Genomic DNA, 115,038 nt, shown 5'->3' with positions numbered 1-115,038 from the left:
GATGTCATAGGTTTCCTTGCCGGTCGTTTCATCCGAGAAGAACACCGTGACATGACCGAATACGTTCGAAACCACCAAGGAATGACGTTCATCCTCGTAATCGAATTCCACGAAACCAAGTACCGGATAGGATTGCAGAACCGTCTTGACAACGGAATCATGGATGTCCAGTTCGTCATCATTCGCTCGACGGAAGGTTGCGGGCAATCTCCACTTGCGATCAATCGGAAAATGCTCGATGCCTTTGAACGCTCTACGACGCTCCGCATCGGGATCCTTGACACGAATCCAGAACAAATGGCGATCCTGATCATTGAGATTGGTTTGCGCATTGACCTCAACCCGGATGTCACCATAGTCGAGATAGCCCAGCGCCTCCTCTCCGAAGACCGATGGCACAAAGGCGAATGGCCGTTCGACGAGCGTTCCCGCGTTGTGCACTTGTGCACCCTCATCCGGAGTGTAAATCAACACGTCGTTTTCGGATGACCAGGTTCCGGGAACGCCATCGATGGTTGTACTCTGGCCGTCATTGATCCAATTGATGGACACCGGGGCGAGATATCCATGCGGCGAGGTTAGTTCCTCGATACGCTGTGCATGCCAGATATGCCATTGCTGGGCATATGGGTCCGTCCTATGCACGTTTTGAGAGGCAACGCGATTTGTCATATCTGTTTTCCTTTCCTCGCTGTTCGCCGGTTGTTCAGTACTTGAACACCGGCACCGCAGCGCCTTTGTAGTTCTTGGTGATGGCTTTCGCCACAGCCTTGGTATGGTAGGCATCCACGATTTTCTTGTAGGCGGCGTTGTTCTTCTGGTCATCGCGAGCCACGATGATGTTGATGTATGGCTTGAAACTCTTGTTATTGGCATCAACCGGTGCCTGATAGACGGCGTCCTCAGTGCTCATGCCGGCATCGATGATGAAGTTGGTGTTGGTAATGCCGCCTGCGTAATCCGGAAGCAGATTGATGATGGCCGCGGCATCATTCAGTTCGATGTCGATGCCACTAGGATTCTCCGCAATGTCATCAACAGTCGGATTCGCCTTGGTGTTATCCTTCAGTTTGATCAAGCCGGCGGAATCCAGAACCTTCAGCGCGCGGCCGGTGTTCGTCGCATTGTTGGGAATGGCGATCTTATCTCCGGCCTTGAAATCCTTCACACTTTTGTATTTCTTGGAGTACAGATTCAGCGGTGAGACGTAGGTCTCACCAATCGCCGTAAGTTTGTACCCTTTCTGTTCTTTCTCCTGATTCAGGAACGCATAATGTTGGAATGCCGTCAGGTCGAGCTCACCATTCGCCTGGGCTTGATTGGCATAGATACCATCTTGAAAAGCCTTGGTCTGGATTGTGATGCCGGATTTCTCGTTATCAAGCTCTTTCTGCACCGCTTCCCAGATAACGTCATCGGAATTGCCCACCACGCCGACCGTCACGACGGTACCGCCGTTGTTCTGTATGTTGCGATATACCGAATATCCAACGATTCCCGAAATTACGACCGCCAACACGAACAGTATGACGATTAGGTTCTTTTTGGCTTTTGTTCTCTTCGAAGTCGTCATATTTCCCTTCCTTCTTTATTGTTGTTGTAGAATCAGTGCTCGGTCAATGCGACCAACTGTCTGCCGATGAATTCAATCACGCCGATGAGTATGACCAAGACGATGATGGTCGCATATGTGGCATCAAGCATGTACCGCTGATAGCCATAACGGATGGCGAAATCACCCAAGCCGCCACCTCCGACAATGCCGACGATTGCAGTAAGGCCAATCAGGCTTACGATTGCGATAACACTCATGCGGATAATGGATGGGACGGATTCCCTCAGATAGATGCGATATACGATCTTTGACGTGCTCATGCCCATGGATTCCGCAGCCTCGATGAGGCCCGGGTCAACTCCCGCAAGTGCGGATTGAATCTGTCTGGTGAAAAACGGCGTAATGCCGACAACTAGCGGGAAGATCGCCCCCTTCGTTCCGATTGCCGTACCGGCCAACGCTCTTGTGAATGGCACCAAAGCCGCCGCGAGGATGATGAACGGAATGGACCGGAACAGATTGATCAGCTTGTCCAAGACATTGAAGATTACGGATTGTTGGACGAGGCCACCTCGCTGAGTCAGTGTCAGAATGACGGCAAAGATGGTGGCCAGTATAAAGGAAATCACTCCGGTGACCACGACCATGATAAGCGTTTGGATAAAGCTGTCGATGAACTCGGTCAATCGATGGGCCACATTGGGGAACCATTGAACAAGGATATTCATTGTGTAAGTACCTCGATTCCGATATTGCGACTCTTCAGATAGCCGATTGCGGTCTCAATACGGTCGGCGGGACCATCCAAAATCGCTACCAGACCACCCAACGGCGCATCATCGATGATGTCGATGTCGCCGAAAATGATATTGACGTCGATATCAAAGGAGCGTGAGATATGCGAGACGAGCGCTTCGGACACTTCCTTCGATATATATTTCATGCGCAACAACACCTGGCCCGAGTGGAGATTCACCAGATCCGAGCCGTCTTCGAGCAAGTCGTTGATTTTTCCGAGATTTGAGGTCGTCGCTACGAAGGCCTGCGTCAAAGGGGCCTTCGGATTGGCGAAGATATCGAACACCCTGCCTTCCTCCACAATGGTGCCACGGTCAATCACCGCGACGCGGTTGCATATCTGCTTAATCACCGACATCTGGTGCGTGATGATGACGATCGTCAGCCCCAAGGTGTCATGCAAATGCTTGAGTAGTTTCAGAATGGACTTTGTAGTGTTGGGGTCGAGCGCACTGGTAGCCTCATCGCTGAGTAAAACGCTGGGATTGTTGGCCAGTGCCCGAGCAATGGCAACGCGTTGTTTCTGGCCACCGGATAGTTCGTTCGGATAGTTGTCGGCCTTTTCGGACAGGTCCACCAATTTGAGCAGTTCCTTGACGCGGGATTTCCGCCTGTTCTTATCAAGACCTGAATCAAGCAATGCCAGTTCAACATTGCCTGCCACCGTCCTGGACGGCATGAGATTGAATGACTGGAAAATCATACCGATGGAGCGGCGCACCGTTCTGAGGTCATGTTTGGGCAGAACAGCGATTTCACGCCCATCAACAATCACGGAGCCGCCATCATATTGCTCCAGGCCATTGATGCACCGTACCAGTGTGGATTTTCCCGCACCACTCAGGCCTATGATGCCGTAGATATCACATTTGGCAATATCGAGATTCACATCGTGCAGTGCCACTTTCTCGCCGTCTTCGGTGCGGTAGGTTTTCTTGAGGTCCCGTATCGCCACCAGATTGCGCTGATGTGATGCTGCTGTCTTGTCGGTCATATCCGTTCCTTACGGGTTTTGCGATAATTCAAAATCGTGTTCAGTAGGCGAGGCGAAGTACCGCCATGACATCATCACGGTCGAGCGGTGCATAGTTACCGATGGTCTTGCTGCCGTGGATGGTCAATTGGTCGGCCACATGTTCGATGGAGCTTTCCGCGATCCCTAGTTCATGCAGACTCGTGGCAAGTCCAAAAGATTTGAAATGCTCTTCAAGCTGATCGGCAAAGTAGTTCGCGAGCTGCTCCTCATCATTGTCATAAGGATCGGCATCGAATACCCGAACGGCGAGTTGCGCATATCGCTTCGGCTGGCGCTTGGCCACGTAGCGTATGATCGACGGCAAAATGGCCGAGATTCCCTCACCATGAATGACATCGAATTCACCTCCCAGCTCATGCTCGACCCGATGGGTGGTCCAGTCGTTCTCCGAACCAGTGGCCAAGAAACAGTGATTGAACATGGTGGCGGACAGCCAGTGTAGTTCGGTACGATTCTTCAGACTCTGGGGATCCTTCACGAATCGCCTGCCGGCCACCAGTGCTGCTTTCAAACCTCCTTCGAGCAATCTGTCCGCGGAGTCCAGATGATCCTTCGTCGTGAAGTATGGTTCCAGGAAACCGACTGCGAGGTCCGCCACGGCAGCCGCCTGGTACCGATAAGGAGCAGTACGGGAATATTCCGGATTGACTATGGCGAATTTTGGAATCACGATGCGGTTCTCCAATGCGCGCTTGTCGTGCCCCTGCTGAAGCACCGCACAATCCGACACTTCGGAACCACTTCCCGGAATCGTGGAAATCACGCCGACCGGAACACTGCTTTGCGGTTCAGCGACTCCGGTGAACAAATCCCAAACATCTCCGTCATATTTAAGACCGACGCCTACCGCCTTGGCCGTATCGAATGAGCTTGCACCACCTACCGCCAGAACGAAATCAACGTTTGCCGTCCGAGCCTGGTCAATCAGATCTCTGACGAGATCGATGCGCGGATTCGGCACGACATCGCCGTTCTCGATCACATGCGCCCCTATGTTGCGTGCAGCCTGATCGATGACATCATGAATGCCGAGATCAAACACATAATCACCGCTATATACCAGCAAAATGGAGGTCACCGCATGTTCCCGCAACAATGTCTCTAATTGATTTTGAGAGCCAACGCCAAAGACTAATTTGCTTTGCGTGAAGTAGGTAAAAGACATAGTATATTTCCTTTTATTATTTGAAAGAAGATTAATTGATCTTTACACTAAATCACAGTAAAGCACACAAAATGGCTCTCCACACTGTGTGTGATATATGCATAATCTATAGCTTTCCAGCCACGCAAAGAATAATATTACCTTAATAAAGAATCATAAATATCATTAATAACACTATGCAAAACCAATGTTTTGCTGATATTCACTCCTTTGAGTATCAGCAAAATACATCAACTTTTTAAAAATATCAGCAATACAGCCACATCGATGTTGACTGTTCAAAAGGTGCGAGTGGAGACAACCGATCCTGATCAAGCGGCTTCATGATCCATCTCAGCGAGATGTCGCCTCAAACCAATTCGGAAACATAGGTAGATGAGTTATGGATCGGCGGGTTTACGGCTCCAGTGGTGTTGTCGTTAATCGGCAGTCCGTGGGCGAGCCGAGTGTTGAGTCTAATCATGTGTGCACCCCTCGGATTTATTAGGCCGTGTGACTTTCATGCGGCGCCAATCGTCATTGAACACCGCCTGAAGCCGCAAAACACGGCCTCCCATCCAAAAGCTTTGCTTGTGGTCTTTTGCTCGCCCGCCGCAGCACAGCTGGCGGTCCGGTTCTACAGCACGGCGGCGATGCGACGTACCGCCTCGCGCAGCTGGTCCTCGGACTTGAGCAGGCTGAACCGCACATAGTCGACGCCGACCTTGCCGAAGCAGGTGCCTGGCAAAGCGGCGACGGCCGCACGTTCCAGCAACAGGTCGGCGAACCGCTCGCCGGTCAGGCCCTCCGGAGCATGCACCCAGGCGTAGATGCCACCTTCCGAATCGAACACATCCAAACCGGCGTCACGCAAACCGCCAGCGACGATCCGCCGGCGAACCGCATAGCGCGAAGCCAACTCGTCGACGCAGCCCTGGTCGGATTCCAACGCGGCCGTGCCGGCATCCTGAATGCTGGCCGTCACCATGGAGCCCATCTGATAGTGGTATTGCTTCACATGGCTGACGATGTCGTCGTTGCCGGCGACGAATCCGGCTCGCCACCCTGCCATCGCATACATCTTCGACAGGGAGCACACCTCCACCGCCACTTCCAACGCGCCCGGGACCGACAGCAGGCTGATCTGCTGGCCGTTCACGCCAAGACCCGCATAGGCGAAATCCTGAATGATGGCGAAATGATGCTCGTGCGCCAATTCGACGGCACGTTCGAAAAATTCACGCGGGGCCTGCGCACCGGTCGGATTGTTCGGATAGTTCAGAATCAGCACTTTGATGCGATCCCAGGTCTCTTCCGCCACCGCATCCAAATCGGGCAGGAAACCGCGTTCGGCAAGCGACGGCAGCAGAATCTCCTCGGCCCGGCCCATCACCGTCATGCAGTGGTACGACGGGTAGTACGGATCCGCATAGGCGACGGCATCGCCCGGAGCGACCAGCACGGCGAACAGCGCGGCCAGACCGTCGACGGCGCCCTCCACTGCGAACAGTTGCGTCTTCCAATCCAGATCGACATCGTACACATTGCGATACCAGCGTTCGGCCGCCCGCAGGAAGCTCGGCTTGCCGTCGAACGGCGAATAGCGGGCGTTGGCCGGATCGTCCACGGCCCGTTTGGCCACGTCACGGATGAAATCCGCCGGAAACGCGTCCGGGTTGCCTTTCGCCAGGTCAATCACGTCGGCACCGCCCGCCACGGCCGCGGCGACCTTACGATCCATGTCGGCGAAGACATTCGGGGGAATCGACTGCGCCACTGTGGTGAACGAAACGGGGGAAACATATGTGGTCATGTCACAAACCTGCCTTCTACCAGTCTTATGCGCTCATGCGTATGGCGCGCGGGTAAGCCGCCCGAATCGGGTCAAGTTTGCCACGTACGCCGCCCATTGTTGTTACACGTTGTCGCACGTGATTCACCACGTGCGGTCACCGATCAGTGCGTCACCTTGCGCGCGATGAAGTCGCCGATCCATTGGATGATCTGCACGATGACGATCAGGATGATCACGATCGCCACGAGCACGCCGGTTTCGTACCGGTTATAGCCGTACTGGATGGCCATGTCGCCGATGCCGCCCGCGCCGATGGTGCCGACCATGGCGGAGTAGCCGATCAGCGAGATGATGGTGAGCACCACGCCGCGGATGAACGACGGCAACGCCTGCGGGAACACCGCTTCGCAGATGATCTGCCTGGTGGTGGCACCGGTGGAGATGGCCGCCTCCAAAAGGCCCGGATCGACTTCGGAAAACGCGCTTTCCGCGATTCGGGCGAAGAACGGCACCGCGGCGATCGACAGGGAGATCGCGCCGCCGGTCGGCGTATACGGATCACCGAGCAGCAGCTGCGCGACCGGGATGAGCACGACCATGAGGATCAGGAACGGCAACGATCGGATGGCATTGACGATGAAGCCGACGATGACGTTGACCACATGGTTCGGTCTGAACAGGCGATTCTCAGTCAAATACAGCAACAGCGCGATCAAAGTGCCGAGCACCACGCCGATGACGGCGGAAACGGCGACCATGTAGGCCGTGTCAAGCAACGCCTGGCCAAGGTTCTCCCGAAGGATTTCAAGGGTTTCATTCATGTCACGCCTCCTCGTTTCCGGCGGTTTCAGTGCCTTGCCCGGCTTCGGCCGCCACGGACAACATTCCGCGGTCGAGCTCACGATAGCCGAACACGTGCGTCTTCAACCGATGCAACGCCTGCACCAGCGGCTCACCCGCTCCCGTAACGAGCACGATGAGAATGCCGATGGCCTGCGAACCGAAATATTCCACGTTGGCATGCAGCACGTTGATGCTCACACCGTAATCCTGCGCCACCTGGCTGATGATCGGCTCGAGTGCCGTACTCCCCTTGTATCTGAGCTCAACGATGGTGCCCGCAGGAAGCGACGGGACAAGCTGTGGAGGCACCGCAATGCCGAGATACCGTTCCACCAACGCCTTGGTGGTGGCATGCTTCGGCGTGCTGAACACGTCGAAGGTGGCACCCTGTTCCACCACCACACCGTTTTCCATCACGGCCACACGGTCGAAGATTCGCTTGGCCACGTCAAGCTGGTGCGTGATGAACACGATGGTGATGCCCAGCTCGCTGTTGATGCGTTGCAGCAGCGCCAAAATGCCTTCCGTGGTTTCGAGATCCAACGCGCTGGTGGCCTCGTCGCACAGCAGGATCTCCGGCTTGTTGGCGAGCGCGCGTGCGATGGACACGCGCTGCTTCTGCCCACCCGACAGGCTGGATGGATAGCTGTCGATCTTGTTTTCGAGCCCGACGAGTGCAAGCAGTTCGCGGATGCGTTCCCGCCATTGCGCTTTCGGACAGCCGCCCGCCTTCAGCGCGAATTCGATGTTCTTGCCGACGGTGACGTTGGTGATCAGGTTGAATCCCTGGAAGATGAAGCCGATCTTTTTACGCAACGCACGCAGGTCGGCGCCTTTGAGTCCGGTGATGTCCATGCCGTCGATCACGACCCGGCCGCCGGTGGGGCGTTCCAGCAGGTTGATGGTGCGCACCAGCGTGGATTTGCCCGCACCGGAGAATCCGACGATGCCGAAGATCTCGCCTTTGTCGACGTTCAGGCTTACATTCCTGACCGCTTCGACGGTCCGCCCGCCTTCATGAAAGGTGACGGACACGTCCTTCAGTTCAATAACGCTCATGACTGATGCCTCCTGACGTTTTCGAGGAAGGGACAACGATTTCACCAGGTGGTCGGCTTGCCGAAGTCCTTGAATTCGCTCTTGGCGATGGCATCCTTGAATTCCTGGCTGCCGAGCAGCTTCTTGACGGCCTTGCCGAAGTCGGAATCGACGTCCTTGGTGTTGACCACGAACACGTTGATCACGCCTTCATCCTGCTTTTCGGTGGCGAGCGCCTCGGCGGGCTTGAGCCCTGCGGCCCATGCGAAGTTGCCCGGGACGAGCGCCACATCCACCGTATCGACGGAGCGGGCCAGCTGGGCTGCGTCAAGCGTCTTGATCTTGAGGTTCTTCGGGTTGTCCTTGATGTCGTTGACGGAGGCCTTGGTCGAATCGACATCGCCCTTGAGCGTCACAAGACCCTGCTGTTCGAGCACGCCGAGGGAACGGGCCAGGTTGGAACCGTCGGCCGCGATGGACACGGTGGAACCGTCTTCGATATCGTCGATGGACTTGTATTTCTTGGAGTAGATGCCAAGGCCCAGCGTCGGCACCTGGCCCAGCGAGGTCAGGTCGAGGTTGTTGTCTTTCTTGAACTTGTTCAGATAATTGATGTGCTGCATCAGATTGGCCTGGATGGAACCGGAGGCGAGCGCCTTGTCCGGCTGCACGTAGTCGTTGAACAGTTTGGTCTTGAGCTCGAATCCGTCATCCTTGAGCAACGGGGCGATGACCTTTTCGACCATGTCGCCGTACGGCCCCGGGCACACGCCGACGGTAATCGTCGTGGTCTTGCCGTCGGTGGCGTTGAGGCTTTCGGAGGAACTGGAGCCGGTTCCGCAGGCAGCCACGGAGACGAGCGTGAAGACGGCTGCCAGCGCGGCGATGGCACGCTTGAGCACGCCGGACTTGGTGATGTTGGTGGTGATGGTCATGTCGGTTTCCTCTCTTGTATGCACGTTTGGTCGCGTATGATTCCGTCTGTCGGTTCAGGCTTCGGCCTGCGCCGCCGCTACGATTTCCGGATTGTGGATGGCGAAGGCCCGTTCCGCCAGATGCACTTCGCGGGTCAGGAACTCATGTAACTTGCAGCGATACCCGTGTTCCGCGCCGATTCTGGCGATGTAGCCGTTGATGTAGTCGACTTCCGTCGGCCGGCCTTTGGTGAGGTCCTGATACATGGACGGATAGTGCAATGGATGCGCCACGCCGGCGGTATGCAGGATGGTCGCGACCTCCGTCTCACGGGTGCCGAGCAGTTGATATCCGGCCGCCTCGGCGGCGCCATAGGCTTCGTCGACCAACTGTTCGGTGAGCCAGCGGGAGTCGGGATGCGCCTCGAACTCGCCGAATCGGATCTGATACATGGTGCATAGCGTGTTCAGCACGGAGTTGAACACGATCTTCGCCATGCACATGCCGATGAAGTTGTCGACGATGGTCGGGTTGAGAGTGGCGGCCCTGAAGTCTTCAAACAGCGCCTGTTCGGCGGCTTTCACCCCTTCGGTGGCCTCGTCGGCGTAGGAGCACAGATTCATGGCCTTGGCGTGGGCGCCGCCGGTGAAGTTGAAATCGCCCGGCCCATACACATAGGCGCCGATCAGCGCGGTGCCGCCGTAGATGCGGTCCTTGGGGAAGTATTCGTTGAGTTTTTCGAAATGACCGTAGCCGTTCATGGCGGAGAACACCACCTGCCTGTCGTTGAACAGGTGGGCGCAACGCTTAAGCACGCCGTCGAGCTGCATCTGCTTCAGGAACACGATCCATACGTCCGGATCGCCCGTGTACTCCTCCGGATAGTAGACGTCGATCGGCACCAGGTGGCGGTCTTCGCCGTCCTGCGACACGTACGCACCGCCCTGCTCGCGGATCCTCTCGACGTTCGGCTTCCACGTATCGATGAAATCGACGTCCTTGTGGGCGAACTCCTGTAGCAGAACACCATACTGAATGCCCATTCCGCCGGCACCGATCACTGCGTACCTCATGTCCCGATCTCCTCTCTCGTGAACGTTTCCCGCATCGCTTTTCTGCGGACAATCACAAGGTATCGGAAAAGATCGGACCGAATGACGGCGTGGCTATATGCGCTTCTTATGGAAGGCACGAATCGTCATAGCCATTGGTTATGGGCCGTTATCATGCATTCTCGGGCACCATGAAAAGGACCCGGCCGTTTGCACGGTCGGGTCCTGGCGAGCCCATGGGCAGCCGTCAGTCGACGACACCCTTCTCCACGACGATGTCATCCGGGTCGACGTCGGTGCCGTACACCGGTTTCAGCGTCTCCTCGTAGTCCTTGTGGAAGAAGTTCTCGTCGCCGAGCTTGTCGATCTCCTCGTTGATCCAGTCGAGCAGCTCCTTGTTGCCCTTCTGCACGGCCGGAGCGATGGTGTCTTCGTCACCGATCTTGGTGATGCCGACCTTGAAGCCCTTGTTGGACTTGGCCCAGGCGAGCACCTCGGTGTTGTCGGTGGAGAAAGCGTCGCCACGGCCGTCGAGCAGCGCATTGTAGGCGTCGGCATACTGGTCGTACTTCTGCAGCTTGACGTCGGGCTCGTTCTTCTCGAAGTAGGTTTCGGCGGTGGTGCCCTTGGCCACAATCAGGGTCTTGCCCTTGAGCTGGCTTACGTCGGTGATTTCGGCGCCTTCCGGCGAGACCACGCCGAGCGAGACCTTCATGTATGGCTTGGCGAAGTCGACCTTTTCCTTGCGTTCGTCGGTCACGGTGAAGTTGGCGAGGGTGATGTCGACCTTGTTGGAGGTGAGCACATCCACGCGGGCGGCCGGGTCGACGGAGGTGTAGGCCACCTTCACGCCGAGGTCCTTGGCAAGACGCTCGGCGAAGTACACGTCGTAGCCGGCGTAGTTGCCATCCTTGTCGACATAGCCGAACGGGGCCTTGTCGGAGAACACGGCCACTTTGAGCTCGCCCGACTTCTTGATTTCGTCCAGGGTGCGGGCGGTGGTCTTGCTTGAGCCGGAACCGCTCGCGGTGGAGCCTTCGTCGCTCGGCGTCGCGGCGGACGGACCGCATGCGGCCACCGAGGCCGCCATGATCAGCGCGGCCGATGCGGCCACGATGCTCTTTACGGTTTTGCTGATGATTGATGCGGTCATGGTTTCTCCTCTCTTCAAGATGACTGCCATCACAATCTATTGCCCGATGGCATCGCCTGACGCGCGATGTCTGTCGAATTCGAACGTACGCAGGAACTGCCGCGCACGTTCGGTCCGTGGATGGGTGAAGAACCTCTCGGCATCATCGGACTGTTCCACAATGCCGCCGTCCTCGAGCAGAATCACCTGATCGGCGATGGCCCGCGCGAATTGCATCTCATGCGTAACGATGAGCATGGTCTGACCCTGATCGGCAAGTTCGAGCATCACATCGAGCACTTCACGCACCATTTCCGGGTCAAGCGCCGCGGTGACCTCATCGAACAGCAGTACTTCCGGATGCAGGATCAGCGCACGGCAGATCGCCACACGCTGGCGTTGGCCACCGGAAAGCTCATGCGGCCAGGAATCCTTGCGATCGACCAGTCCGACACGCTCCAGCAGCGCGACGGCCTCCTTCTCGACTTCGGTCTTGTCGCGCTTTTGCACAAGGGTCGGTGCAAGCGTGATGTTGCCAAGCACGGTTTTGTTCGGGAAGAGGTCATAGCTTTGGAAGACCATGCCGACCCGTGTGCGCAATGCACTGCTGCGCTTGCTGCGACCCGCGGATTCGGTGCCCGGCCTACCGGTTTCGATGACCTCGCCGTTCAGCGAGATGGTGCCGCCCTGGATCGGTTCAAGTCCTGCGATGGTGCGCAGCAACGTCGACTTTCCCGAGCCGGAGGGCCCGACGATTACGAACACCTTGCCGTGCGGCACCTCGAAGGAGATATCGTTGAGCACCGGCTTATCGGCGTTGGCGTACTGCTTGACCAGATGTGCAACCCGAAGGCTTGGCTGCTGCATGTCAGTCATGCGACCACCTCTTTTCCAGTCGGCGGGCCACGATGGACAGCGGCCAGCACACAATGAAGTACATGAAGAAGATCACCCCGTAGATCCACAGGGTTCCGGTCGGGTATTGGAAACGATTCGCATCGATGATCTGCTGACCCACCTTGATCACCTCGACCACACCCAGCAGCACGGCCAGCGAAGTGGTTTTGACGATTCGGGTGGCAAGGTTCACTGAAGCCGGCAAAAGCCTGCGCAGCGCCTGCGGCAGGATCACCCGGGTGAAGGTCTGCCAAGGGCCCAGTCCCAGCACATAGGCGGACTCGTACTGCGCGTTGGAAATCGATTCGAGCGCACCGCGTACGAGGTCACCCAGCTCGGCGCCGCCCCATAGCACGAACACGAACACGCAGGCGCCGGTCGCGTCCAGATTCCAGTTCCAGGCGCGGGCGAAACCATAGAACGCGATGAACAGCAACGCAAGCTGCGGCATGATGCGGATGAAATCAAGATAGACACGGGTCAGCAGCCGGATGACGGGATTCCTCATCGTCATCAGCCAGCCGACGATCAGTCCGACCGGCACGGAAAGCGCGACGGAGACGCCGGCGATCCACACCGTAACCCACAATCCCTGCAACAATCGGGGAAAGACTCCCGGTTGGAGCAGAATTTCAGCGCCGTTCATAGTCGAACCTCCGCTCCAGCCACGTGCCGAACAGCGAAATCGGCAACAGAATGATCAGGTATGCGACCACCAGCATGAACAGCGACTCGTAGGTGCTGTAGTACATGCCGATCAGATCCTTGGCCATATACATCACGTCGGCGAGTGCGATGGCGGAAACCACGGACGATTCCTTGATCAGAAAGATCACATTGGCCACAATGCCCGGAATGGATGTGCTGACGGCCTGCGGAATCACCACACGGCTCAGGGTCTGCCATGTGTTGAATCCCAGCACATAGGCGGATTCGCGTTGTACGTTCGGAATGGTCTCGAGTCCGCCGCGCATCGCCTCTGCCATATAGGAACCGCCAAGGAAGCCAAGTCCCACGATGGCGCATTGCTCGGCCGACCAGACCACGCCGAGCTTCGGCAGACCGAAATACAGGAAATACAGCTGCACCAGCAGTGGGGTGTTGCGGCTGAGCTCGATATAGACGCGTACGATCTGCCGTAACACGGGAATACGTGCGATTTCAACGCCCGCGCAGACCAGACCGACGGCAATGGCGAGGATGATGCCGAATGCCGAGATGAATAACGTCATTTCGGAACCTCTGACGAAGAACGGCGCATAATGCGTGATGAACGTCCAGTCGAGCATATGTCACCTCCTCGTCTCTCATCGTCATTCGCGTTTTCGTTTCCGATGCACCTTACCATGCAACCCGTTCGGCGCAGGCGCGGCCAATCGTAGCGCGGAACGGATCGGCAACAGGCCCATGGCGTTATCGGATTTTCATATAGGGATTTATCAGGAACCCGCGAATCGGCCTCTCTGCAATCCATTCACACTATCGCACAGTACTGGTTTCCGCTGTAAGCCGATGTCCAAATGTGAAGATTGGGTACACCTCGCGAGAGAGTATGCACATGCTCATTCGACATGCAACCATGGATGACCTTGACGCGATTGCGGCGGTTGAGGCCGCGTGCTTCCCGCCGGCGGAGGCGGCGAGCAGCGAAAGCCTCGCCGCCCGTGTGGCCACGTATCCCGACCATTTCTGGCTGTTGGTCAACACCGAAAGCGACGATGACGTCTGCTTCCCCGCTTCCGTTCAGGACGGTACGCTCGTCGGCTTCGTCAACGGCATGACCACCGACGAGCCGGATCTCAGCGATGCCATGTATGACGATGCCTCCATGCATGACGAGAACGGTGCATGGCAGATGATCTTCGGCGTGGACACGGCTCCCCTATACCAGCACCGTGGTTGCGCCAGCTACCTGTTGCGTCGCGTGATATTGGACTCGGTGCTTGCCGGTCGTAGCGGTATCGTGCTCACCTGCAAGGAGCGTCTGATCGGTTTCTATGCCCGTTTGGGGTTTACGGACGAAGGCGTTTGCGAATCCACCCACGGCAATGCGGTCTGGCATCAGATGCGCTTGACGCTCACGCATGCCGCGGCCGAACAGGCCTGACGTTCCGCCGCACACCCTACGACACGCCGATGATTTGCTTTTCGCTGATTATCCACGTAAGTTAGCACTCGCTTCGGGCGGTTGGCGCAGAGGTAGCGCACTTCCCTGACACGGAAGGGGTCACAAGTTCGAATCTTGTATCGCCCACGCGAAGCGGATGACGAAGCCGGGAGACCGGCGGAGACATCCACGGGTGATTGGCGCAGCGGCTAGCGCACTTCCTTCACACGGAAGGGGTCATAGGTTCGATTCCTATATCACCCACTGAATTTCTGCTTCTCACGGCAGGAATTCTTTGCGGACATAGCTTAGTTGGTAAAGCGCAACCTTGCCAAGGTTGAGACCGCGGGTTCGAGTCCCGTTGTCCGCTCCAGTAAATCTCATTCGGTAAAACCTCAGCATCGTTCGATGTTGAGGTTTTTCTTTTCACCGCATCAGACTGCCGTCGGGTCGTCTCCATCATGCGCCGACGATAATCGGGACAACCCGACGATGCTTCTTACTCCCCCATGCCACTCCATGCATAGCCGAGATGCATGAATTCCGGCACCTTGTACCATTTGACCGGATAGCCCGCACCATGCGCGCAAAACACCGAATCCGGCGTGTTTTCCAGATCGGCTTCCGGATCGTATGCCGCGTCCTCAATCACCTCATCGGCATTATGGCAGGGACGGTATCCGGCGAAGACGCAGCTTAAATGTCCGCGGCCATGCGTGTAGGCGTTCACATCCATCGCGTAGTCCTGCATTTCGGCCACCGGAGCGGTGCCATCCAATACCATGTACTCACCATCGGGAATCGGAGTCTCGAATGTGCCGCCCATCCGCTGCACGTCGGCCATGGCATGACCGACCATGTCCTGCGGTACTTCCAGACGGAAGCCATACCACGGTTCCAACAGACGGCAATCGCCCTGCCTCTTCGTTTCCATCAGGCCCTGCCTGATCGCACGATATGTGGCCTGACGGAAATCGCCGCCCTCCGTATGTTTCAGATGCGCACGGCCGACCAACAATGTAATCCTCATATCGGTGATAGGCGAGCCGGTAAGCACACCCAGATGTTCACGCTCCTGACAATGCTGCAAAATCAGTCTCTGCCAGTTACGGTCAAGCACGTCCTCGCTGCATATGGTCGCGTACCGCATGCCGCTTCCGGCCGGCAACGGCTCAAGCAGCACATGGGTCTCCGCATAGTGACGTAACGGTTCGAAATGGCCCACGCCTTCAATCGGTTTGGCAATCGTCTCCTTGTAGAGAATGCTGCCCGGACCGAACGAAACGTCCAATCCGAAACGGTCGTGCATCATCTGCTGGATAATCTCCAGCTGCACGGCACCCATCAACTGCAAGTGCACTTCTTCGAGACGCGTCTGCCACACTACATGCAGCAGCGGATCCTCATCCTCCAACTCGCGCAACGCCACAAGGCATTTGTGGATGTCACACTCCCCTGGCAGCAGCGTGTAGGTGAGCACCGGCTGCAGTATCGGACTCTCACCGTTGCGTTCAAAGCCCAGGCCTGCGCCGGGGAATGTCCGTGTTAAGCCCGTCACCGCACATACGGTGCCTGCGGGAACCGAATCGACCGTGGTGAATTTCGCGCCGGAGTAGACGCGCACCTGATCGGCCTTTTCATGCCATAGTGCGACGGAATCGACGGGCGCATCATCGTCAGCCACACTCCTTTGAACGGTCGATCCGTCACCATCGGAGCCGGTAATGGCTCCGTTTTCGACTCCGCCGCGCGTTATGCCGCTCAGCAATGTCTTGGCTTTGAGATCGCCGCCCGTCACCTTCATCCAGGTCAGGCGATTGCCTTGCGCATCATGTGACACCTTATATATACGCACTCCGAATTCGTTGCCGTAGCGAGGCTCTTCAACGTATCGTTCGAAGCCTGACATGAATGCTTCGACGCCTTCCATTTTCAGAGCCGAACCGAAGAAGCAAGGGAAGATCTCGCGATGCACGATCATGGTGCGGATGGTTCCATCCGGAACGGTTCCGGCTTCGAGGTAGGCGTTCATGGCGGATTCGTCCTGCATGGCGATTGCTTCCATGGCATCCGCAAACACGGGATTGTCTGCGCCCCGCTCCCCTGCACCGGTGAAACCCGTAAAGTCGATGCAACCATCGGAAAAACGTTGCTTGAGTTGGTTCAGCAATGTCGCCTTATCGGCACCGGACGCATCCATCTTATTGATGAAGACGAAAGTGGGCACTTGGTAACGTGCCAGCAATCGCCACAGCGTCTCGGTATGGCCCTGAATGCCGTCGGTGCCGGAGATCACCAGAATCGCGTAGTCGAGTACACGCAGGGTGCGTTCCGTTTCAGCGGAGAAATCGACGTGGCCTGGAGTGTCAAGCAGGGTCAGCGTAAGACCGTCCGCTTTGATGATGGCCGGTTCGGTGAAGATGGTGATGCCGCGCTGGCGCTCCATCGCATTCGTGTCGAGAAACGCATCGCCATGATCCACACGGCCAAGCCTGCGCACCTGACCGGTGGCATAGAGCAACGCCTCCGACAATGTGGTCTTGCCCGCATCCACATGTGCCAGAATGCCGGTGACGATTCGTTTCATAATCCCTCCCACAGGCCGACTAATCTATCAACAACATACACACCGCCCCCCGTCTCAGCAATCGCAATCGCCGCCGCGAAGGGCACGTGCATTGCCGCCATTCTTGGCCATGCGCCGACGATCTCGGATGGCTCGGCGTCCAAATTATTCCAGCTTGTGAGTGAATCACCTCGCTCACAAGCCACTCAGAGTCCCGAAATATCCAGCCACTGGAACAATCACCCCTGCATATGGCTTCTCAATGTCCCGATTTCTCCAGTGACTGGCGCAATCATCCCGCTGCAGGGTTTGTGAATGGATACATCATCCACCCACTGGATTATTTATCCCCGCAACCAATCAAACAGGATGTTAGCATCATTACGGGAACCCCGCATCGTCGCATCGACCGAACACACGCGAAAGGGTTTGCACCATGCAAACTCATAGCCACGGTGTTCACAAGGCTTTGAGAACAATACCCATTGCGGCGAGAATCACCCCGACGTATTGGGTGGCTCGTACATGTTTGCGAGGTACTCCCAACAGGCCGAATCGGTCGACCACAAGGCCTCCGCCAACCTGCCCGAGCAATATGAGCATGACCGTCATACCGGTGCCGATTTCCGAGGAAAGATATGCATTGCACATCACCAGAGTCGCCCCCAGCAATCCGCCGACCCACATCCACCATGGGTTGCCTTTTTCCAGCGCATCGCCGAGGCTGTAGGTATGGTCGACCAGACCCACCACAATCGTCAGGGCGGCCAGCCCGACGACAAAGGAGGCCAACGAAGCCTTGGCGGGAGATCCCAACGAGACGCCAAGCCTGCCGAGCAAGGCCGTTTGAACAGCCGAACACATGCCGAAGGATACCCCTGCCAAACTCCATAGCACCACCGCAAGCACATCGTGCGAAGCTCCCAGATCGACATGTCGTCTCACTCCTGCATCATCCGCCGCATCTCGATGACCCAGCTGTAGACCGGCCCCCATGACGGCAAGCAGGAAACCCGCCATTGCAAGAACCGTGCCGCATACACGCAACGGTGAAATCGCCCGCTGTTGTGCGCCGAACCAGCCAAAAGCGTCGATCAGCAATCCCATGACGATCTGCCCCGTAACCGGCATGATCACGGTCCTCAAACTACCTAATTTCGGCAATAGCAGCACGTTGCCGGTCAGGAACGTCACGCCGAACACACCGGCGAGCCACATCCACCATGGGCCGCCCGCCGCCGTAGCAGACAACAACGGATAAGGCCCCGTCGCCAACACAATGGTCAGCATCGACAGCAGCCCTACACTGAACGACACCATTGAGGCACGCAAGGGCGAACCGACAGAACGACCCAGACGCGCGTTCACCGCTGTTTGCACCGGTGTAATGGAACCCGAAAAAACACCCAACAGCAACTGCAGCATGCCTTGACTCCTTCTTCCTCCAGCACGTCACTATAGTAGGATGCAATTTCCAAACTACCGACGGTGGGACGCATCTTGGTATCGGCAGATTGGGGAAAGTATGGAAAAGTCCCCGCTCCGTATGAGGCGAGGACTTGATCGTGACCCCGGGGAGACTCGAACTCCCGACCTTGAGATTAGAAGTCACATGCTCTATCCAGCTGAGCTACAGGGCCAAACCAGATTCAGTATAGTCATTCCATGCATTCTTGCCAACTCGAATGCGTGAACCATTTTTCCGAACTCCCGACCTTGAGATTAGAAGTCACATCCAAGGTGGGCAACATCACGGCTCGATAATCCAGCTCAATCCCACAAGCACAACGAGGAACAGCACGTTCACCGCGGAGTAGACGGCCAGATAGCGGCCCTTCTTGTTCGGATACTTGCGTACCACGTTCTTGTAGCCAATCAGCGACGCCATGGATGCGATCAGCGTGCCCATGCCACCCAGATTGGTGCCGATGATCAGCTCGCGCCACTGGTCGCAGAAGCCGGAGAGCAGCAGTGTGGTCGGCACGTTGGAGATGAACTGGCTGGAGACCACGGACACCTCCAGCGGATGCGCTCCCACCAGCGAGGCCGCCAGTTCGTAGAATTCCGGCACGCGTTTCATGTTGCCGATGAAAATGAAGAACATGCAGAACGTGAGCGGCAGCCCCCAGTCAACGTTGCGGAATACGCGGCGATCGCACAGCAGGAAGGCCACCACCACAATCACGCACATGACCCACAGCGGAATGAAATCGCTTACCGCAAGCAGACACACGATGAACAACGCGCAATAGACCAGCGTGCGCCAGCCGCCGTAACCGGCGCCATAGCCGGTCACACGGATCTCATCCGGTTGCGGCTGGTCGGCGCGCGGGGCGAGCACGTTCTGTTCGATGCCCGCACCGTCGATCGAGGAGAATTCGGAAACCGGCTTCTTGCCGAACACCACGCAGGTGATGATCACCAGCAATACCGCGGCGGTCGCCGAATACGGGGCCATGATGCCGATCATTTCCGATGACGGCATGCCGGTAAGTGCCTTCAGATACAGATTGTGCGCATTGCCGATCGGGGTGAGCATGCTGCCGACGTTCGCGCCGACCGTCATCAGCGTACCGACGAGTACCGCATGCTCCTCCATATGCGCCATGGTGAGCACAGCTAGGGCGAACGGGATGAACGTGACCAACGCCACGTCGTTGGTAATCAGCATGCCGGAGAAATAGGTAAGTGCGATCAGCGTGATCACCAGTCCGCGTGCGGTGCTGACATGCTGCAGCAGACGCGAGCCGATAATGCGGAACACACCGATACGCTGGAATCCGCAGACCACCAGCATCAGGCAGATCAACTGCGAGATGGTGCTGGCATGGATGTAACCGGCATACTCCTTATCCGGCGGCACGATGAAGCACGAAATAACCGCAAGTATGGAAGCCACCACGAGAATGGTCTCGTTCTTCAGGACCTTGACCACCAACTGTCGCATCCATTCCTCCAGGAATCCCCACTTGCAACGTCATCTGCAACGGTGAGCTATGTTCATCAAATGCCGTACCCACTTTACCCGAAACTCCGCCTACCATAAGGTCTCGGCGTGCTGAAATTCCGACCATTCCAACGTTTTTCAGCCACTCCGCCCTACTGCTTTGTGCCATTGCAAACCGGCAAACCATGCAAAAAAAATTTTCATAGGTCCGCTATTGATAGAGTCTTCAACAAAGATTTCGGCAAGTATTCGGATGCCGTTCGGCATCGGTTCGTTTTCGTCACCTCCCGTTCACCGAAAGACACGCCGCTATGCACGGAAGACGCCCGCCATGGGCATCTTCCGTGCATCCTTGCGGATGCATGACTTGGATTCGGAAGGTCTTCGTCAGGCAACGTTGTTGCCATATACCTTCGCCTGCAGGTCCTTGCGCAGGGCTTCCATGTTCGTGACCTGACCGAGCAGCTCGATCTTCTCGCCGCCGTCCGGCAGCTGCGCCATACGCCGCTTGGCCGCACCGATCTTACGCATGAGGCCTATGTCAAGCAGTCGTGCCAACAGTTCGGAGGCGTAGCGCCGTTCGGCATCCGTCGGTTTGCGCAATTGCACGGCGCCCTCCTGCTCCTGTGGTGCACGACCGGCGTTCATGTCGGCTTCGCTCGGCGGCAACGGCAACGGCATGACCGCCAGTTCGTTGATCACCGATTCGAGCATCGGCCCGCCGGCCTTGGTCAGATTATGCATCCACAAACCCTGCGGCGTATCCTCGCTCGGCAGGCCGCCGGCAGCGGCCACGGCCTGGAACAACGAACGAAATACCGGCGTGATGAAGTTCGACAGCGTGAGTCCTGCGAACATGCTCGGTTCCACGGCACGCGGCACCTGAATCAACGTGGCCATGAACTGCTGCTCGCAGATGAACACGGCATCATCGATGTGATAGTAGGTCTGTTCGGCGGCGTCGCGATGTTCCAATGCCTTACGTACGGAGCGATTTTCATACGGATTCGAACCTTGTTCCACGCGTTGTTCCACGGCATTGCCGCTGCCGTACCGCCGCTTCGGCGCATAAGCGTCATCGTCGCGCACGTTAAGCTTGCGACGGGCGTCCCGCACCTCGCGTTGCATGATGTCCAGATCGATGCCGATGCGGCGAACCGCCTTACGGGTATACAGATCCAACAGCGAACGATCCCGGATCTGCGCGATCAACGGCGCGACCGCCTTGACAGCACCCATCTGCCCGGTCGTGTATGTGGTGTCGAACCGGCCGATCGCCGCTTCGATCACAAAGTCGTACAGCGGTTTCGCATGCTCGATCAGCGAGCGCACCGCCTCGTTGCCACGCTTGATGCGCAGGTCGCACGGGTCGAGATTGTCGTCGGCGACGGCCACGAAGGTCTGTGACAGGAACGCCGAGTCCAGGCCGAATGCGTGGATGGCGGCCTTCTGCCCTGCCGCATCGCCGTCGAAGGTGAATACGATGCGAGAGCTCAGCGCCTGGCCCTCGACCTTCAACGGACCGATCAGCTGTACGGCGCCCAGCGAATCGTCGGCGATCAGACGACGCACGATTTTGGCGTGTTCCGCGCCGAACGCCGTGCCGCATGTGGCGATGGCGGTGTCGATGCCGGCCAGATGCATGGCCATCACATCGGTATAGCCTTCGACGATCACCACCTGGCGCTTCTTCACGATTGCGGACTTCGCCATATCGATGCCGTACAGCACCTGGTTCTTTCGGTACAGCTGCGTGTCGGGAGTGTTGATGTACTTCGCGTTGATCGCGTCGTCCTCATACAGTTTGCGCGCACCGAAGCCGAGCGTACGGCCGGTCGAGTCGCGGATCGGCCAGGTCACGCGCCCGCGGAAGTAGTCGTAGACACCGCGCTGTCCCTGGCGCGCAAGACCCGCGTCGAGCATCTCCTTCTGGGTGAAGCCCCTGCCCGCCAGATGGCGTACGAGATTGTCCCAGCCCTGCGGCGCATATCCGCAGCCGAATCGTTGGCAGTCGGCCTGGCTGAAGTTGCGGCCGTCAAGCAGCTTGCGGGCGGCGAGCGCCTCCTTGGTCATCAGTTGCGATACGAAGAACTCCTGTGCGGCCTCGTTCGCCTCAAGCAGGCGGGCACGCTTCGAACCGGCATGCTCGGGCTTGGCGTTCGCCTGGTCGTAGTGCAGTTCGATGTGGTACCTATCGGCCAGCAGTTCCACCGCATCACGAAAGTCGATGTTCTCCTGCTGCTCCACATACCCGAACACGTCACCGCCAAGGCCACAGCCGAAGCAGTGCCATACGCCAAGTGCGGGACGCACGGAAAAGCTCGGGGTCTTCTCGTCGTGGAAGGGGCATAGGCCCACGTAGGTGCCGGTCCCGGAGGGTTTGAGCGTGACGGTCGCAGACACGATGTCATACAAATCGGCTGCGGCGCGCACCTTTTCGACGTCTTCCTTCAGAATCATTCCCGGCATGCGTTCCAGATTACCAGCGTGCCCCTAGGTTATGACCACACGGCATATGCAGCGCACGACACGCTCCGGGCCGTTCTGCCAAGCCTACGGCGCGTTGCATGCGCCGCCCCACCGGGAATCGGGAAGGAACCATGCTCGTCCAGGGCTCGTCCGCACGTCAGCACAGCAAGGAGTGAAGGGCCAGGGCGGAGGTGTCCGTCAGACTCGCCACCTGATCGATGGCCACACGCAATCGCGCGTCGTCGCCGTCCGCCTGCCGCCAGTCGTCAAGGAACACGCTTTCGAGCGCGCCGGACGGCTTGGGATTGTCGTCCATGAACACGCCGACCAGATCGTTGACGATTCGTCGTTCCGCGTCATGCAGTGGTTCACGTTCACCCGGAGCCATCACGAAATGCACGGCGATGCCTTTCAACGCCACGATCTCGTAACTGGTCTCCTCGGGAATGATCACGTTGCCGTTATAGCGGGTCAGCGGGTCGCCGCCATAGGTGTCGCGGGTCGCAGCCTCCACGGAACCCGCGAAACGGCCGATCAGATCGCTGGTCATGTTCTTCAGCGCTGCCAGCGATCGACGGGATCCGTCAAAGTATCCGGGAAAAGTGTCGCGATGATGCATGCGATGGAACGCCGCCACCAGTTTGTCGGGGTCCCACTGCCGTCCGTACCAGCTTCGTGAGTCCTCGATGACGGCATCGATCACACCGCTCTCGTGCAATACGACCGGATCGAAGGAACCGGTCGCGATGGCGTCCTCCACATCGTGCACGCTGTAGGCGATGTCGTCGGACAGATCCATGACCTGGCACTCCACCGGTCGCGCATTGCCCGACGTGCCCTGCTTGAGCCACCGGAAGACATCCTCGTCATCCGGATAGACGCAGAATTTCGCACTGCGCTCCCCTTTCGGATGGTCGGCGGCCTCGGCCAACGTCCACGGATATTTGACGGTGGCGTCGAGTGCCGCACGTGTCAGGTTCACGCCGGCGGAACGGCCGTCGGGAAACATGATTTTCGGCTCGAGCCGCGTCAGCAATCGCAGGGTCTGCGCATTGCCTTCGAATCCGCCGATATCCCGTGCGATTTCAGCGAGCGCACGCTCCCCGTTATGCCCGAACGGCGGATGACCGAGGTCGTGCGCAAGGCAGGCGCAGTCGACCACATCCGGATCGCAGCCAAGGGAGGCGCCGATCTGACGTCCGATCTGCGCGACCTCCAGCGTGTGCGTAAGCCGTGTGCGTACGAAATCATCGGTGCCGGCCACCAGTATCTGGCTTTTCGCGCCAAGCCTGCGCAGGGCGGAGGAATGGATCAGGCGGGCGCGATCACGCTGGAAGGCGGTGCGTGTGCTGGATTTCGGCGGTTCCGGAGCCCACCGCTCCTCGTCGGAAGACACATAGCCGACCGTCATGGGTTGCCTCCGCTCAGAACGCCCTCGGGCGGCCTTCACAACGACCGCTCTCGCCGGCGGGCCCCTGGCTGACGCCCATCGCTCCGACGAATCGGGTACTTACAGCATACTTGCCGGATCCAGTTTGGCGAGGTCCTCGGCGGACAGCACATCGGACGCGTGCTCGTACAGTCGAGGAATGCGGTTGCGCAGGCAGGTGAAGATCTCGTAGCTGATGGTGTCGGCGGCGCGGCCCCAATCGTCGGCGGTCGGCTCGGCGTAGTCCTCGCCGCGGCCGGGACCGAACAGCTCCACGGTGTCTCCCTCATGCACGCCGAGTTCGGCGGCCGAACCATGCAGGTCAAGAATGAACTGGTCCATGCACACGCGGCCGGACACCCGATACAGGCGCGGCCCCTCGGCGGTCATCACACGCACCGGGCCGCCGTCCTTGATCACATGCTTGGCGCCTTCCATATCGAAGCCGGAAGCGGACCGGTGGATGCCATCCGCATACCCGATCGGCACGATTGCGGTGGAGGTGTCGCTCGGAGTCAGATAGGTGCGGCCGTAGGAGACGCCATGCCCCGCCTCGACATCCTTGACGGTGCCGAGCTGCGCCTGCAAGGTCATGGCGGGCTTGAGCCCATATGTGGCCGGCGCACCCATGGCCGGATCGGCCTCATAGCCATACAGACCGATGCCCGGGCGGGTCAGTTCGAAATGGATCTCCGGACGGCTCAGCGTGGCGGCGGTGTTGGCCAGATGACGAATCTCCGGCGCGATCCCGGCGGACTCCATACGGCGGGTGAAATCCTTGAAGCATTCGATCTGTCGGTCGGTGGAGGCCACGAATTCCGGTACATCCGGCGCATCGGCGACGGCCAGATGGCTCCACTGGCCGACGACATGCAGCACGCCTTCCCTGGCAAGCGGTACCAGCTTGGCAAGTGCCGCATCGAATCCGGCGGGAGTGAAGCCGTTACGGCCGAAACCGGAATCGACCTTCACATGTACACGGGCGGTTTTGCCGAGACGTCGTGCGGCCTCGGCGACGCCGTCAATGCCGGACAGCGAGCCGACGGAGACGTCGATGTCGTTGGCGATCAGTTCGTCGAACGGCACCGCGGTACCGTTGTAGACCCACGTCAGAATATGGCAGCGCTCCGGACCGATGCCGGCCTTGCGAAGCAACAGCGCCTCGTGCGACTGCGCGGTGCCAAGCCAGGTTGCGCCACCCGCCAAAGCGGCCAGTGCGGAGGGGATCAGGCCATGGCCATAGGCGTCGGCCTTGACCACGCCCATGACGGCGGTGCCGGAGGCCGGACCGCCCACCATGCCCACCAGACGGCGCATATTGTCACGCAGTGCGGCCAGGTCGACGATCGCCTGTGCCGGATATCGCCGACGGGCCGCGTCATAGTTCGCCCTGCCCCGTTCGGATGAGAATTGCCATTCACGTGTAGCGCTCAAAGTCATGGCTCCTATTGTTACGCCGCTATGTGACGTGTCATGTTGCACACGCATGGATTATGAGACGTTTCGCGCGGTTTCCACGATTTTGTCCGCGGCCAGTCTTTACACTCTCCATACATAAGGTCTTTCGATGCTGTCAGAGGGACCTATCTGATTTCTGGCGTTGAGGCGTGCCAGAGTCCCGGAAATCCGTCCGGTCCAGCCCATGAAGAATCCATTTAAAGGGAAAAGAAGACCATGGATCTATTTCGCAAAAAATCCGTGGATCAACTCGTCTCCGAGTCGACCCCGCTGAAGCGAACAATGAAAACCTTCGACCTTACCATGCTGGGCATCGGCGCCATCATCGGCACCGGCATCTTCGTGCTCACCGGCAAGGGCGCCCTCACCGCAGGCCCGGCACTGTGCATCTCCTTTCTGCTGGCGGCCATCTGCTGCGGTTTCGCCGGCCTGTGCTATGCGGAATTCGCCGCTATGGCACCGGTCTCCGGTTCCGCCTATTCGTACGCGTATCTCGCGTTCGGCGAGCTGATCGCCTTCGTGATCGGCTGGGATCTGATTCTGGAATATGCGTTGCAGGCGGCCACCGTCTCCGCCGGTTGGTCCGGGTATTTCAACAAACTGCTGGAAGGCTTCGGCCTGCATCTGCCGGTCGAGCTGACCGCCGCCTACGGCACCACGCCGGGTGTGACCACCTACTTCAATCTGCCGGGCTTCGTCATCGTGCTCGTCATCACATGGCTGCTGTCGATCGGCATCAATCAGACGAAGAAGGCCAACGATATCATGGTGATGATCAAACTGGCCATCATCATACTGTTCATCGTGTGCACCGTCTGGTATGTGAACCCCGCCAACTGGAAGCCGTTCTCCCCGTACGGCATCTACACGTTCCAGCCCGGATCCACGCAACCGTACGGCATTGTGCCGGCCGCATCGATCGTGTTCTTCAGCTTCATCGGCTTCGACGCGGTGTCATCCTCCGCCGAGGAGACCATCAATCCGAACAAGACGCTGCCGCGTGGCATTCTCATCTCGCTGGCGCTGTCGACCGTGCTGTACATCATCATGACGCTGATCATGACCGGCGTGGTGCCATACAAGGAGTTCGCGAATTTCATCGACGCCCCGGTCGCAGGCGTGATCCTCGAAACCGGTCTCAACTGGCTGGCGTTCATCGTGAATCTGGGCGCGCTGCTCGGCATGACCACCGTGATGCTGGTACAGCTGTACGGCCAGTCCCGTATCTGCTATGCCATGAGCCGCGACGGCCTGTTCCCGAAGTTCTTCGGCGAAGTGCATCCGAAGTACCGCACTCCGTTCAAGGGCACGTGGTTCTTCGGCATCCTCACGGCCATCGCCGGTGGTTTCATCAACATCAACGTGCTGTTCGAGCTGGTGAACATCGGCACGTTGTCCGCATTCATCATCGTGTCCGCCGGCATTCTATGGATGCGCAGAACCCAGCCCGATGCGCATCGCGGATTCAGGGCCCCGGGCGTGCCGTTCACGCCGATTCTGGCCATCGTGTTCTGCTTCGTGCTGATCCTTGGCCTCAACTGGGAGACCTGGGTGCGCTTCGCCGTATGGTTCGGGCTCGGCCTGATCGTGTACTTCTCATACAGCCGCAAGCGTTCCAAACTGAACGAACCCGCACTGTTCTAGAACATATGCGAAGGGTGCCCCCATATGATGCGGGGCACCCTTTTGCTATGAGTCACCATTCGTGGCGCTGGTAGGCGATTCGTGTGGTGTCGGTGGGGCGATCCAGCAGTTGGATCAGTCCGCAGCGTGCGAACCCATTGGATTCGAGCACATGCTGCATGGCCTTGTTGTTCGGGTGCGTATCCGCACGCACGTTGCCGTAGTGCTCGATGGCCCAGTTGATGCAGTCCCTGGCTGCGCCACGCGCCAAGCCGGATGAGGCGATGCGGTGAATGGTCACGTACGGGTCGTCGTCCAGCCAAGCGCCATCGATGTTCGCATAGGTCGGGTCGGCACCTGGGCACAGGGCGAATTGGGCGAGCACACGTTCCTCGCCGTCAACGGTGTCGACCAGCAGCATGGTGCGCCGTTGCTCGATATCCTCCCGCACCATCTCCTCACGCGGGAACGTGCTGCCCCATTGGGTCGGATTGCCGTTCCTGGCCATTAGCTCACGGGCATGCCCATAGATTTTCAGTATCGCCGGAAGATCGGCCATCGTGGCGCGACGGAACCGCCGTGCAGGAGTGACTTCGCTCACCGCTCACCTCAATTCGCTTTCTTGTATTCCGAGCGTCCAAGGTATCACGTTCGCTGCACAGCGGACTCACCGAAACCGGCGGTTCGGCTTACCGGTGGAACACGGCCGGCCTACACCAGCTTGCGCTCGAACGGATCGGAGCTGATGCCCTTGGCGAGAATATCCCTGCACCATTCCTTTGCCGTGAACAGGCTGTGGTCGCGATAATTGCCGCAACTTTCGATGGTCGTGGCGGGCACATCGTCCCAAGTGGCCTCAAAGGCGATGAATTCCAATGCCTCCTTCAGCGCTTTGGCCACGTCTTCGGTGGAGTGCTCGCCCCAGGTCAGCAGATGGAAGCCGGTACGGCATCCGAATGGCGAGCAGTCGATATAGCCCGGAATGCGTTCGCGCAGCAGCACCGCGATGGTGTGTTCGATGGTGTGCAGCCCGCCGGTGGGGATGGCGTTCTCGTTCGGTTGTACCAAGCGCAGGTCATAGTTGGACACCACGTCGCCGTGCGGTCCCCTTTCGGTGTCGATGTAGCGTACGTACGGCGCCTTCACCTTGGTATGATCCAGCTGGAAGCTTTCCACGACGGGCTTTTCATCAGCCATTGTCCTTGTCCTTTCCTGCGGAACAGCGGTATCCGCCCCTATTGTTGTCGTTCTCTACTGTTGTCGTTTCGCGGGGCGCAGTCAACCGAATCGTCATGCGTTTTGCCGATAGCGCGTTGCAATCCGGCGGAGGATCCCACTTATTCGGCATCAATCGAACGGATCAGATTCATGAATCGTTCGCCGTACAGCTTGAGCTTGTTGTCGCCCACGCCATTGACCGCCAGAAACTGCGCATTGGTGACCGGTCGGATCCGCGCCATGTCGCGAAGCGTCTTGTCGGAGAACACGATGTACGGCGGCTTGCCGATTTCCCGTGCGATGTCGAGCCGCAATCCGCGCAGTCGCTGGAACAACGCTTCGGCATCATCGTCCGGGATGTAGGATCCCGCCGCCGCGGAACCCGCCGCATCACCCGCCCCATATGGCGCTCCACTCGCCGCTCCCCCACGTTTCGCAGGGCTTTTGCGCTCGATCTTCTTGATTTCGTAATGGAAGTCCGGGGCGACCGTTTCCACCGCCCGCGTACCGAATTTCACAATCGGCAGACGTCCCTCCGAGATGAACAGGAATCCATCGGTCGCCATCTGACTGAGCACATCGCGCACACGTGCCTCCGGAACGCTTTCGAGCATGCCGAACGTAGGCATGCCTTCCGGGTTGAGATAGCTCAGATCCTGCGCTTTCGACCCACGCAGAATCCTGACGATCTTGCCCGTACCGACGTTCTGGTTCACGTCATGCACACATCGGCTGATGGCTCGCGCCACTTCGGTGACATCCACGGTTTCGAAGGTGTGTTCGCAGTTGGTGCAGCCGCCTTCGCACTTGCCGTCCGTCGTGCCGCTGGCCGTGTCCTTCTCGCCGAAATAGCGGGTCATATAGGTGTGCAGGCAATCGGTGGTGCGACAGTAGCCGACCATCGCGTCGAGCAGACGACGTTTTGACCTGCGCACGATCTCCTGCTCCTCGGGCGTCAATCGTTCGTTGTCGTAATCGGAATCAAGCAGCCGGCGGCGTGTGACGATGTCGGATTCGTTCCACAGTAGCGTGCAGCGGCTCGGCTCGCCGTCGCGCCCGGCACGGCCCGCCTCCTGATAGTAGGCTTCGATGGATTCGGGCATGTTGTGGTGGATCACATAGCGCACGTTCGATTTGTCAATGCCCATACCGAATGCGTTGGTGGCCACGACCACAGGCACACGGTCGGTCACGAAGTCTCGCTGCGCTTTCTCACGTACGTCAGGGGACATGCCGCCATGGTAGGCGACCGCAACGGGACCCATCCGCCCGGGATCCGCACCGTTCGCGGACCGCAATTCGGCCACGGCATGATTGAGCGAGGCCGCCAGCGTCTCCGTCTCCTTGCGCGTCGCACAGTAGACGATACCGGATTCATCGGCATGGTCCGCCACGTATTTCGCCACCCAGGCGGCCTTATACCTGGTTTCCAGCTTGATGACGTCGAAGTACAGATTCGGCCGGTCGAAACCAGTGACGGTTACGTCCGGGTCATGCAGTCCCAGCATGGAGACGATGTCACGACGCACGCGTTCCGTTGCGGTCGCGGTGAACGCGGCCACGGTCGGGCGTACCGGCAGGCCTGCGATGAATTCGCCGATGCCAAGATAGGACGAACGGAAATCCTGCCCCCATTGGGACACGCAATGTGCCTCGTCGACGGCGACCAACGAGATTGGCGTACGGTTTGCGAAGTTGCGGAAACGTTCGGTTTCCAGGCGTTCCGGGGCGACATACAGCAATCTGATGAGTCCTGCCGAGGCCTGTGCGAACACGGCCGACTGCTCATCCGGCGTTTGCGTGGTGTTGATGAACGCGGCTGGGATGCCGACGTCGTTCAGGGCGTCGACCTGGTCGCGCATCAGTGAGATCAGCGGTGAGATGACGATGGTGACGCCCGGCAGGATCGTGGCCGGAATCTGGTAGCAAATGGACTTTCCCGCGCCGGTCGGCATGACGCCAAGTACATCGCGCCCGGCGAGGATGGAGCCGACGATGCCGGATTGCCCGGGGCGGAACGCTTCATAGCCGAAATATTGTTTCAGTGCGTCCAACGCCCGGGAATCCGTTACTTCAGTCATGCCCTTCAGTCTAGCAATCAGATCCGGCGGAAGGCCTGCTCGAGGTCGGCGATGAGATCATCCGCGTCTTCCAGGCCGACGGACAGGCGGACCAGGTTGGCGGGCACTTCAAGGGTGGTACCGGCCACGGAGGCATGGGTCATGGCCCCCGGATGCTCGATCAGGGATTCCACGCCACCCAAGGATTCGGCCAGCGTGAATACCTCGGTGGCGCCCGCGAACCTCTTGGCCGCCTCGAATCCGGCCGCAATCTGCACGGAGATCATGCCGCCGAAGCCGCCGTGCATCTGACGTGCGGCGATCTCATGCCCCGGATGGGACTCAAGGCCCGGATACCATACGCGCTCCACCTCCGGTCGGGTTTCAAGCCATTGCGCCACCTTGAGCGCATTGCGGCTGTGCTGCCTGACACGCAGGTCAAGGGTCTTCAGACCGCGGATGTCGAGCCAGGAGTCGAACGGGGACGGTACCGCACCGGCCGCGTTCTGCAGGAAGGCCACCTCGTCGCGGATGCCCTTGTCGTTGAGGACCACGGCACCGCCGACCACGTCGGAATGCCCGCCGATGTACTTGGTGGTGGAGTAGACGACCACGTCGGCGCCATCGGCCAGCGGGTGCTGCAGCACCGGGGATGCGAACGTATTGTCCACGACCACCTTGGTGCCATGCGCATGCGCCACGGCGGAGGTTGCGGCGATGTCGGTGATGTTCAGCAGCGGGTTGGATGGGGTTTCGACCCAGATGTATCGGTATTGCTTCTTGCCCAGCGCGGCGGAAACGGCATCGGTGTCGGTGATGTCGACCACGTCGAGGCCGACGCCCCACGGCACGAACACCTTGGACAGCAGTCGGTAGGTGCCGCCGTATACGTCGTTGCCGAGCAGGATGTTGTCTCCCGGCTTGACGGTGGAACGCAGCAGCACGTCGATGGCGGCCAGGCCCGAGGAGAAGCTCAGCGCATACTCGGCACCTTCCACGGCGGCGAGCTGCTCATCGAAGGAGTTGCGGGTCGGGTTGATGGAACGGCTGTAATCGTAGCCATTACGCAATCCGCCAACACCGTCCTGTTTGAACGTGGAGGTCATGTAGATCGGCGTGACCACGGCACCGGTGGTCGGATCGGGCTCCTGGCCGGCGTGGATGGCGCGGGTGGCGAGTGCGGTGGCGTTCAGCGCTTCGGTGTTGGTCGAGATGGTCATGATGGGAACTCCTTGGAAATAGCGAATGGTCTGGGTTGAACGGATGATGGTCATGATGCGGGGTCTACGGTTTACAGATACTGTTCGGCCAGGCTTGGCTTGGTGGTGCGTTCCACGATGTCGGCGAAGCCGTTGGCACGCATCCAGTCGTCGTTGAAGATCTTCTCCATGTAACCGCGGCCGGAATCCGGCAGCAGCACCACGACGAGTTGGCTTTCGTCCAGATCGTGCTCGCGGGCGTACTTGATGGCCGATGCTACGGCCATGCCGGACGAACCGCCGACCAACAGGCCTTCCTCGTTCGCAAGACGGCGGGTCATTTCGAACGCCTCCGCGTCGTTCACCTGTACGATCTCGTCGGGCAGCTCACGATTGAAGGCCTTCGGATAGAAATCCTCGCCGACGCCTTCGATCTTGTACTGATGCACGTCATCGGGATTCGAATAGATGGAGCCCTCGGGATCGGCTCCGATGACCTGCACGGCCCCGTCGGAAACATCCTTCAGATAGCGGCCGGTGCCGGAGATGGTGCCGCCGGTGCCGATGCCCGCCACGAAGTGCGTGATTCTGTGGTCGGTGGCCTGCCAGATTTCCGGTCCGGTGGTGCGGTAGTGGCTTTCCGGGCCGTTCGGATTGTCGTATTGGTTCGGGCGGTAGCCGCCGGGAATCGCCTTGGCGAGACGCTCGGCCACCCGATAGTAGGAACGCGGGTCGTCCGGACCGGCATCGGTGGGGGTTATGACCACTTCGGCCCCGTAGGCGCGCAGTACTGCGCGTTTGGCTTCGGAGACCTTGTCGGGCAGGGTGAAGATGGTACGGTAGCCGCGCTGCTGGGCCACCAAGGCCAGTCCCACTCCGGTGTTGCCGGAGGTCGGTTCCACGATTACGCCACCTGGCTTCAGTTCGCCGCTTCGCTCGGCCGCGTCGATGATGCGTTCGGCGATGCGATCCTTGGACGAACCTCCCGGATTGAAGTATTCGACCTTGACCGCAATGGTGGCCTTGATGCCGTCGGTCACGTGGTTGAGCCTGACGAGCGGGGTGTTGCCGATCAGTTCGGATAGGGAGTTGTGGATGGTCATGGCGTTTCCTTTGCGCAGTGTGATTTCGGGGCTTTCGATCGTTGTTTTTCGTTGTGTTCGAGAAGCTCGCGATGTCACGTGCAGTGTTGAAACGGGACCCGTTGCGATGTCGTTTTTTTCGTTCGTCAGCACCGTGCATGGTCATGGGATTCGTTTGCGTTGCACGTATTTTCCAACCGCGGCATTCATGCCGGTGGAAGAACGAAAGTCCGACGATTCACAACCGTCTGTGCAAATCCAGACGTTGAGGAATGTCCTATCTCAAGTTATGCGTCGATGAACCACGCGCCCCTCGGGCGGTTGGTCAGCGACAGCAACAACATGAGAAATTGAACATGGCTCAAACAATACCACACCCTTGGACTTCGGCGTGTCACCCCTTACGAAACATGGCCGCACCGGCTACAGCGAGGCGGCCCGAATCAGTTCGCGGGTGTAGTCGCACCGCGGGGCGTCCAGCACCTCCGCTGTCGTCCCGGTCTCCTCCACCCTGCCGTCATGCAGCACCATGATGCGGTCGGCGATATGCCGTACCACGCCAAGATCATGCGAAACCATGATCAGCGCCATATCCGGCTCGGCCTGCCGAATCCGCTGGAAGGAATCGAGAATCCGGATTCTTGCGGCCACGTCGATGGCACTCATCGGCTCGTCGGCGAGCAGAATCCGCGGACGATCCGCGATGGCGCGCGCGATCGCCGCACGTTGCGCCTGCCCACCGGAAAGGTCCATGGGGAAATGGCTGCGGAAGCCTTGCGGATCAAGCTCGACCATCCGCAGCACCTCCGCAACGCGATCGCTCACCCGCTCGTGCGACCAGTCGGGATGGTGCAGACGCAATGGTTCGGCGATGGAACGTTCGATACGCCAGCGTGGGTCAAGGGAACCGAACGGATCCTGGAACACCAGACCGGACTGCCGGCGTAATCGTTGCGCATCGTCCGCGATGCCGACGCCCTGATAGGCGATGTCACCACCGTCCGCGGATTCCAGTCCGAGCAGCACACGGGTGAGCGTGGTCTTGCCGGAGCCGGAACCGCCGATCACCGCCAGGCACTCCCCCGCATGGACGTCGACATCGACGCTGAACAACACCTGCCTACGACGTTTTTTCGGGCCGAAATACTTGTCGATGCCCCGCCCGCGCAACACGATGTCAGACATGATCGGTCTCCTTCGCTGCGAGCGACAGTTTCCGGGCCGCCTCGACCAGTCGCCTGGCCTGCCCGGTCTGCGGTGAGGACAGCACATCCGCCGTCGCCCCCGATTCGACGATCCCGCCATGTTCGAGCACATAGCAGCGTGTGGTCGCGCGATGCAGCACCGCGAAATCATGCGTGATGAACAGCATGGAGGCCCCGGCACCATCCACCAGCGAGGTCAGCAGATCGACAATTCGACGCTGGGTGATGGAATCCAACGCCGTGGTCGGCTCATCCGCGATGATCAGATGAGGCGAGGTGACCAGCGCGGTCGCGATGCCGACCCTCTGCTGCTGGCCGCCGGACAGTTCATGCGGGTACTTGGGCAGCACATCCTCGTCAAGTCCCACCTTGGCAAGCATGGCCCCGACACGTTCCGTACGTTCCGCCGACGTCAGATCGTAATGCAGATACAGGGGAAGTCCGACCTGCTGTGCCACGGTCATCACCGGATTCAACGCAGCGGCCGGATTCTGAAACACCATGCCCACATACCGGCCACGCAGATCGGCGATATCGATGTCGGAGGCGTCGACGACCTGCCTGCCTCCCATTTCGATGGAGCCACCCACCCGCGCAGTGGCTGGCAGCAGCCCCATCATGGCCTTGGCAATCATGGATTTGCCGGAGCCGGACGAGCCGATCAGTCCGACACGTTCGCCGTCGGCTATATCCATATCGACATCGCCGACGATTGTTCTGCCGCCGATGGAGATGTTGAGATCGCGGATGGTTGCGCTCATGCGGCCTCCCTCAATGCCGGATTGGTCAGCGGATCGATGGCGTCGCGTAGGGTGTCGCCGAACAGATTCAGCGCTATGACCACGAGTGTCACGACAAGCCCCGGCCATACCACGGCCAGCGGATAGATGCTGATGAACCGTACGGACGTGGTGAGTGAATGCCCCCAGCTGGGCACGCCGGAGCCGACACCGACGCCCAGATAGGTCAGGCCGGCCTCCGCGAGCAGCGAGGTTCCGGCGCTCATCGACAGCTGCACCGACAGCACCGGCAGCGTGTTCGGCATGATATGCGTGAAGAACACGCGGATCGGGCTGGCCCCCGACCATATGGCCGATTCCACATATGCCGAACGTGCGGCCAATAAGGCGGAGGGTCTTAAAATCCGCGCCAGATTCAGTCCATACGCGAATCCGCAGGCGGCGACGATCACCGCGGCGGACGCACCGAACGGGACGGATAGGATCAGTGCGACGAGTACCGTCGGAATCGAAATCAGCGCATCCACGACGACCACGGAGGCGGATGAGAACGCACTGTTGCACGACACCATGGCGGCGACGAGCAGCAAGCCGAAAGCGGCCGCGACCACCACCGTGAGCACGGCGATCACGAGATTCGTACGGGAGCCGGCCATCAGCCAGCTCAGCACGTCCGCACCCACGCCGTCGGTGCCCAACAGGTGTGAGGAGGACGGCGAGCCCCATGTGTCGAAACCGTCGGTGGCCAGCAGCGAATATGGTGTCCACACCAATGAAACCGCCGACACCAGCAGCCATAGGCCCATCACGACGAGCGCATAGCGTCCGCTCGCACGCCTCCACATGGATCGCGCCACGATTCGTAGAGTACGTATGCGACCGTTCATGCCAACACCTCCCCCGAGCCGACGGTTGCGTTCTTCAGACGCGGGTCGAGTGCACGATGCAGCAGATCGACCAGCAATCCCAGGAACAGGAAGAACGCCGCAAGCAGGAACAATTCGCTCTGCACCGCGACCAGATCACGATTGCCCACGTCGGTGACCAGCATCGAACCAAGGCCGGGCAATGCGAACAGGTTCTCCACCACCATCACCCCGGTGACCATCTGCGCGAAGGTCAGTCCGATCACCGACACCAGCTGCGGAGTCGCCAGGCGCAAGGCCACGCGCAGCACAGCCTGCCTGCGCGTCATGCCGCATGCCATGGCCATATCGACCGCCTGCGAAGAGGCCACATCCCCCACCGCGGCGCGCGTATAGCGCATGATCGACGCGCCGGCCGTAATGCCCGTGGCCAATGCAGGCAGCATCAATGCGGCCAACGCGCTCAGCGGAGCGGACCAGCCTGCGTCCGGAAAACCCTGCGAGGGCAGCAATCCTAACAGCCCGCTGCCCTTCGAGAACAGCAGAATCAGCAACAGGCCACCCCATAGTGCCGGAACCGCACCGGCCACGATCGCAATCACATGGAACACCCCACGCAGTCGCGCATTGCGGGTCAACACCGCCGCGCAACCGAGCGGCAATCCGATCGCCAGCGCTATCAGCAAGCTGAATACGATCAGCGGGAATGTAACGGAGGCGTGTGAGGACACCTGCGCGGCCACCGCTTTGCCACTGACCACGGAAGTGCCGAGATCGCCATGCAACAGCCCGACGATCCAATCGCCATACTGTGCCGCATACGACTTGTCCAGTCCCATCTGCGAGCGCAACGAGGCGAGCTGTTCCGCCGTCGCGTTGGTTCCGGCAACCACGGCTGCCACATCGCCCGGCAGAATCCGCAGCAGCGCGAACACCAGCAGCGACAGTCCCACCAGCGCCCCCGCAAACAGCAGAAGCCGTCTACAGACGAATCTCATACCCGTCCCTCACTTCCGGAATACCTCGTATGGCAGCGCACAGGCCGCGACGCGACAGCGCGACATATCACGCTACTGCGCCTTGGAAATCGCCCACAACGGCAGCACCGTCTGGCTGAGCTTCTCCGGGAATCCGGAAATATTCCTGTTGTATGCCACGGTCACGCGGTATCCAAACAGCCAGTCCGCCGGCGAATCCTCGCTGACGATCTTCGCCGCCTGCTTGAGGTAGTCGTTGCTGGAGGCATCGTCGGTCGCGGCCAGCGCCTTGGCATACAGCGACTGCACCTCCTTGTTGTCGTAATGGTAGTAGTAGCCCGGCGTGGTCCACTTGTAGAAATCGTGGCTTTCGGCATGATCCACCAGCGACAATTCGTAGTCGCCGTTGGCGTGCACGTCCTGCAGCCATGTGGAGAATTCCACGTAGTCAATGGTCAGGTCGACGCCGATTTCGGCAAGCTGGCTGCGTAGCTGGTCGCCGAGTTCGGTGCCGTACGTGTTGGCGTAGGTGAGGGTGAGCTTCAGCGGCTTGTCGGTGGAATAGCCGGCTTCGGCCATAAGGGACTTCGCCTTGTCGAGATCGTACGGATACAGGTCGGTCAGGTCTTCATAGCCGGGATCGACGGATGGGATCGGCCCGCCGAGCGCATAGTCGACGTTCCCCCTGGAGGCGATGATCTCCTTGTGGTTGATGGCGTAGCGGATGGCCTGCCGTATGCGCTTGTCGGAAAGCTTGGCGTTGGCGCAGTTGAAGGCAAGCACGTATTTGTCGCTGCCGTCGGCCGCGGAGACCTTGTAGGTTTTGGAATCCAGCGATTTCGCAAGCGTGGCGTTGACCGGGGAAAGCACGTCCACGTCACCGCTTTTCAGGGCGTTGACGGCCGCGTTGTCATCGGTCAGGAAACGTAGAATCACGTTCTGCGTAACGGCCTTGTGCGAAGTGCCCCAGTATTTCGGATTGGCCTTGAGCACCATCCTGCTGCTGGAGTCGAAGGATTCGACCGTATACGGTCCGGAGCCGATGGCTTCGGTTTTCGCATCGTACTTGGCCTGCTTGTCGAATACGAGACCCGGGCGGCCGGTCAGGTACCACAGCAGGTTGGAGTCGGGGCTCGAAAGCGTGAGCTTCACGGTGTTGGCGTCGACGACTTCGGCCTTCTCGAGGCTCGCCACCTGATTGGCGTTGTAGTACTGCCGTTCCTTGAGCTGGTTGATGGACCATGCCACGTCTTCGGCGTCGAGTCTGTCGCCGTTGGAGAAGTTCATGTTCCTGTTGAGATGGAAGGTGTAGGTCTTGCCGTCTTTGGAGATGTCCCAGCTTGTGGCGAGACCCGGCTGCACCTTGTTGTCGGAATCGCGTGACAGCAGCGCCTCGTAGACGTTGCCGATGAGCACCTGCTCGATGGCGGAACCGGATTGGTGGCGGATGTCAAGGCTGACGGGGGCGAGTTTGAGCCCGATGGTCACGGTATCGGCGGTATTCGCCGTGCCGGCGGATCCGTCGGTGTCGCCGCTGTTGCGCGCTACCGTGACGCCGATGATGACGGCGACCACGGCGACGGCCGCGATGATGATATGGATCCATTTGTTGGATCCGTTGCGTTTCGGCGATTTGACGCGAGCATTAAGCGTTGCGTCGGTGCTCGCCGCGCTGGTCTTCGACTCGGTTGCGCCGGTTTCGTCGTGCGCACCTGAAGATTGCGACATGTTTGCTCCTACGTGATGGTGATCTGCGGTTGGCCGCCCATACGGGTCGGTTACCAACGTCCGATTCTACCGTTCGGCATGCCCGCTGCCGCATCCCGCTTCGATATATACTTGACCTCGTTGTCGGCTTGCTATATGGAAGGACCTGTGAGGCCATGACCACTGCGCATATTCTTCTTGGGGTCACCGGCAGCATCGCCGCCTTCAAGGCTTGCCATCTCGCCTCCGACTGGAGCAAGCAGGGGCATGAGGTGCGTGTGGTGATGACCGCGGCCGCGCAGGAATTCGTCGCTCCCCTGACGTTCACGTCATTGACGCATACGCCGACACGCACGGCGATGTTCACCGCTCAGCGTATCGACGGCGACGTTTCCGCAATGGCCATGCATCCCACGCAGATCAATCATGTGGATGACGCGAAATGGGCCGACATTCTGGTAGTCGCGCCGGCGAGCGCCGATTCGATCGCGAAAATCGCATGCGGCATCGCCGACGACCAGCTGACGAGCACGATCCTCGCCTATGACGAAGGCCCGAAGGTGCTGTGCCCCGCCATGAACGTGCATATGTATGCCAACGCCGTGACGCAACGCAACCTCCAGACATGCAGGGAACTTGGCTGGACGATCGTGGAGCCGGAATCCGGCATGCTCGCCTGCCGCGATATCGGCAAGGGGCGCATGGAGGAGCCGGCCGGCATCGAGACTGCCGTGGCGGAACTGCTGCGTGGCGATCTTCCGGACAGTCGATTGCCGTTGCGGGGGCGCAACGTGCTGGTCACCGCCGGGCCTACGCAGGAGCCGCTCGACCCGGTACGCTATCTGACGAATCATTCGACGGGCAAGATGGGGTATGCCATCGCCGAACAGGCACGGAACATGGGCGCGAAGGTGACGTTGGTGTCCGGACCCGTTTCGCTCCAGGCACCGCATGGCGTCGACGTCGTCAACGTACGGAGCGCCCAGGAGATGTTCCAGGCCGTGCAAGGTGCGTTCGAGGCTTCCGACATCACCATCATGGCGGCCGCCGTCGGCGATTTCCGCCCGGCCGAGCAGGCCGCCGAGAAAATCAAGAAGAACGGACGCGAGCGCATCACGCTTGAGCTTGTTTCGAATCCCGACATTCTCGCCTGGGCGGGAGCCAACAGGCGGGAGGGGCAGACGCTGTGCGGTTTCGCCATGGAAACGCAGGATCTTGAAAAGAACGCGGCGAAAAAGCTCACCTCCAAACATTGCGACATGCTGATCGCGAACGATCTGCGCACGCCAGGGGCCGGTTTCGCGACCGATACGAATGTGGTGACCGTGCTTAGGCCAGGAGCGAACGCGGAGCAGCCGCATGTCGAGCATTGGAGGAAGATGAGCAAGCGGGAGCTGGCCGAGCGTGTGCTCACGGAACTCGCCGGGCTGCATGCCGGCATCGCGGGTGAATAGGGTTTCCAGGGATCGTAAAGGAGATTGGCATGCTTTTGATTGCGGTGGACATCGGCAACACCAACGTCGTGCTCGGATTCATCGACGATGGCAGGATCGCGGGCACGTACCGCATCACCACGAAGGCGAACCACACCTCCGACGAGTATGGGCTGATGATCACGCAGTTCCTCAAGCTGAGCGGTTTCGCACCGGGAGACGTGGATGACGTGATCATCTCCTCCGTGGTGCCGAAGGTCATGCATTCATTCCGCGCGAGCATCGTGAAGTTCCTTGACATCGATCCGATGATCGTGGGTCCGGGAGTCAAGACCGGCATCAACATTCGCATAGACAATCCGAAAAGCATGGGCTCCGACTGCATCGCCGACTGCGCGGGCGCGTATTACGAGTACGGCGGACCGATCCTGGTGGCGGATTTCGGCACGGCCACCACGTTCAACTACGTGACCGCCGACGCCTCGGTGATCTGCGGACTCATCACCACAGGCATCCGCACCGGTGCGGCGGCGTTGTGGGACGCGACCGCACAGCTGCCCGAGGTGGAGATCACGCGCCCTAAGTCGATTCTCGCCACCAGCACGAAACCCGCCATGCAGGCGGGCCTGTACTACAACTTCCTGGGCGGTATAGAACGCACCATCGTGCAGTTCCACCGTGAGATCGACGAGGACTTCCGCGTAGTGGCGACGGGCGGGTTGAGCCGTGTGTTCGCCGACGACACCGACATGATCGACATCTACGATCCGGAACTCATCTTCAAAGGCATGCTGCACATCTACGAACGCAACGTGCGATAGGCATACGGCCTCCCTGCGGCAGGGTACGGCCCCGCCGCCCTGCATGCGCGCCCGTACGCTTTATCTACTGGATGGTGAAACCTTGGTTGGCGCCATACTCCTTCAGATCTCTCTGCCAGAGCGCAATGCCGCCCTTGAGCTTGAGACGGTCGGAGGAATCGGTGTTCTTCAAGGCGTCGCCGATGTCGGAGGCGTCGGTCTCGCCCCCGGCGGCGATGATGTTCAGTCTGTCCTGCTCGCGGCGCAACAAGGTGGCCCACTTGTAGGCCTTGCCCACGGTGGAACGGAAGTCGCTTCGCGCATACACCTCGAATGGCAGATACTGATAGCCCGTCGACACGTTCTCCGCAGCCTGTGAAAGCACCCGATTGTATTCCTGCCCACCAAAATACGGCACTTCGATGCCCCGATCATCGGTCACCGTGGTCTTGCCGAGGAATTCCGCATCGGACAGAGTGTCATTGTCGGCGGGGAATGCGCCGCCGTCCACACGCGCCTTGATGCCATCGGCCTCATGGCATGCGTATTCAATGAACCGGTATGAGGCTTCGGGCTTGCGTGAGCGCTGCAGCACGGCAAGCGCCGACCCGCCATTTTCCGACGTGGTGGCCTTGCCGTCCGGCGTCGGCATCTGGGCCACACGCCATAGGCCCGCGGCGCCGGGCAGGTCCGACATCAGCAGCGACGGCATCCACGCACCGGAGAACAGGGACGCGATGGTGCCGTTGCCCACGGCTTCCTTCCATCCGTCGGACCATGTGCTCAGACTGGTGTTGACCAACCCTTCGTCAATCATCTTCTGCCAGAATTCGGTGAACTTTCTGGTACCCGAATCATCGGTCAGATTGATGCTCACGTTCTTGCCGTCGTTGGAGGCGGAGAACGGACGGCCACCGGCCAGCCAGATCATCGCATCGTAGAAGCTGGCGTCGCCGGAATCCGCCGTGATGTATACGCCTATCGCCTTGAGTTTCTTAGCCGCCTCATAGTAGTCATCCCACGTGCGAATCCCGGAGGCGTCCACCCCGGCCTGCTCGAATACATCCTCGTTATAGAAGAACGCCATCGGGCCGGAATCCATCGGCAGGCCGTAGATGCGATCGTTGAGCTGCACCGACGACCACGTGCCAGGCGTGAAGAAATCCTGGTAGCTGTCGGCCCTGTCGGTGATATCGACCAACTGACCGCTTACCGCATACTGCCGCAACGCATAATATTCGAGCTGCACCACATCAGGGGTGCCATAGCCGTCCTGAATGGCATTGTTGAGCTTGTCGTAGCCGCTGGTGTTCTTCCAGATCACATGAATGTCGGGATTCTCCTTTTCGAAACCGGCAATCACCGACTTCATGCTGGGTTCCCACGACCATACGGTGATTTCGGTACGGGTATCCTGGCTGGCTCCGCAGGCCGCGGCGCTCGCCGCCATAATGCCGGCGCAGCAGACGGCGACCAGTCGTTTCACCAACTTCAGCCTCACGCCCGCTCCCTTCATCCCGTGTGTTGTGATGCCCTCATGCGCAATACGTTTTCGAGTGTACGTCAGGATGATGGATGCACGGTCGCGTTGCGGTAGAGATTTGCTGAAGATATGGCCTCTTTCCGCGAGCACGTTTCTTCCCTTAAAATGCTGCAATCTCAGCATTGTTCACGCTAACATGATATAATTCTGATGGGTCGCGTCGCGTATGCGAGGTAGCAAGGATGACGCGACGGACTCCTGAGATACGCACAGGAAAGGACCTGAGATCCCATGACCCCTACAACCGGAAGAATCACAGTACAGGCAGACGACGCCGTCGCCGATATTCCCCCACGCATCTTCGGCTCCTTCGTGGAGCATCTCGGCCGCTGCGTATACGGCGGCATCTACGAGCCCGGCCACCCCACCGCCGATGAGAACGGCTTCAGGCAGGACGTCATCGACCTGGTCAGGGAACTGGGCGTGACCTGCGTGCGCTATCCCGGCGGCAATTTCGTCTCCGCCTACAACTGGGAGGACGGCACCGGCCCGCGCGAACTACGCCCGGTACGGCGTGATCTCGCCTGGCATAGCACTGAAACCAACGAAGTGGGCATCGATGATTTCTACCGTTGGAGCAGAAAGGTCGGCACCGAAATCATGCTGGCCGTCAATATGGGCACCCGTGGATTGAAGGCCGCACTCGAGGAACTGGAGTACGTCAACGGCGCACCTGGCACCGAATTGGCCGACCGCCGTGTAGGCAATGGCATCGCCGAGCCAATGGACATCAAGATGTGGTGCATCGGCAACGAGATGGATGGCCCCTGGCAGGTCGGGCATATGAGCCCCGACGAGTATGCGGCCGCCGTGGACCGCGTCGCACATGCCATGAAGCTGGCGGAATCAGGCTTGGAGCTGGTGGCCTGCGGCTCCTCCAACGCACATATGCCGACCTTCGGCTCATGGGAACGCAATGTGCTCACCAAGGCATACGACAACCTCGACTTCGTCTCCTGCCACGCCTACTACTACGAGCGTGGCGCGAAGTCACTGCAGGATTACCTGGCCAGCGCGCAGGACATGCAGCGATTCATCGCCACGGTCGCCGAATGTGCCGACGAGGCCAAGGCCGCGCACCATGGCGATCATGATATCGCATTGTCGTTCGACGAGTGGGGCGCCTGGTATTCCGACGTATGGAACCGGCAGGAGGCCGAGTGGAAGGCGCAGTCCGGCAAGGACCTTCATCATGAGCCGTGGCCAAAGGCACCGCATCTGCTGGAAGACATCTACAATGCGGCCGATGCGGTGGTTGAGGGATCGTTGATGATCATGCTGCTCAAGCATTGCGATCGCGTGCGCTCCGCCTCACGTGCACAGCTGGTCAATGTGATTGCGCCGATCATGGCCGAGGAGAATGGACCGGCGTGGCGTCAGACCGTGTTCTATCCGTTCGCCGAGGCGGCGCGCCATGCCCGCGGCACCGCCTATAGCCCAACCATCGACTCTCCGGAAGTCGGGACGGAATCGTTCGGTCCGACCAGTGCCCTTGATTCGGTGATCACCTGGGATGACGATTCCCGCACCGGCCTGCTGCTGATGGTGAACCGCGATGCTGTCGACGCGCACGACGTCGTCATCTCATTGGCCGGTCTGCCCGGTTTCGACGCCGCCGCCTGCGGTGTGGACAAGGCGATCATGCTGCATGACGACGACCCGCATAGATGCAATACCGCCGACGACCCGACAGCCGTCGTGCCGCGGAGCCTGACCGTTACCGTCGCGGACGGTACCATTTCATCCACTCTACCGGCAATCAGCTGGGCCGCCGTGGAATTCCACGCATAGGCCTTCCGAGCATCGGCAGTCCAAGAACCACCCAAACCGCCGACGCCCAGACGCATGCAGCCGTCGGCGGCTTGGGTGATTGCTCAATCTACCGACGGCTATGTGTGATTGGCCTGCGATTATTTCCTAAGCACGATTACGCCGTTGGGCCGCACCGTCACCTTGCCGTCGTCGGCGTCGGCAAGGGACGCGACGACCGGCATGCCGTCCTGCACGGCCTCCACCACGGCATGCGTGCGGTTGAACAGGAACACGAAGCGCGCCCCGGTCTCCTCGTCGACGCGTTCGACGCGCAACAGTCCCGGATCGCTCGTCTCGGGAACCTCCACGCCCAGCGAGGAGAACATCATGGGCAGGCTCCTGGCGATGCCGTCACGGCCCAGACGGGCCCCGACATACACCGTACGGCCCTCGCCGTACGCATTGCCGACAATCGCGGGACGTCCGTCCATACCCGTCCACGGATCATCCCTGAACGAGGCGAGCACGGTGGCGTCCTTGCCCACGGATGTGATGACGTCGGCGAAATCATGCGCCGTCGCGCCGTTGTCGAGATCAAGTCGGTCGGGAGCTCCCGGCCAATCGTCGCCCAATGGCGCGAATTCCTCGATCCTCACGCCGACCACGTCGCGGATCGCCCCCGGATAGCCGCCGAGCCAGACATGATCCCTCTCATCGGACAGGCCCGTGTAGTAGGTGGCGATCAGCCTGCCGCCGTTCGCCACGTAGTCGCGTACGCGGCGAACGGTCTCCGCCGAGAGGATGTACACGCTGGGCAGCACGGCCATCTCGTACTCGTCCCAGTTCGAACGCACCGGCACGATGTCCGCGGTCACGCCGTTGTCCGCCAGCGCGCGGAACCATTCCAAGGGCTCGTCGACATGATGGACCCTCTGGCTCGGCGTGGCGGTATGCTCACTGGCCCACTCGGACTCGTAGTCATACACCACGGCCACACGGGACTTCGCCAGCCTCGTGCCGAGCAGCCCGCCGTCCGCGAGCGCGTTCAGATCACGTCCCAGCTCGCACACGTCGCGGAACACCTGCGAGTCCTCGCCGGCATGGGGCAGCATCGCAGAATGGTATTTCTCCGCCCCCGCCTTAGACTGCCGCCACTGGAAATAGCACACCGCGTCCGCACCCATCGCCACATGCGCCAGGGAGTCCCGCACCAACTGGCCGGGCTCCTTGCGGTAGTTGATTGGACGCCAGTTGACCGCCGATGTGGAATGCTCCATCAGGAACCACGGGTCCTTGCGAGAGATCCCGTCCACCAGGGACGCGGAGAATGCGAGCTCGTCCAGGTGGGCTTCGCCCGGCGTGAAGTAGTGGTCGTTGGACACGAAGTCGACCTCGCGCCCCCAATCGTCATAGTCCAGACCCGTGCCGAACGCGGAGACCATGAAGTTCGTGGTCAGCGGCCTGCCGGGCGTGATCTCGGCCAGCGCGTCGCGTTCCGCGACGTAGAACGCCTTGAGCGCGTCGGAGCTGAACCGTTTGAAGTCCAGCAGCTTGCCCGGGTTCATGAAGTTGCCATCGCCGATGAAACGCGGCGGGATGATCTCGGAGAAATCATTCATACGCTGCGCCCAGAACGCGGTGCCCCACGCGTCGTTCACCTTCTCGATCGTGCCGTAACGTTCCTCACACCATTTCCGGAACGCGCGTTCGGCGTCCTCGGAATAGTCGAACCGGTTGTGGCAGCCGTACTCGTTGCCCACATGCCAGGCCACCACATACGGATTGCCCTTGTAATGCTCGGCCATGGCACGACACAGTTTCAACGCGTATTCACGGGACACCGGGCTGGTGGGGCGCCAGTGCTGGCGGGCGCCGGGCTGGCATACATCGCCCCGCTCGTCCTTCCACAGGACTTCGGGATGCGCCTGGGTAAGCCACATCGGCGGCGAGGCGGTCGCGGACGCCAGGTCGACCGCGATGCCCGCTTTGCCGAGCTTGTCGATGATGCGGTCGAGCCAGCCGAAATCGAACACGCCCTCGCGCGGCTCGATCCTAGCCCACGAAAAGATGCCCACGGACACCAGGTTCACGCCCGCCTTGACCATCAGACGGACGTCCTCGTCCCACACGTCTTCGGGCCACTGGTCCGGATTGTAGTCACCCCCGTACCAGATACGTTCCGGCCGGCCCGCCAACGGCTCCGGCCAACGATGCGCTCTGCGTTGAGCCATGAATCACTCCTTCGTAACGATATGCAAGGCAGTCCACGCCGCTCGACACAACGTCGACAACCAAAATGTTTGCGCTATCATTCTAACATCGAGAGAAACGCCAGCAAATCATGGCGTGGCTTATGTGCGCTGCAATCCCCTATAATGATTACGAAAACATATCCGGACAACAATGGGGACGCAATAATGGAACGACCGCAATCCGTATCCATGCAGGACGTCGCCGCGGAAGCCGGCGTATCCGCACAGACCGTATCCCGCGTGGCCAATGGCGGCAAGGCCGTCAAAAAGGAAACGCGCCAACGCGTCGAAGAGGCCATGGCGAAACTTGGTTACAGGCCGAATGCCGCCGCACGCGCCCTCAAACACGGCCGTTTCCAAAACATCGGCGTCGTGCTGTTCGACATGACCTCCTATGGCAACTCGCGAATCCTCAACGCCATCGCCGAGGCCGCCCAATTACAAGGATATGCGGTGACCGTGCAGCACATCGTCAAAGGCAACGGCCATACGTTGCAGTCGGCCGTCGAACGGATGCGGCAACTACCCGTCGATGGGGTGATCATCGTATTGCAGGAATACATCGACGATTTCAACACCTACGAGCCGGACAAGGAGCTGCCGGTGGCGATCATCGCAGAGGAGCCCGCCGCCCACTGCCCCACCGTCGACGCCGACAACTACGGTTGCGCCAAGACCGCGGTCGAATATCTGCTCGAGCGCGGTCATCGCACGGTCTACCACATTGCCGGGCCGGTCATCTCCCGTGCGGCACACATCCGCCAGCAGGGCTGGCAGGACACATTACGGAGGTCGGGAATCGCCGTTCCACCGCTGTACAGGGGCGATTGGAACGCTGACAGCGGCTATCAGGCAGGCCTCGCGCTGGCGAATGAGCCCGACTGCACGGCCGTTTACGCCGCAAACGATCAGATGGCCTACGGCGCGATCCTTGGACTGCGTGCCGCAGGTAGGCGAGTCCCGGAAGATGTGAGCGTGATGGGCGTGGACGATTCGCTTGTCGGCATGGTTCCAAGGTTGGGATTGACCACCATGCGCATGCCGTTCGCCGAAATCGGACGCCAGGCCTTCGACATGATCATCAGACAATGCGAGGGCGGCTTCGTGCCCGCCAATACCAGGCGAACCATCGAAACCACCCTCATAGAACGCGCCTCAGTCAGCTGACACGAGACCAAAATGCAACATGACCGACCGACGGGCGGAAGGTCGGCGCCATATGCGCCATATCGGTCAGGCTTCGATACCGAGCTGCAGACGTTCCTTCTTGGAATACATGAAGGCCGGCAGCCTACGACCCTGCCTGAGCCAGGAGTGGTATTCGGCGGTGGCCGCGAATTCCACGTCGGAGGCGGAATTCAGGCAGGTTTCCACGGAATCCTGGATGATGCCGATGATGAAACCGACGCCCACCACCTGCATGGCGATGTCGTTGTTGATGCCGAACAGCGAACATGCCATCGGAATGAGCAGCAGCGAACCGCCGGCCACGCCGGAGGCGCCGCATGCGCCAAGCGCGGAGACCACGGACAGCAGGATGGCGGCCGGCAGGGAGATCTGGATGCCGAGCGTATTCGCGGCGGCCATGGCCATGACGGTGATGGTCACGGCGGCACCGTTCATATTGATGGTGGCGCCCAGCGGAATGGATACGGAATACATGTCCTTGTCAAGGCCAAGCTTTTCGCACAGCTGCATGTTGACCGGAATGTTGGCGGCGGATGAACGGGTGAAGAATGCGGTCACGCCGGATTCCTTGAAGCAGCGGTAGACCAGCGGATACGGATTGCGGCGTATGTAGAGGAAGATGACCAGCGGTCCGAATACAAGCACCATAAGCAGCATGGTGCCGACGAGCAGGAGGAGCAGCGAACCGTATTTGGTGAAGGCCGCAAGACCGTTATCGGCCACATTGGTGAACACAAGGCCCATGATGCCAAACGGGGCGAGATTAATGACCCAACGAATCACCTGGGACACGCCGTCGGCCACATTGGCCATGAACGCCTTGGAGCTTTCGGTGGCGACGGCCTTCATGGTCAGGCCGAACAGGCAGGCCCACATGAGGATGCAGATGTAGTTGCCGTCGATCATGGCCTGAATCGGATTGGACACGATGTTGGTCAGCAGCGTCTGCACCACTTCGGAAAGTCCCTGCGGCACCACATCGGCCTTGGCCGCCTTGCCCAGCGACAGGGTCTGCGGGAAGACGCGGGAGGTAAGCACGGCTATGACCGCGGATAGGAAGGTGGTGAACAGGTACAGGAAAATCACCGTACCAAAGCGGCGGTCCAGCCTGGACGCGCCCTGGGCGAGCGCACTGGCCACGAGCACGAACACCAGAATCGGCGCAATAGCCTTCAGCGCACTGACGAACAGGGTACCGAATTCGCCGATCCATGCCATGTGCGGCATGATCAGGGCAAGGACGGTGCCGGCGATCAGGCCGACAATGATGCGGATGATCAGCTCCGTGCCATTGTATTTGTCGATGGCGGCCCTGACCGCTCCCGAAATATGCTTCATAATCTTCTCTCTCGTTTTTATCGGGTGGCTTGTCCACCCGACCATCAAGCAGAGAATCATCCTATCGCACATTTATGTCGGGAAAGGGTGACGTCCACAACGGAAGGCATATGGCTCATCATGCCCGTCATGCATTGCCGAGCGGCACCTTGGACACGAACATGCGTCGCTCCCCCGTTATTGGATCGTCGAATTCAAGTTTTCGCGCCACCAGTTCCAGCGGCCGCGAAAAGTCATCATATGGTCGCTGGATGATCTCCGGATAGAAATCATCACCGAGAATCGGCAATCCCAGCGAGTTCATGTGCACGCGTAGCTGATGCGTTTTACCGGTTCTCGGATGCAGGATATATCTGATCACCGTCTTGCCGCCGATGATACGCGGATCGTCGCCACGTTCGACCAGGCTTTCCGCGTTGACCGTCGCCGGTATTTCATATGCCTGCAGCCTGCCCCGGTCCTTCGCGATGTGCGATCTGCGTACCAGCGGAAACGGCCGATTACGGTCGATTCTCATGACGGTACCGTACCGCGGCCGCATGATCGGTGCGAGTGGTGCCAGACACTCGTAGGTTTTGACGGTCTTGCGTTCCTGGAACAGCATCTGATAGGCACCGCGCAATTCCGGTTTGCGCACGAACACGACGACACCCGCCGTCAACCGGTCCAGCCGGTGCGCCGGGACGATATTCGGCTCACCGTAGCGTTCGCGCAACCGTATCAGCGCCGTCTCGCGGTACCACATGCCGCGCGGCGTAGTCGCAAGGAAATGCGGCTTGTCGATGACGATGATGCCGTCATCCTCATACAGAACCTCATATTCGAAGGGAATATGAGGTTCCGCAATCACGTATCTATGTCTGCGCTCCTGACGCAGCACGACCTCTTTCCGCGAGGCGCTGCCGGGTTCCGCCGGAACCATACGCTACTCAACGGTGACGGACTTGGCGAGGTTGCGCGGCTTGTCCACGTCGTAGTTCTTGAGCTTGGCCATATCCATGGCGAACAGCTGCAGCGGCACCACATCCACGAGCGGGCTCATCAGCGTCGGGCAGGCCGGGCGCCAGAACACCACGTCGGCATACCGCTCCACATCCGGATCGTTCTCTTCGGCCACGGCGATGATGTATGCACCACGCGCCTTGACCTCCTCGATGCCGGAAATGACCTTGGCATGCAACACGTTGCGTCCACGTGCCGGCGGCACGATGAATACGACCGGTTCGCCTTCATCGACCAGTGCAATCGGCCCGTGCTTCAATTCGCCGGCGGCGAAGCCTTCGGTGAAGGTGTAGGCGATCTCCTTAAGCTTCAACGCACCTTCCATGGCCACCGGATAACCGACATGACGGCCGAGGAACAGGAAGGACTTCGCGTCGACCATCCGTGCGGCCGCGTCGTGCACGGCCTTGGTCTGCGTGTCGAGCACCCACTGGATCTTGCGCGGCATGTCCTTCAGGGAATCAAGTGTCTGCTGGATCTCGTCACGGAACATCGCGCCCTTGATCTGCGCCAGATACAGGCCCAGCACGTAGGCGGCGGTGATCTGCGCCACGAATGCCTTGGTGGAGGCCACGGCCACTTCCGGTCCGGCATGCGTGTAGAGCACCGCGTCGGATTCGCGAGGAATGGATGCACCCTGGGTGTTGCAGATGGCCAGCACCTTGGAACCCTGTTCGCGCGCATGGCGCAGGGCCATCAGCGTATCCATGGTCTCACCGGACTGCGAGATGGCCACCACGAGCGTGCGCGGGGTCAGAATCGGGTCGCGGTAGCGGAATTCGTGGGCGAGCTCCACTTCGACCGGAATGCGCACCCAGTGTTCGATGGCGTACTTGGCCACCAAACCGGCGTATGCCGCGGTGCCGCAGGCGATGACGATGATCTTGTCAATGGCCTTGAAGTCATGTTCGTCGATACGCACCTCATCAAGGTTGAGGTTGCCTTCCCGATCGAGACGGCCCAGCAGCGTGCGCTGCACGGCGGCCGGATCCTCGTGGATCTCCTTATCCATGAAGGAGTCCCATCCGCCCTTTTCGGCGGCCGAAGCATCCCAGTCCACGGTATAGACCTTCGGGTCGGGCACGATGTTGCCCATGAAATCGGAGACGACCACCTTATCGGCGGAGACCATGACGGCCTGGTCCTGGTCGATTTCCATGGCTCGCTTGGTGTAGGCCACGAATGCGGCCACATCGGATCCGAGGAAGTTCTCGCCTTCGCCGAGCCCCACCACAAGCGGTGAGTCATGGCGTGCGCCGACCACGATATCCGGCTGACGGCAATCGGTGGCCAGAATGGTAAATGCGCCTTCAAGCATGCGTGCAAGACGACGCACTGCCTTGAACAGATCGGGCCGGCCCTCCTCTTCGATGATTTTGTCGGTGATCTTGCCAAGCAGCTTGGCCGCGACTTCGGTATCGGTCTCGGAGGAGAAGTGGTAGCCTTCGGTCTGCAGGTCGAGACGTAGCTGAGAGGCGTTTTCGATGATGCCGTTGTGGATGATGGCGACCTTGCCGTCACGGGAGGTGTGCGGGTGCGCATTGATGTCGTTCGGCACGCCGTTGGTGGCCCAACGGGTGTGGCCGATGCCCACGGTGGCCGGCGGCATCGGATTACGTTCGACGTCCTCCACCAGATTGGCGAGACGACCGGCTTTCTTACGCACCTCCACATGGCCCATGCCGGGCGCGGTCAGCGCCACACCAGCCGAGTCATAACCGCGGTATTCCAAGCGCTGCAGTCCCTGAAGGCATACTTCCAAAGGCTTGCCGCACGCGGTTTCGACGTTTCCTGCATATCCTACGATTCCACACATAGCTACCTAGCCTATCGGTTGATGATGCCAAGTACGAAACAAACCGCCTTGTTCTCACGAACCTTTGCCATATGAACGCAAAAATCCAAACCACCGACACTGACCACACACTCACCGTCGGCAAAACACGAAGCCCCTCAATCCGCCGACGCCTGCCACCCATTCACCGTCGGCAGATTGAAAACCTCCCAAACCACCGACGCTGATAGGGCGGCAGGCGTCGGTGGTTTGGGAGGGTTACAATCGGGATTCGCCCCGGCTACAGCACGTGCTGCAGGAAGTCCTTGAAGCGAGGTTCGTGCGGATCGTCGATGATTTCGGGGCCGCCCTTCTCCACGACCACGCCGCCGTCCATGAATACAATCTGATCGGCGACTTCACGGGCGAAACCGATCTCGTGGGTCACGACCACCATCGTCATACCGTCTTTGGCCAACGACAGCATGACGTTCAGCACTTCGCCCACCAGCTCCGGATCAAGCGCGGAGGTCGGCTCGTCGAACAGCATGATCTGCGGCTTCATGGCAAGGGCTCGGGCGATGGCCACACGTTGCTGCTGGCCTCCGGAAAGCTGCGCCGGATAATAGTCGAGACGCTCCCCCATGCCCACGCGTTCCAGCTCCTGGACCGCCAACTCACGGGCCTCCTTCCTGCCCATGTGCTTGACACGGACCGGCGCCTCCATGACGTTTTCGAGCGCGGTCATATGCGGGAACAGATTGAAGCGCTGGAACACCATGCCCAGCTTGGAGCGCTGCACGGACACTTCCTTGTCGTTCAGGGTCTGCAGCACCCGCCTGCCGCCCTTATCGACATATTTGTAGCCGATCATCTCGCCGTCGACGTCGATCTCGCCGCCGGTCAGCGTTTCGAGCTGGTTGATCAGACGCAGGAAGGTGGATTTGCCTGAGCCGGACGGTCCCAGAATCACGGTCACGGTCCCCGGCATCACGGTCATGTCAACGCCTTTGAGCACATGCAGGTTGCCGAAAGCCTTATGCACCTGCATGGCCTTTACGGCAGGAACGACGTCGTTGCTTGTAGTTTCGGTCATTGCCCCACTCCTCATGCGTTCATGCCAGCGAACGTGGCTTCGTTCTGCTTGTTGATATCATCCTTCGGCTCGCCTTCGGTTTTGCCCGGAAGCGGAGTCCGCTTGCCGCGGGCACCCGCCGGACGGGCGTCAAAGCCCTTGCCGAAGTGCTTTTCCAGGCGGGACTGGATGACCATCAGGATGGAGGTGATCACCAGATACCAGATGCATGCCACGATCAGCAGCGGAATCGGCTTGTACAGGCGGGTCGCGATGGCGGTGGTGGCGAACTGCAGTTCCAGAGTGAACGGCACGGCATTGACCAATGAGGTGGTCTTGAGCATGCCGATGAACTCATTGCCGGTCGGCGGGATGATGATACGCATGGCCTGCGGCAGCACGATGCGGCGCATGATCAGCGTACGCTTCATGCCAAGCGCCTTGGCCGCTTCGGTCTGGCCGGGGTCGACGGCCTCCAAACCGGCGCGCACGATTTCGGCCAGGTAGGCGGCCTCATTGAGTGCCAGACCAAGCCATGCCGCATTGAACGCCGTGATGATGGACTGCGAGTCGATGCTCCAGAATTCGATGGAAGTGAACGGGATGCCGATGCCGATACGCGGGACCAGCACGGCGAACAGGCCCCAGAACACCAGCTGCGTGTACACCGGGGTGCCGCGGAAGAACCAGATGTAGAACCAGCTTACGCCACGAAGCACCGGGTTGATGGATTTACGCATGACGGCCAGGACCACGGCCAAAACGATGGCGATGACCATCGAGATGACCGTCAGCAGTAACGTATACTTGACGCCTTCCAGTACGTTCTCGTTGAACAGGTACTTCCAGACCACGTTCCATTCGAAACGCGGGTTGGTGATCAGGCCCTGCACCAGCATCGCGACGATGAGCGCGACGATGACGCCCGCAATCACCGGGCCGGTACGTTTGACCGGCAACGCTTTGATGCGGTTGGGGATATCGAGGTTTTCACCGTCGGCTTGCTGCTTCACCATGATGTTGCTTTCCTTGTATTGTTGCGATCCGACAATCAGCTAAGATCGGTCGGATTGATCTCGGCCTTGTCGAGAGCGCCGGATTCGACGCCCCAGTGCTTGAGGATCTTCATATACGTGCCGTCGTCCATGAGCTTCTGCACGGCCTTCTGCACGGCCTCATCCAGCTTTTCGTTGCCCTTTTCGATGGCGATGCCCTGCTTGGCGACGCCCTCCACGTCACCGAGGGCCTCAAGACCGTCGGTCTGCGCGATGGCATAGCCCGCGACCGGCGAATCCGCATAGAAGGCGTCGGCCTTGCCGGTGGCCACCGCGGTGGCGGCCTCGGCCTGACGCTTATAGGAGAGCACCTCGGCCTTGTCGCCGGCCTTGCACCCCTTGGCGATTTCGTTGGCTTCGTCTTCCTGCACGGTGCCGGTCTGCACGGCGATCTTCGCGCCGCACATATCGGAGGTGTCGAGCTTCTTCGGGTTGCCCTTCTGCACGGCCCAGGTGGAGCCGGCGCGGTAGTAGCTGACGAAATCCACGGAATCCATGCGTTCCTTGGTGATGGTCATGGCGGTGATGCCCAGATCGTATTTGGTTCCGATGGACGGGATGATGGTGTCGAACATGGCGGAGACGATTTTCGGCTTCAGGCCCAGCACCTGGGCGATGGCCTTGGTCATGTCCACATCGTAGCCGACCGGTGTCTTGCCGTCCTCGGCATAGAATTCAGCCGGCGCATAGGAGATCTCCATGCCGGAAGACAGTTCGCCGTCCTTGACGGTGGCGCCTTCGGTGATCAGCTTGGCCAGCTCGTCATCCTTCTGGATGGAGCTCACATCATAACCGGCGGTAGAGTTCGACGAACTGCCGGAATCGGCGGCATCGGTGGTGCCGCAGGCCGCAATGGAGAGCATCATGGCGGCACTTAATACCAAAGCGGCCATTGACTTGAATTTCAGTGACATGTCTTGCTTCCTTTTCTTCGATCTTCTCGTCCGTCATACCGAATGCCGGCCATTCGTGTGCAACAGGTCTTCAGTATTCCAAACAGGCACGATAAGGCAGCAATCCTACGTGAGTGAGCCCTTCCCCCGAAGAGACGGAGACAACACCCACGACATCCACACGCTTCCTCCCTCTGACGAGGGAGGATCGGAAGCGTCAGCTCAAATCGGTCGGGTTGATCTCGGCCTTGTCTATCGCACCGGATTCGACGCCCCAGTGCTTGAGGATCTTCGCATACGTGCCGTCGTCCATGAGCTTCTGTAGGGCGGCCTGCACGGCCTTGGCGGTGTCGGAATCGCCTTTCTTGATGGCCACGGCCTCCTTGGTCACGCCGACATCCTCGCCAAGGGCCTCAAGCGTGCCGTCGGTCTGCGAGATGGCATAGCCCGCGACCGGCGAATCCGCATAGAACACATCGGCCTTGCCGGTGGCCACGTTGGTGGTCACATCGGTCTGCAGCTTGTTGGACAGGATCTGGATGTCCTGCTTGCCATCGGCCTTGCACTGCTCCTGGGCCTCGTTGACCTCATCCTCCTGGGTGGTGCCGATCTGCACGGCGATCTTGAGTCCGCACAGGCTGGAGGTGTCCACCTTGTTCGGGTTGCCCTTCTTGACGACCCACGTGGAGCCGGCTTTGAACATGCTCACGAAATCGACGGCCTCCATACGTTCCGGCGTGATGGTGAAGGAGGAGATGCCGATGTCGTACTTGGAGCCGACCGACGGAATGATCGAATCGAAGTTCGAGGTCTCCGGATCCGCCTCCAAACCGAAGACGTTGGCCAGGGCCTTGGCGATGTCCACGTCGAAACCGACCGGGGTCTTGCCGTCTTCGGCCAGGAATTCCGCCGGTGCGTAGGAGGTGTCCATGCCGACGCTCAGCTTGCCGTCCTTGGTCACCGAATCCGGCAGCATCTTGGCGATGTCGGCGTCCTTCTTCACACCGGAAACATCGAATCCGGCAGTGCTCGAGGACGAGCCGGAAGCGGAGGAGTCCGCCGTATCGGAAGTGCCGCAGGCGGCCATCGACATCACCATGGCGGCGCTCAGTGCGATCGCCGCGCATGCCTTCATGTTCTTGAGTGCCATATCAAGTCCTCTCTCTCAAGACCCAACCAAACCGACCCAGCCAAACCGGGTCATGTCAGGCACGATAAGAGGGCATTGCTACAACTGCGTAAATCCCGCACAAAATGTTCGAAATATGGTCAGCGAGCCTGCCTGTTGGCGTAGCGCATGGCGCGCAGGGCCTCACGCTTATCCTGCTCCTCACGCAGGGCCTGCCGCTTGTCGAACTCCTTTTTGCCCCGGGCAAGTGCGATTTCCGCCTTGACGCGCCCATCCTTGAAATACAGGCTCAGCGGCACGATGGTGTACCCCTTGGCCTGCGACTGCCGTGCGAGCTTGGCGATCTGCGCGGCATGCAACAGGAGCTTTCTCTTGCGCTTGGGGGCATGGTTGTTCCATGTGCCGTTCAGATATTCAGGGATATTCGCCCCCTCAAGCCACATCTCGCCGCGGCGATCGATGGAGATGAAGGATTCGGCCAGCGATGCACGCCCCTCACGAAGCGACTTCACCTCGGTGCCGGTCAACACCAGACCGGCCTCGTACTTGTCCTCGATGGCGTAATCGTGACGCGCCTTCTTGTTCTGCGCGATCGGCTTCGTTCCTTGTTCCTTGGCCATCCGGACCTCCTTTCCGGTTTTTCGGTGTAATGCAACGCAACAAACGACGATATCACGAAAGCGTGCCGCCCGACGATTCGAACGGCACGCTTGGTCAAGGCGCATTCACCGATATGTCAGTAATGGATGTACTGATAGGCCCCTGCATTGGAGATCGTCTCCCACGCGGGGAACGTGGAGAATCCGGTGCCGCCTTCGGAGATCAACACCGAACCATCCGCATTGACGCGCTCCACCACGGCCACGTGCCCATACTGCCAGTCGGCGGTCCAGTGGCCTCCGACGCTCTGGCCGCGGGAGAACACCATGACCGCACCGTAATGCGGGGTGTTGTTCACCAGATAGCCAAGGCTGCGCGCCGTATTGGCCCACTCGGCGCCGTTGCCCATATAGGATCCGACAGGGAGTCCAAGCTGGGAGCGACGCAGATATGCCCATAGTGTGCACTGACGTGCCGGATAGGCGGAACCACCGACCGTATTACCGGTACTGTGCCCGTAGCAGAATCCGGAGCCGGAGGGGCAGTTGCCGGGAACGGAGTAGTCCATGCCGCTGGCACCGCCCGAACTAGTGTTGTTGCTGGTGTTGTTGGTATTGGACTGGCTGCCGCCGGTATTGGTGCTGGCATTGTTCGACGACGCATTGCCGCCGGTCTGCTGCTGGTTGTTTCCCGGATTCACGGCGGCGCTGCTACTGCTGCTGTACTGATCGTTCCACGAATCGATCTGCGATTTCATGGATACGATATCCGCGGCCTCGCGCGCGCTCTGCGTGGTCAATTGGCTTTTCTGCGCTTCCAGTTTCTCACGTTTCGCGGCACCTTCATCGCGCAGCTGCTGCAGGGCCTCCTTCTTGGCGTTGGCGTCGCTGGCGGCCTGCTGTGCGCTGGCGGCCTGCTCATCCGCCTGGGTCTTGAGCTGGGTGATCTTGTCTTCGATGGCGCTCAGACGTTCCTCGCGGTTCATCGACGTATTCAAATCGTTCGCGGCATCGCTTGCGGCGTTCGTCTCACTACGGGTCACGGCCGCCTCGGACTGCATCTTATTCACGAATTCATCCGTCGTGGTCGAATTGGTCACCACATCCAACACATCGGACACGTCGGAACCATGAAAACTCTGGCGCGCCAGCTGGGCCACCGCGGCCTTGGCGTCGTCGTAATCGCTGCCGGTCTGTGCAATCTGCTCTTCCAGAGTCGCCTTGTCCTGCTTGGCCGCCTCAAGCCGCTCCGCAGTGGCATCGGCCAGGCTTTGCGCCTGCTGGGCCGCCTGCTGTGCGGATTCGGCCGCCTCGACGGCGGCTGGAATCTGATTGTCGTTGAGATCCGCCAGTTGCAGAATGGTGTCGGCCAGGTCGCTGCTCACGCCGGAAAGCTGGGCCTTCAGCTTTGCATGATTCGCGACCTTGTTCTGATATTCGGAGACGCTCACCGCACTGGCCTGCGGCGCAGGTGCCACCATAACCGCCATCCCCGTAGCGCAGAGCATCGCCGAGGCCAGCAGCATACCGGTGACGGCGTGTGCCCGTTGAACCATTTTCCTTGACATTGAAGCCTTTCCGATATCGGTCGTTCCCTCGGCATTGTACAGAAGAAAGCTGGAAATCCAAGCGATGGAGCCTCCTGTGGCGGTGCCGGAAAACCTTGGGATCCGCTACGCCTTGAGGTACCTTCTCAATGAGATGCTGGAAGCGATGACCGACAACGCAACCGCACCGAGAATCAAGGCCGGAGCGACTAGCCACACCGTTTTCTGCGTAATCAACGGCATCCACTGCACGGTCTGCGACAGCCAATCGGTAATGAACACCTTCACAATGCCGCTCAACGCTCCGGCCGCAAGCAACGAGCCAAGGAGCGACGCGAACACGCCCTCCAGCACGAACGGCAATCGAATCGTCCAATTGGAGGCACCGACCAGTCGCATGATTTCGGTCTCGTTCTTACGCGAGGCGGCGCTCATACGTATCGTGGTGCCGGTCAGCATGATGGCCACCACTATCATCACGGCCGCAAGCACCATGGTCACCGCGGTGGCGCGGTTGAGCACGGAGAATACAGGATCGAAGATCTTGCGCTGGTCCTGCACCTCCTCCACACCGGTTCGCCCGTTGAGGATCTCGGAGACGACCTGGTACTTGGTCGGATCGCTCAGCTTCAGTCGTAGCGAGGCCTGCATGTCGGCAGCGGTCAATGTACGGCCCTGATAGGTGCCCGTGGGGTACTGCTTGAGGAAGGTGTTCTTATAGAAGTCCTCCCGGCTCACATAGGTGATCTTGGAAACGACCTTGCCGGCCTCCTGATGGATCAGGTTCTCAAGATCGACGATCTCCTGATCGGTCGGAGCCGTGCCGGAGGCACAGGATGCGGCCTGACTGGTCCCATCCGGGCACAGCCATACCACCACCTCCACCTTGTCGTACCATTCACTCTTCGCTTCGTTGACCTGCACCTGCATGAGGGCCGAGGCGCCGATGAACAGGAAGGAGATGAAGGTGACCAGCATCACGGAGATGATCATCGATACGTTGCGGGTCAGGCTGGTCCAGGTTTCGGAAAGAATGAAGCGCAGGCGCATCAGTCGTTCTCCTTTTGTGCTTCTTCCGCCTCTTGCTTTTGTTCGGCATCACCGGCCGAAGCGGGAGGCGCCGGAGGAACCGGAGGGTTCAGGGATTCGTCCGCACCCGTCGCTTCGGATGCCGCAGCCGTCCCGTCCTTTACGGATGATTCGGATTCCGGCGCCTTCGGCGGCGCGGGAGGTTCGTTCACGGCCCCCGCCTCCCCTTCATGCTCGTCGATCTCGTCGAGCTTCAGGCCCTTGCCCCAGGTCATGGTGTCTTCCGGGGAGGCAAAGGCGTCGCCATAGCGCCCGGTACGTCCGGAATGCACGGAGCTGGCCAGTCGGGCGATGCCTTCATCCCCGGCACCGGAACTCAACGTCTGCGTGATGGCATCGACGGCATTGGCCGCGGTTTCGACGCGGGTTTCGCCCTCCACATCCATATGCTGCCCGGATTCGATGGCGTTGGGCGCGCGGTACCGTTGATCGTTATCGGACGCGCCCAGTGCCTGATGCGATTTGGATTCGACCTCGGCATCCGGAAAATACAATGCGGAATCATATGATCCCTGCTGTTCATCGCGTACGATCCTGCCGGTATGCAGCTCGACCACGCGTTTGCGCATGGAATTGACGATCTCCTCGTTGTGCGTGGCCATCACGATGGTGGTGCCGGTGCGGTTGATGGCGTCCAGCACCTCCATGATGCCCAGCGACGTGGTCGGATCGAGGTTGCCCGTAGGCTCGTCGGCGAGCAGGATCTGCGGATGGTTCACATAGGCGCGCGCGATGGCCACACGCTGGGCCTCGCCGCCGGAAAGCTCATGTGGATAACTGTTTTCCTTGCCCGTCAGACCGACCGTCTCCAGTACCTTCGGCACCAGCGACTTGATGGTGGACCGGCTTGTGCCGATCACCTCCAGCGCGAAGGCGACGTTCTCCCACACCGTCTTGTTGTTGAGCAGTTTGTAGTCCTGGAAGATGAAGCCGATGGTACGGCGGTAGAACGGGACCTGGCGCGGGGCCAGACGTCTCAGATCGTTGCCGGCGACGCGGATCTCGCCATCCGTGGCCTCCTCCTCACGAAGCAGCAGGCTCAGCAGCGTGGTTTTGCCGGAGCCGGACGCGCCCACCAGAAAGACGAAATCGCCTCGATTGATGGAGAGGTTGATATCGTCCAATGCCGGGCGTGTGCCCTTCGGATAGACTTTGCTTACGTGATCGAGCGAGATCAGCGCCATCGTGATTCCCCTTTGGTTACGCTTCTGCCTCTTCGGCTGCGGCACGGCGCTGCTCATGACGCCAGCGGATGCCGGCCTCGATGAATGCGTCGATATCGCCGTCGAACACGGCCTGGGTCTGGGAGGTTTCGTAGCCGGTACGAAGATCCTTGACCATCTGGTACGGATGCAGCACATAGGAGCGCATCTGATCGCCCCAGCTAGCCTTGATGTCGCCGGCGAGTTCCTTCTTCTTCTTGGCTTCCTCTTCGTGGCGCAGCACCAGCAGTCGGGACTGCAGCACGGCCATGGCGGCGGCACGGTTCTGGATCTGCGAACGTTCGTCCTGCATGGTCACGACGATGCCGGTCGGAATGTGGGTGATGCGCACCGCGGAATACGTGGTGTTCACGCCCTGGCCGCCCGGACCGGAGGAGCAATAGGTATCGACGCGGATTTCGGAATCCGGCACGTCGATGTGATCGGTGGCCTCGACCAACGGCACCACTTCCACGGCGGCGAAGCTGGTCTGGCGCCGACCCTGATTGTCGAACGGGGAAATGCGCACGAGACGGTGGGTACCGCCCTCCACGCTCATACGGCCGTAGGCGTACGGGGCATCCACCTGGAAAGTGGCGGACTTGATGCCGGCCTCTTCCGCATAGGAGGTGTCCATGACCTTGGCCTTGTAGCCATTGCGTTCGGCCCAACGCAGGTACATGCGCAGCAGCATCTGCGCGAAGTCGGCCGCATCGACGCCGCCTGCGCCGGATCGGATCGTCACCACGGCGGAGCGTTCGTCGTATTCGCCGTCAAGCAGGGTCTGGATCTCCATATCGTCCAAGTCGCGCTGAATGCTTTCGACTTCGTTCTTCGCTTCTTCGAGGGTGTCGGCATCCCCCTCCTCACGGCCGAGTTCGACGAGGGTCTCCACATCGTCGATGCGCTGGCTCGCGGAGGCGAGACGCTTGAGCTGCGACTGCACCGCGGAGAGCTTGCTGGTAATCTTCTGGGCATTCTCCGGGTCGTCCCACAGGCCCGGCTCGGCCGCCTGCACCTCAAGCTCCTTGGCCTGGGCGGTGAGACGGTCGACGTCAAGCGCCTTGGAAATGGACTCATACTTGGCGCGCGCGTCGCCAATAGCCTGGGAATAATCAAATTCTGCCATCGTTTACACCATACATTTCTTTACGTTGATTATCTCGATCTGTCGGGGAGCCGCTCACAGCTCTCGCACAATCCCTTGGTGTTTTTCACGGGCCCGCACGCACTTCCCTCTCGGCGGAACCGCGAACCTGTCCTCGCCCGGGGGAATGCAGACCCGCTTCGGACTATGCGGGCCTAACGGCGTCAAAGACCTGCGTAGATAGCAGGAATAATCACACTCAGCAACATCGCGGCCGCAATGACGATGACCACCGTCCGCACCACGGTGCGGCGGCGGCGCTCACGCTGCTCACGATTGTGCTGATAGTCACTCACGCTGCCACAGTATACGCAACGCATCGTACTTTACTCCGTTTCGATGTCATCCTCGCCCCTGATGGGGGCTGCCTCGCGTCGCTGGCCGGATAAGGGCCCACGTCCGACGACGCCCGCCACATGAAATCTCGTCGTTCAACGCCATCCCCTACCGCTAATGTTGCTAACGGAACAAGCAATATCCGTTGCGAAGGAGAATCAAATGACCGATCAGCGCACTGCGTGGGGTTGGGGCCTGGCCAGCGTGGACGCCGCCGGCAACACCTTGGACGTATGGTATCCGGAACTCAAGCTCGGTGAAGCCCCTGAAGAGGTCTCCCGCCCGAACCACAACTTCGGCAATCTGGCCCATGAGGGCACCGATGCCCGTGGCGTGCGCCGCATTCCGGTGTTCACCGTCTCCAAGCTCGACGCACCGATCGAAGACGCTGCCGATGCCTACTTGCGTCTGCATTTGCTGAGCATGCGCCTGGCAAAGCCGAACAGCCTGAATCTCGATGGTATCTTCGGCGCGCTCAGCAATGTGGTGTGGACCAACTACGGCCCGTTCGCGGTCGAGGATTTCGCCCTGCGCAGGCTCGACGTGATGGGTGCCGCCAATCAGTCCGCCCCAGGCCTGCCGAAGGTTGATGTGAATGTGCTGTCCATCGACAAGTTCCCACGCATGGTCGATTATGTCGTACCGACCGGCGTGCGCATCGGTGACGCCGATCGCGTACGTCTGGGCGCCCATCTGGCCGAAGGCACCACGGTGATGCATGCCGGCTTTGTGAACTTCAACGCCGGAACCCTTGGCGTCTCCATGGTCGAAGGCCGTGTCTCCCAAGGCGTCGTGGTCGGAGACGGTTCCGACATCGGCGGCGGTGCCTCCATCATGGGCACCCTGTCGGGCGGCGGCAAACTGAAGAACTCCATCGGCGAGCACTCCCTGCTCGGCGCGAATGCCGGCATCGGCATCTCATTGGGCGACAACTGCGTGGTCGAGGCGGGTCTGTATGTAACCGCCGGCACGAAGGTCACCATCTACGACAAGGCCAAGGCCGTCGCGGGCGAGCCGCTCGAAACCGTCAAGGGCGCGGACCTGTCCGGCAGGGATAACATCCTGTTCATCCGCAACTCGGTATCCGGACGTATCGAGGCCCGTTATCGCAAGACCGGCATCGAACTCAATGAAAAGCTCCACAAGAACTGAATCGCATCACGCGGCGTCACCGCGCGTTCACGGCTAAGGGTCTTCTTTGAAAATAACGCTTATTACCGTCGGCAGGGTCAAAGAGCGGTACCTGCGCGATGCGATCGCGGAGTACTCGAAGCGTCTGGGCAGATACTGCAAGCTCGACATCGTGGAAGTGGCTGACGAGAAGACACCGGAGCATGCGAGTGAGGGGCTCGAACGCCAGATCAAGGCGAAGGAAGGCGAACGCATCGCCAGGCACATTCGTGACGATGCGTTCGTCATCGCCTTGGCGATTGAAGGCAAGCAGCTCACCAGCGAGGAACTTGCCGCTAAAATCAACGATCTGGGTCTGCGCGGCACCAGCCATATCCAACTCATCATCGGAGGTTCGCTCGGCCTTGATCCGGCGATCCTCAAACGAGCCGACTACCTGCTGAGCTTCTCCAGAATGACCTTCCCGCACCAGCTGATGCGCGTCATCCTGCTGGAGCAGATCTACCGCGCCCATAAGATCAACGCAGGTGAGCCCTATCACAAGTGATTCTGGTGCGATGCCCCGGGAACCGCATCAGAATCGCTCAGCGTTCGTCCATCGGAATGTAGTCGCGCTCGGTATAACCGGTATAGACCTGGCGAGGACGGCCGATCTTCGTGTTCGGATCGGCAAGCAGCTCACGGTACTGTGCGATCCAACCGGGAATGCGGCCCAATGCGAACAATGTGGTGAACATGGCCGGATCGAAGCCGATCGCACGGTAGATCAGGCCGGTGTAGAAGTCGACGTTCGGGTACAGATGGCGGGAGATGAAGTATTCGTCATTCAGGGCGATCTTCTCCAGCTCGGTGGCCACATCGAACAGCGCACGCTCGTCGGCCGGCAGCTTGAGCGTATCGGCACGTTCCATGATCTTCTGCAGATACGTCTTGGCGATGGCCGCGCGCGGATCGTATGACTTGTACACGCGATGGCCGAGACCGGAGATGCGCTGGCCGTTCGCCTTGGCATCCTCCACGAATTCCCTGACGGATTTGCCGGAATCGCGGATGGCCTTGAGCTGACGGAGCACGGCCTCGTTCGCGCCGCCGTGCAACGGACCGGACAGCGCATTGATGCCCGCCGCTACGGCGGAGTACAGATTGGCGTGTGCGGAACCGGCGATGCGCACCACCGAGGTGGAGCAGTTCTGCTCATGATCGGCATGGATGATGAGCAGACGGCCGAGGGCGTGCACATACAGCGGATCGGATTCGAACGGCTCGTACGGCACGGCGAAGCACATGCGCAGGAAGTCGTCGACGTAGCCGCGCGAATAGTCCGGATACAGCATTGGCTCGTCGCGGCGACGGCGGAAGATGTAGCTCACGATGGTGCGGGCCTTCGCCATGATGATGGTCGCCGCCTCCTCGAGCTGATCGGAATCGGTGATGTCGGTGGTGTCCGGATAGAAGGTGGCGAGCGCGTTGACGGCGGACGCCATCACGCTCATCGGATGCGCGGTGCGCGGGAAGGAGCCCATGAACGTACGGAAGTCCTCCCCCACCATCGTGCGGTGGTTGATGTCGGAGATGAAGCGGTCGTACTGCTCCTGGCTCGGCAGTTCGCCGTGGCGCAGCAGCCAGGCGACCTCAAGAAAATCGGATCGTTCGCACAGCTGCTCGATGGGATAGCCGCGGTATCTCAGAATCGAATTCTTGCCATTGATGTAGGTGATTTTCGACTCGCACTGCGCAGTGGTCAGGAAGCCCGGGTCAAGCGTGACCCAGCCGTCGTTGCGCAGCGTGGACACCACGATGCCGTCCGCACCCGCCGTGGCTTCGACCACCGGCAGGGTGAAGTCCTTTGATTCCACACTCAGATGGGCTGTGGCCATGCTTGCACACTCCTTAACCGTTCAAATTAGTGTTCACTATATGGCATGCATGTTTCGCGGCAAAGCCCACGTCTCAAAAAAACAACCGACACATACACAAAACCTCCCTCTGGCGAAGAGGGAGGTGGTATGTGAATCACTAGTCACGAACCGTGAGAATCACCGGACCATCTTCGGTGATGGCGATGGTGTGCTCGCTGTGCGCGCCACGGGAGCCGTCCTCGCTTTTCAGGGTCCAACCGTCTTTCGGATCCTGATAGATTTCGTCGGTGGTCTTGAGGAACCACGGTTCGATGGCGATGACCAGACCCGGACGTAGCTTATAGCCGTGATGTGCACGGCCGTCGTTCGGCACGTGCGGATCGCCATGCATGATGTGCCCCACGCCATGACCACCGAAATCCAGGTTAATCGGGTAACCGTACTCACGGGCCACATCGCCGACGGTGCTGGAGATGTCGCCCAGACGGTTGCCCGGCTGCGCAGCGGCGATGCCGGCCTCGAGCGCCTCTTCGGTGCACTTGATCAGGCGCAGATCCTCCGGATCCTGGTCCTTGCCGACCACGAAGCTGATGGCGGAGTCACCCACCCATCCGTCCACGTTGATGGCGAGGTCGAGGCTGATGAGGTCGCCATCCTTCAGGTTATAGTCGTACGGCACGCCGTGCAGCACCGCGTCGTTCACGGAAGTGCAGATGTAGTGGGCGAACGGACCGGTGCCGAAGTCCGGGGCGTAGTCCACGTAGCAGGACGTGGCGCCCTTGCGGTCGACGATGCGCTTATGCACGAACTCGTCGATTTCAAGCAGGTTGGTACCGACCTTGGTGAATTCCTTCAGATCGCGCAGGATGCCGCCGACGAAACGGCCGGCAGGCTTCATCGCTTCGATCTCTTGTGGAGTTTTCAGTTCAATCATGCTTCCAACCCTACTTCGCACGCCCTACAGCGGCGGCGTCACTTGCGACGGGGCTTGCCGAAGGTGAAGGCACGGACGATGGCGACGACGCCAAGCACGATCAGGGCGCAGGAGCCGAAGAGAATGAGCCATGCGGTGGAGCTCACCGGGGAGAACAGCACGACGAAGCCGGCCACGATCGACACCAGCGCGTAGACCACGGCCCAGCCGGAGCTCGGCATGCGCCAGGATTCGACGAGCGCCATCACGCCTTCCATCATCCAGCCGAGGCCGACCACCATGGTGACGAGCACGGCGAGCGTGGCGCCCGACAGCGCAGCGTTTTTCAGCACGATCACGCCGCCGACGGCCAACAGTACGCCGACAAGGATGTCAAGCACACGCCATCCGCCCGGCAGACCGAGCTCCACGATTGCGGTGACGATACGAATCACGCCGGAGACCACGAAATAGACACCCAACGCGATGGCCGCAACCTCCAAAGTGGCACCTGGCCAGATCAGCAAAGCCAGGCCGAGGATGATGGCGACGACGCCAAGCACACCGTAGACGCCTCTGATGGCGTTCTTCGCCTGTTGCGGCAGCCACTCCTCGACCAGCCTGAAGGGGCTCATCGGCTGCCAGCCGCCCTGCCCCTGATTGGGGCCTCCCGCGTAGGGGTTGCCGTATGGATCGCCGAAATAATGCGGTGTCTGCGCATCGCCTTGATTCCGGTCATGCTGGTTCTGGCCATAGGCGCCATACTCCGGCCGCCCTTGCGGATCGCTCATGTTCGGATCGGTCACAATAGTTCCTTCCTTCAAACCTGTCATTATCTTAGACAGTTTGTCTAATTATAACCATCGACACTATTCGACAAACTGTCTATTTGCTATCAGCTGATGTCCACGCTTGGCTCGAACCGGAAAATCCGGCGTAGATACACCGCTTTGTCACCGAACATGGATAGTGTGAAGCCATGAGTACCACTTTGACCTCCGGTATCGATCCGGCATCGTTCTCCGTAGTGACCACTCCGGCGCAAGACCTGTTCCGCTATGTCAACGGTCCGTGGATCGACATGTACCGCCTGCCTGACGACCGCTCCCGCTACGGCTCCTTCGACAAGCTTGCCGAAGATGCCGAAAACCAGATTCACGACATCCTCGAGGATGATGACTGCCCGGCCACCAAGTCGCGCACGCTGTTCAAAAGCTTCCTCGACGTGAACGCCATCAATGCCTCCGGTCTCACCGCCATCGCCGACCAGCTCGCCTCCATCGACGCGGCCACGGACAAGGCCGGATTGGTGCGTGCGCTGGGTGCCATGAACCCGATCGGCGGCCCGGATCTGTTCGGGATCGCCGTCTACGGCGATCCCGGCGCTCCGGAAACCAACATCATCCATATCGAACAGGCCGGCCTTGGCCTACCGGATGAGGCCTATTATCGCGAGGAGCATTACGCGCCGATCCGCGAAGCCTATGTCGAGATGGTGGCCAGGCAGCTCACCAACGCCAAACTCGTCGAGGCCGACGATGAGGCCGAGGACCGAGCCAGGCGCTTCCTTGAAGTCGAGACGAGGATCGCTTCGCATCATTGGGACAATGTCGCCACCCGCGATTCGCAGAAGACCTATAATCCCACCGACCATGCCGAGTTGAGCGCCATGCTTGCCGACTATGATCTGGACGCATGGATCGAAGCCTGGCAGGAGGCCTACGACAAGACCACCGCGGCCGCCATGCAACCGATTGACTTCAAGGGATGCTTCTCCCGCGTGATCGTGCATGAACCGAGCTTCGTCACGGGCCTCAACGCCTTCTGGTCCGCCACCGATCTGGATGACCTCAAGCTGTGGGCCCGAGTCCATGCGATCCTCGGCTCCACGCTGGAACTGCCGCATGAGTTCGATGAAACCAACTTCGACTTCTACGGCAAGGTGCTTTCCGGCCAAAAGCAGCAGCGCGACCGCTGGAAGCGCGGCGTTTCGCTCGTCAACAGCATCTGCGGAGAGGACATCAGCCGCGAATACGTGCGGCGTCACTTCCCCGAATCCTCCAAACGGCGTATGGAACAGTTGGTCGCCAACCTCATCGACGCGTACCGCGTATCCATTTCCGGCTCCGCCTGGCTGGGCAAGGAGACCAAGGCCAAGGCGCTGGAGAAGCTTTCCAAGTTCGTGCCGAAGATCGGCTACACCAACCATTGGCGCGACTACACCGCACTGGACGTTCGCGAGGGGGCCGGGTTCGCCGAAAACATGCGCGCGGCCAACCTGTATGAGACCGGCTACCAGCTGGCCAAGGTCGGCAAGGCGGTCGACAAGGACGAATGGCTGATGAATCCGCAGACGGTGAACGCCTACTACGAACCGACCATGAATGTGATCGTATTCCCGGCCGCCATTCTGCAGCCGCCGTTCTTCAACCCGGACGCCGAGGACGCGGCGAATTACGGCGGTATCGGTGCGGTGATCGGCCATGAGATCGGCCACGGCTTTGACGATCAGGGCTCTCAATATGACGGTGATGGCAGGCTCAACGACTGGTGGACCGAAGAGGACAAGGCCAACTTCGAGGCACTGACGCGCAAGCTCATCGACCAGTACAACGAATTCGTGCCGACGCAGCTTGCCGAGAAGTACTCCGACGATCCCGCCAAGGCCCCGCATGTCAACGGAGCGTTGACCATCGGCGAGAACATCGGCGATCTGAGCGGCGTGAACATCGCACTGAAGGCCTATGCATTCGCCCTCGATGACACTGCGGGCCGCGAAAAGGACGGTTCCGAAGAGGCCATCGAGGCGTCTCTGGCCGAAGCTCCCGAAATCGACGGCTTCACCGGTTTGCAGCGTTTCTTCCTGAGCTACGCCTCCATCTGGCGCACCAAGAATCGCGACGAGCTGGCCGAACAGTATCTGCAGATCGACCCGCACTCCCCCGCCGAATGTCGCACGAACGGCATCGTACGCAATGTGGATCTGTTCTACAAGGCGTTCGATGTGACCGCGGAGAGCGGCATGTGGCTTGCCCCCGAGCAGCGCGTGCGCATCTGGTAGGCGAAATCGCTAAAACTCCTGGCCGCTGAACTCCTCCTCGTTGACGGACTCAGCGGCCTTCGCATATTCGTCTGGCCGCACGACGTCATCCGTCCATCCCGAACCGCCCTGCGCACTCGAATCACATTGTGCACTTGAAGCACACTGTGTACTCGAAGCACCAGCCTGCACCGATTGCGGCTCAGGTTCATCATGGGGCAACAGCTCTACCGGCGGCGCCATGGCACCGGCCGTACTCTGTGGGTTCGCATATGGGTCCGCGCCGATTGGCGCTCCGGCATTGGATGGGGCCACCGAATTTCGCGCCGTCGCTTCGGCATTGGCGGCGTTGGGTTTGGCGAATCGTCGCAATGCGGTGGCCCCATAGTTGAGATCATGCCCCGCATTACTGGCCTCGAGCACCGTACGGGACCGCGGTTCCCCGTTCTCGCCATTCCACGTTTCCGTGGCGAGCACCCCGGTCACTATGACCGGTTCGCCTTTTTTGAACGACTGGCAGATGTTTTCCGACAGCGTCCGGTATGCCTTCACCGTAATCCACGTGGTCGGCAGGTCACGCCATTGCTGCGTGCGATTGTCGAAGTAGTGTCGGGTGCTGGCCAAACGGAACGAGCTGGCATGCGGCATGCCCTCCCTGTTGAACGGCACCGGATTCGCACCGACGTATCCGGTGATGGTGAGTAAGCCTTGCTGCTGCGCCATGATCGGCCCTTTCTATCAACGTATATGGACCGCGGAAAGCGCCGAATCGGTGCGGAAGGAATCGTACAGTCAGGTAGGGGTTATGAGAGAGGAGCTCTGTACGCCTTCCCCCCGCCTCCTTGCGTTCCCGCGGTGGTTCCACTATCGCCGATGAAAATGGGGCGCCGCAATGGTCAGCGGGGAATGTGGATAACTCAAGAGTCTCCGGGCGAGTCGTGGATGGCAGGTGGATAAATGACCCTTATCCACATCCATGCACCATCGACGGTGCATGAAGCCGGCTTCATGCACCCCATGCAACGAAGGCCCATCATGCCAAATGGGCGCGGTGAGGCCGAAGATCCCGATTTCTGTAATGTCCGGGATTTTCAGCCTCACCGCGCCCATTCAAAGGCGACGGACCGGAATCCGCTACTTGAGCAGAGCGGCGATGCGATCGACGATCACTTGGGCCGCATCGGCGGCCGGCACCGCTTCGGTGTTCTCACCATTGCGGTCGCGCACCTCGATGGTGCCGTTGTTCACGGTGTCACGGCCCGCGACGGCGATCAGCGGCACACCGATCAGCTCGGCATCCTTGAACTTCACGCCCGGGGACACCTTCTTGCGGTCGTCGAAGATGACTTCGACGCCCTTGGCCTCGAGTTCGGCGATCAGCTGCTCGGCGGCTTCGAATGCGGCCGCATCCTTGCCGGTGGCGACCACGTGCACCTGGGCCGGGGCGATGACGGCCGGCCATGCCAGGCCCTTCTCGTCATGATGGGTTTCGGCGATGCAGGCCATCACACGGGATACGCCGATACCGTAGGAGCCCATCCACACCGGAACGGTCTTGCCGTTCTGGTCCAGCACCTTCAGCCCAAGGGCGTTGGAGTACTTCAGACCCAACTGGAACACCTGGCCGATCTCCACTCCACGCTCGAAGCTTAACGGGCCGGAACCATCCGGGCTCATATCGCCATGGCGCACCTGAACGGCCTCGACGGTGCCGTCGGCCTCGAAATCACGACCGTAGACCAGATCGTAATAATCGACCTCATGCTCGTCGGCTCCGGTGAACCATGCGGAGCCACGGGCGATGTGCGCATCCACGAGATAACGCAGTGCGTCGCCGGTATCCTCGGCGGTCTCGGCCTTCTTGCCGCCACGTACCTGCGGACCAAGCACCATCGGTCCGATATAGCCCTTGACCAGCTCCGGATGCCCCTTCAGATCATCTTCGGTGGCCTCTTCGATCTCAGCAGGGGTGAACTGGGCCTCAAGACGCTTCATGTCGACCACACGGTCGCCCGGAACGCCCACGACCACAAGCTCGCGCCACGGTTCGTCGTGGTTCTCGTCCTGCGGATGCATGACGGCAATCACCACGTTCTTCAAAATATCGGAAGCCTGCCATGCGCGTCCGTCGGAACGCGGGTGGTTGGCGTTGGCGAATTCGACCATCTTGTCGATGGTGGCGGCATCCGGGGTCGGACGCTTCTCGGCCGCCGGGGTGTCGGAGAAGTCGATGGCCTCCGGTTCCGGAGTGGTCAGTGCCTCAACGTTCCAGGCCTTGCCGGACGGGGACTGTGCGAAGGTGTCTTCGCCAATCTCCATCGGAGCCAGGAATTCCTCGGATTCAAAGCCCCCCATCGGGCCGGCCATGGCGTGCACCGGCACGTACTTCAAGTCAAGACGGTCGAAGATGCGTTCGTAGGCGCCACGCTCATCCATGTAGGCCTTGACCAGGCCCTCTTTGTCAAGGGTGAAGGAATAGGCGTCCTTCATGATGAATTCGCGGCCGCGAATCAGGCCCGCACGCGGGCGGAACTCGTCGCGGTACTTGGTCTGGATCTGGTAGAGGGTCACCGGCAGGTCCTTGTAGGAGGAATACAGGTCCTTGACCAGCAGGGTGAACATTTCCTCGTGGGTCGGGGCCAGCAGGTAGTCGGCTTCGTGGCGGTCCTTCAGACGGAAGATGTTGTCGCCGTACTCCTCCCAGCGGTGGGTGGCCTCATAGGGCTCGCGCGGCAGCAGGCCGGAGAAATGGACTTCCTGGGCATCGATGGAGGCCATCTCCTCGCGGATGATGTTCTCGATCTTGTTCAGAACGTTCAGGCCCAGCGGCAGCCAGGTCCAGATGCCCGGGGCGGCCTTGCGCAGGTAGCAGGCTCGCTGCAGAAGCTTATCCGATACGACGTCGGCATCGGCGGGGTCCTCGCGCAGGGTACGCAGGAACATGGTAGACATACGAAGTGCTTTGGTCATACGCCCCAAGTTACTCAGGCAAGGCGACGTAACCACTCCAAACACACGGAAATCATCTTATCTATAATGTTATAAATAAGTCTTGCGCCATACGTATAAGCCCGGAAGGACGACGATTCCGCATTGCACTCGTTGAGAGAGGACGGCATGTCATGAGTCACATCACCGCACATATTTCGATTTGGAACAAACTCGGCTGGATCGGCATCATCTGCTACTTCATGTTCGCCGCGGGCGCGCCGGAAGTGCTGACGGAAGGCAATACGTGGGTGGGTCTGAGCATGGCCTTGCTGTGTGTGGTGCTGATCTCGCTGCCGTGGAGGAAGCCGTTCAATGTTCTTGCGCTGGCCGGTATGGTGGCGTGGATCATCGTCACACGCGCGATTCCGAGACTTGGATTCCTGCAACGCAATCCGATCTGGCTGCTGGTCGGTCTGATCTGCGTGATCGCCAGCTGCTGGGATCCGGATCCGGAGGACGCCGAAACGGAAGTCGAACTCGATCCTGACCTTGCCCGCTCGCTGCAGGCGATGGGCTGACCAGGGGCTTGACCAAGACGCCGACCAGGGGCGACCGCGCGAATCAGAACAGGGCATCCTGCGCGAATTCGTCATCGGCTTCGTTCGGCGGCAATGGCTTGAAAGCGGAGGCACCATGCCGCGCAAGTGCATCGCTGGCGTTCGCCGAGCCAAGTCTGAGCTCGCCGTCAAGCCGCACCGCATCCGGCGAAACCAGGAACATGCGTTCGTTCACACCGGTCAAATACAGTCCTTCGAGATTCTCCACGCGCGACAGCGCCACATATCCCATACCGGGAGCGAAGGTACGCCGCAGATCCATGACCGCACGGTCAAGCGTCATCCCCTGCGACTTGTGAATCGTAATGGCCCATGCGCATCGCAACGGCACCTGGTTCACACAGGCAAGCACGGTATCACCGTCCTGCATTTCCCAGCAATTCGGCTTCATGGTCACGATATTGCCGTTCTCGAACTCGACGATCGGCCAGCCACCCTTGGCGTCGGCGGCGAATCCACGCACCGTGCCAAGGGAACCGTTCACGAACTGATGGTCGGTGTCGTTGCGTACCGCCATCACGGCCGCTCCGGTCTTGAGCAACAGATGCTCCGGCGCAAGCATATTCCTCTTGAGCCGTTCCACCAGATTCGCCGGGCCGGAGGATTCGGCGAAATATTCGTGCGGTTCCTCCTTGATTTCGAACAGACGTATGTCATTGAGCGAATCGGCCTGTTTGTTGACCGGAAACAGGTTCACGGCCTGCTGGTTCGGTTCCGGCATATGTCCCAGCCGAGTCAGCAAGATATCGCGGTCCTCGTCGTCCACGCGGCCCTCTCGGATGTCGGTGAGCACGCCAAGCAACCTGCCGTCATCCTGGCGATGCTGCTCGGTCAGGTAGCAGATGACCGGACTCAGCTCCTGCCATACCAGCGATTCGGTGACGAATCCCTCAGGATTGAGCCCGGCATGCACATAACGTTCGCGGGATGCCACGAATTCCGGACTGGGTATGATCAGATCATGATTACGGCCGGAGACGGCCACCGGCGGCAGCTGAAAGAAGTCACCGGAGAGCACCACCTGCAGCCCTCCGAACGGCCGTGGATCCTTGCGGATGATGCGGCACACCTGATCGACCATGTCGAATAGCCATGCATGCAGCATGGAGACCTCGTCGATGATGAGGATGTCGGCCGCCTGCAGTTTGCGCCTGCGCCGCGTACGAATGGTCGTGATGAGTTTGTCGGACAACGCGTTGGCAAGGCCTATGCCGCTCCATGAGTGAATGGTGACGCCATTGATATGCGTGGCCGCGATACCGGTCGATGCGGTAACCGATACGGAAGCGCCGTCCGCACGTGCCTGACGCACGAATTCGTTCAGCACGTAGGTCTTGCCGGCACCGGGCGCACCTGTCAGAAAGACGTTCGCACCGGAGCCTAGAATCGCAAGGGCCTCTTCCTGCCGCATCTCGCACCGCCTTTCCCGCCGTCACGCAACCATCGGCAATCGAACCGCACCGGCATATCGCCGAACAAACCGTACTGCCGCACACGGTCGCCCGTCAGGCAATCAGCCTATCAACAACCCTGAGCACGCCGCATTCGGCGTTCGACGGCGCAAGATAGCGTGCAGCCGCACGTAGATCCGGATGTCCGTTGGACATGGCGAATGACCAGTCACCCGCCTCAAGCATCAGCAGATCGTTGAGATAATCGCCGAACACCGCCGTCTGCGCGGGGGTGACGCCCAACGCGCGCTGCAGTGCCTCGACACCCTGCTTCTTGTCGGTGGCCGGATTCATGATATCCACCCAATGCCTGCCGGAGACGACCACCTGATAATCATCCCTCACATGCGCCAGCTTGTCGTCCGTCATCCGCTCGGAACTGCCGAAGTCGAGAATCGCAAGCTTCAGGATGATCTCTTCGCCCGGAACGTAATCGTCCGGCTCGACGGCGATATCCAATACCCCATGCAGGTCATCGACGATCTTCAGGGCCGCGTAATACTTGCCGACCTCATCAAGGAACGGCTTGTCGGTACGCTGCACGTATGCGGTGTCGAGACTGCAGACCACCAGCCCCATATCATATTCGCCAGCGGTCACGGAAGCGTTCACCATGTCGATGATGCGACGGGTGATATCCAGATCGACGCCATGCACTTCGACGATTTCGCCGTCCACCGCCACGACATTGCCGTTCTCCGCGATGTAGGACAGCTCTCCCCCGCCCAGCGTTTCGGATGCCTTCGCGGCGAACATGTTGCGCAATGTGGCATACTGGCGGCCGGAAGCCGGCACGAATTCGACGCCGCGTGCGCGCAGTCCGGCGAGCATGCCCCAGAAGCCTTCGGGAATCCGGCTATGCTCGTCCAACAGAGTGCCGTCCATATCGGCGACCACAAGTCGGATATCCTGCGGCTGGTCGATGCTGGTCCAGTCGGCTGCGCTCATTACGGGTCCTTTCCTGCATTATCTTCGATCGTTCGATTGCGCGAAACGGATTGCACGAAACGTCACGGGAGGCGGAAGGCATCACCGCCACACCCCATACGTGCGGAATACGTGCGAACCGGTCAGTCCTTGCCAATCAGGCTGGTGGCCTCGATCTCGTCGGCGATGGCCTTGGCCTCGGCCGCATCCGGCCCCGGCACCGGCGCCATGAACGCCTTGCGGTAGTACCGTAGCTCGTCCAGGGACTCAATGATGTCGGCAAGCGCACGGTGGCCGCCGTTCTTCGGCGGGCGGTTGAGGTAGACGGCCGGGTACCAGCGGCGGGCAAGCTCCTTGAACGTGCTTACGTCGATGGTGCGGTAGTGCAGGTGCTCCATGAGCTCCGGCATGTAATGGTCGAGGAACTTCTTGTCGGAACCGATGGTGTTGCCGGCCAGCAGCGGTTTGACGCCGTCCGGCGTGAATCGCCCGACATATTCGACGACCCTGGCCTGCGCCTCATCAAGGGACAGGCCATGCTCCCACTCGTCGATCAGGCCGGAGCGGGTATGCATGCCACGCACGAAATCGTTCATATGGTCGACGGCCTTCCGGCTGGGCTTGATCACAAAATCAACGCCCTCATCAAGCACGTTCAGGTCGAAGTCGGTCGGCACCACGGACACCTCGACGAGCTCGTCGCCGCCGAAGATATCCAAGCCGGTCATCTCACAGTCGATCCAAATCAGGCGCGAACCTTCAGCGGTGTATGTCTCGCCGTCATGCGCATCTACCATCGTTGCCTCGTTTCATATGTTTTGCGGCCGCGCCCGCTGCGTGGAACCGAACATACGAAGATACCGCGAGGTAGGGAGATTATTCCCCGCCCCGCGGCATATGGTGCGCCCGGTTCGTTGGTTCAGCGCACCCGCTTGATGCCCAGCACGCTGACGGCGGCGATGGCGGTCATGGCGATGGCCACCGGGAACACCACCGTGTAGGAGCCGAGCACGCTCACCAGCGTGGAGGTGATGGCCACGCCGATGGCCTGGCCCGCGCAAGTGGCGATGTTCATGAAACCAAGGTCCTTGCCGGCGGTCTCCTTGTTCGGCAGCACGTCGACGTTCAGCGCCTGGTCGACCGACAGATACATGCCGTAACCGAAGCTGGCGATGCCGCCGAAGAGGAACATGCCCAGCTGCGTCGGGAAGATCCACGGCATGGCCAGGCCGACGGCGAAGAACGTGCATGCCACGATGATTGGCGCCTTGCGGCGGTTCAGGGCGTCGGCGATCGGACCCGCCACCAGGGACGCGATGATGGACACGATCATGGTGATTACGGAGATGACCTGGATGGAGGCCGCGGCCGACAGCTTGTCCTGACCGATGTAATCCTGCAGAATGTACAGCTGGTAGCTGAATACCATCTGGTAGGCGACGATCAGGCAGGTGCGGCAGACGAACGCACGGTAGAAGTCGGCGCAATCCTTCAGCGGCGGGGTGAGCGATGCCGCCACGACCTTCCACAGCGGCTCGTCGGTATTCTTCGGCATGTTCTCGCTGGAGGGCTCACGCGGCGCGATCACCACGGACAGTACGCCGGCGGCCAGCGCACACAGGCCGGCGCAGATGAAGCCGAGTTCCATGTTCTCGATGAGCGAGGAGCCGACCAGCGTGCCGATGCCCTGTCCGATCACACCGCCCGCGCCGATCGCAGCGGACACGGTGGCGCGCGAGGTGGGCTCAACCTGATCGGAGATGCGCGCGTAGATCGGAGCCTGCACCATGTTCAGCCCAACCAGCGCCAGCACGTAGGTGACGCCGATGATCACGGCGCTCACCGGCCGGCTCAACGCCCAGAAGCAGATACCGTAGATGAACGCACCACAGAAGATCCATGGCGTGCGCCTGCCCCAACGGGTGGCGGTGCGGTCGGACAGCGCGCCGATGAACAGTGCGATGAAGATGGAGGCGATCGACCCGACCGCGTTGATGGTGCCGAGCACCGCGGTGGAGTTGGCGACGCCGATGTCGCGCAGACGCTGCGGGACCAGCACCGACATCGTCATATAGAAGGCCGCGCCGGACAGCACGGCGAAGGCGAGGAAGCCGCCGGTGAAGCGCCATTTGGCATTGTTCTGCGATTGTTGTTCGGAGACGACTGCAATGGTTTCTGACATGATATTCCCTTTTGAATCAATATTGCGTCTGTTGTCGCATCCGTTGCCGCGGATCGCTCGCCCGCGGCAACGGATTGAACCGATGATGATTGCGATTGCTTAAGCCAGCTGAATCCAGGCGCTGGTATCCTGCGGCAGCCTGCCATCGTCGGTGAGCGGTCCGGAGGTCAGCAGTACCTCACCCTGCGGCAGTGCGACCGGCTCCTCGCCGAAGTTGGTGATGGACGCCCATCCGTTGGCGCGTTTGTAGGCGATGGTGCCGCCGGGGAATCCGTTGGCGCCGTCATGCGCCTTGCCCGGCCGGTCTTCCGGCAGCCATTCGACGCTCAGATCGGTGGTCTGCAGTTCGTGACGCAGCGCCAATACGCGGCGATACAGGTTCAGCATGGAATCCGGATCGGCGGATTCCACGTCGACTGCGAAATCCTTGTACCATTTGGGCTGCGGAAGATGCGGATCGGAAGTGGCTGCGGCCGGGGAGAATCCGAAGGAGCCGCCATGTCCGAATTCATCATCCGGATCCTCCAGCTTCGGAGCGTCCGAGGCGACCCACGGCAGAGGCACACGGCAACCGTCACGGCCCTTGGTACTGGCGGAACGGGAGGTGCGCCAAGCGGACGGATCCTCCAGGTCATCCCACGGAATGTCGGCCACTTCGAACAGACCGAGCTCCTCGCCCTGATACACATAGGCGGAACCGGGCAATGCCATCTCCATCATGACCGCGGCGCGGGCGCGCTTGGTGCCGAGCTCACGGTTCTCCTCGAACGTGGTTCCATCGCGAAGCAGCCAGTCGAGCGCCAGACGGTGATATTCGCCGGTCGGCACCTGAGGCAGGGCGTAGCGGGTGGCATGGCGGACCACATCGTGGTTGCTCATCACCCACGTGGCGGTGGAGCCGGAACGTTCCGCGCCTTCGAGGCCCTCCTCGATGGCCAGGTGCATATCGTCGCGGATCCAATCCTTCTTGGCGAATTCGAAGTTGAAGATCTGACCAAGATCGTCAGGCGAGGCATACAGATGCTGACGGCTCGGGCGCACCCATGCCTCGGCCACGGCGAACGCCGGCGGATTGTATTCATTGAACACCTTGCGCCACTCGTGGTAGATGTCATGCACCTCATCACGGTCGATCACCGGGTGTGAGCCGTCCTCCGGCTGGTCGTTGGTGCACCAGACCACGTAATCGTCGAGATCGTCGCGGTCGAGATCCTTCGCCAAGCCATGCGCCACATCCACGCGGAAACCGTCCGCGCCGTGATCGAGCCAGAATCGCAGGGTCTTGAGGAAGTCGTCGCGTACTTCACGATTGTTCCAGTTCCAGTCCGGCTGCTCCTTGGTGAACATATGCAGATACCACTGGCCGTCGGGCACGCGGGTCCATGCGGGGCCGCCGAAATGGTTCTCCCAGTTGGTCGGTGGCTGGTCGCCATTCGGCCCCTTGCCATCGCGGAAGATGTAGCGGTCGCGTTCCGGAGAACCCGGTTCCGCGGCCAGCGCGGCCTTGAACCATTCATGCAGATTGGAACTGTGGTTCGGCACGATGTCGACCACGACCTTGATGTCGCGTTCGTGTGCGGCCTTGGCGAGTTCGTCAAAATCCGCCATGGTGCCGAGCTTCGGGTCGACGTTGCGATAATCATCCACATCGTAGCCACCGTCGGCCAGTTGGGACGGATAGAACGGGCTCAGCCAGATGGCGTCGACGCCAAGTTCCTTCAGATAGTCGATCTTCTCGGTCACGCCGGAGATCTGGCCGAGTCCCTCGCCTCGGGAATCCTTGAAGGAACGCGGGTAGACCTGATAGACCACAGCCTGCTTCCACCACAACGTCGGATCATTGACTTCGGTCATGTTTGCCTCCTTTATGCAAGCGCTTGCGCACTGTTCGGCCATATCTATGCATCATCAATTTCTTGAGTGCAGTTGACTTTCGAGAACTGTTAAGTTGTCTCGCGCAGCTTCGTCATCGTAGTCGTGCTGTTTGATGTTTTTTTATAATAGCGTTTGCACAAAAATTTAGCAACTTCGGGTCGGCGTGTTGCATTCACTCACCATTCAATCCCTTGATTTCGCAGTGTTTTTTTGACAATGCAAACGCTTTTACAAATTGAGTATCCCATGATAAAGTACACTGTATGATGCAAACGGACGGAACGGCTTCCGACACCGTTGGCGAACCGTCGTGCACTTGCAAGGAGGGGCAGATGACCCGCACCACCATCGCAGATGTGGCCAAAGCCGCGGGAGTATCGGTATCCACCGTATCCAGGGCGCTACGCGGATTGGACAGGGTCAATCCGGAAACCCGGCAACGCGTCGAGGCCGAAGCGAACCGCCTGCACTTCTCCTTCTCCAAAAGCGCATCCTCGCTGGCATCAGGCAAAACCATGCGCGTGGCCGTGCTGCTGCCGAGCGAAATCAGCAGCTGGTTCAACTCCCATGCATTCGAAGGTGCGTATGAGGTGCTCTCGGCGGAGGGCTACGACGTCATCCCGTACATTCTCTGGAGCCAGAAGGAGCTGGATCGCTTCTTCCAGAACCTGCCCGGCAATCGCAATGTCGACGCAATCATCGTGGCCTCCTTCGATTTCGACGAGGCGAAGAAGCAGGTGCTTGGCGAGCTGACCATCCCCGTGGTCGGCATGAACACCCCCAGCGCACACGGACTCGACGCAGGCGCCGCCATCGACGACATCGCGGCCATGGGCGTCATCGTGAGATTCCTCAAATCACTTGGCCACACAACGCTCGCCTACGTTGGGCAGCCGATCAACGCCTCGCCGTTCATCTGTTCCGACGCGGTGCGGGAGAACGGCTTCCTGCAGGCCGCCGAAGCATGCGGATACGGCAATGACGATATCATCGTGATTCCTTCGTTACGCAACATGGACGTACGCAACGAGCAGGACATCTACTCCGGTATCGTCGCCCAACTGCTTAGCGCCCCGAAACAGCCGACCGGAATCTGCGTGTCGGTCGATGCCGCGGCCGCTCCCCTGCTCAAGGAACTGCGCCGCATGGGATGGCGCGTACCGCAAGACATGTCCGTGGTCGGGTTTGACGACGACCCAAGCGCCTCGATCGTGGACCTGACCACCATGCATCAGAATCCAACGGAAATCGGACGCGTTGCGGCGCGCAAGACGCTTGCGTTGCTGGCAGGCGAGACCTTGGAGGAACCGTTCTCCATCATGCCCACCTCGCTGGTGCTGCGCGGCACCACGGAACGCATCGGCTAGCCCGGACGCGGGATCTGCATCGCCGGGGCGTATCACCACCAATTGGCTCCGATTAACCGACAAATCAAAAGGTGGCGTTGAATCGCAGAGGATTCAACGCCACCTGGCGGTCTATTCGCGCTGATCGGAATCAGGCCGGCCGGATCAGGGCCAAGTCTGAATCAGCCCGGAATCACTGACGGCCGGAGTAGTTCGGCGCTTCGGCGGTCATGACGATGTCGTGCGGATGGGACTCGCGCAGGCCTGCGTCGGTAATGCGGATGAAACGGCCGCGCTCCGGCATTTCGGCGATGTTATGGGCACCGATGTAGAACATGGACTGGTGCAGGCCGCCGATCATCTGATACAGCACGGCGTTCAGCGGTCCACGGTACGGCACTTCGCCTTCGACGCCTTCCGGAACGACCTTGTCGTTGGAGGTGACGTCGGCCTGGAAGTAGCGGTCCTTGGAATAGGACTTCTTGCCGCGCGGAGCCATGGCGCCAAGGGAGCCCATGCCACGGTACAGCTTGTACTGCTTGCCGTGCAGGAGCACCTTTTCGCCCGGAGCCTCCTCGCAACCTGCGAGGGTGCCACCGAGCATCACGGAAGACGCACCGGCCACAAGGGCCTTGGCAATGTCGCCGGAATAGTGGATGCCACCGTCGGCGATGCACGGAACACCGGCGGCGCGGCAGGCCTGGGCGGCCTCGTACACGGCGGTGAGCTGCGGAACGCCAACGCCGGCGACCACGCGGGTGGTGCAGATGGAGCCCGGGCCCACACCGACCTTGACGGCGTCAACACCGGCCTCGATCATGGCCTGGGCGCCCTGGCGGGTCGCCACATTGCCACCGATGATATCAACGCCCTTGAAGGCGGAGTCGGACTTGAGACGGCTGATCATATCGAGGGCGAGCTTGGCCTCACCGTTGGCGGTATCGACCACGAGCACATCCACGCCGGCCTCCATCAGAGCGGAGGCACGGTTGTAGGCATCGCCCAGGAAGCCGATGCCGGCGGCCACGCGCAGACGTCCCTGCTCGTCCTTGGTGGCGTCCGGGTACTGTTCGGTCTTGACGAAGTCCTTCACGGTGATCAGACCGGTCAGACGACCTTCATTGTCGACCAGCGGCAGCTTCTCGACCTTGTGCTTAGCCAGCAGGTCGTGGGCATCTTCCTTGGAGATGTTGGACGGACCGGTGATCAGATGTTCGCGGGTCATCACGTCGGAGACCTTGAGGTGATCGTAATCCTCGGAAGCGATGAAACGCATGTCACGATTGGTGATGATGCCGACGAGCTTGTTGTTCTTATCAACGACCGGCAGGCCGGAAATATGGAAACGGCCGCACAGCTTGTCGAGATCGGCCAGCGTCACATCCGGGCTCACGGTGAGCGGATCGTTGATCATACCGGATTCGGAGCGCTTGACGACATCGACCTGGGCGGCCTGGTCATCGATGGAAAGGTTGCGGTGCAGCACGCCGATGCCACCGTTGCGGGCCATGGCGATGGCCATGTCGGATTCGGTGACGGTATCCATGGCGGCGGAGATGGCCGGAACCTTCATCGTGATGTTACGGGTCAGATGGGTGGTGGTGTCCACCTCGGACGGAATGACATCCGTCTCGTTCGGCAGCAGCAGCACGTCGTCATAGGCGAGACCGAGCTGAGCGAAAATCGGTGGGAGTGGAGCGTACGTGGGATCTGCATTCATATCAGGAATTGTAGCCATAGACACACTATATGAACGTGTGCTGACTTAGCGCGACACGGCGGAATCAACACGGAATCAGCCGCAAGGCCCGTTTGCCGCATAACCCCCGTAGCCATCCGTACGGGTGCATCGTTTTCGCAAGGTTCACGGACGCGGCTCAGTCGTGCCTGGCATGCTGCGCGTCCGCGCGGGCGTTCTCCTCGCGCAGCTCCGGAATCCTGTGCTTCAGATAGGGGTACATCGTGGCGATCGTCAGCAGCACGGTCGCGATCAGGAAGCCGACCAGCACATGCTGCGCCTTGAAGAACAACGTCATGATCGAGCCGAACGCGATCAATGCGGCCCAACCCCACAGAATCAGCACGGCCCCCTGCACGGAATGCCCGATGCGCAGCATGCGGTGATGCAGGTGCATGCGGTCGGGATGCATCGGCGACTGCCCCTTGCTCAAACGCCGTACGATCGCCAGGCACATGTCGAGAATCGGCAGGAACAATACCAGGATCGGTAGCAGGATCGGCATGAATACCGGCAGATAGATGCTGGCATGGATGGTGGCCGGATCAAGTCGGCCGGTCATGACGATGGACGCGCAGGTGATCAGATAGCCGAGCAGCATGGAACCCGAATCGCCCATGAACAGTTTCGCCGGATGCCAATTATGCAGGATGAAACCGACGCACATGCCGACCATGGCAATGTCGATCAGCGTCGCCATGGACGCGTATGACGGCGAATTCCGGGCGATGATATACGAGTAGACGGCGAACGCGATACCGCCGATGGCGACGATGCCGGAAGCGAGGCCGTCAAGGCCGTCCACGAAATTCACGGCATTGATGGAGGCCACGATGAGGAATGCGGTGATGGCCATGGAAAGGCTCGGCGATGCCGTCACCAGCGAACCCAATGGCAGCGAGATGATCTGCAGGCCGCCCCATGCCACGAATACGGAAATCAACAGCTGCCCCGCAAGTTTGAGCATCCAATCAAGATCCCACAGGTCGTCGGCCATGCCGAGCAAACTGATCATGATCGCGCCGGCAAGAATCACCCATGCCTGTTTCGACTGCGCGAACAGCACTTCGATGAACGGGATCTTCGACGCGAACAGCATGGAAACCGCGAAGCCCGTAAGCATGCCGAGACCGCCCAGTCGCGGCGTAGGAATGGTGTGCACGTCACGCGCACGCACCTCGCCGACGGCACCGATTTCGATGGCGATATGCCGAATCAACGGTGTGATCAGATAAGTGACCCCGCCAGCGATTGCCGCGATAAACAGGTAGATTCTCATACGCCCAATGCACCGCCATTCAAGGTCAGCGCCTTACGGATCACGGCTTCGCGAATCACTCCCTCTCGAAGGATCGCAATGCCGTCACGTCCGTGGGGATCGGCCGCGACCACCGTGGATGACACGTGTCCCGGGGTCGCTCCCCCATCGAGATACAGGTCGACGGCATCACCCAAAGCCGCAACCGCCTCGTCAACGGTCTGTGCGCTTTCCTCGCCGGAATGGTTCGCACTGGTTGCGGCCAATGGGCCGATGGCGCGCAGGATACGTAACGCGGCCGTGGAATTCGGAATGCGTATGCCCTGCGTGATTCTGCCGGTGGCCGGATCCTTGCGGACCGTTGCCAGCGAACAGTTGTCCCGTGCTTCGGCGATCGGCGAAAAGGCACCCGGCATGAACATGGCGGCCAGTCGATTCAGCGGCACCGGAAGGTCGAGCCGCAGTGCGTCCAGATTGTCGATCGACGCCAACAGCACCTGCAGCGGCTTGTATTTCGGCCGTTGCTTGACCGCGTAGATCTTCCGGATGGCCTCGATGTTGCGTGGATCGCAGGCGACGCCGTACACCGTATCCGTAGGAATCACGATCAATCCGCCATCCCGTACGATTTCGACGGCCTGGGCCAGGGATTCGTCCGTAATTGTGCGAACCTCGCTCATGACACCTCCCTTATAGCCTTGTCAACCTCACCATTGTAAGGCAGAAAATTACGCGCCAAGATAGGCCTTGCGCACCTGCTCGTCATGCAGCAGATCCTGTGCGTCGCCCTCCATGGTGATGCGCCCGGTTTCGAGCACATACGCACGATCGGCGATCGACAGCGCCATCTTCGCGTTCTGTTCGACCAACAGCACGGTGATGCCCTCATCGTGAAGCTTGCGGATGATGGCGAAGATCTCCTTGACCAGCTTCGGTGACAGACCCATCGACGGCTCATCCATCAGAATCGTGTTTGGATGGCTCATCAACGCGCGTCCCATGGCCAGCATCTGCTGCTCACCGCCGGACAGCGTGCCGGACAGCTGGTTGCGGCGCTCCTTCAGTCGTGGGAAATAGCCGAACACCATGTTCAGGTCGGAGGCCATATGGGATTGGTCCTTCAGACTGAAGGCGCCCATCTCGAGGTTCTCCTGCACGCTCATGCGCGTGAACACGTGGCGGCCTTCCGGAATGTGCGCCATGCCAAGGGTCACGATCTTGTTGCCGTGGGTTTTGAGCAGATCCACGCCGTTGAACATCACGGAACCGGATTTCGCCGGGGTAAGGCCCGTGATGGTGTGCAATGTGGTCGTCTTCCCGGCGCCGTTCGCGCCGATCAACGACACGATCTCGCCGTCGTTCACGGTAAGGCTGATGTCTTTGACCGCATCGATGGCCCCGTAGGAGACGCTCAGATTCTTGATTTCCAGCATCAGGATTCCTCCCCCTCGGCGGTGTCGCCGGCGTCTTCGGCACCAAGATATGCGGAGATCACCTGCGGATCGTTGGCGATCTCCTCAGGCAATCCCGATGCGATGGTACGTCCATAGTCAAGCACCTGGATGCGTTGGCACACGTTCATGACGAGGCTCATATCGTGCTCTATGAGCAGAATGGCGATGCCGAAGCGGTCGCGGATCACATTGATGCAGTGCAGCAAATCCTCGGTTTCCGTAGGATTCATGCCCGCCGCAGGCTCGTCGAGCAGCAGCAGTTTCATGCCGGTGGCCAATGCGCGCGCGATCTCCAGCTTGCGTTGCGCACCGTATGGCAGATTCGCCGCTTCGGTGTTGGCAAGGCCCTCCAGACCGAAGATGCGAAGCAGGTCGATGGCCCTGGCGTGCATGTCGCGCTCCTGCCTCCAGAATTTCGGCGTGCGGAAGATCGCGCCGCCCAACCGATACGTGAAGGACTGGTCGAACGCCACCAGCACGTTCTCCTCCACGGTCATCTTGTCGAACAGACGAATGTTCTGGAAGGTTCTCGCGATGCCGGCGCGCACCACCTGATAGGTCTTCTTGCCGTTCATGCGCCTGCCATCGAGGAAGAATTCGCCCTCGGTCGGTTGATACACGCCGGTGAGCAGGTTGAACACGGTGGTCTTGCCGGCACCGTTCGGCCCGATCAGACCGACGAGCTCGCCCGCATTGATGGTCATGTTGAAGTCGGAAACGGCCTTGAGGCCTCCGAAGGTGATGCCGAGGTGCTCGGCGCGCAGAATGGGTTCGCTCATGCCTTCGTCTCCTTGTCATCGGCGGATTCCGCGGCACGCCCGACCACCGCGTCGGATTCGGTGGCCGCGCCAGATTCGCCGGGATCCTTGACACGCGACGGGTAGAACAGCCTGTTCACGAGTTTCGGCAACGAGAACTCCCAATTGCCGAAGATGCCCTGCGGACGGAACACCATGATGAGCACGAGCACCACCGAATAGACAAGCATACGGTATTCGGAGAAGGCGCGCAGCAGCTCAGGCAGAATCGTCAGGCCCACGGCGGCCACGATGGAGCCGGTAAGCGAACCCATACCGCCGAACACCACCATGATCACGTAGTTGATGGACTGCAGCCAGCCGGCCATGCTTGGCGTCAACGCGCCGATATACTGCGCGAAGATGCCTCCGGCGATGCCCGCGAAGAATGCGGAAATCGCGAACACCATGACCTTCAGGTGGGTGATGTTGATGCCCGACGCGCCGGCCGCGATCTCATCGTCGCGAATCGCCTTGACCGCACGGCCATAGCGAGAACGGGCGAACATGAACAGCAGCACCACGGTCACGACGGTGATCCAGAAGACCACATACAGATTGGCGAGGCGGTCGATGCCGATCAACGCCTGTCCCTGCTGGCCTTCCGACAGGCCCTTGCCGCCGGCCACCTTCAGATTCTGGATGATCACACGGATGATCTCGCCGAAGCCGAGCGTGATGATCGCAAGATAGTCGCCATGCAGCCGCAATGCCGGAATGCCGACCAGAATGCCGAAGACGCAGGCGATCACGCCACCCGCGAAGGTGACAAGCAGGAATCGCAGCGTCGCATCCATCTGCACGCCGTTGGCGACAAGCAGTTTGCTCAGCAATGCCGCGGAATAGGCGCCGATCGCCTCGAATCCGCAGCAGCCCAATGTCAACTGGCCGAGCACGCCGATGGTGAGGTTAAGTGAAGTGGTCATGATCACCGCGATGCAGCAGGTCATGATGATGCCCTTGACGTACAGTGAGGCCGCACCGGTCTCGCACACGGCCATGAGCAGCCCGAAAAGCACGGCCACGCCGATGGCGCATACCAGATACGACTGTTTGATGGAAAGCATCGATTTCTTCATGGTCACACCTTCTCGCTTTCCGGCTCGCCCATCAGGCCGGACGGCTTGACCAGCAGCACGATGATCAGAATGCCGAACACGATGGCATCGGAGAACGCCGATGTGATCACGCCGGCGGTGATGGTGCCGATATACGCCTTGGTGAGGCTTTCGACCACGCCGATCACCAGGCCGCCGACCATGGCGCCCGGGATGGAGCCGATGCCGCCGAGCACTGCGGCGACGAAGGCCTTCAGGCCCAGCATGGCGCCCATCATCGGGGAGACCTGCGGATACGAGACGCAATACATGAGCGATGCGACCGCGGCCAGCCCGGAACCGATGGCGAAGGTGAGGGTGATGGTGGAATTCACGTTGACGCCCATCAGGATCGAGGCCTCCTTGTCTTCGGAGACCGCACGCATGGCCTTGCCCTGCTTGGTGTACTTCACGAACAGCTGCAATGCGACCATGATGACCAGGCCCAACAGCACCGTCAGGATGGTGGCGCCGTCGATCTTGAGCCCACCGAGTGCCAACGTCGGAATCTGGATGATGGTGGGTACGGTCTGGTAGTCGGCGCCGAAAATCGCCTGCGAACCGTTTTCCAGCAGCAGGCTCATGGCGATGGCGGTGATCAGGGCCGTCATATTGTTGCCCTTCTCACGCACCGGCTTGTAGGCGGCCTTCTCGACGATCACACCGACGGCCACGCATACGAGAATCGCAGGAACGACGGCAAGCCAAGCGGGAAGCCCACAGGCGATGATGAACGGAATGGTAAGCATGAGCACGTAGGAGCCGACCATGATGAAGTCGCCGTGCGCGAAGTTGATCAGTCGGATGATGCCGTAGACCATGGTGTAGCCCAATGCCACGAGCGAATACACACTGCCTATTTTCAGGCCGTTGAAGATCTGGCTGATGAACATGATGATCTGATCGCCCATCATTCCTCCTTTCTTGTTACGGTATGCGGCCTACCTGGCCGGTTGGATGGTGTCTTTGTAGGTCGGCGAGCCGTTCTTCATCTCCAGCACGATGACCGATTTCTTCGGGGGATCCCTGCTTGTCGAGCGTGAACTCGCCGGTGACTCCGGAGAAGTGCATGCCGGCGATGGCGTTGCGGATATCGGCGCGGGTGGCGTTTTCGCCGGCCTGCTCGATGGCCTGCTTGAACATGTAGACGGAGTCGTAGCCGAGTGCAGTGAAGGTATTCGGGGACTCGCCGTCGTTGGCGTCCTTGTACGACTTGATGAACTGCTGCACCTTCTTGTTGGACTTGTCGTCCGGCGAATAGTGCGTGGTGTAGAGCACCTTGTCGTAACGGGCCTTGTTGCCGGTGGTCTTCAAGCCGTCATAGCCGTCGGGGCCCATGATGTAGCCGTCGTAGCCGACGGCGCGCGCCTGCGGCACGATATACGGGCCGACGGCGGAATAGTAGTACGGCGCATACAGGAACTCGGCGCCGGACGCTTCGATCTTCTGCAGCTGCGACGAATATTCGGTGTCGTCGGTGCTGGAGGAGTTCTCCTCCGCCACGACTTGAAGCCCCGCCTTTTTCGCGGCGGCCACGAAGGCCTTGCCCACACCGGAGGAATACGGGTCGCCGGTGCCGTAGAGCACGGCCACTTTGTTGACCTTCAGGTTCTCAGCCGCATATTTGGCCGCAATCTGGCCCTGATAGGAATCCTTGAAGCACGTACGGAACAGGTACCCGCCGGTTTCCACGGAGTCGGCGGTGGCGGCGGGCGCGATGGACGGCATCTGATTCTGGTCGGCAAGCGGCGCCACTGCGCCGGAGGTCGACGAGATGGTCGGTCCCAGCACCGCGATGACGTTCTTTTCGCCGGCCAGGCGGTTGAATGCGTTGGACGCTTCGATTACGTCGCCCTTGTCGTCCATGGACTCGAGTCTGACCTGTTTGCCGAAGATGCCGCCGTTCTCGTTGATCTCCTTGATCGCAAGCCTGAAGCCGTTGACTTCGGACTCCCCATAGGCAGCGGCAGATCCGGAATTGGTGGTGACCGATCCGATGGTGATCACATCGTTGTCGGCGATGCTGCTGCTGTCGTTGCTCGACGCATACATGTTGCCGCCCGAGCAGGCCGACACGGACACCGCCATTGCCGCCGAAAGACATAGCGCGGCCAGCTTTTCGGCACATTTGAGTCTCATGCCGTTCTTTCCCTTCTCATTTACCAAGCGCAGTCCGTTATAGTACGGTCCCGCTGATGTTGTCACGCTTTTTCCGAAATAAGATACCGGGGCCTGCCGGTGTAGTCGTTGCGCACCTGGGCATCGGCGAAGCCATGCGCGTTCGCGTAGGCGGACAGACGCTCGCCCTGTGAGATGTCGTGTTCCATGACCAACAGACCGCCCGTTCTGAGCAGCTTTGCGGCGCGCAGGATGATGCGTTCGGGGATCAGCGTGCCATCGGCGGAACCGCCGTACAACGCCATGTCGGGATCGTAGTCGCGCACTTCCGGCTGCTCGGGGATATCGCTGAGCGGTACATATGGGGGGTTCGTGAGCACGATATCGATGGTGCCGTCCAGTTGGTGGAGCGTCGGCATCTGCGTGGCATCGCCGATTTCCAGATGATAGTTGCTGACGATGCCGGGGTATGCCTTGGCCGTCTCATTGAGATTGCGCCGCGTCCATTCGGCGGTTCCCTCGCTTTTCTCCACGGCCCATACCTCACTGCCCGGCACTTCCGTGACGACGGCCAGTCCGATGGCACCGCTGCCGGCGCACAAATCGACCACCCGTGCGTGGTACCTGCCGCTGCGGGTGATCCAATCGATGCCTTCCTGCACGATCAGCTCGGTTTCGGGGCGCGGAATGAACACGCCGGGACCGACCTTCAGGTCAAGATAGCGGAACGGCGCATGACCGGTGATGTGCTGCAACGGTTCGCGTCTGGCACGACGGTCGACCATCGAGTGGAACGTTTCGAGCGATTTCGCAGGGCTTTCGGCCAACGTGGAGAATCCGTCACCCATCAGCATGGCTTTGTTCACACTCTGCATGTCGGTACCGAACGCTTCCGCGCACAGCAGCTTCGCATCATGCTCGGGCGTATCCACACCCGCGGCGCGCAGCATGGCCGCAGCGCCACGGATGATGGTCGCCACGGTCTCTCCCCCGGCCGGCCGCGTCAACGAGGAGATGGCGTTCACCTTGCCAGTCACCCCGAAGGCCTTACTTCTGGTTGGCGAGCCGGTCGGCCTCATCCGCCTGGATGTCACTGTCGATCACGGCCTGCAGATCGCCATCGAGTACGGCATCAAGGTTATAGGCCTTGTAGTTGGTGCGATGGTCGACAATGCGGTTCTCCGGGAAATTGTACGTACGGATACGCTCGGAACGATCCAGCGATCGCACCTGCGAATGGCGCATGTCGGCCGCCTGGGCGGCCTCCTCCTCATGCTTCATGGCCAGCAGACGGCTCTTGAGCACGCGCAGTGCGGCCGCGCGATTCTGAATCTGGCTCTTTTCGTCCTGCATGCTCACCACGATGCCGGTCGGAATATGCGTCATACGTACCGCGGAATACGTGGTGTTCACGGACTGTCCGCCCGGACCGGAGCTCATGAAGATGTCGATCTTGAGGTCCTTCGGATCGATGTCGATCTCATCATCGTCGTCGTCGGCCTCCGGGAACACGATCACACCGGCGGCTGAAGTCTGGATGCGGCCCTGCGACTCGGTCACGGGGATGCGCTGCACGCGATGCACACCGCCCTCATATTTGAGTGACGCCCACACGCCGTCTTCCGGCGCGGGCGTTCCCTTGGCGCGGATGGCCAATTGCACGTCCTTGACGCCACCCAGCTCGGTGGTGTTCTCGCTTTGCAGGGTCACGGTCCAGCCACGCTTCTCCGCATACCTCATGTACATGCGCAGCAGGTCTCCGGCGAACAGCGCGGCCTCCTCACCGCCGGTGCCGGCCTTGATCTCCATGATCGTGTCGCGGGCATCGTCCGGATCACGCGGAATCAACGCGGTACGAAGCTTCTCCTCGACCGCCGGCAGCTCACGTTCCAGTCGCTTGGCCTCCTCGGCGAAATCCGGGTCTTCGGAAGCCATCTCCTTGGCGGCTTCCAAATCGTCCTTCACTTGCCGGTAGGCGGTGTATGCGGAGACAATCGTGCCCAGTTCGGCATGGCGACGACCCAGTTTGCGCATCTTGTCGGGATCCGACGCGACCTCCGGTTCGGCCATCTGCTGTTCGATATTGCGGTATTCCTCAAGCGCGGTGACCGCCGCGGGGAACTGTTCGTCTGCCAATGTACGCCTTTTCTTTACTTCACGATCTTCGGCGGCTTGTTCACGATGCTCCGGTGCCGCCGAAACCTACTCAACCCGTTCATCATATAAGGTGCCCCGGAAACGCGAAAACGCCAGTCCGTGACGGACTGGCGTTTTCATTGCCTAGGCAATAAGAATCACTTGGCCTTCTTGCCGTAGCGCTTCTCGAAGCGGGCCACACGGCCACCGGTGTCGAGGATCTTCTGCTTGCCGGTATAGAACGGGTGGCAGTTCGAGCACACGTCGACGGTCATATGATCGCCCTTGGCGGTGGAACGGGTCACGAAGGTGTTGCCGCAAGAGCAGGTAACCTGCACTGCGTGATAATCAGGATGAATACCCTGCTGCATAATCGTCTCCTAGAGATTCGGGGGACCCGGGTCGCCATGCCCCTATGGCAAGGCGTGAACCGGATAACCTTTGGGATTATAGCAGAAGGCCGGACTTTATTTCGCTCACCGCTTCCCATCCGGCGGCGGACGACACTCGCCGCTCCTCAAGAGAGGAATGGTGGGGCGTCACGGGCTTGTACCGTGGACCGGCGGGTCCACGGTACAAGCCCGTGACGACTTATTGCGAAGGGTAGGTAGCGGCTTCAGATTCCTGGATCTGACGCAAGCCGCATAAATCAACCAGTGGGGCGTCGGGGGCTTGAACCCCGGACCGACGAATTATGAGTTCGCTGCTCTAACCGACTGAGCTAACACCCCACGCCATAATCGGCTAAAGCATAGTATCACCACCTGATGGAGGTGGTCAAAATGCGATTGCGACCTGAACCGTTCCCGCAGACCTGGGAACAAAGCGTGGATCAGTGGCTGACATATCTGAGAGCGGCGGGAAGGATGCCGAGCACCATTAAGACGAGACGGGTGAAACTATGGGGTTTCGTGCATTATCTTGCCGGCAAGCCGCCGGAAAACGTCACGCGCACCGATTGCGAGAAATGGATGGGACGGGAAGGTCTTTCGGCCGAGACACGCAAGGGGATACGGGCGACGTTGACGAGCTATTTCGACTGGTGCGTCGATCACGACCTGAGATCCGACAATCCGGCCATCGGACTGCCACATGTCGCGGGATCGAAGCCACACCCTCGTCCCTGCCCGGAGACCGGTATCAGGGAGGCGATGGATGGCCTGTCCGAACGTGACCGGCTCATGGTCAGGCTCGGGGCCGAACTGGGGCTACGCAGGGGCGAGATAGCGAAGGTGTCCGGTCGTGATGTGGTCGGGCCGGCCGATAATGCGCTATTGCGGGTCGTCGGCAAGGGCGATAAGCAGCGGCTGATACCGTTGCCGCAGGATCTGGCCGTGCGAATACGTCAGACTGGGGACGGCTGGCTGTTCCCGTCCCGTAACGATCACGGAATCAGCCATCTCACCGCCGGCCGGGTTGGCAAGATCGTAGGCAGTGCGCTGCCTCAATCGTACGGGACGCACAGTCTCCGGCACAGGGCCGCCACGCAGGCGTATCTGGCGACACATGATCTTCTGGCGGTGTCCACGCTTCTCGGGCATAGCAGTGTGGCCACGACGCAAAGGTACGTGGCCATGCCGCCCGAGGAACTCCGTAAGGTGGTCAGCTCACTTCGCGTTCATGCGTAGCGGGTTGTAGGCTACGCCGAATCCCGCGGCGAGGATCCCGCCGGCCGTGGTGATGTAGTCGCCGATGGCGGGGTCGCCGAACCGGGAGAATCCGAAACCGACGATCACGCAGACAAGGCTGAACAGGTAGATCCCTGTCCGCACGGTGTCGTTGAAGACGGGCCGGTAGGTGTCCCGGTTGGTGTCCTGGCTGGTGTCGGATGCGTGGTCCGCGATGTTTGGCGTGTTGCTCATGACTGGTCTCCTTCCACTGTGATCCTGAGCGTGGCGAGTCTCGCCTTGACGGCTTGTTCCACGCTGGCCGCGATGGTGTCGGGGTCGGTGCCCACGCTTTTGGCCAATGCCTCGAGCGCCGCCGACTGGGCCGCCACGGTGGCCGCGAGCTGTGGCGTCTGGATGTTGTCGAGCCCGTAGAGCCGGTCGCGGGCCTGCACGCCCTGGATGAGGAACGTCCAGACCCTTTCGGCCGCCGCGTTGGCGGCCTCGTCGGTGCCTTGCAGCCTGTCACGGCATTTGACGCCGTTCTGCTCGAAATTCCAGACCGCTTCCGCGATCTCCTGTGCCGTTGGCATGTCTCCTCCGTATCGTAAATAGCAATCCCATGGGTAGTCGTAGTAGGGTGAGACGTTCGTCTCGCCGTTCGTCTGGTCGCCGGCCGTGCCGGTGATGCCGCCCGTTTCGCTGATGCTGGCCTGCGCCAGCAGGCCGTCGCCCAGGTAGACGGCGACGTGATCGGCGTCGTTCAGCAGGATGTCGCCGGCCATCGGATGGCCGTCGGCGGGCAGTCTCGTCCAGCCTCGGCTGGTCAGGTTCCGGCTCAGGTCGCCCGTGTATCCGGCGCTGCCGGTATCGAATCCCGCCTCCTGCAGGCAGTGGATCACCAGGCTGCTGCAATCGCAGTTGCCGCCGGCCGGGTCGAAATGCCACCGGTCGGTCTGCGAATAGCCCATGTTCGCGGTCTGGCACCAGTAGCGCATGCGCGCGCACAGTGTGTTGAGGTCCGCCAATCGTGTGCTCCTTCCTAGTCGTTGTCGTGTTTGAACAGGTCGTCGGGCGGCCGTGGCGGCGGCGGGCCCAGATTCTTGTAGATGTGGTCCACGAGCTGGCGGTTCCACTGCCAGAGCTTCTGGTTGTCCTGTTGCATGTCCTGCGCGATCCGGTAGGCGTCGAGCCGGTTTTTGACGGACGTTCCCATGAAGCCGAGCAGCGCGCCGACGATCACGCCGCCGGTCGTGATCAACGCGATGAGGATGTCGAACGGCATGGTCACATTCCCGCGATCCAGGAGGATTCGATCAGCACCCACCTGTCCTTGGGCAGTTGGGCCATCTGCACCTTCAGGCCGCCGGTCTCCACGGTCAGGTACGAGTCCAGGCTTGCGCCGCACTGGAGGTATTTGGTCGCGATGTCGCTGCACAGGTACCTGTCCGCCGCGAATGCGGTGAATCCGGTGTCGATGGCGCGGCCGGTGTGCGCGCGGATCTGCAACGTGATCGTGCCGTTGACCTCGATGAACCGCTTGCACTGGATCTGGTCGAACAGCGGGTCGCCGCTGATGCTGGTCACGTTCAGGTCGCGCGCGTATTCGGGCCAGAACGTGTTCTGGCCCGACAGCATCAGGCGCGCCGCGATACGGGCCCATGCCTCGTAGCCCTCCTTCTTCATGTGGATGGTGCCGTCCGCCTGGCTTTCCGCGATCATCTGGCCCCACCTGTGGCAGCCCTGCATCAGGACCACGCCGCGATGCTGGCCCGGCAGGGCGATGATCGCGTTGTTGATGGAATGCAGGGCCGTGTAGTGGCCGGCCAGCCCGAGGCCGAGGCCTCCGGCCACGGGGAACACGTAGATGCGCGCGTTGGCGGCCGAGGTGCGGATCGCGTTGACCAGCTGCGTGCAGGCCGCGGCGCAGTCGTTGTTGTTGTCGTTCACGCCGCCGATGACCAGGACCAGATCGACGTCGGCCTTGTTGGCCACGCGGTTCCACTGGTTGATGAACGTGTTGGATCCGCCGACGGTGAAGCCGCTGCCGGACACGGCCACGTTCTGCACGCTCGTGATGCCCAGGATCCTGCACACCACGTCGCCGATGCCCTGGCCGGCATGGTCCGCGCCGGAATAGTGTCCCTTGCACAGGCTGTCGCCGATGATCACGGCGTTACGCCAGCGCGGCCCGTTGTTCAGGGTCTTGTCGAGCGCGAGGGATGTCTTCGAGTCCTTGTTGTTCAGGTTGGCGGCCATGTTCTGGTCGGCCAGGGTTCCGGCCGTCGCGGCGGCCGCCTGGGCCGTCTGAGCGCTGGCCGCGGCCTGCGTGGCCGCCTGATCCACGCGCGCGGTGACCGAGGCGGGCAGCGTGTCTATCCTGTCGTCGATGCTTTCGGCCATGGCCTTGAACTGCTGCGACGCGTAGCGCACCAGGTCGGTGCCGGCCGGATAGCGGATCCCGTAGCGGGGCGTCGTGGGCATCTTGGACGGGTCGAAGGATTCGTTCACCATGATGGTCCTTTCTGTTTAATCGGTGAAGTAGGTGATCTGCGACATCTCGCCCCATGTGAACGCGGGCATGTCCTGCCAGGCGATGCCGATGGGGTCGAGGTCCCGCCACCGGCTGAGCGTGCTGGGCAGCATGGGCAGCGGGCTGATGTCCAGCTCGTTTTCCAACACCGGGATCCCGTCGCGCCAGTCGAACGAGAGGGTGCCGCCCGTGGCGAGCCACGCGCCCGACGTGGCCGGCGTGCCGTCATCGGCCAGCAGCCGGGTGTACCGGGTGCTGACGAACGCCCACAGGCTCGCCGTGGGCTGCAATGCCTGCTCGAACAGGTCGATGTCGAGCCGTCGGCTGCTCGCCGTCAATCCTTTGGGGCGCAGTCTCAATGTCTGCACGGCCAGCCATTCGGCCCACTGGTCGCGCTGCGCGTCGGTCGGGGTCCAGGTGCCGGCCTGCCAGTGGCCGGCGGAATCGTCGCGTGTGATGGCGTCCGACGAGAACGGGACCGCGTTGATGGTCTCCGTGAGCTCGGCGGGCAGGCGTCCACGGTCGCCGATGGTCACCTCGTCATCCTCGAAGGAGAACCTGTTTCCGGATTCGTCCCATTTGACCGCGCGGGTCCTGAGCGTGATCCGGGAGACGGGAGCGGGCATGGTCAGCATGTTGTCGTCCACGGTGATGGCGTCGGCGGGCGCGGCCTCCTGTTCCAGGCCCGCTCCCTCGACGGTCAGCCGGCCGTCGGCGTGCATGGTGATGGCCGCCGGCCGGCCCGCGAACACGAGGTCCACGCTTTCCGAACCATGCCGGTGACGCTCATAGAACAATGGCAGGTCGGGATGGGTGGCGGCCAGCGCGTACAGGATGGTGGACAGGTCGGGATGGGAGTCCGCCTCGTAGGGTGCGGGCGTGGGCGCGTTGGCCTTGAGCCATGCCACGGCTTCGTCCGACAGGGGCGGGCAGCCGAGCGTCGTGAGCCGCCGGTTGATCTCGTCCACGCGTTGCGCGGCGGTGCCGGTCCAGTGCAGGCCCGTCAGGCGCGCGTCCGTCGAGACGGGTCCCTGCCGTGTGGTGCGGCCCGCCCTGACCAGTTGCGCGTTCGCGTACAGATCGAGCAGATATGTGCCATCGGGGTTTTGGGTGATGGTGCCGCCGGTGGTGGTGTTGCCGGTGAAGATGGTGAGCGCGGTCGGGTCCGGCCCCTCGGTCTGGTCGGGCCGGTGCGCGAGGTGCAGACCGTCCCAGGTGAGCGTGTCGGACACCCCGTCCCAGGATTCCGTGGCGTTCAGGTCCCGCCACAGGGGGCGGCGGGAGAGTTGGACCAGCACCTTCATGCCGGCCAGGCGCGTGCTGTTGCCGGCCAGCATGCCGGTGCGGTCGAGCAGCCGGAAGTGCAGCACGTTCACCGAGGGCTGTTCCTTCGGCGAGTCCGTGCCCCATTCGACGCTGAAGGAGGAGAGCGCGGCGGGCGAGCCCGCATGGCCGGTCAGGTTCTCCCAACCCTGCCCGCGGTCCGCGTAGAACATCGGCTGTCGCATCATCGCCGCCTGTCCGCGTAGTCGTCCAGCAGTCTTCTGATCGTCTTGGCGGTGCCTTCCCTGTCGAGCACCTCGCCCTGGATGGTCACGTTGAAGATGGTGGTGTTGCCCGCGGCCGCGCCGTCCGCGCCCATGTGCAGGTCGAGTTTGCCGAGCCTGGTGTTGGCGCGTCGGATGGCGGACGCCACGGACGTGTCGAATCCCTGGTTCAATCCTTTGGCGAAGCCTGCATGATCAGCCGGCCGTTGGCGGTCAGCAGGACCGCGTCGTAGGCGGGCGGGCCCTTGTGTTCCTTGATCCAGTCGCCGATGCCGCTGATCCAGCCGGTCACGTTGTTCCACGCGCCCTTGAGCCCGTTGAGGAAACCGTTGATGATGGCCGCGCCCGCGTCCTTGAGGATCGAGCCGGCGTTCGAGAAGAAGCCCTTGATCTTGCCCGGGATGGAACCGAACCAGTTGACCACGCCGTTCCACACGTTCCTGGCGCCGTTGGCCGCGCCGGTGAACACCGATCCGATCCTCGAGCCCAGGGTGGTGAAGAAGCCGATGATGCTGGTCACGCATTGCGAGAGGAACGCCGTGAAGTCGGACCAGATCTGCCGGCCCGTCTGGGTCTGGGTGAAGAACCAGACCAGTCCGGCCACCAGTGCGGCGATCGCCGTGACCAGGAGCATGATGGGATTCGCGGCCATGACCGCGTTGAGCAGCGCCTGCGCCGTCGCGGCGAGCTGCATGGCCGTGGTCACGGCGGTCACCGCCGCGACGGCCCCGCCGATCGCGGCCACGAGAGGGGTCACGAGATCCAGATTCTGACCGATCCATTCGCCGGCGGTCCTCAGCCAGCCGCCGACGGTCTGCGCGGCCGCGGCGACGGTGTTGAGCACGTTACCGAACGCGGTTCCCGCCGGCTGCCCTCCGGTCATTGCGTTCACGACCGCCATGATGCCGTTCCACAATGATTGCAGGCCACCGCCGACCGACTGCGCGGCGGACTGCAATGCGGTGAACGCTCCGGTGTCCTTGACCTGCCCGAAGAACGTCTGCAATCCCTGCACGCCGTTGGTGGCCAGGCTGGTCACGGCGGCTGATGCCGCGTTGATGCCGCCCGTGACCGCCGGCTTGAACAGGTTGAACGCGTCGGTCAGACCGCCGGTCACGGCGGCTTCGAGGTTGCCCATGGCTCCCTCGATGGTGCTGGTGGAGGTCGCGGCCTGTTTCGCCACGTCGGTCATGCCGAGGTCCAGCAATGCCTGGTTGAACTCGTCGGCCGTGATCTCGCCCTTGGCCATCGCGTCGCGGAAGTTGCCCGTGTACGCGCCGGCCTTGAGCAGGGCCTCCTGCAGTTTGCCGGACGCGCCCGGTATCGCGTCTGTCAGCTGGTTCCAGTTCTCGGTGGTGAGCTTGCCCGCGCCGGCCGTCTGCGTGAGCATCATCGCGACGGACTTGAACGTGTCGGCGTTGCCGCCTGCCACGGCGTTCAGGTTGCCGGCCGCCTCGGTCAGTTCCATGTAGTTGCCGATGCCGTTGGCGGCCAGCTGCGCGGTGGTGTTCTGGATGTCATCGAGCCCATACACGGTATCATCCGCGTATTTTCGGGTTTCCTTCGCCGCGGCCTGCACGGCCTTCGTGTCGATGCCGGCGAAGCTCATGGTGTTCATGAACTTGTCGGTGCTGTCCGACATGTTCACCACATCGCTGGCGAATCCCTTCACCGTGTCCCATAGCGCGGTCACTCCCTTGACGGCGAGTCCGCCGATGGCGCTGCCGAACGCGGCGGCCTTCGTGGTGGTCTTCTCGAACGCCTTGACGGCATCGTCGGCGTTGCCGGTGATGCGCACGCTCATGATCGCGCTGTGTGCCACGGTTCACTCCTTCTGCGATGCTTCGGCTTCCTTGAGCAGTTCGGCCAGTCCGGTGCCCCAGTCACGCTCGTCGGCCTCGTTCCTCCACTGCCATGGCGTACCGCCGAAACGGCTTGCCAGGAGGAACGAGAGACGGCCGAGCGAACCGTCGGGCCACGCGGCTAGTCCGTAGGGTTTCCCTCTTCCGGTTCCTCCTTCGCGGCCGCGAGGTCGAAGGAGGATACGGTGTCGAGCCAATGCTCGAAGTCGGGCAGGCTGCGTCCGCTCATGCGCAGCGCGGCGTACACGGCGTACGCGCCGCAGCGTACCGGGGACTGCTGCACGGTGCCCCAACCGGCTTCCAACGCGTGGGCTTCGGCCTTGCAGTTCGCGCGCATCGTGACGGGCACGATCTCGCTGGTGCCGTCCTCGTAGGTGATTTGGGTGGTCGCCATGTCATTTTCCTTTCACTTGTTTCATGGTCTTTTCGATGAAGTCCTTGTAGACCTGCCGCCATTGGCTTTCCGTCGATGTGACGCCGGTGTTGACGAACAGTCTCGGCCTGATGTGCCGCGCGGGCCACCCGTAGTTGATCGGGCCCGCATAGGGCACGGCCTTGCGGCCCGCGCGGATGACGCCGGCACGTCTGGTCGCGCCGACGCGAAGGCTTCCGGCCAGCCGGCCGGTCCTGCCGCGCGGCGCGAGGCTGCGGACCGCGGGCAGCGCGATCCCGGCCGCCTCGCGGTTCACTTCCTTCAGGTCGTCCATGTCGGCGCCGGCCTTGCGCATCGTCTGCACGAAACGGCGCTGGCCCACGACCATCAATGCCTTGTCGGCCAACGGTCAGCCCTTCGTGTAGGCCGCGTGGGCCACGTTCGTGGCCGGCAGGCTGAGGTCGTTTGTGTTCTTGGACTTCACGTCCCCGCCCACCGCGATCGGCGTGATGGTCACGTTGAACGTCCACTTGATCTTGCCTTCCGTGTTCGGCACGAACTCCGCGGGCAGTGTCTGGCCGGCATGGTCGAACAGCCACACGCTCACGCCGTCCTCGCTGAAGTCGTCGCCCACGGTGCCCTCGAACGTCCATGTGGTCGAGGTGTTGGCCTCCTCGGACCCGTCCAGGAACTTGGTCGGGTCGTCGGACGAGTTGGAGGGGTTCAGCTGCGCCTTGGTCAGGTCGGCGCTGAAGTCATGGCCGTTCGCGGCGTCCGTGATCTTGAAGCTGCCGGGGCCCAGGGTCCTGATCTTGCCTGTCATGTTCTTCCTGCTTTCTATTCTTCGGCCTCGATGATTTCGAGGGGGTTCAATGTGACCTGGTAGCCCGCGAGGGTGCCCGTGCCCGCGAGGTTCCACTCGACGGGCTGGGCCTTGTTTATGTTCAGGCCCTTGGCGGCCAGCCGGTCGATGGCGTCGATGATATAGTCGAGCGCCGTGGCCTGGGTGGCGGGCGTTCCCGCCACGATGTCCAATGTCCATGTGATGTCGGGCGCCCCGTCCCATGTGGGGTATTCCACGTAGGGCGGTTCGATGTATATGGCGACCTTGCCAGGCTGGGGATGCACCAGCGCCGAATCGATGGACACGGACGCCACCAGATCGTCGAGCATGTCGGTGAGCGTGTCCATGAGGGCCGTGCGCTGGACGAGCACCATCGAGGTCATGCGATCACCATCCCTCCGGTCAGGATGCCCGCGGCCTTCAGCTTCGGCCAGACCGAGCGGAGCGGGTCGGTCGAGATCCTGAAGGGTTCCACGGTCGTGTCGGACACCTGCATGACGCCCAGGCGGGCGTCGCGCATGTTGAACAGGTCGGCCGCGCACGCCACGATGCAGTCGGCCAGCAGTTCGTCTTCCACCTTCGTGTCGCCGATGGCGGCGGCCACGTAGCGTTGCGCCGCGGTGAGTTTGACGGCCAGTCGGTCGTCGTCGCCGGCCGGCACGCCTACCTCGTCGCGCAGGCGTCGCAGGAGTTCCTCGTCGCCGATCATGCCGCTGCGAACTTCACCGGGATCAGGCCGTCGGCAAGCGTGGTGGCGACCGACAGGTAGCCGTATACGCTGTAGTCGTTGGTCAGCTTGGTGACGCTGCCGTCGGTGAGTTGGGTCGGGCCGCCGGATTCCCATACGGTCACGCTGGCGGGGTCGATGAACGCGGCGGTGCCCGTTTCGGCCTTCGGCAGCATGACCACCGGCACGCGCATGAACTCGCCGGCCACGCCGGTCAGGTCGAAGCTGCCGATCGTGTCGGAGCCGTCGCCGGAAAGGTTGAAGAACCGGTCGCCGGTGTCCTTCAGGCCGACGAGCGCCTTGAGCACGTCCTTGGAGACCGCCAGCCGGGTCAGTGCCACGTTGCGGTCGTCGGCCATTTCGGCCGCGTCCACGATCAGGCCCACCCAGTCGTCGATGTTCATGTTGGCGAGGGTCTTGGCCGTGTCGATGTGGTTCGTGCCGTCGCGTTGGGTCTTGATCTCCCCGTACAGGTGGTCGCGCACGGCCTTCTCGGTGACCTTCGCGTACGCGTTCTGGAGAGCGCGCAGGGCGGTGTTGAGCATGGGCGTGGTGGACCGTTCGATGACCTGGCGCGACAGGGACGTGTAGCCGCCGTACGTGTTGATGTCGGCGCTCTTGGTGCCGAAGGTGAGCTTGCCGAAGGTGAGCGCGTCGCCTTCATTGGCCTGCTTGGCCGCCACGGTGGTGTCGGAGGTGACCACATGGTATTCCATGCTCATGCCGGTGGCCGGCAGGCTGTCGTGGGTCAGCAGGTTCGAGACCTTGCGGCGTTCGGTGATCAGGCGTAGGTCGTCGGCGATCCAGGTGGCGGTGTTGCCGGTGTCGCCGGTCACGATCAGGTCTCGGCATTCCTCCATGATCTTGGCGGCCGCCTCGTCGCCGCGGGCAAGCGCCTGGAGGTATTCGCCGCGGCTCCTGTACTCGCCGCCGACGATTCTCGGGGTCTCACGGCCGCCGGCCGTCTTGGCGATGGCCGCCTTGAGGCCGCGCTGCTCATCCTGCATGGATTTGAGCAGGTCCATCATCTCGTTGTCATCCATGGTGGTTTCCTTCCTTGTTTCCTTGGTTTCCTTGAGCGTGTCCGAATCCCTCTGGCCGGTGAGCCTCGCGTTCTGGTAGGCCGGCCATGACACGATGCTGGTCTCCAGCAGGCGTACGCGCCTGCGGTGCGTGATGCCGGCCTTGTCCCTTTCGCTTTCGATGGGGATGAATCCGACCGAGAAGCTGTCGAGCACGCCGTCGCGGACCAGGGTCACGGCGTCGCGGCCCTTCGCGGTGTCGGACACGCGTGCGGTGATGTGCAGGCCGTCCTCGCGCGACTCGCCGCCGATGATGCGGCCGATGACCTCGCCGTGCTGGTAGCACAGCTTCGCTTGGTCGAGATCGTCGAACACGCAGTCGCGGTCGAACGTCTCGGGGCCGTCCCACGTGTCGATGACGTCGCCGTAGGGCACGGCGATGCCTTCCAATGTGTGCCCGTCGCTCTCGTCCTCGGTTCGTAGGCTCAAGCCCCGCACCGCTATCTCATGCCTGTTCATGCTTCGCTCCGATCCGCGCCGATTCGTCGGCGCTCAATGATGGCATCCTGATCTTTCCCCTCACGTCGTTGACGGTCAGGAAGCCGGCCTCTATCGCGGTCTTGTACGCGTTGTACCGGTCGCTCATGTTGGCCCGCTGGCTGCTGTCCCAATCGAACTCGGCGGTCCGGCCGCGTGGCAGCAGCCGGTTGAACACCTCCTCGATCTCTCCCGCGTAGGCCGCCAGCGTGTAGTCGGCGAACTCGATCCAGGACTGTTCGATGTTCGAGTAGGTGAGGTTCGAGCCATCGACGGCGGCGAGCATGATGGATGCGGGGATGCCCAGCAGTCGGGCGATCTGCGTGGTGTCGAACTTCTGGGTTTCCAGGAATTGCAGGTCGGCGGGCTTCAGGTCGAGCGGCACGTATTCGAGGTCGTCGCCGATCACCTTGACGTCGCCGGCCCCGCCGTCCGTCTTCCATGCCGTCTTGGCCCGCTTCGCGGTTTCCTCGCTGACGGGCTTCTTGGTGCGCAGGTAGCCTTTGAGGTTGGATCCGTCGCTGTAGAAGCGGGTCTTGTAGTCGCGAGCCATCTGCGCGGCCTCGACTTCCTCGCGGGCCGCGGAGATGGGGCCGAGGCCGCGCAGGCGGCCGGGTACGTTCAGGAACTTGCTGTGGACGATGTCGTCGGGCCCGTAGGTGCGGCCGAGATAGCCGTAGCGCAGGTCCGGGCTTGCGGGATCCTTGCCCAGGTCGGTCACGGTCACGTACTGGGGCGGCAGGATCTCGCAGGTCACGATCTCGCCGTCGAGACGGATCAGACGGGTGAACGCGTTGCCGTCCAGCACGAGCGATGCCACGAGGTCGGCGAGGAAGTCACGCCGGGAGCGCGTCACGTCCGGCTGGGCCACCAGCGCGGAGACATCGGGGAGCTTGACGCCGTTGCGCATCTCGTATACCGGCAGGCCGGCGATGGCGGTCTGCAACACCTGCACGCCACGGAACACGGTAGACAGCTGCAACGGCTCATACGTCGTGGAACGCGCCGGCGGCCTGACGCCGTCGGGCATGTCCACGTCATCGCCGCCGCGGGTGAGCACCCGGCCGGCGAGTCTCATTCGCTGCCAAAGATTCATGCCTGCCATCATGCTCGCGGCGGGCCCTTACCGCCAAGAATCCGGGGACATATGGTGCCATACGGTGCCATGAGGGGACATACGGTGACATCTAGTAGATCTGCAGGTCGGTATCGGTGTCGGGCCGGTGGTTCACGCCCCATGCGGCCAGCATGCAGGCCTCCAGGGGACTGGTGAGCCCGGTGCTGCCGCGTCGGGTCACCCGCCAGGCGTCGCCGCTCCATGTGCGCGCGCATTGCGCCGCGCTCTCGTCCAGCTGCATGTCGGTGGCGTGGCGGATCAGCCGGTTGTGCAATCCGCTGACGAATGCCTGGCCGATGGCGAGGTAGTCGCCCGCCTGCATGGGCACGAACTGGATGACGGGCTCGCCCACGTCGTCGGTCTGTGAGCGGAGTCGGTCGTGCAGGTCGGCGTTGGGCCCGCGGTCGTCCATGACCAAGGGAGCCTTGTACCGTTCGCACAGTCGCATGATCTCGCCGGGCGCGCGTCCGGTACCGTCCAGGACCTGGAGCAGTTGCACGGTGACGGTGCCGTCGGCGTCCCTGATCCCGGCCGCCAGTGATGTGTGCGTGGCGTCCACGTCCACGGCGGCGGCGAACACGAGGGGCCGGCCGTCCAACCGGTCGGGCCCTATGGGCGTGGCCACGGTCGCCTGCCACAGGGTCTCGTCGATGACACGGTCGGCCACGCCCGTGTCACGCCGGTTGCCGAACGCGCGCGCCCAGCCGGCGGCGTTGCCCTCGAACTGTCCACGGAAGTCGCGCAGCTGGTCCAGGCCCCACAGCAGGCCCGCGGCCGGATGCCATTTCAGAATCGTCTGGAGGTCCTCGGGGTCGGCGTCGGCCGGGATGCCGAAATCGAACCAGCAGGTGCGTCGCGGCACGTCGCCCGCCCGCAGTCCGTCCAACAGGCCGTTGAGGAAGGTCGAGTCGGCCGTGCCCTCGGTCGAGGTGATCCAGATCTGCGGTTGCACGCCCGTGAAATGCAGTCGCGTGTTCATGGTCGGGGCCATGCCGTCCAGGATCAGCTTGCCGGTCTCGTCGTCCAGGCTGAACGCCTCGTCGATGGTGAACTTGTCCATCTGCGTGCCATGGCCGGCCACCTTGGTCACGGCCAGCGGGCAGATGAAACTGCCGTTGATGAACCGTTGCTCCATGCCTCCGTTCGACAGGCGCGGACGGCAGGCTATCGGGGCCAGCCTGCTTTTGGCCAGCTGCTGCACGTAATCCTTGAAATGTTTCTCGGCGTCCTTGCCGGTCTGCGCCAGATAGTAGATCTTCCTGTCCGGTCCCAGCTGGGCGTTGCGCGTGTCCTCCGTGTCGATCAGCGTGCTCTTGCCGCATTGGCGGGGCGTGCTCAGGATGACGCGGTCGTAATAGTAGGTGCCGGTGGCCGGGTCGATCTCGCCGGCCACGTCGGCCACGTACCGTTGCCACGGCAGCAGAGGTTTGCCCAGCAGTTCGGCGGTCCGGGCCACCACGGCGCCATCGGTCGGCCGGCCGGCATGGCGTTCGGTGCCGCCGCGCAGCGGCACGCTCACTTATCCTCCGTGCCGGCCTTGGCGGCCCGGAGGAAGCCGGCCAGTTCGTCGTCCAGCTGCGGCTGTTCGGGATACATGGCCTTGAGCTCCTGGAACCATGTGAGCAGGCTGGTCATGTTACGGCTGATCTCACGGCCCCTGCTATTCTGCGCGTCGATGTTCCTGGCTATCGAGAGCATGGATTTGCAGATATAGGTCGCCTCGGGCGTCAATGTCTTGCCCTCGACGAAGCTTTTGATGAGATTCATGGTCGCCCGTTCCTGCAATCCGACGATGCCGCCGAAGGCTGGCGCGTATTCCTCGAATCCTTCCAATGTTTCCTGAATCATTTTTCGTTTTCCTTGGTTTTCCAGCGTTTCCAACGTTTTTTTGTTCGATTCCGGGGGGAGAAAAGACTGGGCGCGGGGTCTTTCCGGCCGGCCGTCGTTTAAAAAATCCGGCTCACCACGCCGGCCGGCCCGCGGTCTGGCCGTCCGAAGCGCGCAAGCCCAGCGAGGCGAGCCGCTGGCGGCGTTGCAGGGCCCTCGCGTCCACCATGCGCTGGGTGATGCGCATCGCATACCATTGCTGCGCCGCACGGTACTCCCGAGGCGTGAGGTCAAGGTCGAACGTGGCGTCGGCCGGGGTCTCGACCACATGGATGTCATAGTCCAACGCCAGCCATTCGCCCAGCATGTCGGGATGGCGGCGGCTGCGTGGCAGCGTGCGTACCAGCCAGATGTCCAAGGGCTGGCCGCACTTGGCCAGGGCGCGGTATGCGCCATCCCATGCCATGGCCGCCGCCAGGCGCACGCCGTCGGGCGGGCCGGCCGGCGGATAGATGTCACGGATCAGGCTGTCGAAGCTGACCACCACGCTGTCACGGCCGACGAGCCCCGTCAGGTAGCCGGTGAAGTCGGCGCGAGGCGGGCCGATCACGGCGTGCAACGTGGCCCCGTAGCCGGACAGCACGCGATCCTGGCGGGCCGCGTTGCAATGCTTGCAGGCGCGTCGCAGGTTCGTCACGGTGTCCTTGCCGCCATGCGCGTACGGGATGATGTGGTCGTCCTCCGTGGCGGTGATCCGGCAGCCGGGCATGCCCAGCCAGCATTGGTTGCCCCAGGCGGCGATGACCTGCGCTCGGATGAGCGGGTCAACGGTCTGTCTTCTTGGCATCGCCATCCCTTCCTTTCCCTCGTTGTCTGAGCAGCCACCCGTTCACGTCGGCCTCCGCGTACATGACACGTCCGCCCAGGCGGATTGGCGGCGGGCCGAAGACCGGTATGTCGCCACGCCATCGTTTCAATGTCCGTTCGCTCACGCCCAGACGTTCGGCCGTCTGCGCGGTGGTCAGCATGGCGATCCGTGTCATGGGCACGCCTCCCCGATGTGCATTCGTGTCCGCATCAGAACAATGCTCCATTCCGTCTGCCCGGCCGTTGCGCCGGGGTCGTGATGTTGAAATTGAGATGGTTGGTCGCCCACTTGCGGAAGGCCCGCGAATCGATGTACCAGACGCCATCACGCCGGTAGATCGGCAGGCCCTCGGCCTTGAGGCACCTCAGGCCGATAAGGGTCTCGTTCAACGGTTTCATGACCTGCCATGCCTGCAATTCGGTGGAACCGCTGGACGAGGCCACACGGTCCACGAGATCCGCGAACCGGCGCATCATGTCGCTCCTGTCCAGACCGTTCGGCCGGGCAAGGACCTCGCTCAGACTGGGTTTGGCCTTAACACTCATCGACACACCTCCGATACGCCCATGATCCGGTCCATCTCGCGAAACGTTCCAACAGGTCGGCCGAATCATACAGCTTGTCACCCGCCTGGCCGCGATGCAACGGCTTCGGAGCCCTGCCGCCGTAAGCCATCCTGAGCGCGTACTGAAGCTGGTTATCCGTCAGGCCGCTTTCCGACACCAACCGACGCCGGCTGGTACCTGCCTGTGCCAGGACGTTCGAGCGGATCAGCGGGAGTGTCCTGCGAATCTGCCGTTTGACCAAGACGGGGTAATCAATCCTGCTCATCATTCCTTCTTTCATGGAGACTTCGGGTGGAAAGGCTTGAGAGGTCAAGACCCGTTCAGGCTCGGCCGAGACGCACGCGAGGCGCGTCGGGCCAAAGTCTGAACATGGTTCGGGTCTTGCACGGTGCTTCGTAACGGAGCCGGCCGTCGATACGCAAGAGCGGGCATACGCCCGCCGGGAATGGTCCCAGATCAGACCACGGCCGAAGCCGCCTATGGTCGCCCGATTCCGCCTTTACCGACGGTCTGAAATGGTCGGGAGCTGAACTTCGTCTCGCAAATGGCGCGACAGCCACGCGCCTGGCGTCACCGGTCGCTAACCCGGCTCAGCGGTGGCTAGGACTACGCCGTACGGTCCATCACAGCCATTCGATTATGGTCAGTCGTCACCCGTGAGGAAATCACCAAGACGGACGACGGCGAGGGTCAGTCCCAACGCGAGGAACGCGAAGGGGCTTAGCAGGAGCAGGAGAACGGTCTGGACGAAACGCTTCACTGCTCGAGGCATTCCGCGATCTGCCTTTCCAAGTCCTCGAGCTCGGCGCCGGTAAGCGGGGCGCGTAGGGACACGCCGTCCTCCGTCTCGACGATCAGCTCGAAGAAGACGACGCCGCATGACGTCCATCGCTTCACCGTCACGCTCATCTGTCTTCGATCCTTCCCGCGGCCATGGCCGCGATGCCGAACGCCACGGCCAGCCAGTACAGGCCGGTGAACGCGCTCAGGCACGCGCCCGCGACCGAGATCTCCATAAGCAGTTGCCTCATCGCATGCTCCCTTGCTTGAAAGTGGCATCCTTCCTCCGCCGCGATAGGCTTGTAATCACACAAACCAAACCTTTTCAGACAACGAAGGAAGGAAGAATAGATGGACGTGAGCAACGTCATAGCCGTGATATCCTTGCTGGGTTCGGCCATAGCTTTCACCAGAACAATCAGAAGAAGGCCCGAGGCTTCATGGATGAACACACGAATCATCACCGATGTTCCCGATGCAACGCCGTCATTGTTCGATGAACACGGTCGATTGCCAGTGCAGAAGTCGATGCTCTCCAACGATGGAGATGGTGATGCCTTCGATGTAAGAGTGTTCGGGCATGATTGCGTGGTCCGCGCATACGCGTGGGAGAAACGCTCCGACAATAAATGGAAAATCGGCGAGCGGACGATGGTCCCGCGCATATCCAACGACGGAGATGATGTGAAGTTGGCCGTATGGCTGCCCGAAGACATGGACGAGCTGCCAACGGATGCGGCGATATGCGTGCACTGGGTGAAGTCGCCCACCAGACTGCGTAGATGCGGGTATGCAACCATTCCCGTGTCCGAATTGCAGGACGAATGGTGGAAGGAAAAGGATTGGCGGGCAAGACACCGGATAGCCGAACGGATCCGTGAATGGTGGGCGCATCGACGATTCCACCGCAATCCCGAGGACGCCGCGAAAGCACCGATACCGAACATATGATCACCTCCCCTCGTCAGAGAAGACGAGAACGATGATGGAAACAACAAGCGATACGATCGCGAGGATCAAAGACCAATCCATCACTCCACCTCCAACGGCGCGCGGCCAATAAGAGCATCAACGGAAACATCGAAGTAGTCAGCAACGCGAGAAATATCACGAAGCGTGAAACTGTTGGTGGCGAATTTCTGAGACACGGCTGAAGTCGTGAATCCAAGGTAACGGGCAAGCTCAGTGCGGGTGACGTGGTTTGACTTCAGCAGTCGGTCAACATTCCTCGCAGTGACTTCAAGATTCTTAGTCATATTGAGAACTATATACCATCTTTAGCGAAACTAATAACTTTTTATGTAAATCTGGCTTAGAGATACTTAATACGCTGATATACTTTTAAGTATGACTACACAAACCTTAGAGCCACAGACACAAGCAATTCCACTGGAAGAAGTGATTTCCACGAATATGCGGCTTGCCCTAGCGCTACGCAAGAAAAACCAATCGGATCTATCGCGTGCCCTTGGCGTGTCATCGGGCCTTGTTTCGCAAAAGATGCATGGCACTACGGCGTGGACCATTTCAGATATGGAAAAGGCCGGGCAACTCCTGAAAATTGCACCGGCTAAGTTCCTAGAGCCTAATGGATTATTAGTAGCGGGGCATGGATTTGAACCGTGGACCGGCGGATTATGAGTCCGATGCTCTAACCGACTGAGCTAACGCCCCACATTGCAACATGCGAACATGCCAACTCGGCTAGTCTAGCAAATGGGTGGACTACTCCTGTTCGAGAAACTCCAGTGGATTGTCCACAAACGTGCGCAGGCCCACTTCGGCGGCTCCGATCAGGGCCGGCCGGGCCACGACGTCGGCCATCATCACCCGGGCCTGCACTTCAGGGTATGACAGCACCTGCGGCCGGACCATACGTTCGATCCGGCGAATCAGATCGGGTTCGAAATGCGCCCACAAACCACCGAGCATCACGGTGTCGACATCGCATACGTTGATCATCGAGGCAATCACCGAAGCCATGGCTTCCAATGCCTTCTCGACCACGGCCACGGCCTTGGAGTCGCGCTGGCGCCAACGGTCGATCAGCTCGTTGATCGATTCATGCGTGGCTGCGGCGTCACTGCTGGCGATGCCTGCAGCGCTGACCATCGATCGCCGACCCGCATACACCTCCAGGCATCCCCGGCGGCCGCAACGGCAGATCGGCCCACGCATGTCCACCGACACATGGCCAAGCTCGCCGCCGAAGCCATGGTCACCCCGCACCACATGGCCGTCGCGCACCACGGCGCCGCCGATGCCGACATCGGTGGATAGATAGATGAAGGAGTCGGTCGGCTCGACCAGTCCGACCCCCCTGCGCTGCGTGGCGTATCCGGGGATCTGTGCCAACGCGGCCGCATTCGCCTCGTTGCCGACTTTCGGATCAAGCCGCCGCACCACGTCGAAGGTCTTCAGATCGAGCTGCTCCCAACCAAGGTTGCGCGCTCCCAGCAAACGAAGGTCGTCGGTGACCAGCCCCGGCAATGCGAGCCCCGAACCGGCCAGGGTATAACCCATCCGCTCAAGTGACGCCTCCTGCGTTTTCGCAAGTTCGTCAAGATCGTGGAACACCGCATCGGCATCGGCATTCGTCATGTCGGCATCCACCCATTGCTCGTCCACGGTGGTGCCGTTGATGTCAAGCACGGCGATGCCATAGCCATCGGTGTTGACCTGCAGACCGATGCCGCACATCCGCCCACCCCGGAGCAGCAACGGGATGCTGGGCCGGCCGTACAACGACTGCCCGGTCGGCACGCCCTCCTCCAGTACGTTGTTGTCCATCAGCAACGACACCAGCACCGACATGGTGGCTTTGGTCAGTCCCGTCTCCTTGGCGAGGTCGGCTCGGCTGAGCTGATCCGTGGCGCGCAATAGCGAATCAAGCACCACGGAAAGATTATGATTGCGCAGATCATCCTGGTTGATTCTTCGCAGCGATGCCATTGACACTCCTTCCCGACGCCACTTTGCAAGGAAAGCACACCGAATCAGTTAGTCAAACCAATTTATGATGGTACACTGGACATTATAGTTCATTCATCTAACTAATAGAGTGCGGCCGACGTCCGTGTTCGATGACGCACGGCTCACGGCAAGGAGGCATAATGACCAGAAAACTCGTGGCCGGCGTCGATACCTCGACCCAGTCCTGCAAGGTGCGCGTGACCGACGCCGAGACCGGCCAACTGGTGCGTTTCGGCCAGGCGAAGCATCCGAACGGCACATCCGTCAACCCCTCATATTGGTGGGACGCGTTCCTTCAGGCCGCGCAACAGGCCGGCGGGCTGGATGATGTCGAAGCCCTGGCCGTCGGCGGCCAGCAGCACGGCATGGTGATTCTGGACAAGCAGGGCAATGTGATTCGTGATGCCATGCTGTGGAATGACGTCAGCTCCGCCCCGCAGGCCGCCGCCCTGATCGAGAGGATGGGTGCCGCCCCGGCCGAAGACGGCGAGCCGGAGGATCCGATCGCCCGCGGCAAGCAGCGCTGGGTCAAGGCCGTCGGCTCCTCCCCCGTCGCCTCCTACACGCTGACCAAGGTGGCCTGGGTTGCGGAAAACGAGCCTGAGCATGCCCGGAAGATCGCGGCCGTCTGCCTGCCACATGATTGGCTGAGCTGGCGCATCGCCGGTTACGGACCGGTCGCCGAAGGCGAGGACGCCCATCTCGACGCCCTGTTCACCGATCGTTCCGATGCCTCCGGCACCATCTACTACGACGCCGCCTCCGACGAGTATCGCCGCGACCTGATCGCCATGGTGCTCGAGCCTGCCGAAGGTGCGCAAGCCGCCAAGTCGCACGCCGACGCCATCGTACTGCCGACCGTGCTGGGCCCGCGCGACGCGGCCGCCGTCAAGGCCGACCCCGCAATCGCAGGCGGGAACGTCGACGGCGGATGCCTGATCGCACCGGGCGGCGGCGACAACGCCATGGCATCACTGGGCTTGGGCATGGAGGTCGGCGACGTATCCGTATCCCTCGGCACCTCCGGCGTGGCCGCGGCGATCTCCGAAAAACCGACCTACGATCTGACAGGCGCCGTCTCCGGCTTCGCCGACTGCACCGGCCACTACCTGCCACTTGCCTGCACCATCAACGGCTCCCGCATTCTCGATGCCGGCCGTGCGGCACTCGGTGTGGACTACGACGAGCTGGCCAAACTGGCCTTCGCCTCCGAACCAGGCGCAGGAGGCATCACCTTGGTGCCGTATTTCGACGGCGAGCGCACCCCAAACCGTCCGGACGCGACCGCCACCCTCTCCGGCCTGACGCTGGCCAACACCACCAAGGAGAACATGGCACGCGCCTTCGTCGAAGGCCTGCTGTGCTCCCAGCGTGACTGCCTGGAGCTCATCCGCTCCCTTGGCGCCGACATCAGGCGCATCCTGCTCATCGGCGGTGGCGCGAAGTCCGAAGCCATCCGCACGCTTGCCCCGAGCATTCTCGGCATGGACGTGACCCGTCCGGCCACCGACGAATACGTGGCCATCGGCGCTGCGCGCCAGGCCGCATGGGTGCTGTCCGGCGAAAACGAACCGCCGGCATGGAAGCTCACCATCGACGGCGTCGAGACCGGCGAGCCGACCCCGGCCGTCTACGAGGCCTACGCTAAGGCACGCGGCTGATTCTCCGGCCGCGTAAGATGCGCATTTGAAACGGGACGGTACATCAGGTGCCGCCCCGTTTCGACTATCATCGGCACATATACCTGAAGGACGGGTGAGATATGAACGATGGCTTCCGTATGAGGCTCTATGCACTGACCTGCGTCGCATGCATCGCTTGGCTGGCGCAGTCGGTCGTCTCCGCGCTGAAGGACGGCACGCTGACGACGGCCCCCAGCATCATCCTGATCGTCTGCATCGCCGTTGCGGTGCTGTATACCGGCTTCAGCGCGGCACAACTATGGGTCGCACAAGGCAAGTCCCGCAATAACGATGACGATGGCCACGACGTCGAAGAAGACGAAGCAATCGGCACCGCCGCGGATGGCGAAGACGCCGCCGACGTTGAGTGACCTCTCCGCAATCCCTGAAGAAAGGAACCGTTTCCATGCCTTCCGCATTATCGTTAAGCCTGGCCGTCGTGCTGGGTCTGATCTGCCTAGCCGCCGGACTGCTGTTGGGCGCGATGCCGATTCAGAACAGCAAGATGACCGACCCGCAGCGGCGGGCATCATCGCTGATCTGTTTCATCATCGCCATCATCTACATTGCAATGCTGTTCTCCGGGCAGGATCTGTCCACATGGACAATGCTTGGCGGCATTTTCGCCGGCTTCGGCATCGGCAAGATCCCACCGATACACAACGCCCTCGTCTCCAGATGGGATTTTCTCAAGCCTTACGAGCCGAAACCGAAGTCCAGGCAACGCAAACGCAGGTAAAAATCGGTACACCGCAATCCGTCACGTCCGAGGATTGCGGTTTTTCATTGCACCGATGCACCGCCATCACCGCATCTCACAGCATATGGCGCGTCACAGCGCATGACTACGAATGACGCTTCATCATGATTCCGGAAAAGTCTGCGTTCGGTGACGGGAGACGAACAAGGCGCCGTCTTTCCCTGACGAGAAAGACGGCGCCTTCGAGGAGGAGGAATGAATCAGCCCTTCTTGCGCTTGCTGACCAGATCGTAGGCCACTGCCGCAATCACGACGAGGCCCTTGATGGTCTTGACCCAGGCGGCGTCAACGCCCATGATGGACAGGCCCTGGTTCAGTACGCCCATGATCAGAGCGCCGACCATGGCACCCGGAATGGTGCCGATGCCGCCGGTGACCGCAGTGCCACCGATGAAGCAGGCCGCGATGGCGTCCATCTCGAACTCCATACCGGTCTGTGCGGTTGCGGATGCCAGTCGCGACAGGGTGATGACAGCCGCAATGGAGGTCAGGAAGCCCATATTCAGGAAGATCTTGAAATCGGTCGCCTTGGTGTCGATGCCGGAAAGGATGGCGGCCTTGCGGTTGCCGCCGACGGCATAGACGTTACGACCGTAGACGGTGCGGTTCAGCGCGAACCAGTACACGCCGATGAGCACGCCGATAATGAGCATCACGATCGGGATGCCACCCTGGGTGGCGTTGCCGGAGCAGGCCAGCAGGTAGGTCACATAGGCGATTGCCGCGACGGCGATGACCAGCTTGAGGACCACGAAGCTCATCGGCTGCACCGGCAGACCGTTCTTGATGGCGTTGTTGCGCTTGCGCAGCTGCATCCAGATGACGAGCACGATGGCGACGACGCCTACGATGATCGCATTGCTTGAGAATTCTCCCCAGAAGCCAAAGACGTTCGGTAGGTAGTCCTTGGAGATGGCACGGAATGTCGGGTCGGAGACCGGGATGGATTCGCCGGCGACGACGGTGGCGAGGCCACGGAAGATCAGCATGCCACCCAAGGTGGTGACGAAGCCCGGAACACCGACGTAGGCGACCCAGAAGCCATGCCATGCGCCGATGGCCAGACCGATGACGATCATCAGCATGATGGCAAGGAACCAGTTCAAGCCCCAATTTTTCATGGCCAATGCTCCGACGCCACCGATGAAGGCGACCACCGAGCCGACCGACAGATCGATGTGGGTGGCGATGATGACCATCAGCATACCTATTGCGGCGATGAGCACGTAGGCGTTCTGCTGGAACAGCGCGACCACGTTGTTCGGGTTGAGCAGACGTCCGCCGGTGAGAATCTGGAATACGATGATCACCACGACCAGCGCGAAGAAGATGCCGTAGGAGCGAGCGTTGCCAAGCAACAGCTCCTTGAGGGACTGGGTTTCTACCTTGTCGTCGCCCTTCTTGACGGCGGCGGAATTTGCAGCTGACATTTGAATGCGTTTCCTTTCACGGTTCAGGTCCGTCATCGGACTTAAGGATTTCAGGCTTTCAGGCGTATACCTTGCTCGGATCGACCGGGATCTCGGCGGTCATGTAGCGCATCAGCTCTTCCTGATCGGTGCTTTTGGCGTCCACATTGGCGGTGATCGTACCGTTGCACATCGTGTAGATGCGGTCGCAGATGCCGAGCAGTTCCGGCAGTTCGGAGCTGACCACGATCACGGCCGAGCCCGCGTCGGCAAGCTGGTCGATGATTTCGTAGATGTCGTATTTCGCGCCGACGTCAATGCCTCGCGTCGGTTCGTCGAGAATCAGCACCTTGGGATTGGTGGCCACCCACTTCGCAAGCACGACCTTCTGCTGATTGCCGCCGGAGAGGTTGCCCGATGGCATTTCGATGGTCGGCGCCTTGGTACGGAATTCGGTGCGGTACTTTTCGGCGATTTTCTTCTCCTGGGTCTCATCGATCACTCCGAATTTGCTCAACGCCTTGAGACTGGCCAGTGAAGTGTTGCCACGGATGGTATCCATAAGGTTCAGGCCGTAGACCTTACGATCCTCGGTGGCGTACGCTACGCCGTGGTCGATGGCGCTGCGCACGGACGGGAAGTTCACTTCCCTGCCTTCCAGATACAATTTGCCGGTGGCATGGGTGCCGTACTGGTGGCCGAACATGCTCATCATGGTTTCGGTCCGCCCTGCGCCGACAAGGCCCGCAACGCCTACGATCTCACCCTTGCGCACGTTCATGCACACGTCTTTGGATACGAGGCGGTTCTCGTCGAGCGGATGGTGGCACTTCCAGTTCTCCATGCGGAACATCTCGGCACCGATATGCGACTGGTGGTCCGGGTAACGATTGGTCAGCGGACGGCCGACCATGTCACGGATCAGCGCGTCCTGATCGAGCGGATGCTCGGCGTCGATGTCGATATGGCTGATGGTCTGGCCGTCTCGAATGACCTGCACCGCATCGGCCGAGGCCGCGATCTCGTTGAGTTTGTGCGAGATGATGATGGCGGTAATGCCGTGTTCCTTACGCAGCTGGTCGATCAGGTCGAGCAGCTTGAAGGAGTCCTCATCGTTCAGGGCCGCGGTCGGCTCGTCGAGAATGAGTAGCTTCACGTCCTTGGTCAGCGCCTTGGCGATTTCGACGAGCTGCTGCTTGCCGACGCCGATGTTGGCAATCAGGGTGTCCGGGTTTTCGTTGAGCCCCACCAGATTCATCACGCGCAAAGCCTCTTTGCGCTGGGCATCGGTATCGATGGCGATGCCTTTCCTGATCTGGTTGCCCAGGAAGATGTTTTCCTGAATCGACATATACGGCACCAAAGCGAGTTCCTGGTGGATGATCACGATGCCTTTGCTCTCGGAATCGCGAATGGTCCTGAATTTGCAGGTTTCGCCGTCGTAGACGATATCACCTTCATAGGTGCCGTACGGATACACACCCGACAAAACGTTCATCAAAGTCGATTTGCCCGCGCCGTTTTCACCGCAGATGGAGAATATCTGACCACGTCTTACGGTGATATTCACATCCTTGAGTGCGGTGACGGGACCGAAGCGCTTGACGATATGATTCATCTGCAGAATCACGTCATTATTGGTAGCCACAGCAACCTCCTCCGTTGCGTCATTGCTTCACGATCGCTTACTGACTTTCAGGGAACAAGAGAGCGCCGCTCCGGCGCGTTGCAGGCGCGGCGCTCGTCTTTTCCGTGTGGTCTACTCGAGACCCGCATCCTTGGCGGAGATGTAGCCGCCGTCCACGAGGACCTCCTTCAGGTTGGTCTTATCGACGGAGACGGGGGTCAGCAGCTGGGTCGGCACATCCTTGGTACCGTTATTGAAGGTGTCCGCGGCCTCCGGGGTCTTGCCGTCGACCAGATCCTTGATCATCTGCGCGGTCGCCTTGGCCAGTTCACGGGTGTCCTTATATACGGTTTCGGACTGCTTGCCCTTGACGATGGCTTGCACGTTGGCCTTTTCGGCGTCCTGACCGGTGATGACCGGGTAGTAGTCCCAGCCGGCTCCTTCGACGGCGTTCACGGTGCCAAGGGCCTCGGCGTCGTTCTGAGCGAGGACCGC

The 115,038-nt window shown here is 60.8% G+C and carries 109 protein-coding genes, 5 tRNA genes and 1 pseudogene (2 of these 115 running past the window's edge); 20 read left to right on the top strand and 95 right to left on the bottom strand.

The window, feature by feature from the left end; all coding sequences use genetic code 11:
* The 14 genes from BMOU_RS09770 to BMOU_RS09705 form a co-directional block, all read right to left on the bottom strand.
* Positions 1 to 672: the 5' portion of a DUF1684 domain-containing protein gene (locus BMOU_RS09770; RefSeq protein ID WP_034877107.1), read on the bottom strand. 186 nt of this gene lie to the left of the window's left edge; only the first 672 of its 858 coding nucleotides appear in the window; its start codon is at positions 670 to 672; the stop codon falls past the left edge of the window.
* Positions 673 to 706: 34 nt separating this feature from the next.
* Positions 707 to 1,573, bottom strand: a complete 867-nt coding sequence (locus BMOU_RS09765; protein WP_034877105.1) for a MetQ/NlpA family ABC transporter substrate-binding protein — start codon at positions 1,571 to 1,573, stop codon at positions 707 to 709.
* Positions 1,574 to 1,605: 32 nt separating this feature from the next.
* Positions 1,606 to 2,241 (bottom strand): methionine ABC transporter permease, encoded by a 636-nt coding sequence (locus BMOU_RS09760; RefSeq protein ID WP_235143768.1) that lies wholly within the window; start codon positions 2,239 to 2,241, stop codon positions 1,606 to 1,608.
* Between the two features lie 38 nt (positions 2,242 to 2,279).
* Positions 2,280 to 3,347, bottom strand: coding sequence for a methionine ABC transporter ATP-binding protein (locus tag BMOU_RS09755; RefSeq protein ID WP_137648252.1), 1,068 nt, complete (start codon positions 3,345 to 3,347; stop codon positions 2,280 to 2,282).
* Between the two features lie 40 nt (positions 3,348 to 3,387).
* A complete protein-coding gene (locus tag BMOU_RS09750; protein WP_034877099.1) occupies positions 3,388 to 4,554 on the bottom strand; it encodes an iron-containing alcohol dehydrogenase in 1,167 nt (388 codons plus the stop codon).
* 616 nt (positions 4,555 to 5,170) lie between these two features.
* Entirely contained in the window at positions 5,171 to 6,346 is a 1,176-nt protein-coding gene (locus tag BMOU_RS09745; protein ID WP_034877097.1) for a pyridoxal phosphate-dependent aminotransferase, read from the bottom strand.
* A 143-nt stretch (positions 6,347 to 6,489) separates the two neighbouring features.
* Entirely contained in the window at positions 6,490 to 7,149 is a 660-nt protein-coding gene (locus tag BMOU_RS09740; protein ID WP_034877094.1) for a methionine ABC transporter permease, read from the bottom strand.
* Position 7,150: 1 nt separating this feature from the next.
* Complete coding sequence (locus BMOU_RS09735; protein ID WP_034877092.1) at positions 7,151 to 8,230, bottom strand: methionine ABC transporter ATP-binding protein; 1,080 nt, start codon at positions 8,228 to 8,230, stop codon at positions 7,151 to 7,153.
* Between the two features lie 41 nt (positions 8,231 to 8,271).
* Positions 8,272 to 9,144, bottom strand: a complete 873-nt coding sequence (locus BMOU_RS09730; protein WP_034877090.1) for a MetQ/NlpA family ABC transporter substrate-binding protein — start codon at positions 9,142 to 9,144, stop codon at positions 8,272 to 8,274.
* Positions 9,145 to 9,198: 54 nt separating this feature from the next.
* On the bottom strand, positions 9,199 to 10,197 hold the full coding sequence (locus tag BMOU_RS09725; RefSeq protein WP_034877088.1) for a ketopantoate reductase family protein: 999 nt from the start codon (positions 10,195 to 10,197) through the stop codon (positions 9,199 to 9,201).
* A gap of 226 nt (positions 10,198 to 10,423) precedes the next feature.
* Positions 10,424 to 11,329 carry a cysteine ABC transporter substrate-binding protein gene (locus BMOU_RS09720; protein ID WP_034877086.1) on the bottom strand — a complete coding sequence of 302 codons (906 nt, stop codon included), beginning with the start codon at positions 11,327 to 11,329 and terminating at the stop codon, positions 10,424 to 10,426.
* A 36-nt stretch (positions 11,330 to 11,365) separates the two neighbouring features.
* A complete protein-coding gene (locus BMOU_RS09715) occupies positions 11,366 to 12,184 on the bottom strand; it encodes an amino acid ABC transporter ATP-binding protein (protein ID WP_034877084.1) in 819 nt (272 codons plus the stop codon).
* Positions 12,177 to 12,851: an amino acid ABC transporter permease gene (locus BMOU_RS09710; RefSeq protein WP_034877083.1), complete on the bottom strand. Its 675-nt coding sequence runs from the start codon at positions 12,849 to 12,851 to the stop codon at positions 12,177 to 12,179. Before BMOU_RS09710 ends, BMOU_RS09715 begins: the two co-directional genes overlap by 8 nt.
* Positions 12,838 to 13,494 (bottom strand): amino acid ABC transporter permease, encoded by a 657-nt coding sequence (locus BMOU_RS09705; protein WP_034877081.1) that lies wholly within the window; start codon positions 13,492 to 13,494, stop codon positions 12,838 to 12,840. The genes BMOU_RS09710 and BMOU_RS09705 overlap by 14 nt, the downstream gene beginning before the upstream one ends.
* Before the next feature lie 269 nt (positions 13,495 to 13,763).
* Between BMOU_RS09705 and BMOU_RS09700 the strand changes: the two genes are divergently transcribed.
* From BMOU_RS09700 to BMOU_RS09685, 4 genes are all read left to right on the top strand, one after another.
* Positions 13,764 to 14,312, top strand: coding sequence for a GNAT family N-acetyltransferase (locus BMOU_RS09700; RefSeq protein WP_034877079.1), 549 nt, complete (start codon positions 13,764 to 13,766; stop codon positions 14,310 to 14,312).
* A 75-nt stretch (positions 14,313 to 14,387) separates the two neighbouring features.
* Positions 14,388 to 14,459, top strand: a tRNA-Val gene (locus BMOU_RS09695).
* 44 nt (positions 14,460 to 14,503) lie between these two features.
* Positions 14,504 to 14,576, top strand: a tRNA-Val gene (locus BMOU_RS09690).
* Positions 14,577 to 14,609: 33 nt separating this feature from the next.
* Positions 14,610 to 14,685: transfer RNA gene (locus BMOU_RS09685), tRNA-Gly, on the top strand.
* A 126-nt stretch (positions 14,686 to 14,811) separates the two neighbouring features.
* Here the strand turns inward: BMOU_RS09685 and BMOU_RS09680 are convergent.
* From BMOU_RS09680 to alr, 8 genes are all read right to left on the bottom strand, one after another.
* On the bottom strand, positions 14,812 to 16,899 hold the full coding sequence (locus tag BMOU_RS09680) for an elongation factor G (RefSeq protein WP_034877077.1): 2,088 nt from the start codon (positions 16,897 to 16,899) through the stop codon (positions 14,812 to 14,814).
* Between the two features lie 438 nt (positions 16,900 to 17,337).
* Positions 17,338 to 18,303 carry a DMT family transporter gene (locus tag BMOU_RS09675; protein ID WP_034877075.1) on the bottom strand — a complete coding sequence of 322 codons (966 nt, stop codon included), beginning with the start codon at positions 18,301 to 18,303 and terminating at the stop codon, positions 17,338 to 17,340.
* 141 nt (positions 18,304 to 18,444) lie between these two features.
* Positions 18,445 to 18,518: transfer RNA gene (locus BMOU_RS09670), tRNA-Arg, on the bottom strand.
* Positions 18,519 to 18,628: 110 nt separating this feature from the next.
* Entirely contained in the window at positions 18,629 to 19,825 is a 1,197-nt protein-coding gene (locus BMOU_RS09665; protein ID WP_034877073.1) for an anion transporter, read from the bottom strand.
* Positions 19,826 to 19,963: 138 nt separating this feature from the next.
* Complete coding sequence (locus BMOU_RS11715) at positions 19,964 to 20,092, bottom strand: hypothetical protein (protein ID WP_268744948.1); 129 nt, start codon at positions 20,090 to 20,092, stop codon at positions 19,964 to 19,966.
* A 120-nt stretch (positions 20,093 to 20,212) separates the two neighbouring features.
* The gene (gene dnaG / locus BMOU_RS09660) at positions 20,213 to 22,294 is read right to left on the bottom strand and encodes a DNA primase (RefSeq protein ID WP_034877071.1); all 2,082 of its coding nucleotides are present in this window, start codon (positions 22,292 to 22,294) and stop codon (positions 20,213 to 20,215) included.
* A 157-nt stretch (positions 22,295 to 22,451) separates the two neighbouring features.
* Complete coding sequence (locus BMOU_RS09655) at positions 22,452 to 23,705, bottom strand: deoxyguanosinetriphosphate triphosphohydrolase (RefSeq protein WP_034877069.1); 1,254 nt, start codon at positions 23,703 to 23,705, stop codon at positions 22,452 to 22,454.
* Positions 23,706 to 23,804: 99 nt separating this feature from the next.
* Positions 23,805 to 25,163 (bottom strand): alanine racemase, encoded by a 1,359-nt coding sequence (alr, locus tag BMOU_RS09650; protein ID WP_034877067.1) that lies wholly within the window; start codon positions 25,161 to 25,163, stop codon positions 23,805 to 23,807.
* Between the two features lie 234 nt (positions 25,164 to 25,397).
* On the opposite strand from alr, the gene BMOU_RS09645 reads away from it, so the two are divergent.
* Positions 25,398 to 26,825, top strand: coding sequence for an amino acid permease (locus BMOU_RS09645; RefSeq protein ID WP_034877065.1), 1,428 nt, complete (start codon positions 25,398 to 25,400; stop codon positions 26,823 to 26,825).
* Between the two features lie 52 nt (positions 26,826 to 26,877).
* Here BMOU_RS09645 and BMOU_RS09640 read toward each other — a convergent pair whose 3' ends face one another.
* The 10 genes from BMOU_RS09640 to BMOU_RS09595 all read right to left on the bottom strand — a co-directional run bounded on the left by BMOU_RS09640 (position 26,878) and on the right by BMOU_RS09595 (position 37,879).
* Positions 26,878 to 27,363: a GNAT family N-acetyltransferase gene (locus tag BMOU_RS09640; protein ID WP_034877063.1), complete on the bottom strand. Its 486-nt coding sequence runs from the start codon at positions 27,361 to 27,363 to the stop codon at positions 26,878 to 26,880.
* 152 nt (positions 27,364 to 27,515) lie between these two features.
* Positions 27,516 to 28,001 (bottom strand): S-ribosylhomocysteine lyase, encoded by a 486-nt coding sequence (locus BMOU_RS09635; RefSeq protein ID WP_034877061.1) that lies wholly within the window; start codon positions 27,999 to 28,001, stop codon positions 27,516 to 27,518.
* Between the two features lie 140 nt (positions 28,002 to 28,141).
* Complete coding sequence (locus BMOU_RS09630; protein ID WP_034877059.1) at positions 28,142 to 30,103, bottom strand: RecQ family ATP-dependent DNA helicase; 1,962 nt, start codon at positions 30,101 to 30,103, stop codon at positions 28,142 to 28,144.
* Positions 30,104 to 30,120: 17 nt separating this feature from the next.
* Complete coding sequence (locus BMOU_RS09625) at positions 30,121 to 31,302, bottom strand: cystathionine gamma-synthase (RefSeq protein WP_152535090.1); 1,182 nt, start codon at positions 31,300 to 31,302, stop codon at positions 30,121 to 30,123.
* Between the two features lie 71 nt (positions 31,303 to 31,373).
* On the bottom strand, positions 31,374 to 32,384 hold the full coding sequence (locus tag BMOU_RS09620) for a cystathionine beta-synthase (RefSeq protein ID WP_034877054.1): 1,011 nt from the start codon (positions 32,382 to 32,384) through the stop codon (positions 31,374 to 31,376).
* Positions 32,385 to 32,786: 402 nt separating this feature from the next.
* Positions 32,787 to 33,548, bottom strand: coding sequence for an ATP-binding cassette domain-containing protein (locus BMOU_RS09615; protein WP_034877052.1), 762 nt, complete (start codon positions 33,546 to 33,548; stop codon positions 32,787 to 32,789).
* Complete coding sequence (locus BMOU_RS09610; protein WP_034877051.1) at positions 33,541 to 34,329, bottom strand: ABC transporter ATP-binding protein; 789 nt, start codon at positions 34,327 to 34,329, stop codon at positions 33,541 to 33,543. The genes BMOU_RS09615 and BMOU_RS09610 overlap by 8 nt, the downstream gene beginning before the upstream one ends.
* Positions 34,326 to 35,195 carry an ABC transporter permease gene (locus tag BMOU_RS09605; RefSeq protein ID WP_034877049.1) on the bottom strand — a complete coding sequence of 290 codons (870 nt, stop codon included), beginning with the start codon at positions 35,193 to 35,195 and terminating at the stop codon, positions 34,326 to 34,328. Before BMOU_RS09605 ends, BMOU_RS09610 begins: the two co-directional genes overlap by 4 nt.
* Positions 35,192 to 36,172, bottom strand: a complete 981-nt coding sequence (locus BMOU_RS09600; protein WP_034877047.1) for an ABC transporter permease — start codon at positions 36,170 to 36,172, stop codon at positions 35,192 to 35,194. Before BMOU_RS09600 ends, BMOU_RS09605 begins: the two co-directional genes overlap by 4 nt.
* A 72-nt stretch (positions 36,173 to 36,244) precedes the next feature.
* Complete coding sequence (locus tag BMOU_RS09595) at positions 36,245 to 37,879, bottom strand: ABC transporter substrate-binding protein (RefSeq protein ID WP_034877045.1); 1,635 nt, start codon at positions 37,877 to 37,879, stop codon at positions 36,245 to 36,247.
* A gap of 155 nt (positions 37,880 to 38,034) precedes the next feature.
* Between BMOU_RS09595 and coaBC the strand changes: the two genes are divergently transcribed.
* Positions 38,035 to 39,312 carry a bifunctional phosphopantothenoylcysteine decarboxylase/phosphopantothenate--cysteine ligase CoaBC gene (coaBC, locus tag BMOU_RS09590; protein ID WP_034877043.1) on the top strand — a complete coding sequence of 426 codons (1,278 nt, stop codon included), beginning with the start codon at positions 38,035 to 38,037 and terminating at the stop codon, positions 39,310 to 39,312.
* Positions 39,313 to 39,341: 29 nt separating this feature from the next.
* The gene (locus BMOU_RS09585) at positions 39,342 to 40,112 is read left to right on the top strand and encodes a type III pantothenate kinase (protein WP_034877041.1); all 771 of its coding nucleotides are present in this window, start codon (positions 39,342 to 39,344) and stop codon (positions 40,110 to 40,112) included.
* 64 nt (positions 40,113 to 40,176) lie between these two features.
* On the opposite strand, the gene BMOU_RS09580 is transcribed toward BMOU_RS09585, so the two are convergent.
* The gene (locus tag BMOU_RS09580; RefSeq protein ID WP_371851383.1) at positions 40,177 to 41,541 is read right to left on the bottom strand and encodes an ABC transporter substrate-binding protein; all 1,365 of its coding nucleotides are present in this window, start codon (positions 41,539 to 41,541) and stop codon (positions 40,177 to 40,179) included.
* Between the two features lie 324 nt (positions 41,542 to 41,865).
* Here BMOU_RS09580 and BMOU_RS09575 point away from each other — a divergent pair, with 324 nt between their 5' ends.
* Positions 41,866 to 43,425, top strand: a complete 1,560-nt coding sequence (locus tag BMOU_RS09575) for an alpha-N-arabinofuranosidase (protein ID WP_034877039.1) — start codon at positions 41,866 to 41,868, stop codon at positions 43,423 to 43,425.
* Positions 43,426 to 43,544: 119 nt separating this feature from the next.
* On the opposite strand, the gene BMOU_RS09570 is transcribed toward BMOU_RS09575, so the two are convergent.
* Positions 43,545 to 45,617, bottom strand: coding sequence for a beta-galactosidase (locus BMOU_RS09570; RefSeq protein ID WP_034877037.1), 2,073 nt, complete (start codon positions 45,615 to 45,617; stop codon positions 43,545 to 43,547).
* 186 nt (positions 45,618 to 45,803) lie between these two features.
* On the opposite strand from BMOU_RS09570, the gene BMOU_RS09565 reads away from it, so the two are divergent.
* Complete coding sequence (locus BMOU_RS09565) at positions 45,804 to 46,805, top strand: LacI family DNA-binding transcriptional regulator (protein WP_034877036.1); 1,002 nt, start codon at positions 45,804 to 45,806, stop codon at positions 46,803 to 46,805.
* Positions 46,806 to 46,871: 66 nt separating this feature from the next.
* Here BMOU_RS09565 and sstT read toward each other — a convergent pair whose 3' ends face one another.
* The 13 genes from sstT to BMOU_RS11710 form a co-directional block, all read right to left on the bottom strand.
* Entirely contained in the window at positions 46,872 to 48,164 is a 1,293-nt protein-coding gene (gene sstT, locus BMOU_RS09560) for a serine/threonine transporter SstT (protein WP_034877033.1), read from the bottom strand.
* A 127-nt stretch (positions 48,165 to 48,291) separates the two neighbouring features.
* Positions 48,292 to 49,014: a pseudouridine synthase gene (locus BMOU_RS09555; RefSeq protein ID WP_235143779.1), complete on the bottom strand. Its 723-nt coding sequence runs from the start codon at positions 49,012 to 49,014 to the stop codon at positions 48,292 to 48,294.
* Positions 49,015 to 49,089: 75 nt separating this feature from the next.
* Positions 49,090 to 50,982, bottom strand: coding sequence for a glutamine--fructose-6-phosphate transaminase (isomerizing) (gene glmS, locus BMOU_RS09550; protein ID WP_034877029.1), 1,893 nt, complete (start codon positions 50,980 to 50,982; stop codon positions 49,090 to 49,092).
* 259 nt (positions 50,983 to 51,241) lie between these two features.
* A complete protein-coding gene (locus BMOU_RS09545) occupies positions 51,242 to 52,036 on the bottom strand; it encodes an amino acid ABC transporter ATP-binding protein (protein WP_034877028.1) in 795 nt (264 codons plus the stop codon).
* A gap of 11 nt (positions 52,037 to 52,047) precedes the next feature.
* Complete coding sequence (locus tag BMOU_RS09540; RefSeq protein ID WP_034877026.1) at positions 52,048 to 53,031, bottom strand: amino acid ABC transporter permease; 984 nt, start codon at positions 53,029 to 53,031, stop codon at positions 52,048 to 52,050.
* A 35-nt stretch (positions 53,032 to 53,066) separates the two neighbouring features.
* The gene (locus BMOU_RS09535) at positions 53,067 to 53,984 is read right to left on the bottom strand and encodes an ABC transporter substrate-binding protein (protein ID WP_034877024.1); all 918 of its coding nucleotides are present in this window, start codon (positions 53,982 to 53,984) and stop codon (positions 53,067 to 53,069) included.
* Between the two features lie 196 nt (positions 53,985 to 54,180).
* Positions 54,181 to 55,113 carry an ABC transporter substrate-binding protein gene (locus tag BMOU_RS09530; protein ID WP_034877022.1) on the bottom strand — a complete coding sequence of 311 codons (933 nt, stop codon included), beginning with the start codon at positions 55,111 to 55,113 and terminating at the stop codon, positions 54,181 to 54,183.
* Positions 55,114 to 55,232: 119 nt separating this feature from the next.
* Complete coding sequence (gene smpB / locus BMOU_RS09525; protein ID WP_034877020.1) at positions 55,233 to 55,712, bottom strand: SsrA-binding protein SmpB; 480 nt, start codon at positions 55,710 to 55,712, stop codon at positions 55,233 to 55,235.
* Positions 55,713 to 55,828: 116 nt separating this feature from the next.
* Positions 55,829 to 57,247: a CHAP domain-containing protein gene (locus BMOU_RS09520; protein WP_034877018.1), complete on the bottom strand. Its 1,419-nt coding sequence runs from the start codon at positions 57,245 to 57,247 to the stop codon at positions 55,829 to 55,831.
* A gap of 117 nt (positions 57,248 to 57,364) precedes the next feature.
* Positions 57,365 to 58,288: a permease-like cell division protein FtsX gene (gene ftsX / locus BMOU_RS09515; RefSeq protein ID WP_034877016.1), complete on the bottom strand. Its 924-nt coding sequence runs from the start codon at positions 58,286 to 58,288 to the stop codon at positions 57,365 to 57,367.
* Complete coding sequence (gene ftsE, locus BMOU_RS09510; protein ID WP_034877014.1) at positions 58,288 to 59,511, bottom strand: cell division ATP-binding protein FtsE; 1,224 nt, start codon at positions 59,509 to 59,511, stop codon at positions 58,288 to 58,290. The genes ftsX and ftsE overlap by 1 nt, the downstream gene beginning before the upstream one ends.
* 16 nt (positions 59,512 to 59,527) lie before the next feature.
* Positions 59,528 to 60,658 carry a peptide chain release factor 2 gene (gene prfB / locus BMOU_RS09505; protein ID WP_034877012.1) on the bottom strand — a complete coding sequence of 377 codons (1,131 nt, stop codon included), beginning with the start codon at positions 60,656 to 60,658 and terminating at the stop codon, positions 59,528 to 59,530.
* Positions 60,659 to 60,840: 182 nt separating this feature from the next.
* Positions 60,841 to 60,972: a hypothetical protein gene (locus BMOU_RS11710; protein ID WP_268744947.1), complete on the bottom strand. Its 132-nt coding sequence runs from the start codon at positions 60,970 to 60,972 to the stop codon at positions 60,841 to 60,843.
* 202 nt (positions 60,973 to 61,174) lie between these two features.
* Here BMOU_RS11710 and dapD point away from each other — a divergent pair, with 202 nt between their 5' ends.
* Positions 61,175 to 62,164, top strand: coding sequence for a 2,3,4,5-tetrahydropyridine-2,6-dicarboxylate N-succinyltransferase (dapD, locus tag BMOU_RS09500; RefSeq protein ID WP_034877010.1), 990 nt, complete (start codon positions 61,175 to 61,177; stop codon positions 62,162 to 62,164).
* Between the two features lie 46 nt (positions 62,165 to 62,210).
* Complete coding sequence (rlmH, locus tag BMOU_RS09495) at positions 62,211 to 62,690, top strand: 23S rRNA (pseudouridine(1915)-N(3))-methyltransferase RlmH (protein WP_034877007.1); 480 nt, start codon at positions 62,211 to 62,213, stop codon at positions 62,688 to 62,690.
* Between the two features lie 37 nt (positions 62,691 to 62,727).
* Here rlmH and BMOU_RS09490 read toward each other — a convergent pair whose 3' ends face one another.
* The 3 genes from BMOU_RS09490 to BMOU_RS09480 form a co-directional block, all read right to left on the bottom strand.
* Positions 62,728 to 64,020 carry a citrate synthase gene (locus BMOU_RS09490; RefSeq protein WP_034877005.1) on the bottom strand — a complete coding sequence of 431 codons (1,293 nt, stop codon included), beginning with the start codon at positions 64,018 to 64,020 and terminating at the stop codon, positions 62,728 to 62,730.
* Between the two features lie 139 nt (positions 64,021 to 64,159).
* On the bottom strand, positions 64,160 to 64,936 hold the full coding sequence (map, locus tag BMOU_RS09485) for a type I methionyl aminopeptidase (protein ID WP_034877003.1): 777 nt from the start codon (positions 64,934 to 64,936) through the stop codon (positions 64,160 to 64,162).
* 38 nt (positions 64,937 to 64,974) lie between these two features.
* Positions 64,975 to 65,748 (bottom strand): HdeD family acid-resistance protein, encoded by a 774-nt coding sequence (locus tag BMOU_RS09480; RefSeq protein ID WP_371851375.1) that lies wholly within the window; start codon positions 65,746 to 65,748, stop codon positions 64,975 to 64,977.
* Between the two features lie 146 nt (positions 65,749 to 65,894).
* Between BMOU_RS09480 and BMOU_RS09475 the strand changes: the two genes are divergently transcribed.
* Positions 65,895 to 67,976 carry a M13 family metallopeptidase gene (locus BMOU_RS09475; RefSeq protein WP_034876999.1) on the top strand — a complete coding sequence of 694 codons (2,082 nt, stop codon included), beginning with the start codon at positions 65,895 to 65,897 and terminating at the stop codon, positions 67,974 to 67,976.
* Positions 67,977 to 67,985: 9 nt separating this feature from the next.
* On the opposite strand, the gene BMOU_RS10745 is transcribed toward BMOU_RS09475, so the two are convergent.
* Complete coding sequence (locus BMOU_RS10745; RefSeq protein WP_081738538.1) at positions 67,986 to 68,678, bottom strand: single-stranded DNA-binding protein; 693 nt, start codon at positions 68,676 to 68,678, stop codon at positions 67,986 to 67,988.
* Positions 68,679 to 69,089: 411 nt separating this feature from the next.
* Entirely contained in the window at positions 69,090 to 70,925 is a 1,836-nt protein-coding gene (locus tag BMOU_RS09465; protein ID WP_034876996.1) for a proline--tRNA ligase, read from the bottom strand.
* 152 nt (positions 70,926 to 71,077) lie between these two features.
* Here BMOU_RS09465 and BMOU_RS09460 point away from each other — a divergent pair, with 152 nt between their 5' ends.
* Positions 71,078 to 71,464, top strand: a complete 387-nt coding sequence (locus BMOU_RS09460) for a hypothetical protein (protein WP_034876994.1) — start codon at positions 71,078 to 71,080, stop codon at positions 71,462 to 71,464.
* A gap of 43 nt (positions 71,465 to 71,507) precedes the next feature.
* Here BMOU_RS09460 and BMOU_RS09455 read toward each other — a convergent pair whose 3' ends face one another.
* From BMOU_RS09455 to BMOU_RS09435, 5 genes are all read right to left on the bottom strand, one after another.
* Entirely contained in the window at positions 71,508 to 72,914 is a 1,407-nt protein-coding gene (locus BMOU_RS09455; RefSeq protein WP_034876991.1) for a PIF1 family DEAD/DEAH box helicase, read from the bottom strand.
* A 94-nt stretch (positions 72,915 to 73,008) separates the two neighbouring features.
* Positions 73,009 to 73,902 (bottom strand): Cof-type HAD-IIB family hydrolase, encoded by an 894-nt coding sequence (locus tag BMOU_RS09450; protein ID WP_034876990.1) that lies wholly within the window; start codon positions 73,900 to 73,902, stop codon positions 73,009 to 73,011.
* Positions 73,903 to 74,024: 122 nt separating this feature from the next.
* A complete protein-coding gene (gene orn / locus BMOU_RS09445; RefSeq protein WP_034876987.1) occupies positions 74,025 to 74,678 on the bottom strand; it encodes an oligoribonuclease in 654 nt (217 codons plus the stop codon).
* Between the two features lie 122 nt (positions 74,679 to 74,800).
* Positions 74,801 to 76,063 (bottom strand): MFS transporter, encoded by a 1,263-nt coding sequence (locus BMOU_RS09440; protein ID WP_034876985.1) that lies wholly within the window; start codon positions 76,061 to 76,063, stop codon positions 74,801 to 74,803.
* A gap of 99 nt (positions 76,064 to 76,162) precedes the next feature.
* Positions 76,163 to 77,917: a glycoside hydrolase family 13 protein gene (locus BMOU_RS09435; protein ID WP_081738537.1), complete on the bottom strand. Its 1,755-nt coding sequence runs from the start codon at positions 77,915 to 77,917 to the stop codon at positions 76,163 to 76,165.
* A gap of 353 nt (positions 77,918 to 78,270) precedes the next feature.
* Between BMOU_RS09435 and BMOU_RS09430 the strand changes: the two genes are divergently transcribed.
* Positions 78,271 to 79,305 (top strand): LacI family DNA-binding transcriptional regulator, encoded by a 1,035-nt coding sequence (locus BMOU_RS09430; RefSeq protein ID WP_034876982.1) that lies wholly within the window; start codon positions 78,271 to 78,273, stop codon positions 79,303 to 79,305.
* A 172-nt stretch (positions 79,306 to 79,477) separates the two neighbouring features.
* Here the strand turns inward: BMOU_RS09430 and guaB are convergent, their stop codons facing one another.
* From guaB to BMOU_RS09370, 12 genes and pseudogenes are all read right to left on the bottom strand, one after another.
* Positions 79,478 to 81,022, bottom strand: a complete 1,545-nt coding sequence (gene guaB, locus BMOU_RS09425; protein ID WP_034876980.1) for an IMP dehydrogenase — start codon at positions 81,020 to 81,022, stop codon at positions 79,478 to 79,480.
* Between the two features lie 139 nt (positions 81,023 to 81,161).
* Positions 81,162 to 82,301 carry an MraY family glycosyltransferase gene (locus BMOU_RS09420; RefSeq protein ID WP_034876978.1) on the bottom strand — a complete coding sequence of 380 codons (1,140 nt, stop codon included), beginning with the start codon at positions 82,299 to 82,301 and terminating at the stop codon, positions 81,162 to 81,164.
* Complete coding sequence (locus BMOU_RS09415) at positions 82,298 to 82,960, bottom strand: L-threonylcarbamoyladenylate synthase (protein ID WP_034876976.1); 663 nt, start codon at positions 82,958 to 82,960, stop codon at positions 82,298 to 82,300. The genes BMOU_RS09420 and BMOU_RS09415 overlap by 4 nt, the downstream gene beginning before the upstream one ends.
* A gap of 48 nt (positions 82,961 to 83,008) precedes the next feature.
* Positions 83,009 to 83,713 (bottom strand): ABC transporter ATP-binding protein, encoded by a 705-nt coding sequence (locus BMOU_RS09410; RefSeq protein ID WP_034876973.1) that lies wholly within the window; start codon positions 83,711 to 83,713, stop codon positions 83,009 to 83,011.
* Positions 83,713 to 84,513, bottom strand: a complete 801-nt coding sequence (locus BMOU_RS09405; RefSeq protein ID WP_034876971.1) for an ABC transporter ATP-binding protein — start codon at positions 84,511 to 84,513, stop codon at positions 83,713 to 83,715. Before BMOU_RS09405 ends, BMOU_RS09410 begins: the two co-directional genes overlap by 1 nt.
* Positions 84,510 to 85,610, bottom strand: a complete 1,101-nt coding sequence (locus BMOU_RS09400) for a branched-chain amino acid ABC transporter permease (protein WP_034876969.1) — start codon at positions 85,608 to 85,610, stop codon at positions 84,510 to 84,512. Before BMOU_RS09400 ends, BMOU_RS09405 begins: the two co-directional genes overlap by 4 nt.
* 2 nt (positions 85,611 to 85,612) lie before the next feature.
* Complete coding sequence (locus BMOU_RS09395; RefSeq protein ID WP_137648286.1) at positions 85,613 to 86,539, bottom strand: branched-chain amino acid ABC transporter permease; 927 nt, start codon at positions 86,537 to 86,539, stop codon at positions 85,613 to 85,615.
* Positions 86,540 to 86,569: 30 nt separating this feature from the next.
* Positions 86,570 to 87,767: pseudogene (locus tag BMOU_RS09390) on the bottom strand (ABC transporter substrate-binding protein).
* A 62-nt stretch (positions 87,768 to 87,829) separates the two neighbouring features.
* Positions 87,830 to 88,726, bottom strand: a complete 897-nt coding sequence (gene prmC, locus BMOU_RS09385; RefSeq protein ID WP_034877475.1) for a peptide chain release factor N(5)-glutamine methyltransferase — start codon at positions 88,724 to 88,726, stop codon at positions 87,830 to 87,832.
* Positions 88,727 to 88,793: 67 nt separating this feature from the next.
* Positions 88,794 to 89,882, bottom strand: coding sequence for a peptide chain release factor 1 (gene prfA, locus BMOU_RS09380; protein ID WP_034876967.1), 1,089 nt, complete (start codon positions 89,880 to 89,882; stop codon positions 88,794 to 88,796).
* A 158-nt stretch (positions 89,883 to 90,040) separates the two neighbouring features.
* On the bottom strand, positions 90,041 to 90,253 hold the full coding sequence (rpmE, locus tag BMOU_RS09375; protein ID WP_034876966.1) for a 50S ribosomal protein L31: 213 nt from the start codon (positions 90,251 to 90,253) through the stop codon (positions 90,041 to 90,043).
* A 286-nt stretch (positions 90,254 to 90,539) separates the two neighbouring features.
* A tRNA-Ile gene (locus BMOU_RS09370) sits at positions 90,540 to 90,613 on the bottom strand.
* Between the two features lie 51 nt (positions 90,614 to 90,664).
* Here BMOU_RS09370 and BMOU_RS09365 point away from each other — a divergent pair.
* Positions 90,665 to 91,510: a tyrosine-type recombinase/integrase gene (locus BMOU_RS09365; RefSeq protein WP_034876965.1), complete on the top strand. Its 846-nt coding sequence runs from the start codon at positions 90,665 to 90,667 to the stop codon at positions 91,508 to 91,510.
* Here BMOU_RS09365 and BMOU_RS09360 read toward each other — a convergent pair.
* The 21 genes from BMOU_RS09360 to BMOU_RS11705 form a co-directional block, all read right to left on the bottom strand.
* Positions 91,490 to 91,744 carry a hypothetical protein gene (locus BMOU_RS09360; RefSeq protein WP_034876964.1) on the bottom strand — a complete coding sequence of 85 codons (255 nt, stop codon included), beginning with the start codon at positions 91,742 to 91,744 and terminating at the stop codon, positions 91,490 to 91,492. The genes BMOU_RS09365 and BMOU_RS09360 overlap by 21 nt on opposite strands.
* Positions 91,741 to 92,517 carry an endolysin-like domain-containing protein gene (locus BMOU_RS09355; RefSeq protein WP_034876963.1) on the bottom strand — a complete coding sequence of 259 codons (777 nt, stop codon included), beginning with the start codon at positions 92,515 to 92,517 and terminating at the stop codon, positions 91,741 to 91,743. Before BMOU_RS09355 ends, BMOU_RS09360 begins: the two co-directional genes overlap by 4 nt.
* A 14-nt stretch (positions 92,518 to 92,531) precedes the next feature.
* Entirely contained in the window at positions 92,532 to 92,774 is a 243-nt protein-coding gene (locus BMOU_RS09350; RefSeq protein ID WP_034876962.1) for a hypothetical protein, read from the bottom strand.
* A 2-nt stretch (positions 92,775 to 92,776) separates the two neighbouring features.
* Complete coding sequence (locus BMOU_RS09345; RefSeq protein WP_034876960.1) at positions 92,777 to 94,003, bottom strand: SGNH/GDSL hydrolase family protein; 1,227 nt, start codon at positions 94,001 to 94,003, stop codon at positions 92,777 to 92,779.
* Positions 94,004 to 94,018: 15 nt separating this feature from the next.
* On the bottom strand, positions 94,019 to 95,533 hold the full coding sequence (locus tag BMOU_RS09340; RefSeq protein ID WP_034876958.1) for a hypothetical protein: 1,515 nt from the start codon (positions 95,531 to 95,533) through the stop codon (positions 94,019 to 94,021).
* Positions 95,530 to 95,718 (bottom strand): hypothetical protein, encoded by a 189-nt coding sequence (locus tag BMOU_RS11860; RefSeq protein WP_235143766.1) that lies wholly within the window; start codon positions 95,716 to 95,718, stop codon positions 95,530 to 95,532. Before BMOU_RS11860 ends, BMOU_RS09340 begins: the two co-directional genes overlap by 4 nt.
* A gap of 20 nt (positions 95,719 to 95,738) precedes the next feature.
* On the bottom strand, positions 95,739 to 97,373 hold the full coding sequence (locus tag BMOU_RS09335) for a tape measure protein (RefSeq protein WP_459538842.1): 1,635 nt from the start codon (positions 97,371 to 97,373) through the stop codon (positions 95,739 to 95,741).
* A 179-nt stretch (positions 97,374 to 97,552) separates the two neighbouring features.
* A complete protein-coding gene (locus BMOU_RS09330) occupies positions 97,553 to 97,825 on the bottom strand; it encodes a hypothetical protein (RefSeq protein ID WP_034876956.1) in 273 nt (90 codons plus the stop codon).
* A gap of 1 nt (position 97,826) precedes the next feature.
* Positions 97,827 to 98,192, bottom strand: a complete 366-nt coding sequence (locus BMOU_RS09325) for an HK97 gp10 family phage protein (protein WP_137648287.1) — start codon at positions 98,190 to 98,192, stop codon at positions 97,827 to 97,829.
* A 21-nt stretch (positions 98,193 to 98,213) separates the two neighbouring features.
* On the bottom strand, positions 98,214 to 98,627 hold the full coding sequence (locus BMOU_RS09320) for a hypothetical protein (protein ID WP_034876952.1): 414 nt from the start codon (positions 98,625 to 98,627) through the stop codon (positions 98,214 to 98,216).
* Positions 98,628 to 98,641: 14 nt separating this feature from the next.
* On the bottom strand, positions 98,642 to 99,031 hold the full coding sequence (locus BMOU_RS09315) for a hypothetical protein (RefSeq protein WP_034876950.1): 390 nt from the start codon (positions 99,029 to 99,031) through the stop codon (positions 98,642 to 98,644).
* A complete protein-coding gene (locus BMOU_RS09310; RefSeq protein WP_034876949.1) occupies positions 99,028 to 99,357 on the bottom strand; it encodes a hypothetical protein in 330 nt (109 codons plus the stop codon). Before BMOU_RS09310 ends, BMOU_RS09315 begins: the two co-directional genes overlap by 4 nt.
* Complete coding sequence (locus tag BMOU_RS09305) at positions 99,354 to 100,916, bottom strand: phage major capsid protein (protein ID WP_034876948.1); 1,563 nt, start codon at positions 100,914 to 100,916, stop codon at positions 99,354 to 99,356. The genes BMOU_RS09310 and BMOU_RS09305 overlap by 4 nt, the downstream gene beginning before the upstream one ends.
* A complete protein-coding gene (locus BMOU_RS09300; RefSeq protein WP_235143764.1) occupies positions 100,903 to 102,030 on the bottom strand; it encodes a phage portal protein in 1,128 nt (375 codons plus the stop codon). Before BMOU_RS09300 ends, BMOU_RS09305 begins: the two co-directional genes overlap by 14 nt.
* A gap of 91 nt (positions 102,031 to 102,121) precedes the next feature.
* Positions 102,122 to 103,570, bottom strand: a complete 1,449-nt coding sequence (locus BMOU_RS09295; RefSeq protein ID WP_235143763.1) for a terminase large subunit domain-containing protein — start codon at positions 103,568 to 103,570, stop codon at positions 102,122 to 102,124.
* Positions 103,567 to 103,899: a hypothetical protein gene (locus tag BMOU_RS09290; RefSeq protein WP_003837120.1), complete on the bottom strand. Its 333-nt coding sequence runs from the start codon at positions 103,897 to 103,899 to the stop codon at positions 103,567 to 103,569. Before BMOU_RS09290 ends, BMOU_RS09295 begins: the two co-directional genes overlap by 4 nt.
* A gap of 112 nt (positions 103,900 to 104,011) precedes the next feature.
* Positions 104,012 to 104,725, bottom strand: a complete 714-nt coding sequence (locus BMOU_RS09285; protein ID WP_034876946.1) for an HNH endonuclease — start codon at positions 104,723 to 104,725, stop codon at positions 104,012 to 104,014.
* Positions 104,703 to 104,921 (bottom strand): helix-turn-helix domain-containing protein, encoded by a 219-nt coding sequence (locus BMOU_RS09280; protein ID WP_003837122.1) that lies wholly within the window; start codon positions 104,919 to 104,921, stop codon positions 104,703 to 104,705. Before BMOU_RS09280 ends, BMOU_RS09285 begins: the two co-directional genes overlap by 23 nt.
* Positions 104,922 to 104,955: 34 nt before the next feature.
* Complete coding sequence (locus tag BMOU_RS09275; protein WP_137648255.1) at positions 104,956 to 105,291, bottom strand: hypothetical protein; 336 nt, start codon at positions 105,289 to 105,291, stop codon at positions 104,956 to 104,958.
* Positions 105,292 to 106,068: 777 nt separating this feature from the next.
* Entirely contained in the window at positions 106,069 to 106,221 is a 153-nt protein-coding gene (locus BMOU_RS11360; protein WP_162848714.1) for a hypothetical protein, read from the bottom strand.
* The gene (locus tag BMOU_RS11705; protein ID WP_268744946.1) at positions 106,218 to 106,343 is read right to left on the bottom strand and encodes a hypothetical protein; all 126 of its coding nucleotides are present in this window, start codon (positions 106,341 to 106,343) and stop codon (positions 106,218 to 106,220) included. The genes BMOU_RS11360 and BMOU_RS11705 overlap by 4 nt, the downstream gene beginning before the upstream one ends.
* Positions 106,344 to 106,536: 193 nt before the next feature.
* On the opposite strand from BMOU_RS11705, the gene BMOU_RS09260 reads away from it, so the two are divergent.
* Entirely contained in the window at positions 106,537 to 107,043 is a 507-nt protein-coding gene (locus tag BMOU_RS09260) for a hypothetical protein (RefSeq protein WP_034876942.1), read from the top strand.
* Positions 107,044 to 107,123: 80 nt separating this feature from the next.
* Here BMOU_RS09260 and BMOU_RS09255 read toward each other — a convergent pair whose 3' ends face one another.
* Positions 107,124 to 107,348, bottom strand: coding sequence for a helix-turn-helix domain-containing protein (locus BMOU_RS09255; RefSeq protein ID WP_081738534.1), 225 nt, complete (start codon positions 107,346 to 107,348; stop codon positions 107,124 to 107,126).
* A 91-nt stretch (positions 107,349 to 107,439) separates the two neighbouring features.
* On the opposite strand from BMOU_RS09255, the gene BMOU_RS11245 reads away from it, so the two are divergent.
* On the top strand, positions 107,440 to 107,733 hold the full coding sequence (locus tag BMOU_RS11245) for a helix-turn-helix domain-containing protein (RefSeq protein ID WP_137648288.1): 294 nt from the start codon (positions 107,440 to 107,442) through the stop codon (positions 107,731 to 107,733).
* An 84-nt stretch (positions 107,734 to 107,817) separates the two neighbouring features.
* Here BMOU_RS11245 and BMOU_RS09245 read toward each other — a convergent pair whose 3' ends face one another.
* Entirely contained in the window at positions 107,818 to 109,044 is a 1,227-nt protein-coding gene (locus BMOU_RS09245; protein ID WP_034876941.1) for an ROK family protein, read from the bottom strand.
* A gap of 161 nt (positions 109,045 to 109,205) precedes the next feature.
* On the opposite strand from BMOU_RS09245, the gene BMOU_RS09240 reads away from it, so the two are divergent.
* The 3 genes from BMOU_RS09240 (at position 109,206) to BMOU_RS09230 (ending at position 111,486) form a co-directional block, all read left to right on the top strand.
* Complete coding sequence (locus tag BMOU_RS09240; protein WP_034876940.1) at positions 109,206 to 110,726, top strand: xylulokinase; 1,521 nt, start codon at positions 109,206 to 109,208, stop codon at positions 110,724 to 110,726.
* 119 nt (positions 110,727 to 110,845) lie between these two features.
* Positions 110,846 to 111,118 carry a hypothetical protein gene (locus BMOU_RS09235; RefSeq protein WP_235143762.1) on the top strand — a complete coding sequence of 91 codons (273 nt, stop codon included), beginning with the start codon at positions 110,846 to 110,848 and terminating at the stop codon, positions 111,116 to 111,118.
* Positions 111,119 to 111,153: 35 nt separating this feature from the next.
* Positions 111,154 to 111,486, top strand: a complete 333-nt coding sequence (locus BMOU_RS09230; protein ID WP_034876937.1) for a hypothetical protein — start codon at positions 111,154 to 111,156, stop codon at positions 111,484 to 111,486.
* A gap of 221 nt (positions 111,487 to 111,707) precedes the next feature.
* On the opposite strand, the gene mmsB is transcribed toward BMOU_RS09230, so the two are convergent.
* The 3 genes from mmsB to BMOU_RS09215 all read right to left on the bottom strand — a co-directional run.
* Positions 111,708 to 112,937, bottom strand: coding sequence for a multiple monosaccharide ABC transporter permease (gene mmsB, locus BMOU_RS09225; protein ID WP_034876936.1), 1,230 nt, complete (start codon positions 112,935 to 112,937; stop codon positions 111,708 to 111,710).
* 58 nt (positions 112,938 to 112,995) lie between these two features.
* The gene (locus BMOU_RS09220) at positions 112,996 to 114,534 is read right to left on the bottom strand and encodes a sugar ABC transporter ATP-binding protein (protein ID WP_235143777.1); all 1,539 of its coding nucleotides are present in this window, start codon (positions 114,532 to 114,534) and stop codon (positions 112,996 to 112,998) included.
* 141 nt (positions 114,535 to 114,675) lie between these two features.
* Positions 114,676 to 115,038, bottom strand: the end of a protein-coding gene (locus tag BMOU_RS09215; protein ID WP_034876934.1) for a substrate-binding domain-containing protein. Its footprint extends 753 nt past the window's final position; the window shows 363 of its 1,116 coding nt (coding positions 754-1,116); the start codon falls outside the window, past its right edge; the stop codon is at positions 114,676 to 114,678.

It is taken from the genome of Bifidobacterium moukalabense DSM 27321 (assembly GCF_000522505.1).
GTDB lineage: Bacteria > Actinomycetota > Actinomycetes > Actinomycetales > Bifidobacteriaceae > Bifidobacterium > Bifidobacterium moukalabense.
This window is presented reverse-complemented; position numbering and strand designations above follow the sequence as displayed.

Coding starts and splice junctions, on each gene's coding strand:
- BMOU_RS09765 (WP_034877105.1), bottom strand. CDS start 1,573: ATGACGACTTCGAAGAGAACAAAAGCCAAAAAGAACCTAATCGTCATA.
- BMOU_RS09755 (WP_137648252.1), bottom strand. CDS start 3,347: ATGACCGACAAGACAGCAGCATCACATCAGCGCAATCTGGTGGCGATA.
- BMOU_RS09750 (WP_034877099.1), bottom strand. CDS start 4,554: ATGTCTTTTACCTACTTCACGCAAAGCAAATTAGTCTTTGGCGTTGGC.
- BMOU_RS09745 (WP_034877097.1), bottom strand. CDS start 6,346: ATGACCACATATGTTTCCCCCGTTTCGTTCACCACAGTGGCGCAGTCG.
- BMOU_RS09740 (WP_034877094.1), bottom strand. CDS start 7,149: ATGAATGAAACCCTTGAAATCCTTCGGGAGAACCTTGGCCAGGCGTTG.
- BMOU_RS09735 (WP_034877092.1), bottom strand. CDS start 8,230: ATGAGCGTTATTGAACTGAAGGACGTGTCCGTCACCTTTCATGAAGGC.
- BMOU_RS09730 (WP_034877090.1), bottom strand. CDS start 9,144: ATGACCATCACCACCAACATCACCAAGTCCGGCGTGCTCAAGCGTGCC.
- BMOU_RS09725 (WP_034877088.1), bottom strand. CDS start 10,197: ATGAGGTACGCAGTGATCGGTGCCGGCGGAATGGGCATTCAGTATGGT.
- BMOU_RS09720 (WP_034877086.1), bottom strand. CDS start 11,329: ATGACCGCATCAATCATCAGCAAAACCGTAAAGAGCATCGTGGCCGCA.
- BMOU_RS09715 (WP_034877084.1), bottom strand. CDS start 12,184: ATGACTGACATGCAGCAGCCAAGCCTTCGGGTTGCACATCTGGTCAAG.
- BMOU_RS09710 (WP_034877083.1), bottom strand. CDS start 12,851: ATGAACGGCGCTGAAATTCTGCTCCAACCGGGAGTCTTTCCCCGATTG.
- BMOU_RS09705 (WP_034877081.1), bottom strand. CDS start 13,494: ATGCTCGACTGGACGTTCATCACGCATTATGCGCCGTTCTTCGTCAGA.
- BMOU_RS09700 (WP_034877079.1), top strand. CDS start 13,764: ATGCTCATTCGACATGCAACCATGGATGACCTTGACGCGATTGCGGCG.
- BMOU_RS09680 (WP_034877077.1), bottom strand. CDS start 16,899: ATGAAACGAATCGTCACCGGCATTCTGGCACATGTGGATGCGGGCAAG.
- BMOU_RS09675 (WP_034877075.1), bottom strand. CDS start 18,303: ATGCTGCAGTTGCTGTTGGGTGTTTTTTCGGGTTCCATTACACCGGTG.
- BMOU_RS09665 (WP_034877073.1), bottom strand. CDS start 19,825: ATGCGACAGTTGGTGGTCAAGGTCCTGAAGAACGAGACCATTCTCGTG.
- BMOU_RS11715 (WP_268744948.1), bottom strand. CDS start 20,092: ATGCCGAACGGCATCCGAATACTTGCCGAAATCTTTGTTGAAGACTCT.
- dnaG (WP_034877071.1), bottom strand. CDS start 22,294: ATGCCGGGAATGATTCTGAAGGAAGACGTCGAAAAGGTGCGCGCCGCA.
- BMOU_RS09655 (WP_034877069.1), bottom strand. CDS start 23,705: ATGACGGTCGGCTATGTGTCTTCCGACGAGGAGCGGTGGGCTCCGGAA.
- alr (WP_034877067.1), bottom strand. CDS start 25,163: ATGACTTTGAGCGCTACACGTGAATGGCAATTCTCATCCGAACGGGGC.
- BMOU_RS09645 (WP_034877065.1), top strand. CDS start 25,398: ATGGATCTATTTCGCAAAAAATCCGTGGATCAACTCGTCTCCGAGTCG.
- BMOU_RS09640 (WP_034877063.1), bottom strand. CDS start 27,363: ATGGCCGATCTTCCGGCGATACTGAAAATCTATGGGCATGCCCGTGAG.
- BMOU_RS09635 (WP_034877061.1), bottom strand. CDS start 28,001: ATGGCTGATGAAAAGCCCGTCGTGGAAAGCTTCCAGCTGGATCATACC.
- BMOU_RS09630 (WP_034877059.1), bottom strand. CDS start 30,103: ATGACTGAAGTAACGGATTCCCGGGCGTTGGACGCACTGAAACAATAT.
- BMOU_RS09625 (WP_152535090.1), bottom strand. CDS start 31,302: ATGACCATCTCGACCAACACCGAAGCGCTGAACGCCACCGCACTCGCC.
- BMOU_RS09620 (WP_034877054.1), bottom strand. CDS start 32,384: ATGACCATCCACAACTCCCTATCCGAACTGATCGGCAACACCCCGCTC.
- BMOU_RS09615 (WP_034877052.1), bottom strand. CDS start 33,548: ATGTCTGACATCGTGTTGCGCGGGCGGGGCATCGACAAGTATTTCGGC.
- BMOU_RS09610 (WP_034877051.1), bottom strand. CDS start 34,329: ATGAGCGCAACCATCCGCGATCTCAACATCTCCATCGGCGGCAGAACA.
- BMOU_RS09605 (WP_034877049.1), bottom strand. CDS start 35,195: ATGAACGGTCGCATACGTACTCTACGAATCGTGGCGCGATCCATGTGG.
- BMOU_RS09600 (WP_034877047.1), bottom strand. CDS start 36,172: ATGAGATTCGTCTGTAGACGGCTTCTGCTGTTTGCGGGGGCGCTGGTG.
- BMOU_RS09595 (WP_034877045.1), bottom strand. CDS start 37,879: ATGTCGCAATCTTCAGGTGCGCACGACGAAACCGGCGCAACCGAGTCG.
- coaBC (WP_034877043.1), top strand. CDS start 38,035: ATGACCACTGCGCATATTCTTCTTGGGGTCACCGGCAGCATCGCCGCC.
- BMOU_RS09585 (WP_034877041.1), top strand. CDS start 39,342: ATGCTTTTGATTGCGGTGGACATCGGCAACACCAACGTCGTGCTCGGA.
- BMOU_RS09580 (WP_371851383.1), bottom strand. CDS start 41,541: ATGGCGGCGAGCGCCGCGGCCTGCGGAGCCAGCCAGGATACCCGTACC.
- BMOU_RS09575 (WP_034877039.1), top strand. CDS start 41,866: ATGACCCCTACAACCGGAAGAATCACAGTACAGGCAGACGACGCCGTC.
- BMOU_RS09570 (WP_034877037.1), bottom strand. CDS start 45,617: ATGGCTCAACGCAGAGCGCATCGTTGGCCGGAGCCGTTGGCGGGCCGG.
- BMOU_RS09565 (WP_034877036.1), top strand. CDS start 45,804: ATGGAACGACCGCAATCCGTATCCATGCAGGACGTCGCCGCGGAAGCC.
- sstT (WP_034877033.1), bottom strand. CDS start 48,164: ATGAAGCATATTTCGGGAGCGGTCAGGGCCGCCATCGACAAATACAAT.
- glmS (WP_034877029.1), bottom strand. CDS start 50,982: ATGTGTGGAATCGTAGGATATGCAGGAAACGTCGAAACCGCGTGCGGC.
- BMOU_RS09545 (WP_034877028.1), bottom strand. CDS start 52,036: ATGACCGAAACTACAAGCAACGACGTCGTTCCTGCCGTAAAGGCCATG.
- BMOU_RS09540 (WP_034877026.1), bottom strand. CDS start 53,031: ATGGTGAAGCAGCAAGCCGACGGTGAAAACCTCGATATCCCCAACCGC.
- BMOU_RS09535 (WP_034877024.1), bottom strand. CDS start 53,984: ATGTCACTGAAATTCAAGTCAATGGCCGCTTTGGTATTAAGTGCCGCC.
- BMOU_RS09530 (WP_034877022.1), bottom strand. CDS start 55,113: ATGGCACTCAAGAACATGAAGGCATGCGCGGCGATCGCACTGAGCGCC.
- smpB (WP_034877020.1), bottom strand. CDS start 55,712: ATGGCCAAGGAACAAGGAACGAAGCCGATCGCGCAGAACAAGAAGGCG.
- BMOU_RS09520 (WP_034877018.1), bottom strand. CDS start 57,247: ATGGTTCAACGGGCACACGCCGTCACCGGTATGCTGCTGGCCTCGGCG.
- ftsX (WP_034877016.1), bottom strand. CDS start 58,288: ATGCGCCTGCGCTTCATTCTTTCCGAAACCTGGACCAGCCTGACCCGC.
- ftsE (WP_034877014.1), bottom strand. CDS start 59,511: ATGGCGCTGATCTCGCTCGATCACGTAAGCAAAGTCTATCCGAAGGGC.
- prfB (WP_034877012.1), bottom strand. CDS start 60,658: ATGGCAGAATTTGATTATTCCCAGGCTATTGGCGACGCGCGCGCCAAG.
- dapD (WP_034877010.1), top strand. CDS start 61,175: ATGACCGATCAGCGCACTGCGTGGGGTTGGGGCCTGGCCAGCGTGGAC.
- BMOU_RS09490 (WP_034877005.1), bottom strand. CDS start 64,020: ATGGCCACAGCCCATCTGAGTGTGGAATCAAAGGACTTCACCCTGCCG.
- map (WP_034877003.1), bottom strand. CDS start 64,936: ATGATTGAACTGAAAACTCCACAAGAGATCGAAGCGATGAAGCCTGCC.
- BMOU_RS09480 (WP_371851375.1), bottom strand. CDS start 65,748: ATGACAGGTTTGAAGGAAGGAACTATTGTGACCGATCCGAACATGAGC.
- BMOU_RS09475 (WP_034876999.1), top strand. CDS start 65,895: ATGAGTACCACTTTGACCTCCGGTATCGATCCGGCATCGTTCTCCGTA.
- BMOU_RS10745 (WP_081738538.1), bottom strand. CDS start 68,678: ATGGCGCAGCAGCAAGGCTTACTCACCATCACCGGATACGTCGGTGCG.
- BMOU_RS09465 (WP_034876996.1), bottom strand. CDS start 70,925: ATGACCAAAGCACTTCGTATGTCTACCATGTTCCTGCGTACCCTGCGC.
- BMOU_RS09460 (WP_034876994.1), top strand. CDS start 71,078: ATGAGTCACATCACCGCACATATTTCGATTTGGAACAAACTCGGCTGG.
- BMOU_RS09455 (WP_034876991.1), bottom strand. CDS start 72,914: ATGCGGCAGGAAGAGGCCCTTGCGATTCTAGGCTCCGGTGCGAACGTC.
- BMOU_RS09450 (WP_034876990.1), bottom strand. CDS start 73,902: ATGAGCGCAGCCGACTGGACCAGCATCGACCAGCCGCAGGATATCCGA.
- orn (WP_034876987.1), bottom strand. CDS start 74,678: ATGGTAGATGCGCATGACGGCGAGACATACACCGCTGAAGGTTCGCGC.
- BMOU_RS09440 (WP_034876985.1), bottom strand. CDS start 76,063: ATGTCAGAAACCATTGCAGTCGTCTCCGAACAACAATCGCAGAACAAT.
- BMOU_RS09435 (WP_081738537.1), bottom strand. CDS start 77,917: ATGACCGAAGTCAATGATCCGACGTTGTGGTGGAAGCAGGCTGTGGTC.
- BMOU_RS09430 (WP_034876982.1), top strand. CDS start 78,271: ATGACCCGCACCACCATCGCAGATGTGGCCAAAGCCGCGGGAGTATCG.
- guaB (WP_034876980.1), bottom strand. CDS start 81,022: ATGGCTACAATTCCTGATATGAATGCAGATCCCACGTACGCTCCACTC.
- BMOU_RS09420 (WP_034876978.1), bottom strand. CDS start 82,301: ATGAGAATCTACCTGTTTATCGCGGCAATCGCTGGCGGGGTCACTTAT.
- BMOU_RS09415 (WP_034876976.1), bottom strand. CDS start 82,960: ATGAGCGAGGTTCGCACAATTACGGACGAATCCCTGGCCCAGGCCGTC.
- BMOU_RS09410 (WP_034876973.1), bottom strand. CDS start 83,713: ATGCTGGAAATCAAGAATCTGAGCGTCTCCTACGGGGCCATCGATGCG.
- BMOU_RS09405 (WP_034876971.1), bottom strand. CDS start 84,513: ATGAGCGAACCCATTCTGCGCGCCGAGCACCTCGGCATCACCTTCGGA.
- BMOU_RS09400 (WP_034876969.1), bottom strand. CDS start 85,610: ATGAAGAAATCGATGCTTTCCATCAAACAGTCGTATCTGGTATGCGCC.
- BMOU_RS09395 (WP_137648286.1), bottom strand. CDS start 86,539: ATGGGCGATCAGATCATCATGTTCATCAGCCAGATCTTCAACGGCCTG.
- rpmE (WP_034876966.1), bottom strand. CDS start 90,253: ATGCAGCAGGGTATTCATCCTGATTATCACGCAGTGCAGGTTACCTGC.
- BMOU_RS09365 (WP_034876965.1), top strand. CDS start 90,665: ATGCGATTGCGACCTGAACCGTTCCCGCAGACCTGGGAACAAAGCGTG.
- BMOU_RS09360 (WP_034876964.1), bottom strand. CDS start 91,744: ATGAGCAACACGCCAAACATCGCGGACCACGCATCCGACACCAGCCAG.
- BMOU_RS09350 (WP_034876962.1), bottom strand. CDS start 92,774: ATGCCGTTCGACATCCTCATCGCGTTGATCACGACCGGCGGCGTGATC.
- BMOU_RS09345 (WP_034876960.1), bottom strand. CDS start 94,003: ATGGTGAACGAATCCTTCGACCCGTCCAAGATGCCCACGACGCCCCGC.
- BMOU_RS09340 (WP_034876958.1), bottom strand. CDS start 95,533: ATGATGCGACAGCCGATGTTCTACGCGGACCGCGGGCAGGGTTGGGAG.
- BMOU_RS09335 (WP_459538842.1), bottom strand. CDS start 97,373: ATGAGCGTGCGCATCACCGGCAACGCCGACGATGCCGTCAAGGCGTTC.
- BMOU_RS09330 (WP_034876956.1), bottom strand. CDS start 97,825: ATGGCGACCACCCAAATCACCTACGAGGACGGCACCAGCGAGATCGTG.
- BMOU_RS09325 (WP_137648287.1), bottom strand. CDS start 98,192: ATGGTCGTGGGCCAGCGCCGTTTCGTGCAGACGATGCGCAAGGCCGGC.
- BMOU_RS09320 (WP_034876952.1), bottom strand. CDS start 98,627: ATGACAGGCAAGATCAGGACCCTGGGCCCCGGCAGCTTCAAGATCACG.
- BMOU_RS09315 (WP_034876950.1), bottom strand. CDS start 99,031: ATGACCTCGATGGTGCTCGTCCAGCGCACGGCCCTCATGGACACGCTC.
- BMOU_RS09310 (WP_034876949.1), bottom strand. CDS start 99,357: ATGATCGGCGACGAGGAACTCCTGCGACGCCTGCGCGACGAGGTAGGC.
- BMOU_RS09305 (WP_034876948.1), bottom strand. CDS start 100,916: ATGAACAGGCATGAGATAGCGGTGCGGGGCTTGAGCCTACGAACCGAG.
- BMOU_RS09300 (WP_235143764.1), bottom strand. CDS start 102,030: ATGAATCTTTGGCAGCGAATGAGACTCGCCGGCCGGGTGCTCACCCGC.
- BMOU_RS09290 (WP_003837120.1), bottom strand. CDS start 103,899: ATGATTCAGGAAACATTGGAAGGATTCGAGGAATACGCGCCAGCCTTC.
- BMOU_RS09285 (WP_034876946.1), bottom strand. CDS start 104,725: ATGCCAAGAAGACAGACCGTTGACCCGCTCATCCGAGCGCAGGTCATC.
- BMOU_RS09280 (WP_003837122.1), bottom strand. CDS start 104,921: ATGACACGGATCGCCATGCTGACCACCGCGCAGACGGCCGAACGTCTG.
- BMOU_RS09275 (WP_137648255.1), bottom strand. CDS start 105,291: ATGAGTGTTAAGGCCAAACCCAGTCTGAGCGAGGTCCTTGCCCGGCCG.
- BMOU_RS11360 (WP_162848714.1), bottom strand. CDS start 106,221: ATGAGCGTGACGGTGAAGCGATGGACGTCATGCGGCGTCGTCTTCTTC.
- BMOU_RS11705 (WP_268744946.1), bottom strand. CDS start 106,343: ATGAGGCAACTGCTTATGGAGATCTCGGTCGCGGGCGCGTGCCTGAGC.
- BMOU_RS09260 (WP_034876942.1), top strand. CDS start 106,537: ATGAACACACGAATCATCACCGATGTTCCCGATGCAACGCCGTCATTG.
- BMOU_RS09255 (WP_081738534.1), bottom strand. CDS start 107,348: ATGACTAAGAATCTTGAAGTCACTGCGAGGAATGTTGACCGACTGCTG.
- BMOU_RS11245 (WP_137648288.1), top strand. CDS start 107,440: ATGACTACACAAACCTTAGAGCCACAGACACAAGCAATTCCACTGGAA.
- BMOU_RS09245 (WP_034876941.1), bottom strand. CDS start 109,044: ATGGCATCGCTGCGAAGAATCAACCAGGATGATCTGCGCAATCATAAT.
- BMOU_RS09240 (WP_034876940.1), top strand. CDS start 109,206: ATGACCAGAAAACTCGTGGCCGGCGTCGATACCTCGACCCAGTCCTGC.
- BMOU_RS09235 (WP_235143762.1), top strand. CDS start 110,846: ATGAGGCTCTATGCACTGACCTGCGTCGCATGCATCGCTTGGCTGGCG.
- BMOU_RS09230 (WP_034876937.1), top strand. CDS start 111,154: ATGCCTTCCGCATTATCGTTAAGCCTGGCCGTCGTGCTGGGTCTGATC.
- mmsB (WP_034876936.1), bottom strand. CDS start 112,937: ATGTCAGCTGCAAATTCCGCCGCCGTCAAGAAGGGCGACGACAAGGTA.
- BMOU_RS09220 (WP_235143777.1), bottom strand. CDS start 114,534: ATGAATCATATCGTCAAGCGCTTCGGTCCCGTCACCGCACTCAAGGAT.